The organism is Bacillus sp. AR2-1, assembly GCF_008368755.1.
Taxonomy (GTDB): Bacteria; Bacillota; Bacilli; order Bacillales; family Bacillaceae_G; genus Bacillus_A; species Bacillus_A wiedmannii.
Window position 1 is genome coordinate 57,672 of record NZ_QORY01000011.1, and the last position, 115,343, is coordinate 173,014.

The 115,343-nt window shown below is 36.3% G+C and carries 120 protein-coding genes, 1 tRNA gene, 2 pseudogenes, 1 riboswitch and 2 other annotated features (2 of these 126 cut by a window edge); of the genes and pseudogenes, 76 read left to right on the forward strand and 47 right to left on the reverse strand.

All coding sequences use genetic code 11. The annotated features are described in order from the left end of the window. Both DT250_RS14250 and DT250_RS14255 read left to right on the forward strand, forming a co-directional pair. Positions 1-497 carry the final stretch of an ABC transporter ATP-binding protein gene (locus DT250_RS14250; RefSeq protein ID WP_000854346.1) on the forward strand. It extends 547 nt beyond the left edge of the window, so only the last 497 of its 1,044 coding nucleotides appear in the window; the start codon falls outside the window, past its left edge; it ends in the stop codon at positions 495-497. Further along, the gene (locus DT250_RS14255) at positions 490-1,425 is read left to right on the forward strand and encodes an ABC transporter ATP-binding protein (protein ID WP_000166340.1); all 936 of its coding nucleotides are present in this window, start codon (positions 490-492) and stop codon (positions 1,423-1,425) included. Before DT250_RS14250 ends, DT250_RS14255 begins: the two co-directional genes overlap by 8 nt. Positions 1,426-1,570: 145 nt before the next feature. On the opposite strand, the gene DT250_RS14260 is transcribed toward DT250_RS14255, so the two are convergent. Further along, the gene (locus tag DT250_RS14260; RefSeq protein WP_149213206.1) at positions 1,571-3,016 is read right to left on the reverse strand and encodes an MATE family efflux transporter; all 1,446 of its coding nucleotides are present in this window, start codon (positions 3,014-3,016) and stop codon (positions 1,571-1,573) included. A 352-nt stretch (positions 3,017-3,368) separates the two neighbouring features. Here DT250_RS14260 and DT250_RS14265 point away from each other — a divergent pair, with 352 nt between their 5' ends. After that, a complete protein-coding gene (locus DT250_RS14265; protein ID WP_149213207.1) occupies positions 3,369-5,015 on the forward strand; it encodes a peptide ABC transporter substrate-binding protein in 1,647 nt (548 codons plus the stop codon). A 27-nt stretch (positions 5,016-5,042) separates the two neighbouring features. Here DT250_RS14265 and DT250_RS14270 read toward each other — a convergent pair whose 3' ends face one another. Then, positions 5,043-5,246: a hypothetical protein gene (locus DT250_RS14270; RefSeq protein WP_000559978.1), complete on the reverse strand. Its 204-nt coding sequence runs from the start codon at positions 5,244-5,246 to the stop codon at positions 5,043-5,045. Between the two features lie 594 nt (positions 5,247-5,840). On the opposite strand from DT250_RS14270, the gene spx reads away from it, so the two are divergent. Beyond that, complete coding sequence (gene spx, locus DT250_RS14275; RefSeq protein ID WP_000258267.1) at positions 5,841-6,236, forward strand: transcriptional regulator Spx; 396 nt, start codon at positions 5,841-5,843, stop codon at positions 6,234-6,236. A gap of 49 nt (positions 6,237-6,285) precedes the next feature. Here spx and DT250_RS14280 read toward each other — a convergent pair whose 3' ends face one another. Continuing rightward, positions 6,286-6,960, reverse strand: coding sequence for a TerC family protein (locus DT250_RS14280; protein WP_060489329.1), 675 nt, complete (start codon positions 6,958-6,960; stop codon positions 6,286-6,288). Positions 6,961-7,302: 342 nt separating this feature from the next. Between DT250_RS14280 and mecA the strand changes: the two genes are divergently transcribed. The 4 genes from mecA to pepF all read left to right on the forward strand — a co-directional run bounded on the left by mecA (position 7,303) and on the right by pepF (position 12,805). Then, entirely contained in the window at positions 7,303-7,986 is a 684-nt protein-coding gene (gene mecA / locus DT250_RS14285) for an adaptor protein MecA (RefSeq protein ID WP_000350711.1), read from the forward strand. 72 nt (positions 7,987-8,058) lie between these two features. Beyond that, positions 8,059-9,603 carry a cardiolipin synthase gene (locus tag DT250_RS14290; RefSeq protein ID WP_000799209.1) on the forward strand — a complete coding sequence of 515 codons (1,545 nt, stop codon included), beginning with the start codon at positions 8,059-8,061 and terminating at the stop codon, positions 9,601-9,603. A gap of 80 nt (positions 9,604-9,683) precedes the next feature. Next, positions 9,684-10,928 carry a competence protein CoiA gene (locus DT250_RS14295; RefSeq protein ID WP_149213208.1) on the forward strand — a complete coding sequence of 415 codons (1,245 nt, stop codon included), beginning with the start codon at positions 9,684-9,686 and terminating at the stop codon, positions 10,926-10,928. Between the two features lie 50 nt (positions 10,929-10,978). Continuing rightward, on the forward strand, positions 10,979-12,805 hold the full coding sequence (pepF, locus tag DT250_RS14300) for an oligoendopeptidase F (protein ID WP_149213209.1): 1,827 nt from the start codon (positions 10,979-10,981) through the stop codon (positions 12,803-12,805). 128 nt (positions 12,806-12,933) lie between these two features. On the opposite strand, the gene DT250_RS31670 is transcribed toward pepF, so the two are convergent. From DT250_RS31670 to DT250_RS14315, 4 genes are all read right to left on the reverse strand, one after another. Next, the gene (locus DT250_RS31670; protein ID WP_046957017.1) at positions 12,934-13,107 is read right to left on the reverse strand and encodes a hypothetical protein; all 174 of its coding nucleotides are present in this window, start codon (positions 13,105-13,107) and stop codon (positions 12,934-12,936) included. 230 nt (positions 13,108-13,337) lie between these two features. Further along, positions 13,338-14,231, reverse strand: a complete 894-nt coding sequence (locus DT250_RS14305; protein WP_097906723.1) for a ClpXP adapter SpxH family protein — start codon at positions 14,229-14,231, stop codon at positions 13,338-13,340. Next, entirely contained in the window at positions 14,231-14,629 is a 399-nt protein-coding gene (locus tag DT250_RS14310) for a globin domain-containing protein (protein ID WP_000043382.1), read from the reverse strand. Before DT250_RS14310 ends, DT250_RS14305 begins: the two co-directional genes overlap by 1 nt. 180 nt (positions 14,630-14,809) lie before the next feature. Beyond that, positions 14,810-15,388, reverse strand: coding sequence for a CYTH domain-containing protein (locus DT250_RS14315; protein ID WP_098857318.1), 579 nt, complete (start codon positions 15,386-15,388; stop codon positions 14,810-14,812). Positions 15,389-15,534: 146 nt separating this feature from the next. On the opposite strand from DT250_RS14315, the gene DT250_RS14320 reads away from it, so the two are divergent. From DT250_RS14320 to DT250_RS14335, 4 genes are read left to right on the forward strand one after another with little or no spacing between them, the layout of a single operon-like run. Further along, positions 15,535-15,906, forward strand: coding sequence for a UPF0738 family protein (locus DT250_RS14320; protein ID WP_001179996.1), 372 nt, complete (start codon positions 15,535-15,537; stop codon positions 15,904-15,906). A 30-nt stretch (positions 15,907-15,936) separates the two neighbouring features. Beyond that, positions 15,937-16,575 carry a GTP diphosphokinase gene (gene yjbM, locus DT250_RS14325; RefSeq protein ID WP_001081480.1) on the forward strand — a complete coding sequence of 213 codons (639 nt, stop codon included), beginning with the start codon at positions 15,937-15,939 and terminating at the stop codon, positions 16,573-16,575. 18 nt (positions 16,576-16,593) lie between these two features. After that, positions 16,594-17,391, forward strand: a complete 798-nt coding sequence (locus tag DT250_RS14330) for an NAD kinase (RefSeq protein WP_000673190.1) — start codon at positions 16,594-16,596, stop codon at positions 17,389-17,391. A gap of 15 nt (positions 17,392-17,406) precedes the next feature. Continuing rightward, complete coding sequence (locus DT250_RS14335) at positions 17,407-18,300, forward strand: RluA family pseudouridine synthase (RefSeq protein WP_087984736.1); 894 nt, start codon at positions 17,407-17,409, stop codon at positions 18,298-18,300. 48 nt (positions 18,301-18,348) lie between these two features. On the opposite strand, the gene DT250_RS14340 is transcribed toward DT250_RS14335, so the two are convergent. The 7 genes and pseudogenes from DT250_RS14340 to DT250_RS14370 form a co-directional block, all read right to left on the reverse strand. Next, positions 18,349-19,737, reverse strand: coding sequence for a peptidase G2 autoproteolytic cleavage domain-containing protein (locus tag DT250_RS14340; protein WP_075308426.1), 1,389 nt, complete (start codon positions 19,735-19,737; stop codon positions 18,349-18,351). A gap of 154 nt (positions 19,738-19,891) precedes the next feature. Beyond that, positions 19,892-20,632: a bis(5'-nucleosyl)-tetraphosphatase PrpE gene (gene prpE, locus DT250_RS14345; RefSeq protein ID WP_149213210.1), complete on the reverse strand. Its 741-nt coding sequence runs from the start codon at positions 20,630-20,632 to the stop codon at positions 19,892-19,894. 74 nt (positions 20,633-20,706) lie between these two features. Next, positions 20,707-21,867 (reverse strand): FtsW/RodA/SpoVE family cell cycle protein, encoded by a 1,161-nt coding sequence (locus DT250_RS14350; RefSeq protein WP_149213211.1) that lies wholly within the window; start codon positions 21,865-21,867, stop codon positions 20,707-20,709. Between the two features lie 146 nt (positions 21,868-22,013). Further along, a complete protein-coding gene (locus DT250_RS14355) occupies positions 22,014-22,949 on the reverse strand; it encodes a glycosyltransferase family 2 protein (RefSeq protein WP_149213212.1) in 936 nt (311 codons plus the stop codon). Positions 22,950-22,955: 6 nt separating this feature from the next. Continuing rightward, positions 22,956-23,714: a class I SAM-dependent methyltransferase gene (locus DT250_RS14360; RefSeq protein ID WP_149213213.1), complete on the reverse strand. Its 759-nt coding sequence runs from the start codon at positions 23,712-23,714 to the stop codon at positions 22,956-22,958. A gap of 141 nt (positions 23,715-23,855) precedes the next feature. Further along, positions 23,856-24,701: a TylF/MycF family methyltransferase gene (locus DT250_RS14365; protein ID WP_149213214.1), complete on the reverse strand. Its 846-nt coding sequence runs from the start codon at positions 24,699-24,701 to the stop codon at positions 23,856-23,858. 122 nt (positions 24,702-24,823) lie between these two features. Further along, positions 24,824-25,851: pseudogene (locus DT250_RS14370) on the reverse strand (BclA C-terminal domain-containing protein). A gap of 165 nt (positions 25,852-26,016) precedes the next feature. Here DT250_RS14370 and DT250_RS14375 point away from each other — a divergent pair. From DT250_RS14375 to DT250_RS14420, 10 genes are all read left to right on the forward strand, one after another. Further along, positions 26,017-27,114 (forward strand): glycosyltransferase, encoded by a 1,098-nt coding sequence (locus DT250_RS14375; protein ID WP_046957028.1) that lies wholly within the window; start codon positions 26,017-26,019, stop codon positions 27,112-27,114. A 140-nt stretch (positions 27,115-27,254) separates the two neighbouring features. Further along, positions 27,255-27,944: a class I SAM-dependent methyltransferase gene (locus tag DT250_RS14380; RefSeq protein ID WP_046957029.1), complete on the forward strand. Its 690-nt coding sequence runs from the start codon at positions 27,255-27,257 to the stop codon at positions 27,942-27,944. Further along, the gene (locus DT250_RS14385; RefSeq protein ID WP_149213215.1) at positions 27,941-28,627 is read left to right on the forward strand and encodes a glycosyltransferase family protein; all 687 of its coding nucleotides are present in this window, start codon (positions 27,941-27,943) and stop codon (positions 28,625-28,627) included. Before DT250_RS14380 ends, DT250_RS14385 begins: the two co-directional genes overlap by 4 nt. Positions 28,628-28,639: 12 nt before the next feature. Then, a complete protein-coding gene (locus tag DT250_RS14390; RefSeq protein WP_088062490.1) occupies positions 28,640-29,320 on the forward strand; it encodes a glycosyltransferase family protein in 681 nt (226 codons plus the stop codon). Between the two features lie 14 nt (positions 29,321-29,334). Then, on the forward strand, positions 29,335-30,072 hold the full coding sequence (locus DT250_RS14395; RefSeq protein ID WP_088062492.1) for a sugar phosphate nucleotidyltransferase: 738 nt from the start codon (positions 29,335-29,337) through the stop codon (positions 30,070-30,072). A gap of 8 nt (positions 30,073-30,080) precedes the next feature. Continuing rightward, complete coding sequence (gene rfbC / locus DT250_RS14400) at positions 30,081-30,626, forward strand: dTDP-4-dehydrorhamnose 3,5-epimerase (protein WP_088062494.1); 546 nt, start codon at positions 30,081-30,083, stop codon at positions 30,624-30,626. A 15-nt stretch (positions 30,627-30,641) separates the two neighbouring features. Further along, positions 30,642-31,613, forward strand: coding sequence for a dTDP-glucose 4,6-dehydratase (gene rfbB, locus DT250_RS14405; RefSeq protein WP_149213216.1), 972 nt, complete (start codon positions 30,642-30,644; stop codon positions 31,611-31,613). 11 nt (positions 31,614-31,624) lie between these two features. Further along, on the forward strand, positions 31,625-32,479 hold the full coding sequence (gene rfbD / locus DT250_RS14410; RefSeq protein ID WP_046958302.1) for a dTDP-4-dehydrorhamnose reductase: 855 nt from the start codon (positions 31,625-31,627) through the stop codon (positions 32,477-32,479). A 109-nt stretch (positions 32,480-32,588) separates the two neighbouring features. Further along, positions 32,589-33,359 (forward strand): enoyl-ACP reductase FabI, encoded by a 771-nt coding sequence (fabI, locus tag DT250_RS14415; protein WP_000421885.1) that lies wholly within the window; start codon positions 32,589-32,591, stop codon positions 33,357-33,359. A gap of 141 nt (positions 33,360-33,500) precedes the next feature. After that, positions 33,501-34,058 carry a spore coat CotO family protein gene (locus DT250_RS14420; RefSeq protein ID WP_098133193.1) on the forward strand — a complete coding sequence of 186 codons (558 nt, stop codon included), beginning with the start codon at positions 33,501-33,503 and terminating at the stop codon, positions 34,056-34,058. Positions 34,059-34,119: 61 nt separating this feature from the next. On the opposite strand, the gene exsY is transcribed toward DT250_RS14420, so the two are convergent. Further along, positions 34,120-34,578: an exosporium assembly protein ExsY gene (gene exsY / locus DT250_RS14425; protein WP_001277748.1), complete on the reverse strand. Its 459-nt coding sequence runs from the start codon at positions 34,576-34,578 to the stop codon at positions 34,120-34,122. 125 nt (positions 34,579-34,703) lie between these two features. On the opposite strand from exsY, the gene DT250_RS14430 reads away from it, so the two are divergent. Both DT250_RS14430 and DT250_RS14435 read left to right on the forward strand, forming a co-directional pair. Next, the gene (locus DT250_RS14430; protein ID WP_000899663.1) at positions 34,704-35,063 is read left to right on the forward strand and encodes a DUF1360 domain-containing protein; all 360 of its coding nucleotides are present in this window, start codon (positions 34,704-34,706) and stop codon (positions 35,061-35,063) included. A gap of 101 nt (positions 35,064-35,164) precedes the next feature. Next, complete coding sequence (locus DT250_RS14435) at positions 35,165-35,350, forward strand: hypothetical protein (RefSeq protein ID WP_063224588.1); 186 nt, start codon at positions 35,165-35,167, stop codon at positions 35,348-35,350. Positions 35,351-35,425: 75 nt separating this feature from the next. Here the strand turns inward: DT250_RS14435 and exsF are convergent, their stop codons facing one another. From exsF to DT250_RS14470, 7 genes and pseudogenes are all read right to left on the reverse strand, one after another. Continuing rightward, entirely contained in the window at positions 35,426-35,929 is a 504-nt protein-coding gene (gene exsF / locus DT250_RS14440; protein WP_000492943.1) for an exosporium protein ExsF, read from the reverse strand. A gap of 160 nt (positions 35,930-36,089) precedes the next feature. Continuing rightward, a pseudogene (locus DT250_RS32800) lies at positions 36,090-36,170 on the reverse strand (spore coat protein); the annotation flags it as partial. Positions 36,171-36,256: 86 nt separating this feature from the next. Beyond that, complete coding sequence (gene cotY, locus DT250_RS14450) at positions 36,257-36,727, reverse strand: spore coat protein CotY (protein WP_001277699.1); 471 nt, start codon at positions 36,725-36,727, stop codon at positions 36,257-36,259. 142 nt (positions 36,728-36,869) lie between these two features. After that, on the reverse strand, positions 36,870-38,936 hold the full coding sequence (locus DT250_RS14455; RefSeq protein WP_149213217.1) for an ATP-dependent helicase: 2,067 nt from the start codon (positions 38,934-38,936) through the stop codon (positions 36,870-36,872). 99 nt (positions 38,937-39,035) lie between these two features. Beyond that, positions 39,036-39,458: a GNAT family N-acetyltransferase gene (locus DT250_RS14460; protein ID WP_046957039.1), complete on the reverse strand. Its 423-nt coding sequence runs from the start codon at positions 39,456-39,458 to the stop codon at positions 39,036-39,038. 1 nt (position 39,459) lies between these two features. Next, a complete protein-coding gene (locus tag DT250_RS14465) occupies positions 39,460-39,978 on the reverse strand; it encodes a YjcG family protein (RefSeq protein WP_000765870.1) in 519 nt (172 codons plus the stop codon). A 92-nt stretch (positions 39,979-40,070) separates the two neighbouring features. Next, positions 40,071-40,802, reverse strand: a complete 732-nt coding sequence (locus DT250_RS14470; protein WP_001076845.1) for an alpha/beta hydrolase — start codon at positions 40,800-40,802, stop codon at positions 40,071-40,073. Positions 40,803-41,005: 203 nt separating this feature from the next. On the opposite strand from DT250_RS14470, the gene DT250_RS14475 reads away from it, so the two are divergent. Both DT250_RS14475 and DT250_RS14480 read left to right on the forward strand, forming a co-directional pair. Beyond that, positions 41,006-41,917: a DMT family transporter gene (locus tag DT250_RS14475; protein ID WP_097917800.1), complete on the forward strand. Its 912-nt coding sequence runs from the start codon at positions 41,006-41,008 to the stop codon at positions 41,915-41,917. Positions 41,918-41,993: 76 nt separating this feature from the next. Further along, positions 41,994-42,569 carry a Crp/Fnr family transcriptional regulator gene (locus DT250_RS14480; RefSeq protein WP_149213218.1) on the forward strand — a complete coding sequence of 192 codons (576 nt, stop codon included), beginning with the start codon at positions 41,994-41,996 and terminating at the stop codon, positions 42,567-42,569. Here DT250_RS14480 and DT250_RS14485 read toward each other — a convergent pair. After that, positions 42,559-43,230, reverse strand: a complete 672-nt coding sequence (locus DT250_RS14485) for a DUF4386 domain-containing protein (protein ID WP_149213219.1) — start codon at positions 43,228-43,230, stop codon at positions 42,559-42,561. The genes DT250_RS14480 and DT250_RS14485 overlap by 11 nt on opposite strands. An 87-nt stretch (positions 43,231-43,317) precedes the next feature. On the opposite strand from DT250_RS14485, the gene DT250_RS14490 reads away from it, so the two are divergent. Continuing rightward, positions 43,318-43,713, forward strand: a complete 396-nt coding sequence (locus DT250_RS14490) for a PH domain-containing protein (protein ID WP_149213220.1) — start codon at positions 43,318-43,320, stop codon at positions 43,711-43,713. 24 nt (positions 43,714-43,737) lie between these two features. Here DT250_RS14490 and DT250_RS14495 read toward each other — a convergent pair whose 3' ends face one another. Then, positions 43,738-44,136 carry an Ig-like domain-containing protein gene (locus DT250_RS14495; protein ID WP_149213221.1) on the reverse strand — a complete coding sequence of 133 codons (399 nt, stop codon included), beginning with the start codon at positions 44,134-44,136 and terminating at the stop codon, positions 43,738-43,740. A gap of 163 nt (positions 44,137-44,299) precedes the next feature. Then, a complete protein-coding gene (gene putP / locus DT250_RS14500; protein ID WP_149213222.1) occupies positions 44,300-45,778 on the reverse strand; it encodes a sodium/proline symporter PutP in 1,479 nt (492 codons plus the stop codon). Positions 45,779-46,084: 306 nt separating this feature from the next. Beyond that, positions 46,085-46,322: a binding site (T-box leader), on the forward strand. Between the two features lie 42 nt (positions 46,323-46,364). Next, positions 46,365-46,609 (forward strand) — a binding site (T-box leader). Between the two features lie 52 nt (positions 46,610-46,661). On the opposite strand from putP, the gene trpE reads away from it, so the two are divergent. The 10 genes from trpE (at position 46,662) to DT250_RS14550 (ending at position 55,854) form a co-directional block, all read left to right on the forward strand. After that, the gene (gene trpE, locus DT250_RS14505) at positions 46,662-48,080 is read left to right on the forward strand and encodes an anthranilate synthase component I (RefSeq protein WP_149213223.1); all 1,419 of its coding nucleotides are present in this window, start codon (positions 46,662-46,664) and stop codon (positions 48,078-48,080) included. Next, positions 48,077-48,664, forward strand: a complete 588-nt coding sequence (locus DT250_RS14510; protein WP_000636313.1) for an aminodeoxychorismate/anthranilate synthase component II — start codon at positions 48,077-48,079, stop codon at positions 48,662-48,664. The genes trpE and DT250_RS14510 overlap by 4 nt, the downstream gene beginning before the upstream one ends. Then, complete coding sequence (trpD, locus tag DT250_RS14515; RefSeq protein WP_149213224.1) at positions 48,661-49,686, forward strand: anthranilate phosphoribosyltransferase; 1,026 nt, start codon at positions 48,661-48,663, stop codon at positions 49,684-49,686. The genes DT250_RS14510 and trpD overlap by 4 nt, the downstream gene beginning before the upstream one ends. Before the next feature lies 1 nt (position 49,687). Next, complete coding sequence (gene trpC / locus DT250_RS14520) at positions 49,688-50,449, forward strand: indole-3-glycerol phosphate synthase TrpC (protein WP_149213225.1); 762 nt, start codon at positions 49,688-49,690, stop codon at positions 50,447-50,449. After that, positions 50,446-51,060: a phosphoribosylanthranilate isomerase gene (locus tag DT250_RS14525; protein WP_000865138.1), complete on the forward strand. Its 615-nt coding sequence runs from the start codon at positions 50,446-50,448 to the stop codon at positions 51,058-51,060. Before trpC ends, DT250_RS14525 begins: the two co-directional genes overlap by 4 nt. Further along, a complete protein-coding gene (trpB, locus tag DT250_RS14530) occupies positions 51,057-52,250 on the forward strand; it encodes a tryptophan synthase subunit beta (protein ID WP_149213226.1) in 1,194 nt (397 codons plus the stop codon). Before DT250_RS14525 ends, trpB begins: the two co-directional genes overlap by 4 nt. Before the next feature lie 3 nt (positions 52,251-52,253). Next, entirely contained in the window at positions 52,254-53,030 is a 777-nt protein-coding gene (trpA, locus tag DT250_RS14535) for a tryptophan synthase subunit alpha (RefSeq protein WP_149213227.1), read from the forward strand. 74 nt (positions 53,031-53,104) lie between these two features. Then, entirely contained in the window at positions 53,105-53,464 is a 360-nt protein-coding gene (locus DT250_RS14540; protein WP_087984759.1) for a DUF4029 domain-containing protein, read from the forward strand. 116 nt (positions 53,465-53,580) lie between these two features. Next, complete coding sequence (locus tag DT250_RS14545) at positions 53,581-55,080, forward strand: L-lactate permease (RefSeq protein WP_149213276.1); 1,500 nt, start codon at positions 53,581-53,583, stop codon at positions 55,078-55,080. A gap of 90 nt (positions 55,081-55,170) precedes the next feature. After that, the gene (locus DT250_RS14550; protein WP_149213228.1) at positions 55,171-55,854 is read left to right on the forward strand and encodes a DUF2278 family protein; all 684 of its coding nucleotides are present in this window, start codon (positions 55,171-55,173) and stop codon (positions 55,852-55,854) included. A gap of 14 nt (positions 55,855-55,868) precedes the next feature. On the opposite strand, the gene DT250_RS14555 is transcribed toward DT250_RS14550, so the two are convergent. Continuing rightward, entirely contained in the window at positions 55,869-56,702 is an 834-nt protein-coding gene (locus DT250_RS14555) for a hypothetical protein (RefSeq protein WP_149213229.1), read from the reverse strand. Positions 56,703-56,898: 196 nt separating this feature from the next. On the opposite strand from DT250_RS14555, the gene DT250_RS14560 reads away from it, so the two are divergent. Together DT250_RS14560 and DT250_RS14565 are read left to right on the forward strand one after the other, a co-directional pair. Then, entirely contained in the window at positions 56,899-57,669 is a 771-nt protein-coding gene (locus DT250_RS14560) for a zinc-ribbon domain-containing protein (RefSeq protein ID WP_149213230.1), read from the forward strand. 19 nt (positions 57,670-57,688) lie between these two features. Next, on the forward strand, positions 57,689-58,924 hold the full coding sequence (locus DT250_RS14565) for a TcaA 3rd/4th domain-containing protein (RefSeq protein ID WP_149213231.1): 1,236 nt from the start codon (positions 57,689-57,691) through the stop codon (positions 58,922-58,924). A gap of 39 nt (positions 58,925-58,963) precedes the next feature. On the opposite strand, the gene DT250_RS14570 is transcribed toward DT250_RS14565, so the two are convergent. Beyond that, positions 58,964-59,392: a hypothetical protein gene (locus tag DT250_RS14570; protein WP_048567043.1), complete on the reverse strand. Its 429-nt coding sequence runs from the start codon at positions 59,390-59,392 to the stop codon at positions 58,964-58,966. 199 nt (positions 59,393-59,591) lie between these two features. Here DT250_RS14570 and DT250_RS14575 point away from each other — a divergent pair, with 199 nt between their 5' ends. From DT250_RS14575 to DT250_RS14585, 3 genes are all read left to right on the forward strand, one after another. Further along, the gene (locus DT250_RS14575; RefSeq protein ID WP_149213232.1) at positions 59,592-60,926 is read left to right on the forward strand and encodes a CoA-disulfide reductase; all 1,335 of its coding nucleotides are present in this window, start codon (positions 59,592-59,594) and stop codon (positions 60,924-60,926) included. 100 nt (positions 60,927-61,026) lie between these two features. Then, complete coding sequence (locus DT250_RS14580; RefSeq protein WP_149213233.1) at positions 61,027-61,515, forward strand: GNAT family N-acetyltransferase; 489 nt, start codon at positions 61,027-61,029, stop codon at positions 61,513-61,515. Positions 61,516-61,813: 298 nt separating this feature from the next. Beyond that, positions 61,814-62,224: a DUF3908 family protein gene (locus tag DT250_RS14585; protein WP_075308507.1), complete on the forward strand. Its 411-nt coding sequence runs from the start codon at positions 61,814-61,816 to the stop codon at positions 62,222-62,224. A gap of 30 nt (positions 62,225-62,254) precedes the next feature. On the opposite strand, the gene DT250_RS14590 is transcribed toward DT250_RS14585, so the two are convergent. The 5 genes from DT250_RS14590 to odhA form a co-directional block, all read right to left on the reverse strand. Then, positions 62,255-63,796: a SagB family peptide dehydrogenase gene (locus DT250_RS14590; RefSeq protein WP_149213234.1), complete on the reverse strand. Its 1,542-nt coding sequence runs from the start codon at positions 63,794-63,796 to the stop codon at positions 62,255-62,257. Between the two features lie 16 nt (positions 63,797-63,812). After that, positions 63,813-65,762, reverse strand: a complete 1,950-nt coding sequence (locus tag DT250_RS14595; RefSeq protein WP_149213235.1) for a TOMM precursor leader peptide-binding protein — start codon at positions 65,760-65,762, stop codon at positions 63,813-63,815. After that, complete coding sequence (locus DT250_RS14600) at positions 65,759-67,678, reverse strand: putative thiazole-containing bacteriocin maturation protein (RefSeq protein ID WP_149213236.1); 1,920 nt, start codon at positions 67,676-67,678, stop codon at positions 65,759-65,761. The genes DT250_RS14595 and DT250_RS14600 overlap by 4 nt, the downstream gene beginning before the upstream one ends. Before the next feature lie 125 nt (positions 67,679-67,803). Continuing rightward, positions 67,804-69,063 carry a 2-oxoglutarate dehydrogenase complex dihydrolipoyllysine-residue succinyltransferase gene (odhB, locus tag DT250_RS14605; RefSeq protein WP_000569906.1) on the reverse strand — a complete coding sequence of 420 codons (1,260 nt, stop codon included), beginning with the start codon at positions 69,061-69,063 and terminating at the stop codon, positions 67,804-67,806. 132 nt (positions 69,064-69,195) lie between these two features. Beyond that, complete coding sequence (gene odhA / locus DT250_RS14610) at positions 69,196-72,063, reverse strand: 2-oxoglutarate dehydrogenase E1 component (protein ID WP_149213237.1); 2,868 nt, start codon at positions 72,061-72,063, stop codon at positions 69,196-69,198. 822 nt (positions 72,064-72,885) lie between these two features. On the opposite strand from odhA, the gene DT250_RS14615 reads away from it, so the two are divergent. From DT250_RS14615 to DT250_RS14645, 7 genes are all read left to right on the forward strand, one after another. Next, on the forward strand, positions 72,886-73,095 hold the full coding sequence (locus DT250_RS14615; RefSeq protein ID WP_000428506.1) for a helix-turn-helix transcriptional regulator: 210 nt from the start codon (positions 72,886-72,888) through the stop codon (positions 73,093-73,095). A 2-nt stretch (positions 73,096-73,097) separates the two neighbouring features. Then, positions 73,098-73,475 (forward strand): hypothetical protein, encoded by a 378-nt coding sequence (locus tag DT250_RS14620; RefSeq protein WP_046957056.1) that lies wholly within the window; start codon positions 73,098-73,100, stop codon positions 73,473-73,475. 28 nt (positions 73,476-73,503) lie between these two features. Next, positions 73,504-73,686 carry a DUF3976 domain-containing protein gene (locus DT250_RS14625; protein WP_001178300.1) on the forward strand — a complete coding sequence of 61 codons (183 nt, stop codon included), beginning with the start codon at positions 73,504-73,506 and terminating at the stop codon, positions 73,684-73,686. Between the two features lie 134 nt (positions 73,687-73,820). Beyond that, positions 73,821-74,180 carry a hypothetical protein gene (locus DT250_RS14630; RefSeq protein ID WP_098857350.1) on the forward strand — a complete coding sequence of 120 codons (360 nt, stop codon included), beginning with the start codon at positions 73,821-73,823 and terminating at the stop codon, positions 74,178-74,180. A gap of 18 nt (positions 74,181-74,198) precedes the next feature. Continuing rightward, positions 74,199-74,465, forward strand: a complete 267-nt coding sequence (locus DT250_RS14635) for a hypothetical protein (RefSeq protein WP_149213238.1) — start codon at positions 74,199-74,201, stop codon at positions 74,463-74,465. 81 nt (positions 74,466-74,546) lie between these two features. Then, entirely contained in the window at positions 74,547-75,092 is a 546-nt protein-coding gene (locus DT250_RS14640; protein ID WP_141542784.1) for a hypothetical protein, read from the forward strand. Positions 75,093-75,249: 157 nt separating this feature from the next. Then, entirely contained in the window at positions 75,250-75,846 is a 597-nt protein-coding gene (locus DT250_RS14645; protein WP_149213239.1) for a hypothetical protein, read from the forward strand. A gap of 62 nt (positions 75,847-75,908) precedes the next feature. On the opposite strand, the gene DT250_RS14650 is transcribed toward DT250_RS14645, so the two are convergent. Both DT250_RS14650 and DT250_RS14655 read right to left on the reverse strand, forming a co-directional pair. Then, positions 75,909-75,981: transfer RNA gene (locus DT250_RS14650), tRNA-Val, on the reverse strand. A gap of 179 nt (positions 75,982-76,160) precedes the next feature. Further along, a complete protein-coding gene (locus DT250_RS14655; protein ID WP_149213240.1) occupies positions 76,161-76,376 on the reverse strand; it encodes a hypothetical protein in 216 nt (71 codons plus the stop codon). Between the two features lie 406 nt (positions 76,377-76,782). Between DT250_RS14655 and DT250_RS14660 the strand changes: the two genes are divergently transcribed. The 6 genes from DT250_RS14660 (at position 76,783) to calY (ending at position 81,697) form a co-directional block, all read left to right on the forward strand. After that, positions 76,783-77,010 carry a hypothetical protein gene (locus tag DT250_RS14660; protein WP_149213241.1) on the forward strand — a complete coding sequence of 76 codons (228 nt, stop codon included), beginning with the start codon at positions 76,783-76,785 and terminating at the stop codon, positions 77,008-77,010. Between the two features lie 155 nt (positions 77,011-77,165). Further along, on the forward strand, positions 77,166-78,452 hold the full coding sequence (locus DT250_RS14665; RefSeq protein ID WP_149213242.1) for a D-alanyl-D-alanine carboxypeptidase family protein: 1,287 nt from the start codon (positions 77,166-77,168) through the stop codon (positions 78,450-78,452). A gap of 191 nt (positions 78,453-78,643) precedes the next feature. Beyond that, entirely contained in the window at positions 78,644-79,213 is a 570-nt protein-coding gene (gene sipW / locus DT250_RS14670) for a signal peptidase I SipW (RefSeq protein WP_149213243.1), read from the forward strand. Positions 79,214-79,275: 62 nt separating this feature from the next. Then, positions 79,276-79,863 (forward strand): CalY family protein, encoded by a 588-nt coding sequence (locus tag DT250_RS14675; protein WP_149213244.1) that lies wholly within the window; start codon positions 79,276-79,278, stop codon positions 79,861-79,863. Between the two features lie 134 nt (positions 79,864-79,997). Beyond that, positions 79,998-80,801 (forward strand): DUF4047 domain-containing protein, encoded by an 804-nt coding sequence (locus tag DT250_RS14680; protein WP_149213245.1) that lies wholly within the window; start codon positions 79,998-80,000, stop codon positions 80,799-80,801. Between the two features lie 302 nt (positions 80,802-81,103). Next, complete coding sequence (gene calY / locus DT250_RS14685) at positions 81,104-81,697, forward strand: biofilm matrix protein CalY (RefSeq protein ID WP_149213246.1); 594 nt, start codon at positions 81,104-81,106, stop codon at positions 81,695-81,697. 75 nt (positions 81,698-81,772) lie between these two features. Here the strand turns inward: calY and DT250_RS14690 are convergent, their stop codons facing one another. Together DT250_RS14690 and DT250_RS14695 are read right to left on the reverse strand one after the other, a co-directional pair. Next, positions 81,773-82,096 carry a helix-turn-helix domain-containing protein gene (locus DT250_RS14690; protein WP_000578881.1) on the reverse strand — a complete coding sequence of 108 codons (324 nt, stop codon included), beginning with the start codon at positions 82,094-82,096 and terminating at the stop codon, positions 81,773-81,775. Between the two features lie 79 nt (positions 82,097-82,175). Next, positions 82,176-82,310 carry an anti-repressor SinI family protein gene (locus DT250_RS14695; protein ID WP_000276217.1) on the reverse strand — a complete coding sequence of 45 codons (135 nt, stop codon included), beginning with the start codon at positions 82,308-82,310 and terminating at the stop codon, positions 82,176-82,178. A gap of 341 nt (positions 82,311-82,651) precedes the next feature. On the opposite strand from DT250_RS14695, the gene inhA1 reads away from it, so the two are divergent. The 11 genes from inhA1 (at position 82,652) to DT250_RS14750 (ending at position 95,783) form a co-directional block, all read left to right on the forward strand. Then, entirely contained in the window at positions 82,652-85,039 is a 2,388-nt protein-coding gene (inhA1, locus tag DT250_RS14700) for a M6 family metalloprotease immune inhibitor InhA1 (protein ID WP_149213247.1), read from the forward strand. A gap of 171 nt (positions 85,040-85,210) precedes the next feature. Next, entirely contained in the window at positions 85,211-86,578 is a 1,368-nt protein-coding gene (locus DT250_RS14705; RefSeq protein WP_137034922.1) for an aldehyde dehydrogenase, read from the forward strand. A gap of 233 nt (positions 86,579-86,811) precedes the next feature. Continuing rightward, a complete protein-coding gene (gene potA / locus DT250_RS14710) occupies positions 86,812-87,795 on the forward strand; it encodes a spermidine/putrescine ABC transporter ATP-binding protein PotA (RefSeq protein WP_000720323.1) in 984 nt (327 codons plus the stop codon). Beyond that, positions 87,792-88,640 carry a spermidine/putrescine ABC transporter permease PotB gene (potB, locus tag DT250_RS14715; RefSeq protein WP_000715495.1) on the forward strand — a complete coding sequence of 283 codons (849 nt, stop codon included), beginning with the start codon at positions 87,792-87,794 and terminating at the stop codon, positions 88,638-88,640. Before potA ends, potB begins: the two co-directional genes overlap by 4 nt. Positions 88,641-88,646: 6 nt before the next feature. Then, positions 88,647-89,447, forward strand: a complete 801-nt coding sequence (potC, locus tag DT250_RS14720) for a spermidine/putrescine ABC transporter permease PotC (RefSeq protein WP_000714201.1) — start codon at positions 88,647-88,649, stop codon at positions 89,445-89,447. A gap of 38 nt (positions 89,448-89,485) precedes the next feature. Beyond that, positions 89,486-90,535 carry a spermidine/putrescine ABC transporter substrate-binding protein PotD gene (potD, locus tag DT250_RS14725; RefSeq protein ID WP_149213248.1) on the forward strand — a complete coding sequence of 350 codons (1,050 nt, stop codon included), beginning with the start codon at positions 89,486-89,488 and terminating at the stop codon, positions 90,533-90,535. Between the two features lie 59 nt (positions 90,536-90,594). Then, the gene (locus DT250_RS14730) at positions 90,595-91,242 is read left to right on the forward strand and encodes a phosphatase PAP2 family protein (RefSeq protein ID WP_149213249.1); all 648 of its coding nucleotides are present in this window, start codon (positions 90,595-90,597) and stop codon (positions 91,240-91,242) included. Positions 91,243-91,351: 109 nt separating this feature from the next. After that, positions 91,352-93,544, forward strand: coding sequence for an MMPL family transporter (locus DT250_RS14735; protein WP_149213250.1), 2,193 nt, complete (start codon positions 91,352-91,354; stop codon positions 93,542-93,544). 101 nt (positions 93,545-93,645) lie between these two features. Then, on the forward strand, positions 93,646-94,062 hold the full coding sequence (locus tag DT250_RS14740; protein WP_060489448.1) for a hypothetical protein: 417 nt from the start codon (positions 93,646-93,648) through the stop codon (positions 94,060-94,062). Between the two features lie 100 nt (positions 94,063-94,162). Next, positions 94,163-95,086 carry an RluA family pseudouridine synthase gene (locus tag DT250_RS14745; RefSeq protein ID WP_149213251.1) on the forward strand — a complete coding sequence of 308 codons (924 nt, stop codon included), beginning with the start codon at positions 94,163-94,165 and terminating at the stop codon, positions 95,084-95,086. A gap of 91 nt (positions 95,087-95,177) precedes the next feature. Beyond that, positions 95,178-95,783, forward strand: a complete 606-nt coding sequence (locus DT250_RS14750; protein ID WP_149213252.1) for a DUF1648 domain-containing protein — start codon at positions 95,178-95,180, stop codon at positions 95,781-95,783. Between the two features lie 40 nt (positions 95,784-95,823). Here the strand turns inward: DT250_RS14750 and DT250_RS14755 are convergent, their stop codons facing one another. From DT250_RS14755 to DT250_RS14770, 4 genes are all read right to left on the reverse strand, one after another. Beyond that, positions 95,824-96,636, reverse strand: a complete 813-nt coding sequence (locus DT250_RS14755) for a CAP domain-containing protein (RefSeq protein ID WP_046958242.1) — start codon at positions 96,634-96,636, stop codon at positions 95,824-95,826. A 465-nt stretch (positions 96,637-97,101) separates the two neighbouring features. Next, positions 97,102-98,430, reverse strand: coding sequence for a (Fe-S)-binding protein (locus DT250_RS14760; protein WP_149213253.1), 1,329 nt, complete (start codon positions 98,428-98,430; stop codon positions 97,102-97,104). Next, positions 98,427-99,839, reverse strand: coding sequence for a glycolate oxidase subunit GlcD (glcD, locus tag DT250_RS14765; RefSeq protein WP_046957068.1), 1,413 nt, complete (start codon positions 99,837-99,839; stop codon positions 98,427-98,429). Before glcD ends, DT250_RS14760 begins: the two co-directional genes overlap by 4 nt. A gap of 117 nt (positions 99,840-99,956) precedes the next feature. Then, the gene (locus tag DT250_RS14770; protein WP_149213254.1) at positions 99,957-101,072 is read right to left on the reverse strand and encodes a CdaR family transcriptional regulator; all 1,116 of its coding nucleotides are present in this window, start codon (positions 101,070-101,072) and stop codon (positions 99,957-99,959) included. A gap of 136 nt (positions 101,073-101,208) precedes the next feature. Between DT250_RS14770 and DT250_RS14775 the strand changes: the two genes are divergently transcribed. The 9 genes from DT250_RS14775 to DT250_RS14815 all read left to right on the forward strand — a co-directional run bounded on the left by DT250_RS14775 (position 101,209) and on the right by DT250_RS14815 (position 109,366). Beyond that, the gene (locus DT250_RS14775) at positions 101,209-102,183 is read left to right on the forward strand and encodes a YncE family protein (RefSeq protein ID WP_149213255.1); all 975 of its coding nucleotides are present in this window, start codon (positions 101,209-101,211) and stop codon (positions 102,181-102,183) included. Beyond that, entirely contained in the window at positions 102,176-102,847 is a 672-nt protein-coding gene (locus DT250_RS14780) for a response regulator transcription factor (protein WP_000049878.1), read from the forward strand. Before DT250_RS14775 ends, DT250_RS14780 begins: the two co-directional genes overlap by 8 nt. A gap of 3 nt (positions 102,848-102,850) precedes the next feature. Beyond that, positions 102,851-104,251 (forward strand): sensor histidine kinase, encoded by a 1,401-nt coding sequence (locus tag DT250_RS14785; RefSeq protein WP_000494801.1) that lies wholly within the window; start codon positions 102,851-102,853, stop codon positions 104,249-104,251. 228 nt (positions 104,252-104,479) lie between these two features. Continuing rightward, positions 104,480-105,169 carry a FadR/GntR family transcriptional regulator gene (locus tag DT250_RS14790; protein WP_255256195.1) on the forward strand — a complete coding sequence of 230 codons (690 nt, stop codon included), beginning with the start codon at positions 104,480-104,482 and terminating at the stop codon, positions 105,167-105,169. Between the two features lie 168 nt (positions 105,170-105,337). Beyond that, positions 105,338-106,057, forward strand: a complete 720-nt coding sequence (locus DT250_RS14795; RefSeq protein WP_000869144.1) for a (Fe-S)-binding protein — start codon at positions 105,338-105,340, stop codon at positions 106,055-106,057. A gap of 16 nt (positions 106,058-106,073) precedes the next feature. Next, positions 106,074-107,495, forward strand: a complete 1,422-nt coding sequence (locus tag DT250_RS14800; RefSeq protein ID WP_000061936.1) for a LutB/LldF family L-lactate oxidation iron-sulfur protein — start codon at positions 106,074-106,076, stop codon at positions 107,493-107,495. Continuing rightward, positions 107,495-108,205: a LutC/YkgG family protein gene (locus DT250_RS14805; protein ID WP_149213256.1), complete on the forward strand. Its 711-nt coding sequence runs from the start codon at positions 107,495-107,497 to the stop codon at positions 108,203-108,205. The genes DT250_RS14800 and DT250_RS14805 overlap by 1 nt, the downstream gene beginning before the upstream one ends. A gap of 112 nt (positions 108,206-108,317) precedes the next feature. Continuing rightward, positions 108,318-109,040: a prepilin peptidase gene (locus tag DT250_RS14810; RefSeq protein WP_149213257.1), complete on the forward strand. Its 723-nt coding sequence runs from the start codon at positions 108,318-108,320 to the stop codon at positions 109,038-109,040. Between the two features lie 14 nt (positions 109,041-109,054). Continuing rightward, positions 109,055-109,366 carry a cyclic-phosphate processing receiver domain-containing protein gene (locus tag DT250_RS14815; protein WP_149213258.1) on the forward strand — a complete coding sequence of 104 codons (312 nt, stop codon included), beginning with the start codon at positions 109,055-109,057 and terminating at the stop codon, positions 109,364-109,366. A 27-nt stretch (positions 109,367-109,393) separates the two neighbouring features. On the opposite strand, the gene DT250_RS14820 is transcribed toward DT250_RS14815, so the two are convergent. From DT250_RS14820 to phaQ, 7 genes are all read right to left on the reverse strand, one after another. Continuing rightward, positions 109,394-110,245 (reverse strand): formate/nitrite transporter family protein, encoded by an 852-nt coding sequence (locus DT250_RS14820; RefSeq protein WP_048545034.1) that lies wholly within the window; start codon positions 110,243-110,245, stop codon positions 109,394-109,396. Between the two features lie 201 nt (positions 110,246-110,446). Further along, entirely contained in the window at positions 110,447-111,241 is a 795-nt protein-coding gene (locus tag DT250_RS14825) for a TerC family protein (RefSeq protein ID WP_142954045.1), read from the reverse strand. Positions 111,242-111,331: 90 nt separating this feature from the next. After that, a riboswitch (yybP-ykoY riboswitch) is annotated at positions 111,332-111,497 on the reverse strand. Between the two features lie 38 nt (positions 111,498-111,535). Then, positions 111,536-112,855 carry a TrkH family potassium uptake protein gene (locus DT250_RS14830; RefSeq protein WP_149213259.1) on the reverse strand — a complete coding sequence of 440 codons (1,320 nt, stop codon included), beginning with the start codon at positions 112,853-112,855 and terminating at the stop codon, positions 111,536-111,538. A 114-nt stretch (positions 112,856-112,969) separates the two neighbouring features. Next, positions 112,970-113,155, reverse strand: coding sequence for an alpha/beta-type small acid-soluble spore protein (locus tag DT250_RS14835; protein WP_000241212.1), 186 nt, complete (start codon positions 113,153-113,155; stop codon positions 112,970-112,972). Positions 113,156-113,302: 147 nt separating this feature from the next. Continuing rightward, a complete protein-coding gene (locus DT250_RS14840) occupies positions 113,303-113,746 on the reverse strand; it encodes a MaoC family dehydratase (protein WP_001067917.1) in 444 nt (147 codons plus the stop codon). Positions 113,747-113,847: 101 nt separating this feature from the next. Then, entirely contained in the window at positions 113,848-114,372 is a 525-nt protein-coding gene (gene phaP / locus DT250_RS14845; protein WP_000448583.1) for a polyhydroxyalkanoic acid inclusion protein PhaP, read from the reverse strand. Positions 114,373-114,415: 43 nt separating this feature from the next. Further along, positions 114,416-114,868, reverse strand: a complete 453-nt coding sequence (phaQ, locus tag DT250_RS14850) for a poly-beta-hydroxybutyrate-responsive repressor (RefSeq protein ID WP_149213260.1) — start codon at positions 114,866-114,868, stop codon at positions 114,416-114,418. A gap of 198 nt (positions 114,869-115,066) precedes the next feature. Between phaQ and phaR the strand changes: the two genes are divergently transcribed. Beyond that, positions 115,067-115,343, forward strand: partial view of a polyhydroxyalkanoic acid synthase subunit PhaR gene (gene phaR, locus DT250_RS14855; protein WP_000566954.1) — the 5' portion only. It continues 206 nt past the right edge of the window; only the first 277 of its 483 coding nucleotides appear in the window; its start codon is at positions 115,067-115,069; the stop codon falls past the right edge of the window.

Sequence of the window (115,343 nt, forward strand, 5' to 3'; positions counted from 1 at the left end):
CAACAGCGCTAGACGTTACAATTCAGGCGCAAATTTTAGAGCTTATGAAGGACATTCAGCAAAAAACAGAAGCGGCAATCATTTTCATTACACATGACTTAGGTGTAGTGGCAAACGTTGCGGACCGCGTAGCAGTTATGTACGCAGGTAAAGTTGTTGAAATTGGAACGGTTGATGAAATTTTCTACAATCCAAAACATCCATACACTTGGGGCTTAATCGCATCTATGCCAAGTTTAGATGGTTCAGAAGAAGAGTTATACGCAATCCCTGGAACGCCTCCAGATTTATTAAAGCCGCCAAAGGGAGATGCTTTTGCACCACGTAATCCACAGGCATTGAAAATTGATTTTGAAATGGACCCACCTTTATTTAAAGTAAGTGATACACACTATGCGGCAACTTGGTTACTTCACGAGCAAGCTCCAGAAGTAAAACCACCGGCAGTCGTTGAAAAACGCATTCTTCAAATGAAAGCAGGTGAACAACATGACTAAACAACGTGAGAAATTAATTGAAGTAAAAAATGTAAAACAGCACTTCGACGTGAGTGGTGGTGTTGTCAAAGCGGTTAATGATATTTCATTTGATATTTACCGCGGAGAAACATTTGGTCTTGTAGGAGAATCAGGTTGTGGTAAATCGACAACTGGAAGAACGATTATTCGTTTATATGATGCAACTGCTGGTGAAGTGTTGTTCGATGGTGAAAATGTACATGGTAAAAAATCACGTGCAGAGCTGAAGAAATTCAACCGTAAAATGCAAATGATTTTCCAAGATCCATATGCATCATTAAACCCTCGTATGACAGTAGGGGATATTATTGCAGAAGGTATTGATATTCACGGACTAGCAAAAGGCAAAAAAGAGCGTATGGACCGTGTTCATGAATTATTAATCACAGTTGGTTTAAATAAAGAGCACGCAAACCGTTTCCCGCATGAATTCTCAGGTGGACAACGTCAACGTATCGGTATCGCTCGCGCACTTGCTGTAGAGCCTGAATTTATCATTGCCGATGAGCCAATCTCAGCACTTGACGTATCAATCCAGGCGCAAGTTGTAAACTTACTGAAAAAGTTACAAAAGGAAAAAGGTTTAACATACTTATTCATTGCCCATGATTTATCAATGGTAAAATACATTAGTGATCGCATCGGCGTAATGTACCGTGGTCAAATCGTTGAGCTAACAACAAGTGAAGAGTTATATGCGAATCCAATTCATCCATATACGAAATCACTATTATCAGCAATTCCGCTTCCAGATCCAGATTATGAGCGCAATCGTAAACGTATCGTATACGATCCATCTCAGCATGATTATGCTAGTGAAGCACCAACAATGCGTGAAATTCGCCCAGGACATTTCGTATTATGTTCTGAAGCAGAGTATAAGAAATATAAAGAGATTTATCAATAATAAAAAAGCCAATCTTCCGTTAAGGAAGATTGGCTTTTTTCTACTATATAATAGATTTGTCAACATTTCTCGGTAAGTCGATATATTTAAAGAATCGCAGATATAAGTTTCCTTTACGAATGACTACACCTTAATTAAACGAGTATTACTGTGCCTGAACAGAAACAATTTCCTCTTGTTCTTCAGGTTTAACGAGTGCATAACGTTCCCACGCCCTACTTTTCCAGCGGAAGAACATAATAATGGCACGTGTCCATTCATCAATAGCAATCGCTAACCAAATACCAACGAGCCCCATATCTAAATGGAAGGCGAAAAAGTAACCGAGTGGTAAACTCATTAACACCATAGAGAATGCTCCGATCAAAACTGGGTACTTTGCATCACCAGCTGCGCGAAGTGAATTGATAATGACGATATTCATCGTACGTCCCGTTTCAAGTAGCACACTTAGTAAAAGAACTGACGCACCTAACTTAATAATGTGCGGATTATCTGTAAATAGTCCCATTAATTGTGTACGGAATGTAACGACGAGAGCGACCATACATAAAGTGACGCCAATTGCCCATTTTACACTTTTCCATACGCGTTCATACGCTTCATCTTTTTCACCACCGCCAACGAGGCGTCCGATAATAATGGCTGTTCCCATACCGATCGCAATCGCGAATAAATAAGTGAACATAGAAATGTTCGTAGCGTATTGTCTAGCCGCTAATGATTCCGTTCCTAAGTATGTTGCATAGTATAAGAAGACAATTTGGCAAGCTTGATACATAACCTGCTCAAATGCAGATGGAATCCCGATTTTTAAAATTTTTCCGATGTATTCCTTTGATAAGGTGAAGTAATATTGTAATTTCACACGGTATTCCATAACGCGGTACAGTAACCAGAAGAAAACGATAAGTGCGATAAGTCGGCTGACAGCAGAAGAAATGGCAGCCCCTTGTACACCGAGTTCTGGGAAACCAAATTTCCCGAAAATGAGTACGTAGTTTCCAGCGATATGAATAATATTCATTCCAAGTGAAATAAACATCGCTTGCTTTGTGAAGCCGTGTACGCGGATAATTGCGGCTAATGAATTAATAATAGCTTGAAGGAAAATAGCGCCTCCGACGATGGATAAATAGTTTTGCGCATACATGAGTACATCGCCTTGTAAGTTCATTGCCATCATCATATGTTTTGAAAATAAAAGAAAACCAGCGCTTATAATGAGTCCGACCACTAAATTTAATGTGACGGCTAAAGCTGATATTTTAGATGCTTCCATAAAACGTTTGGAACCGAGGTATTGAGATACGACGATAGCTGCGCCGTTCCCGATGACTTCTAGTACCAAAATAGCGATATGGAGATATTGATTCGCTGCACCAACCCCAGATACAGCATCGTCTGATAATGCACTTAACATGAAAGTATCAGCGATCCCCATTAACATAAATAGAAAAACTTCTAGAAAAATAGGCCATGTTAATAAGAATAAACTTAATTTCTCTGTCGGCCCGTTTTTTGCCTGAATTGCTGCCATGTCCGTCCCCTCTTTACCGATATCTATTTTTAGCAAAGTGTATCGTAACATACTTTCTTATCCTTTGCACTCATTTTAACCTACATATCTTTATTATGAAGGGAGCGCTATTTTATGATAAAAAGAGAAGGATAATTATGCGGAAAGTATTATGGGATATAAAATTTATTTTTCTCTGATAATTTGGAAAAATATAAAAATATTCATTTTCAACACTTTAGTAAGGATAATCAGCAATATGAAACGTTTACAAAGGTATATTTTTTAACAGAAAATTTTAATAAAATAGAAATATAAATATACAAAAAATATATTTGTGTGTATAATATGAATTGTTAGAACATATATATATTTCTATTTGTTTGAAAATGAAAGGGCTAACATTTTTGTGGAGGGTGGAAGTATGAAAAAAAAGATGCCAGTTTTTGTAGTATCAACAGTAGCGATGAGCATGATGTTAGGGGCATGTAGCTACCAAAAAGATGAACCGCAAGCGAACGCAAAAGGGGATAGCGGGAAAAGCGGTGCGAAGCAAGTTATTAATCTAACAGAAGTGTCTGAAATTCCGACAATGGATACAACACTTGCCTCGGATGCTGCTTCTTCAAAAGTTATGAATAATACGATGGAGGGGCTATATCGACTTGGGAAAGGCGATAAGTTAGTTCCAGGTGTAGCGAAATCCCATACGAAATCTGAAGATGGTAAAAAATATACATTTAAATTGCGTGAAGACGCTAAATGGTCGAATGGTGATCCTGTAACAGCAAAAGATTTTGTATATGCATGGCAAAGAGCTGTTAACCCTGATACGGCAGCGAAATCAGGATATATCATGCTAGATGTGAAAAATGCAGAGAAAATTAATAAAAGAGAGCTATCACCAGATCAATTAGGTGTAAAAGCGATAGATGATTATACATTAGAAGTTGAATTGGATAATCCAGTTCCATATTTTCTTGATTTAACGGTGTATCCACTATTTTTCCCATTAAATGAGAAGTATATGAAAGAACAGGGACAAAAATTTGGTTTGGAAGCAAATACAACTTTGTATAACGGTCCATTTGTATTAAATGAATGGAAACATGAACAAAGTTTCCAATTAAAGAAAAGTCCAACCTATTGGGATCAAAAAGAAGTGAAGTTAGAAGAAGTTAATTTTAATGTTGTAAAAGATACAGGAGCAGCTGTTAATTTGTATAATACGAATGCGATTGACAGGGTAGGTTTATCAGCGGAATTAGTTGATAAGTATAAAGGGCAAAAAGATTTTAAAACAATTAATGATCCAACTGTGTTCTTCTTGCGTTTTAATCAAAAAAATCCAGCGTTAGCTAACAAAAATATTCGTAAGGCTATTTCTAGTGCATACGATCGAGATGGTATTGGTGAGGTTATTTTAAATAATGGTTCTAAGGGAGCTTATGGTTTAGTACCATCTGATTTTGTTAAGGGACCAGATAAGCAGGATTTCAGAAAAGAAAATGGAAAAATTTCGAAAGTAGATGTGAAGGAAGCTAAAAAATTCTGGGAGGCAGGAAAGAAAGAATTAGGTAAGGATAAAATAGAACTAGAATTTTTAAACTTTGATAATGAAGAATCTAAGAAAATTGGTGAGTATGTAAAGGGAGAATTAGAAAAGAATTTACCAGGTCTGACAGTAACGATTAAAATGCAACCATTTGCACAAAAATTAAAACTTGAAGATAGTGGACAGTTTGATATTTCATTTACTGGATGGGGACCTGATTTCCCTGATGCAATCACATTCCTTGATATGTTTATAACAGATGGTTCACAAAATAAAATGAGCTATTCTAATGCCCAGTATGATGACCTTATTAAAAAGGCAAAGCAAGAAGGTTCAGATGTAAAAGGACGTTGGAATGACCTGTTAAAAGCGGAAAAAATCTTATTTGAAGATGCAGCAATTGCACCAGTATTTCAACGCGGTAGATCTATATTAGAAAGAGAAACAATTAAAGATGTATATATCCACAAATATGGCGGCGAATTAAGTTTTAAGTGGGCATCTGTAGAAAAATAAAAAAAGCAGGCTAACCGCCTGCTTTTTTTAATACGTACGTTTCTTATAAATACCTTTCCCGCCAACTTGGTTCCAGCCGGATTGTACATCCAAACTTTTATTAACAAACTTCATCTTTTCTTTACCGCCAAAGAGTTTTTCACCAATGCTATTTGTAATGACACCAATCAATGCTGTGATTCCGATGATGAGGGCAGCAACAGTGACAAAATCAATAAAAAAAGCAATCATTTGCAAATTCCCCCTTTGCCTGTCTGTATGTTTATTGTATGAGATAAAAGATAAAAAAGAAAGAAATGTCAGAAAAATAATTGATTTATTTTAGAAATCGTATAGACATGGATGAGGATGTTTGTTAAAATGAGAACAAATGTTCCTTTCAATTCTCACTTGTATAGTCTTACATTTCTTAATTGATTTATGAAGAAAAGGTAAGAAAATGTTCTCTTTTTCATAGAGAAGATTATGGGGAAATAACTGTATATCACATGAAAAATCTATGACAAGCCAGTATTAAGAGGGTTGAAGGTTATTGTTAAATTACAGCTGAAGTGAGTGTGATCATGTTACATAGCAGTGGAATACACGGAAGAGTTTTCTCAATTAGAAGGAAATTTACTGTATATTTCTTGCAAAATCTATTGTATAATGATTATAGAAGTTACTTATTAAAAGTAATTGTTGTTTGCTCAAAGTTGTTGCTTACATGAAATGAGATTTTTTGCACTTTGTTATAAGACAAGGTATCGTAAAAAATTGCTGAATTTAGAAATTTAAACTGTAATTAGTACAGAATTTGTACTCTTTAAGGAGAGTGAGCTTTGTATGGTAACATTATATAGTTCTCCAAGCTGTACGTCTTGTAGAAAGGCGAAATTATGGCTAGAGGAAAATCATATTCCTTATACAGAACGTAATATTTTCTCAGATCCATTAACGATTGAGGAAATTAAAGAGATTTTACGTATGACAGAAAGCGGAACGGATGAGATTATTTCTACTCGTTCGAAAGTTTTCCAAGAATTAAATGTAAACTTAGAGTCTTTACCACTTCAAGATTTATATAAGATGATTCGTGACTATCCAGGGATTTTACGTCGTCCAATTATGATTGACGAGAAGCGCCTTCAAGTAGGTTACAATGAAGACGAAATCCGCCGTTTCTTACCACGTACAGTAAGAACGTTTCAATTACGTGAAGCACAGCGTCTTGTAAATTAATTATAATAATATGAAAACCTTCTACCTATTATATAGTAGAAGGTTTTTTTTAATGTTTCACATTTCGTAATCGAACTTGTTGCACGATAATACCGATGCATAGAACAGTGAAAATGAATAAGAAAGGCATGTTTGTGGTGAAATTTGGATTATTATGAAAGAACGTTGCAAGCCTGTCTTCATGTGTAACCATTTTTCCTGCTGTATAGGCGAGAATCGCTGCTCCGCAATAAATGAGGAATGGAAAGCGTTCCATAAGTATTAAAATAAGTTTGCTGCCCCAAATAATAATCGGGATAGAAATGAGTAAGCCGATTATTACGAGTAAAAATCTTCCGTGAGCTGCACCTGCAATGGCAATAACGTTGTCAAACCCCATAACGAGATCTGCGAATACAATTGTACGCACAGCTTGAAATAAAGTTGTTTTCCCCTGAATAGCAGAAAGATCGTTGCTATTATCAGTTAGTAAATTTACTGCAATTAATGTAAGTAAAACGCCCCCGATAAGTTGTAGAAATGGAATGTCGAGTAAATAGACAGCTAGTATAGTAAGGATAATTCTTAGAACGATTGCTAAAAGAGTACCAATCAAAATGGCTTTATTTCGTTTCGATTCAGGTAAATTTCGGCTAGCTAGTGCGATGACGATTGCGTTGTCACCACCTAATACAACATCGATACCGACAATCATTAGTACAGATGTTAAAAATTCTAAGTCCATTCGTCTGCCTCCATTTATAATGTTTTAATAAGCGAACTGTATGTATGTGGTGAAGAGAGAGACTAAATCACCTTCTCTAATAAAAGTTTCACTTTATTACAGTGTACGGGGGAGGGTGGAAATGTATGTCCAAATTTTTCATGAGTGAGAAATCGCTATAATGATATATTTGTGTAGATGGTCGAATAAAGATAGGCATATAACTATTTTTGTAAAATAAATCGATTTTATTTCCATTCTGGAGAATCTTATCATAAAATGAGAGTACAAGAATCTATTGATTTGTCATATGAGTGGGGAATCCCTTCATAACAATTCTAAGCAGGAAGGGAGAGTTGTATTTTGGATATTGAAAGAATTAATGACCATACGATGAAATTTTTTATTACGTACATTGATATAGAGGATAGAGGGTTTAATCGTGAAGAAATTTGGTATGACCGCGAACGAAGTGAAGAGCTCTTTTGGGAGATGATGGACGAAGCTCGTGATCATGATGATTTCTTTATTGATGGACCGTTATGGATTCAAGTGCAAGCAGTCGATAAAGGGATTGAAGTACTTGTAACGAAAGCAGAGCTTTCAAAGGATGGACAAAAGCTAGAACTACCAATAGGTGTAGATAAAATTATAGACATTCCTCTAGATGAAGGCATTGAATCATTATTCCAGCAAGAATTAGTGGAAGAGGTAGAGGAACAAGCAGGAACAAACTTTAACGAAGATGGTACGTTTGGATTTTTAATTAAATTTAATGATTTTGAAGATGTCATTTCATTAAGCCACCGTCTTATCTTTGAAGATATAAAAGATGAGCTGTATTCATTTGAGAACCGCTATTATGTATATGTGGAATTCGATGAAGTGCTACATGATGAAGAAGAAATTGATCGTATTTTAAGTATTGTTTTAGAATACGGAGAAGAATCAACTTTAACAATTCATCGTGTAAGTGAGTATGGGAAACAAATTGTGAAAGAGCATGCGCTTGAAACAATTCGCAATAATTTTCCTGCTAAAACGTAGGCCGATTTCTGTAGTATGAAATCGGCTTTTTATATGAAGAATAGGAAAGCTTTCTTAGTAAGGAGGTAAGAGATGAAAAATACGTTAAAGTTGATTTTCTTTGTTTTACTATTGTTCGCGTTATTTGTTTCGTTACGTATGTTTATTGATGTAGCATTTTATTCGGATGTAATTGGTATAAAAGATGTTTCGATTTTAGGTATTATTAGTATTTTATTTACGGTATCTGCATTTTTAATTGGCTGCGTTATTTTCTTAGAGAACCGTCATCCGTCTAAAACACTTACATGGCTCATTGTGTTAGGTATTTTTCCGGTATTTGGATTCTTCGCTTATTTATTATTTGGACAGAACTTTCGGAGGAAGAGAATGTTCCAAAAGAAGGCGTTGCTCGATGAACAAGCATTTTTACAATATAAAGGGCATGAAGATTACGAAGAACGGATTTTGCGCAATCATAAGCACCAAGAGCTGTTATTTCGTTTAGCGGACCGCTTAGGCGCTTTAAATATTTCATTTCAAACTGAAACGAGAACATTAACAAATGGAGATGAAACGTTTCAGGCCATTTTAGATGGATTAAAACGAGCGAAACACCACATTCATATGGAATATTACATTGTGCGTGATGATAAGCTTGGAACAGAAATTAAAGATATTTTAATACAGAAATCAAAAGAAGGTGTTGTCGTTCGTTTTTTATATGATGCGGTTGGAAGTTTTAGATTATCGAATTCATATATTGAAGAATTGAATGATGCAGGAGTAGAAATGATTCCGTTTTTCCCTGTGCGCTTTCCGATTTTAAACGATAAGATTAATTATCGAAACCACCGGAAAATCGTTATTATTGATGGAAATGAAGGATTTGTCGGTGGATTAAATATTGGTGATGAATATTTAGGGAAGGATAAATATTTCGGTTTTTGGCGAGACACGCATTTATATTTGCGTGGTGAAGCTGTTCAAAGCTTGCAACTTATTTTCCTTCAAGATTGGTTTTATATGACTGGTGAGGCTGTGTTGGCCCCTGAATATTTACAAGCGAAAGCAGTTGAGGGTGATCATTGGGGAGGCGTACAGCTCGTTGCAGGTGGACCAGATAATAAATGGGAAACAATTAAACATTTATACTTTGCCATGATTTCATCTGCACGGAAATCAATTTGGATTGCGACGCCGTATTTCATTCCAGATGATGATATTTTATCCGCATTAAAGGTAGCTGCACTTGCTGGTATTGATGTCCGTTTGTTAATGCCGAGTAAGCCTGATAAGCGCACCGTCTTTTACGCATCGAGATCGTACTTCCCAGAGCTTTTAGATGCAGGGGTAAAGATATATGAATACGAAAAAGGCTTTCTTCATAGTAAAGTTGTCATTGTCGATTCTGATTTAGCTTCAATTGGGACTGCTAATATGGATATGAGAAGTTTTCATTTGAACTTTGAAGTAAATGCCTTTTTATATGATACAGACAGCATTCGAAAACTTGTTCAAGATTATAAAGAGGATATAGAAGAATCAAGTGAAATTCATGTCGATCGTTTTCATAAAAGGCGTCTTCATAGACGAATTGTTGAATCGACGTATCGATTATTATCACCTTTATTATAAAAAGAGATGTCCGAAATTGGGACATCTCTTTTTTAAAAGGAATTTGTAATAAATTGTAGAATATAAGGAGCTGAAAGGGTGTGATTCCGATGTTTATCGCCAAAAGAGAAAACGGAGAAAAAATCCATCTACTCTATCATCATGATGAAGAGCTTTTACATCGTATGCGTAAAAAGGAAAGCTTCTTTTGCATAGCTTGCGGGAAGGAAGTGCAAATGAAATTAGGGAAACAAAAAAGTTGGCATTTTGCTCATAAGAAAATGGACGCGTGTCTTGCCTTTTATGAAGCAGAATCTATGTATCATATGCACGGTAAAGAATTGTTATATAGGTGGTTCAAACGTCAAAACTTTCCTGTGTATATAGAGCACTATCTTCCAGAAATTCAGCAACGACCAGATATTTTCATAGAGAGAGCAGGGAGAACAATTGCGATTGAATACCAATGCGCCAATCTCTCTATAGAGCAGCTGTACAAACGAACCTATTCGTATTGGCGAGCGGGTATACAGGTCATTTGGATCATTGGTGGAAATCAATTGAAAAGGCAATCAGCATATTGGATGAAATTCTCCTCACTTATGGCTTTCTCCTTACAATCTTATCCTCAGCCATTTCTTATTTTCTTCTGTTCGAAACAAAAATCATTTATGAAATGCGCGTTTCTCACTTCATTTTCTACAAGCGTCTCTTTCTCACATATTATCTATTTACCAACTGAAACGACTACTTTTGAAAGGCTCTTTTCTCCCGTCTCTTTCCGAAAAGAAACATTAGGTGAGGAATGGAAAAAGCGAAAGAGCTATTTTCGGCAAAATGCTCTGCCGATTTGGAATTACAATCATAAGTCACTATTACGCCTTTTATATCAATGTAAATGTACCCCAGCACATTTTCCTTCTGAAATCGGTGTGCCACTCCCGTCCTCATTTGCTTTTCAAACAAATCCATTTATATGGCAAGCTTTTCTATATATAAAATGTATAGGTGAGCTTACGGTAGGGGAATGTATTTCCCTTCAATATGTATGTAGTTATGTGAAAACGTATACGAAAAGGCGCATGCTCCCGTACTTTTCACGGCATATATGGAAAGTAGCAGTTGCTGAATATATGACATTTTTATGTTATGCAGGTGTATTGCAGAAAGTAGGGACTTATAAGTACCGGAAAAAAAGAGAAGTAGTTATGTTAAAAACAGAGGAGGAAGTTATAAAATATGATGAAATTTGCTTAACGTATGCCTTATCTTTATTTGAGGCAAAGTACAACATGAGAGAAGGAAAAGGGGATATAATAAAGACTGATCGTGAAGGAATTACATAAGAAAAATCGAATTGTATGTAAGTAGAGATATTTAAAGGAGGGCTTAAAGGATGTCTGAACAAAACACAGCAAAAACATTACCAAATCGCAAAGAGATTGAAGAATCAAGTACGTGGCGACTAGAAGATATTTTCCAAACAGATGCAGAATGGGAAAAAGAATTCCAAGCCATTAAAGAGCTATTACCGAAGTTAACTGAATTTAAAGGGAAACTTGGTGACTCTGCGAACAATTTACTTGAAGCATTGCAATATGAAGACGAAATTTCAATGCGATTAGGTAAGCTATATACATATGCACATATGCGTTACGATCAAGATACAACAAACTCTGTGTATCAAGCATTAAATGACCGCGCAACAAATTTATATTCACAAGTATCTAGTAGCACAGCATATATTGTGCCTGAGATTTTATCGATTTCAGAAGATACACTGCAAACATTCTTGACAGAAAATAGAGACTTAAGTGTATATGAACATGCATTAGAAGAAATTACGCGTCAACGCCCGCACGTATTATCTGAAGCGGAAGAGGCTCTATTAGCAGAAGCATCTGAAGTAATGAGTGCGTCAAGTAATACATTTGGTATGTTGAATAATGCGGATTTGAAATTCCCATCTATTAAAGGTGAGGATGGAGAAGAAGTGGAAATTACACATGGTCGTTACATTCAGTTTTTAGAAAGTGATGATCGTCGTGTGCGCGAAGATGCATTCAAAGCTGTATATGAAACGTACGGAAAATATAAGAACACATTTGCAAGCACGTTAAGCGGAGCAGTGAAGCGTAATAATTTCAATGCGCGTGTTCGTAAATACGATTCTGCACGTCAAGCAGCATTAAGTAATAATAATATTCCTGAAGCGGTGTATGATCAACTTGTTGAATCTGTAAATGATAATTTACACTTGCTACATCGTTACATTGATATTCGTAAGCGTGCACTAGGACTTGATGAGCTTCATATGTATGATTTATATACACCACTTGTACCAGAAGTGAAAATGAACGTGAAGTATGAAGAAGCACAAGACATGTTATTAAAGTCTTTAAACGTACTTGGTGATGAGTATGTTGACATTTTAAAAGAAGCATATGAAAATCGCTGGGTAGATGTGTATGAGAATAAAGGAAAGCGAAGCGGAGCATATTCATCTGGTGCATATGGAACAAATCCGTATATTTTAATGAACTGGCATGATAATGTAAATAATTTATATACACTTGCTCATGAGTTCGGTCATTCCGTGCATAGTTACTATACAAGAAAGACGCAGCCGCACGTATACGGTGATTATTCAATCTTCGTTGCGGAAGTAGCATCAACTTGTAATGAAGCACTTCTAAACGATTATTTATTAAAAACGACAGAAGATAAGAAAGAGCGTCTATACTTATTAAATCATTATTTAGAAGGATTTCGTGGTACTGTATTCCGTCAAACGATGTTCGCAGAGTTTGAGCATATTATTCATAAGAAAGTACAAGAAGGACATGCGGTTACGCCAGACATGTTAACGGAGATCTACTATGATTTAAATAAGAAATATTTCGGTGATGCTTTAGTAATCGATGAAGAAATTGGCTTAGAGTGGTCGCGTATTCCGCACTTCTACTACAACTATTACGTATACCAATACGCAACAGGATTTAGTGCAGCAACGGCTTTATCTAAACAAATTTTAGAAGAGGGGCAACCAGCAGTAGAACGTTACATTAATGAGTTCTTAAAAGCAGGAAGCTCAGATTATCCAATTGAAGTGCTGAAAAAAGCTGGAGTAGATATGGCATCTCCAGAACCGGTAAAAGAAGCGCTACAAGTATTTGAAGAGAAATTAAATGAATTAGAAGCATTATTATTTGAAGAGAAGTAATTGTAAAGACGAGGAATTTACCTCGTCTTTTTTGTTTTAAATATTTTTGTCGATATTTGTCGAATGAATAAGGTGAATTTCTTTCTTTTTTCTAAATTAGAAGGCAGTTTTACAGGTGATTTTTGTAGTTAAAACCCTTTAAATCGTTTTTTATGGTTGAAATAAGAGAGAGCGATGACAATGACTCCAAATAAAAGAGGGAAGGCAATAATTTTAGGAAAAGCTTGTAGTAGAGAGAGGATGTACAAGAAAAAAGAAACGATGACAGCTAGCAAGATAAGTAAAATATACGTTTTTTTCATACGGAACACCTCCAAAATAGCTTTTTTATAGCTTATTCAGAAATGAAAACGTTTAGAATGTGACAAAAGTGTGAAATTCGACAAAAGGGGTTGTCATCTGACGTCGAATCTTGTAATATAATAAGCGTGAACGAATTCACATACAAACATATACCCCTTTGTTTGAACGTGAAAATTTCTCCCATCCCCTTTAATATTTTTATAAGCCGTAAAGAAGAAGACCTGGTGTTTTACACCAGGTCTTTTTCTTTTGCTATCCATTTCCAATAACGCTCACATTTTACGTCAATCATTTGTACTTTTCGTTTCAGTTGTAATTTTTTCAGTTCACGCTCGATCTCTTGCTGCGAGCAGTCATATATAAATGCTACTTCTTTTGAAGATATAAATTGCGTTGCTTCTAGTAACACTTCTAAAGGTGGTAATGGTTCTGGCTCGATGTCACATTTTACAAGTTCTTTCAATAATTGTACGTATACGTCGTAGGAATAAGTTCCAGCGATTTTAATACCTTCTTCATCTGAATTCGCGTGAAAGAATACGAGAGAAGGTATTTCTGTAATGTGCATCTCATTTGTAAATTTTAAGTCACATTGGAAAGCTTTTTTTGCGCTAGCGGAATGTAGGTCTTTTTTAAATTCTTCTACATCAATATCGCTATCTCTTGCACATGCAAGTAATAATTCGCAGTCAGGGTTTGATACATTTTCAAGGAAAATGTATTCTTGGAGTTTTCGCAAAAACTTCGAACCTGCTTTTCGGCCCTGTAACTCCGCTGCCTTAATTGCCATCGAAACTAAATATGGTGTTGACGATGCTTCTTGCATATGTACCTTTCCATCACATGAAAAACCTTGTAAACTTGTTGTCTTTTCCCACACAAATCGAATATTAGCAGGTTTATTCCATTTGTGTGAGGAAGCGTTCGTTCCATCCACTTTTCCTGTTACGATATGACGAATAGAGAAGTATTTCCCGTATTCAAGCCATAGTTTAATAATAAAAGGCTCAATTTCCCAGCAATCTTTACAAAGTGGATCAATAAATAAATATGCTTCTACAGACTTATGCTCACATGCGGAAGGAGATGGCATATTTATATGCGTTGCTTCCTGCTTATCCATTACACTTCACCTGTTTCGTTTGGAGTATTAACCATATGCTGAGCAGTTAACGCTAAACGTTCAAAAACGAACTCTCTTATATGACCGTGCACTCCTGTGTCATCCATTGCTTGCTCCATACATGATAGCCAAGCCTCTGCTCGTTTTGGAGTAATCTCAAACGGAAGATGGCGTGCTCTTAACATAGGATGACCATGTTCTTCAGTGTACAAATTAGGACCACCTAAATATTGCGTTAAAAATTGTTTCTGCTTCCTAGCGGTTTCTGTTAAATCATCCGGGAAGATGGGAGATAGGTCAGGGTGTTTACTGACATAGGAATAAAACGTGTCTACTAATATTGCAATGCATTGTTCACCGCCAATTGCTTCAAATGGTGTCATCGGTTGCTTGCTCATCCTTTATAAACTCCTTTTTCCATGAAATGTATATCTATTGTAGCAATGGAATGTTCTAGAGGGCAAATAAACAGCCTTCATAACGTTCTTTGCTTATTTTTCAAATGTAAAAGAATCTTTTCCTTTTAAAAAGTGAGATATATCCACTAGTAGAACGTATTCACTAGTGGAATTTTCACTTTAGCGTGCTTTGTTTTGTTTGGCAAGGAAAAAGCGTTTTACTTTATTATTTGTATGACGGATTGGTATGTCGTGCTGTTTTAATAAATGAATAAATGCAGCTTTTCCTGTTTCTTCATCTTGCACTTCAAATTCAATTTCATAATCATCGTGATTGTAATAGAAACTATGATCAAAGACAAGCGTTCCGCCTTCAAATAGTGTTTCGGCTCTTTCAGTTGTTAAACTACCCATATAAGTTAAAGTGGAAACAGGAATTTGTAATTTGTGTAGTTGATCCATTACAGCCCCTGGAATGATTCCGTTTGTTTCCATCATCATTCTTGCTTCGTCTTCTGTTACGACTTGATGTGTTTCTAACAAGCCGATTTCTGCAGGTTGTTTCAATGTTAATGTATAAGTTTCTCCTTTATGACGAATACGAAGTGCAGAGCCAGCTTCTTTTAACGAGAAGCCCGGTGTTTCAAAGTAGTGATTCACCTGTTTCGTAAATACCTCAATAGAGAATGATTTACATAATGTATTGAATTCTTCTTCTGTAACAATATTTTTAAATTCAATTTCAATTTCTTGTGTCATTGTATGCGCGCTCCTTTTAAAAAATAATTCTTTACACATTATCGCTTTTTCATAAATTTGGTTCAATGTTTTATTTGTTTGCGTCCATGTTATGATACAATAATACTGTTAAGTAAGACAGGAAGTTGAGATGGAGGAGTTAGAGCATGCAAAATAAAATTCAAGTTAAGAGCGTAGAAAAGAGAGAGAATGCGCTTATTTTTTGTGCGGAAAATAATGAAATAGAGGTAAAGGAGTTAAGTGCGCGTAATCACGTACTTGTAGACTCAGACAATTTATCATTTTTATATATTTTAGAAAACGAATCATCTTTCATTTATGTAAGTATTCCGCACACATGCTGGGAAGCAATGCATGAAGCGATGAATAACGATATAGTAATGTTCGTTCGTGTGAATGACGTTGAAATGGAATTAGAAAATTTAAAAGAAGAAGTAGAATATTTAGTTGAAAATATTGAAGGTAATGCAAATTACGGAGAAGAACTAGTAACTGCTGTAGAAAAAGTATTTCTATAAGCAAATGGATTGATTTTGGTGGTGGTTGAAATGAATCGAAATTGGGAAGAATTTTTAGCACCTTACCATCAAGCGGTGGCAGAGCTGAAAGTGAAACTAAAAGGAATGCGTACTCAATTTGCAATGTTAACAGAGCATTCTCCAATTGAGTTTGTAACAGGAAGGGTAAAGTCGGTTGCTAGTATTATTGATAAAGCGGAGAAGAGAAATGTACCGCTAGATCGGCTGAGAGAAGATATGCAAGACATCGCGGGCCTTCGAATGATGTGTCAATTTGTTGATGAGATTAAGCCTGTTGTAGAATATCTTCGAAAACGAAATGACTTTGAAATCGTGGAAGAACGTGATTATGTCACGCAAAAGAAAGATAGCGGCTATCGCTCTTATCACGTTGTCATTAGTTACCCCGTTCAAACGATTCAGGGAGAAAAAAAAGTATTGGTAGAAATCCAAATACGCACGTTAGCAATGAATTTTTGGGCAACAATTGAGCATTCTTTAAATTATAAATATAGTGGACGTTTTCCTGAAGATATTAAAATACGCTTGCAACGCGCAGCGGAAGCGGCGTTTTTATTAGATGAAGAAATGTCTTCTATTCGTCTTGAGATTCAAGAAGCGCAGAAAGCTTTTTCAAGAAAACAAGAAACGAAAGATTCCGAATCATAAACTAAAGGGTGTTGGGCGATGAAATTTACAATTATGTCAAAGGGAGATCAATCATCAGATACACTGGCAAGCACGATGAAAGAATACTTGCTAGATTTTGGATTTATAATGGATGAAAAGGAACCCGATATTGTAATTTCTGTTGGGGGAGATGGAACGCTTTTATATGCATTTCATCGTTATTATAATCGATTGGATGAAACAGCATTTGTTGGTGTACATACAGGGCATTTAGGTTTCTATGCAGATTGGTTACCGACAGAAGTAGAGAAATTAGTAATTGCAATTGCTAAAACACCATTCCAAGTGGTGGAATATCCGCTTTTAGAAGTGATTATTCGCTATGTGAATGGGAGTAAAGAGTCACAGTATTTGGCGATGAATGAAGCAACTGTTAAAAGTGCGGAAGGTACATTAGTAACAGAAGTGGAAATACGCGGAGAGTACTTTGAAACGTTCCGCGGGGATGGCCTTTGTATTTCTACTCCTTCGGGAAGTACTGCGTATAATAAGGCGCTTGGCGGAGCTATTATTCACCCTTCTATTGAAGCGATTCAAATTGCAGAAATGGCATCTATTAATAACCGTGTGTTTCGTACTGTAGGCTCGCCACTCGTATTGCCGAAGCATCATACATGTGTGTTGAAGCCGGCTGCAGGAATGAACTTACAAATTACGGTGGACCATTTAACGATGGTTCATCAAGATGTGAAATCAATCCAGTATCGCGTTGCAAACGAGAAAGTACGATTTGTTCGTTTCCGTCCGTTCCCGTTCTGGAAACGAGTTCGTGACTCGTTTGTTGCAGATAAATAGAAAGGGTTTATATATTTGAACAGATTTACATTGAAATGGGATATAGAATCGGCTGAAGAGGGAACTTTAGTTAGAGAATTTTTAAAAACAAAAGGGATTTCTAAAGCCGCCTTAACGGATATAAAATTTCGCGGCGGAGCTATTGAAGTAAATAATCAACATGCCAGTGTTCGTCATCAGTTGCAAGCTGGTGAAGAATTACGTGTCTTTTTTCCAGTGGAAGAAAGAAGTGAAGGGATGATTAAAGAAGATATCCCTTTATGTATTGTATATGAAGATGATGCGGTTCTTGTCATAAACAAAGAGGCGAACATGTCAACGATTCCGTCTAGAGAACATCCGGCAGGTAGTGTTGCGAATGCGCTCTTATCTCATTATGATAAGCAGCATCTTGCAAGTACGGTGCATATCGTAACAAGATTAGATCGTGATACTTCAGGGCTTATGCTTATTGCAAAAAATCGTTTCGTGCATCATCTTTTATCGAAACAGCATCAACAAAAAGCTGTGAAAAGAACATATGAAGCAATTGTTCACGGTGAAATGATAGAACGAGAAGGAACGATTGATGCACCGATTGGACGAAAATCGGATAGCATTATTGAGCGAACCGTTTGTGAAAATGGGCAAAGAGCAGTTACTCATTTTAGAGTGATGGATAGCGCCAATCATAAGACGCATGTATCACTTGAGCTTGAGACCGGAAGAACGCATCAAATTCGTGTACATATGGCTCATATAGGCCACCCGTTACTTGGTGATGATTTATATGGAGGAAGAAGAGATGTGATAAAACGTCAAGCACTTCATAGTACATCTTTGACGTTTTATCATCCTATTTTAGAGAAGGAAATGTCTTTCACTACAACGATTCCAAGCGATATGGAAGAGGTATTAAGGTATACTTAAAAAGGGAACAAAATTCTTATGTAACGAAGAATTTTGTTTCCTTTTTTCTTAGCGGAATAATATTAAAATTTGATTTTCACCCGTGCGCTTTATAACGAAAAAGCCACTTTCGGATTTTGTAGCAATGCCATCGTTATTTGGACGACAATATCCATGCGTTTCGCAAGTGCCGTCATCGCGTACTAACATTTGTCCAATTAATCCGACAGGAAGCCACTCGGTACGATCTTTTCTTGCTATATATTTGCAAGTTGGATCCCATTCTGTATTTAAAAGAGGTTGTATGTCTTGCGATTCCGTACGTACATATTGGCGTTTTCCAAAGTTATCTGTTTTATAGCGTTTTTGCCAACTTAAAGCACCGCTATTTCCTATAAGGGCGGGGGTTGCACTAGATATTCCTAAAATGAATGAATCGTTTGAAGTAGCGATCCGAATTTTTTCTTCGCTACTAAATGTAACGAAATAACCTACATCAATAAAATTATTGTCTGTTGTTTCAAACATTTGTGCAAAATCAGTTCCACTTGCATTGTAAGAAGCGCCATCAATATACATTTCCCCATTATGAGCAAGCCACTTTGCACCGATATTATGATCGGTTTCATTTGTGCCGTTTGCAATAAACCAAGAATAAGATTCTTCTGCTGTGCCGAAGCGCCCCATAATATGGCTACCTGCAAAATGAGCTGTTGATGTATGATTACCTTCCGCATGAGAAGAGAATCCGTTAGCGATAGTCGCGGTTCCTTCTGCATGTGCTGCTTCGCCTAAAGCGATTGTATGTTTACCTTCCGCATGAGAATAAGAGCCACCTGCTGTCGTTTCACTTCCTTCACTATGGGAACTATGTCCAGTTGCTTTCGTTTTTGATCCTTCCGCATGAGAGAAAGAAGCTTTTGCGTGTGTAAGAAGTCCTTCTGCATGTGAAGCTGTACCCTCTGCATTAGAGTGAAGCCCCTCTGCATGTGCATATCGTCCCCCTTTTTTTACTTTTGTATTTTCAGGTGTAGGAGTTTGAATTATGATCGTTTTTTCTGTTTGTATATCATTGGATGGTGCTAATGCTTCTCTTATTTTTTTCACTTGATTTATAATAGCAGCTGGAATTTCTGATTCTGCTTTTTTATTTATTGCTACAGGGATGTCTTCTTCTGTATTTTTCTCTGTTTGCTCAGAAGGCACAACCTGTTCAGTGTGAGTAGAGAGAGGTTTATTTTTTTGCTGCATCTTTGTTTTTCTATTATCGATTATGCGGCTCATTACAGCATTTTCTAAAGAGACATATTTTGGTTTAGCTTTGTTTTTGGGGGAAGCCCCTTGTCCGTCCGGTTCTTCTAAAGCTGCAGCTCGAATGCTGCACCAGTTGTTAATTCCGTACATGGGTAGATAAAAAGGCGGGCATTTTCTTTTTTGTTTAGAAGATTTTTTCTTCATTCTGTCACCTCCTGCGACAGTATATGCCGTGTAATTAAAAAAAGATGCACTTTATTGCATCTTTTTTTAATTACTTTACCTAGTTTTTATAGGAGAGCCGCCTAAATGATACGATAATCCTCGTAATTTGTGAATGATATCTAAATAAGGGTCGTTATGAAATTGGGCGAAATTTCTCAGGGACAAAAGACAGGGAGGAAGGGACGGAAACGGTCTCCATTTCAGGATAACGTAGTCCGGTTAGTTTGCCACCAAATACAGCGCCAGTGTCAATATTGACTGTATGATTTACGAAGCGAGGTTCTTTAACGGGTGTATGTCCATATACAATCCAAGCTTTTCCTTTATATTCTTGTGCCCAGTCGCGACGGACAGGAGAGCCGTCAGCATGTTTTTCCCCTGTAATATCGCCATATAATACAAAGGTTTGTACTTTTTTATCTTGTCTTCCTATATAATCTTGCCGAATTCCAGCGTGACATACAATTAACCTTTTCTCATCGAGTACGTGATATAAAGGGGATTGCTCATAAAGTGTGATGAATTTTTCTTTTATAATGTTTTGTTTATGAGAAGGCAGTGCTTCATATTCGGCAACAGTTGTTTCGAGTCCATGAGCGATTGTCACATTACGCCCAAGGAAAAAACGGTATAGTTTATTACAGTGATTTCCCGGAGCGTAATAAGCTACTTTTTCATTTATGACAAGTTCCCATACAATTTCAATCATACGTAATGAATGAGGGCCGCGATCTGTAATATCACCAACAAAAGCAAGCTTACGTTGGTCAGGGTGAAACGGCAGGTCACTATTCCAGTTGTATCCGAGTTTCGTCGTTAAATCTTGAAACTCTTGAAAGCATCCATGAATATCCCCTATAATGTCAAATTTCATATTTAAACCTCCACCATATTTTTCATTAGTATATCTAAAAAAGGATAGAGATAAAAATATACTGTTTTTGCTCGTCATTTAAACATAAAGATTTTCGTTCTTGAGCGAACGTTTAAAACGAATCCAATCGCTATCATGTATGTGAGTAAGGAACTTCCTCCGTAGCTCATAAGGGGTAATGTAATTCCTGTAATAGGTAGTAATCCGATGGTCATCCCAATATTTTGAAATACTTGAAAGGTAAACATTCCGATTGTACCAGCACAGATGTAACTACCGAAAGGGTCATTACTTTCTAAAGCGATATGAATCATGCGGAAAATAAGTAGGAAAAAAAGTGAAATAATGACACTTGCACCTAAAAAGCCGAATTGCTCAGCGACATTGGTGAAAATAAAATCTGTATGTGGTTCTGGAAAGTATACTTGTCCATTTTCCCAACCTTTTCCTTGCATTTCCCCTGATCCAGTAGCTAAGAAAGCTTGTCTTAATTGATAGCCTTGCGCATCATATTTGTATGGCGCTAACCAGCCGTAGAAGCGATTTAGTTGATATTCTTGTAAAATGTGTGCTTTAAAGAATTTTGTATGAGTAAAAAAAATATACGTTAATGTAACGCCAGCTACAAAAATACCAGAAACTAATCCGAAAATAAAACGCCAACGTATACCAGAAACTAGTATCATTGCTGCGAGCATAGCTGAAATTACCATTGTGTTTCCTAAATCAGGTTCCTTTGCAATAAGTAGTAGGGGAGGCAAACTTGTTGCACATATTTTTCCGAGTAATAAAAAATCGCCGTGTATTGTTCGGAAAAAATATTTCTCATTGTGATTTGCTATAATTCGTCCGGTGACGATAATTAAAAACAATTTCATAATTTCAGAAGGCTGGAAATTTCCGATGCCTGGAAGCCTGTACCAAGCGGTCGCACCTTTTATTGTAACGGCACCTGGTACTTGAAGTTCTAGTCCAATTAGTAGTACCAGTGCAAAGCTATATAAATACCAAGCAATTTTTTGATAACGATCGAAATCGATAATCATAATAAAACCGATGGCTATAAATCCAATGAAGTACCATTGGATTTGCTTTAATACAAAATTTACATTTTGCAAAAATGGTGGTAAAGAGGCTTGTGCACTTGCAATTGCAAAGCAACTAACAGTCCCAATGGCAAATAAGATGAATAGTAATACGTAGTCTATTTGATATTGAGAATTCAGATCTTTCAATGTATGTATTCCTTTCTATTGCCTAGTAAGTACATGAATCATGTCATGATAAAAATAATATACAAGCAGACTATGCATACATTTATTCCACTATTTGTGGGAAGTCATACATCACAAAGAAGGAATAGCTCCTTCCTTGTGATGGACTATATGGCACGGAGTTCTTTTGTAATTATATTTAAACAATAGGAAAGACGTGCATGTGTATTTATATCTGGAATGAGGTTCGGAAATAGATTGTAATATTTGAACGCATTTTTATACCATCCGTAAGCTCTTATCAAACCCTTTTTATAATGTTTGGGGTCTTGTAAGAAACCATACTTTTTTGAGGTTAAAACGAGATGAGAAAAATCTTCACAGCCTTCAAGGAATTTGTGACGTACTTGCTGTCCAGAATGAACGCGGAAGGAACTTAAAGGCTCAGTGATATACATGGCATCACCTTTTGAAAGTAAATTGATCCAAGAGGCCATATCAACACTACAACCATATTTTCTGCCATTTAAAGTGCCGAAAGGTTCTGCTAATAGACTTTTTCTAAAGAGTACGATTGTAGGTTCGCCGATAATATTTTGTCCCGCCAAAAGCATACGGTTTCCAAAATCTTTCCCATTGAGTAGAGTATCTTCATCATATAATTTTTTCATGGAGGGGTGTTGTTCAATTATATCTCCATCATCATTGATCCAAGTACGATAGGATGTGATAAGTGCAAGGTTTTTATTTAAGTCTTGTTGGAAATAAAACATCATTTTTTCAATTTTATTATTACAAAATATATCATCGTCCATTAAGAAATTTATGTACTCTCCATTTGACTGTTCTAAGAGCATAAGGGAGTTATGAAATTGTCCTGGAGTAGAGGGATTTCGAATATACGTTATATGTTTATACTTATGTAAATAATGTCTGTATATTAATTTTTCTGTTTCATGATTTGTACTATCGTCTCCTACAATAATTTCAATATTGGAATACGTTTGTGCTAATGCACTTTCTAGAGCAATTTTAAAATAATGTGGTCGATTATAGGTAGGAATAAGGATGGAAACGAGAGGTGAATTTTTTATATTTTCCATATACAACTACCTTTCAGAAATTTTTTGTGTAAGAATAATATCTTGATAACTGGTGTGTTCAGTTCTGCCACACCATGAACCATAATGGGGAGGAGTCTGTACTTCTAGCCCATATTTATTTAATAGAGTACGAATATCTTCCTCAGGATAGGCAACTGCGAAATTCGGGATATCTTTATTTAGAACATAACAATTGTCAATTTGATGATAAAAACCTAACGTACTTAGTCCTGCATTTAAGTAATAGGAAGATTCAGGATTAATTAAAAAGAAAGTAATAAAACATCTTCCATCTTTTTTCAGAACTCGTGCAATCTCGCATACGTAATGTTCTAATTCTTTCGGAAGAAGATGGGTAAATACAGACGTTAAAAAAATAAAATCGAATGATTCATCTTCATATGGAAACTTGTATTGAGAAGCATCTTCTTTTCCATCGGGATTATAGAATTGGTTATATATATCGACATGTTCAAAATGGAAATTGTTACGGCGTGTTGAAATGTTATTTTTGCACCATGTAATTCCCTTGTTAAATAAGTCAAATCCATAATAAGTACCATCATCGCTTAAATAGTTCATTAATGGAACCGCCATCCGACCGATACCACAGCCTATATCTAACACTGTTTCATTTGATTTTAAATTGCCAATTTCAATAAAATACTGTATAAACTCTTTTCCAACTTTTTCAAAGTCACCACCTACATATTGAACGAGTTCTGGGGGTGGAATTAATGTGATTTTTTTCTCATTTTCGTTCATACATTCACTCCGTCCTTGTAGTAAAGTAAGAGATTTTTATTGCATATATAAGTTAATCATTTAAAGTGAGGGGAACTTTACATGATAGGTCCTTATGAATAAGTAGTGTGATAGAACCCCTCAAAAAAATAAAATTGTATTCTATTCTTTTCGCCAATAAATACCGAAATCATCAATTTGAGTCATAGGAGCTTTTATGTTTCTTTCACTTCTGAAATCTGTTACAGCCTCTGCGCATGTTATCAATCCATAATCATCAATAATAATAAAGCCACCTGTTGAAACTTTATCGTATAAATTTACAAGACTATCCATCGTTGATTCATACATATCACCATCAAGGCGAGCAATTGCAATTTTTTCTACCGGTGCTGAAGGCAATGTATCTTTAAACCAACCCTTTAAAAATTTCACCTGATCATTTAATAAATCATATTTTCTAAAGTTTTCTTGCACTGTTTCTAAAGAAACTCGTAAGTAATCGAATGTGTGCAAATAATCACTGTAATCTTTCGGATATTGTTCTAAGTTAGGTGCGGGCAGACCTTCAAACGAATCGGCAACCCATACAGTACGATCCTTAATGTTGTTTGCTTGTAAAAACCCATTCATAAAAATGCATGATCCTCCGCGCCATACACCAGTTTCAATAAAATCGCCTTCTATATTTTCCCTGACTACAGTTTCCATCGCCTCTTGTAATTGATTCATACGTTTTCGACCAACCATACTGTGTGCAGCTCTTGGCCAATCCTTGCCACCTTGACGCTCATCGTTTGAAACATTAGGATTAACGATTTTTAAATTGTGATTTTCTATATACTGCTTAAGAAATAAAGGAAGTGGAACCGTAACTGGTTCATATGATAGTTCTTTAGATATATGTAAAGAAGCAGGTAAGTATGGTTCGTATTCTAGCCATATTTCAAATAAAATTGTTTTCTTTAATAACTCAAGATAAAGCTGGACAGCCGATTTATTTTCCATATAATTGCCTCCTGAAGAATGTCATACAACATTATGACTATGTAGAAAAGAAGGATTTAATGATTGAATTTACCAATGAAAAAGCAGTAAAACTGATATCAGTTTTACTGCTAAGGAAAAAATTAAGCGATTTTTTCAATAATAATGGATGCACTCGTACCAAGAGCTAATGATAATCCAAGTCCTGTAACAATTACTTCAACTAATGATGGAGTTGTCGTAATTTGCGTAATTGCTTGAACAACGATAGGTGCTCCAACTGAGATTAAAGTCGTTCCAGTACCAGGTACAGGTACCCCATTTACTTGGATTGTAAGTCCTCCTAATAGACTTACGGCTGCAGTATATACGATAACAGTGATTTTATAGAATCCAGTTTCACTAATTACGAAAGTATCGGCATCTAATTGAGAAATTGCTGTGCCGAACTGAGATCCAACAGTATTAAATGGTACTGGAGCATTAAGTCCAAGATCCAAAGAAATTCCACCGGAGTTAAATGCATATAATCCTGCTGGAAGTCCTAGCCCTGATGGTCCAGTCGGTCCAGTTGGCCCAGTTGGTCCAGTTGGTCCAGTTGGTCCAGTTGGCCCAGTTGGTCCAGTCGGTCCGGTAGCACCAGTTGGTCCAGTCGCGCCAGTGTCTCCAGTTGGCCCAGTCGGTCCAGTAGTACCAGTGTCTCCAGTTGGCCCAGTTGGTCCAGTAGCACCAGTGTCTCCAGTTGGCCCAGTTGGTCCAGTCGTACCAGTGTCTCCAGTTGGTCCAGTCGGTCCAGTTGGTCCAGTTGGTCCAGTCGGGGTCCAGTCGGTCCAGTCGGTCCAGTCGGTCCAGTTGGTACAGTTGGCCCAGTCGGCCCAGTCGGTCCAGCCGGCCTCTACGTCCTACAAATAACGCCAGCCGGTCCAGTCGGTCCAGTTGGTCCAGTTGGTCCAGTCGGTCCAGTCGGTCCAGTCGGTCCAGTCGGTCCAGTCGGTCCAGTTGGTACAGTTGGTCCAGTCGGCCCAGTCGGTCCAGTCGGCCCAGTTGGTCCGGTAGGAAGGGTAAACGGTGGTATTGGTGGTAATGTTGGTCCTACAAGATTAGGGTCAAATGCACTAGCTGATAAAGATTCATCGGGATTCAATCCATCTGAATAATTATTATTTGACATAAATTCACCTCCATAAAGCGTTCATTATATAGTAGATGCAAAACCGGAAGAAAATGACACGGACATTTGAATTATTGAAAAGAAATCTTAAACTGCTTGTGTAAGTTAAAAAAGTGGAAAGTTTATTGTATGTATAACATATGATTGATTTGGAAGAGGGTGATTATGTTGAACAAGCAAGGAATCACAATTAGTTTATGTATGATTGTTCGAGATGAGGAAGATACAATAGGTCGATGTTTAGATGCAGTAGAAAAAATTGTTGATGAAATTATTGTAGTTGATACAGGTTCCATTGATCGAACGAAAGAAATTGTAGCTCAATATACTTCCAACATATATGACTTTCCATGGATTAATGATTTTGCGGCAGCTAGAAATTTTTCTTTTTCGAAAGCAACACAAGAATATATATTATGGCTAGATGCTGATGATGTGTTATTAGAAGATGCTCAAGAGGCATTGATCCTATTAAAAAGAGAATTAGATCCTAATGTGGATGCAGTTTCGATGCCGTATCATCTTGCAATGGATTCTAACGGGAAACCTTTATATTGTACAAAAAGAAATCGACTTGTAAAGCGTGAAAAACAATTTCAATGGTTTGGAAAGGTTCATGAATATTTAGCTATTTCTGGTGAAACTTTTAGTAGTAATGTTGCTATTACACATAAAAAAGAAAAAAAGGTAACAAATCGTAATTTGAAAATTTTTCAAGATGCTGTAGCAGCTGGAGAAGAATTGAGTCCGAGAGATTTATTTTATTACGCGAATGAATCTATGGATAATCAAAAATATGATGATGCAGTTCTACTATATGAAACATTTCTTAATCAAGACGAAGGATGGTATGAAGAGAAAATTTATGCATGTGGTAAGTTAGGAGATTGCTATGCAAAGATTGGAATGTGGGAGAAAGCAGTTGAATCTTGCGTGAAGTCGTTTCGATATGATGTTCCTAGAGGAGAGAATTGTACAAGAATAGGATATATATATATGGAACAACAAAAATATAACGAAGCGATATTTTGGTTTAAACTTGCAACGGAAGTACCAATGGCGACGGAGAGTCCGTTTCATAGTCCAGCGAGCTACACATGGCTTCCCTATTTACAAATGTGTATTTGTTATAGCAAGTTAGGAGAGCAAGATAAAGCTTATTATTACAATGAACTAGCAGCTTCTTATGTTCCGAATAATGCTGCAATTGAATATAACCGCAAATATTTTCGGGGTGTTTTTGATAAACAATATAAAGTGTAATAAGTTTCGTTTTGTTAGAAATGATTTATCGTTATTCTAACACTAATAGATTGGTTATATATTAGTGTATCAGTAATGGAACCAATATTTGGTGAATGAGATTTATATTTCAAATTCAATTTGCATAAGGAGTGTGTAAAATGAATCGTGAAAAAAGTTCTCTATATGAAGAAAAGTCCGAGCATTATTACAATGCAGCGAATCCGAATTTATTAAAGCATATAAAAAAGGAATGGAAAGAAGTTCTTGATATTGGTTGCTCGGGCGGTGCATTGGGAGCAGCTATAAAAGAAAATGGCATACGTGTATCCGGAATTGAGGCATTCCCAGAGGCGGCAGAAAAAGCAAAAGAAAGACTTGATCATGTTATTTTAGGGGATATAGAGAAAATAGATCTCCCTTATGAGGAGGAGCAATTTGATTGCGTCATATTCGGAGACGTATTAGAGCATTTATTTGATCCGTGGGCTGTAATAGAAAAAGTAAAGCCATATATAAAAGAAAATGGTGTGATTTTAGCAAGTATACCAAACGTTGCTCACATTTCAGTATTAGCGCCGTTACTTGCTGGAAATTGGACGTATACAGAATATGGTTTATTAGATAAAACGCATATTCGTTTCTTTACATTTAATGAAATGCTCCGAATGTTTTTAAAAGCAGGTTATTCGATTAGTAAAGTAGATCGTGTATATGTTGATCATAAAATGTACGAACCACTTATTGAGGAATTATATGGAATTTGTAAAAAATATCGTCTTGGAAGTGGCTTCATGGCTGAGACGGTCGTATTTCAGTATATTATTGAAGCAGAAAAATCACAGCTATGAGTGCTGCTGAAAAAACAATATTATTTGTTACATGTATAAATGATCGGAAAATGTATGCACAGTGTGTACGACATATATTGAGCTTAGCAGTGCCTCCAGGGTATACTGTACAATTTATGCCAATTCGGAATGCGAAAAGTATGACGAGCGGATATAATCAAGCGATTTCGCATCCAGCGAAATATAAAGTATATATACACCAAGATGTTTTCATTATGAATGTGGCATTTTTATATGGATTACTTCAATTATTTAACGAACATGAACATCTTGGAATGATTGGAATGATTGGAGCCCAATATGTTCCTCCAAACGGGATATGGAATGAAGGCAAGGGAGTTGTTGGGAAAGTAATTGGTTATATGAACGATTTATTTTATATGGCAACTCAAGAACAGCCGTACCATGAGTCAAAAACATTTATGCCTGTGGAATGTATCGACGGTTTATTGATGGCAACGCAATACGATATTCCCTGGCGAGAAGACTTGTTTGATGGGTTTGACTATTATGATGTATCTCATTCATTTGAATTTAGAAAAGCTGGCTATACAGTTGGGGTTCCTGTACAGCGTGATGCGTGGTGCATTCACTATCATATTGATGTGAATATGACCAACTATGACAAGTATAGAAAGATATTTGTGGAGAACTATATGTCAGATGTAAATCAAGACGAATAGAGGGGCTACAAAATGAAGGATCGTACAATATTAGTTGTTGTTTGTGTAAATAATGAAGAGCTATTTGAACAATGCGAGAGACAAATAAGAAACCTTTTTGTTCCCCCTGATTATGTCGTACAAATTTTTCCGATACGAGATGCGAAAAGTATGGCAAGCGCATATAACCGAGCACTTTCATATCCCGCGAAGTATAAGGTTTATATACATCAGGATACTTATCTTATTAATCGAGAGATGTTCTATACAATTATTTCCCTTTTTAAAGATAATGAAAAGCTCGGCTTAATTGGAGTAGCTGGAGCCCAATTTTTACCGAGTAACGGGATATGGTGGGAAGGGAAAAATTTAGTAGGGAAAGTGATTGAGTATAGAAGACGGAATTATCAATTATTAAATTTAGATCAGGGGTTTTATGGAAGCCAATCTTTTATGTCGGTGCAGGCAATTGATGGCTTATTCATGGCAACACAGTATGATATTCCGTGGCGAGAAGATTTGTTTCAAGGGTTCCACTTTTATGATGTATCACAGTCTTTAGAGTTTCAAAGGGCTGGTTATTTAATTGGTATCCCAAATCAATCAAATTTATGGTGTATTCATTATAACGGAGATGAATTTGATGCGGATACATATGAGAAAGATCGAAAAGTGTTTGTAGAACAGTATAAAGATATTTTATCTCCATCATAAGGGAGAGATGCAGAGTGAAAGGGATTATTTTAGCAGGTGGTACTGGATCGAGGCTATATCCAATAACAAAAGTAACGAATAAACATTTGCTTCCTGTTGGACGTTATCCAATGATTTATCATGCAGTATATAAGCTGAAACAATGTGAGATTACAGATATTATGATTATTACAGGTAAAGAGCATATGGGAGATGTTGTTAGTTTTTTAGGAAGCGGTCAAGAGTTTGGCGTGTCCTTTACGTATCGTGTGCAAGATAAGGCTGGCGGAATTGCACAAGCATTAGGGCTTTGTGAAGATTTTGTTGGGAATGATCGCATGGTAGTTATATTAGGCGATAACATTTTTTCGGATGATATTCGTCCGTATGTTGAAGAGTTTGCAAATCAAAAAGAAGGTGCGAAAGTACTGCTGCAATCTGTAGATGATCCTGAGAGATTTGGCGTAGCAAATATTCAAAATCGTAAAATAATTGAAATTGAAGAAAAGCCGAAAGAGCCGCAAAGTTCCTATGCAGTCACAGGAATTTATTTATATGACCCGAAAGTCTTTTCTTATATAAAAGAATTAAAACCTTCCGCAAGGGGAGAGCTTGAAATTACAGATATCAATAATTGGTATTTAAAACGAGGGGTACTTACTTATAATGAAATGAGCGGTTGGTGGACTGATGCAGGAACTCATGTTTCTCTTCAAAGGGCGAATACGTTAGCGCGGGATATAAACTTTGGTAAACAGTTTAACGGAGAATAGGTGAGAATATGAAAGTTATAGAAACAAACTTTACCGACGCGAAATTGTTAGAACCGAGGTTATTTGGAGATGAGCGTGGCTTTTTTACTGAAAGTTATAATAAGAAGGTGCTAGAAACATTGGGAGTTACGTATTCATTTGTACAGGATAATGTTTCGTATTCGGCAGAAGCGGGAACGATTCGGGGATTACACTTTCAAAAAAATCCGAAAGCACAAACGAAACTTATTCAAGTTATGCAAGGAGCAATTTATGATGTTATCGTTGATTTGCGAAAAAATTCACCAACGTTTAAACAGTGGAGAGGATATATTTTAAGCGCGGATAATCATCGGCAATTATTAGTGCCAAAAGGATTTGCACATGGTTTTTGTACACTTGTCCCGCATACTATTGTTATGTATAAAGTAGATGAGTATTATAGTGCTAATCATGACTCAGGGGTACTTTGGGACGATAAAGACTTAGCAATTCCATGGCCGGTAACAAGCCCTATTTTGTCTGATAAAGATCGAATATTACCGTTACTTCAGGAATATGAAGATAGTTTTTGAGTAGGAGAGTTGTGTATGAATATATTAGTAACAGGTGGGGCCGGATTTATTGGAAGTAATTTTGTGCATTATATGTTACAAAGCTATGAAACATATAAAATTATTAATTTCGATGCATTAACATATAGTGGAAACTTAAATAATGTAAAGTCTATTCAAGATCATCCGAATTACTATTTTGTAAAAGGTGAAATTCAAAATGGAGAGCTGCTGGAGCATGTTATTAAGGAACGTGATGTGCAAGTAATTGTCAATTTCGCAGCTGAATCACATGTGGACCGTAGTATTGAAAATCCGATCCCTTTTTATGATACAAATGTAATTGGGACAGTCACCTTATTAGAATTAGTAAAAAAATATCCACATATTAAACTCGTGCAAGTATCAACAGATGAGGTGTACGGCTCGTTAGGTAAGATAGGTAGATTTACCGAGAAAACCCCGTTAGCTCCAAATAGTCCATATTCTTCAAGCAAAGCGAGCGCCGACATGATAGCTTTATCTTATTATAAAACATATCAATTACCAGTTATAGTAACGCGTTGCTCCAATAACTATGGGCCGTATCAATATCCTGAAAAGTTAATTCCGTTAATGGTTACGAATGCGCTGGAAGGAAAAAAACTACCGTTATATGGCGATGGATTAAATGTAAGAGATTGGTTACATGTAACGGATCATTGTAGTGCGATTGACGTTGTTCTGCATAAGGGACGTATAGGAGAAGTATATAATATAGGTGGAAATAATGAAAAAACCAATGTAGATGTTGTGGAACAAATTATCTCTCTCTTAGGAAAAACGAAAGAAGATATTGCGTATGTTACAGACCGTTTAGGGCATGATCGTCGTTATGCGATTGATGCACAAAAGATGAAGAATGAGCTCGGGTGGGAACCACAGTATACGTTTGAACAGGGGCTAAAAGAAACGGTGGAATGGTATGAAAATCATATAGAATGGTGGAAACCACTAAAAGAAAAATAAGGGGCATATAAATGAAAGAACGGATTATCATAACGGGAGCAAATGGTCAATTGGGAAAGCAACTACAAGAAGAGTTAAATGCTGAAGAATATGACATATATCCATTTGATAAAAAGTTACTAGATATAACAAATATATCCCGAATGCAGCAAGTGGTACAAGAAATAAGGCCACATATAATTATTCATTGTGCAGCGTATACGAAGGTTGATCATGCTGAGAAAGAACAAGACCTTGCTTATGTAATAAATGCAATAGGAGCTCGAAATGTAGCGGTTGCTTCACAATTAGTAGGGGCGAAATTAGTTTATATTAGTACCGATTATGTATTTCAAGGTGACAGACCAGATGGCTATCATGAGTTTCATAATCCATCACCGATAAATGTATACGGGGCTTCTAAGTATGCGGGAGAGCAGTTTGTCAAAGAGTTACATAATAAATATTTTATCGTTCGAACATCGTGGTTATATGGTAAGTATGGAAACAATTTTGTGAAAACGATGATGCGGTTAGGAAAAGAAAGAGCAGAATTATCTGTTGTAGCGGATCAAATTGGTTCTCCTACTTATGTGGCGGATTTAAATGTGATGATTAATAAGCTCATTCACACTTCTTTATACGGTACGTATCATGTATCAAATAGAGGTTCATGTTCTTGGTTTGAATTTGCCAAAAAAATATTCTCGGATGCAAATATGAAAGTGAATGTATTACCTGTTTCCACCGAAGAATTTGGATCGGCGGCAGCTAGACCGAAATATTCTGTTTTCCAACATAACATGCTACGATTAAATGGTTTTTCACAAATGCCTTCTTGGGAAGAAGGATTAGAGCGGTTTTTTATAGAAACAAAAAGTCATTAACAAAATTTAAGTTAATGACTTTTTTGTTTGCCTTTAAGAGGTTTTATGGTACTATAATTATAGTATCAGGTACTAATAACAAGTATAAGTAATTCTGGGAGGATATATCATGGAACTATTACAAGGGAAAACATTTGTTGTTATGGGCGTTGCGAACCAAAGAAGTATTGCGTGGGGAATTGCTCGCTCTTTGCATAATGCAGGTGCAAAATTAATATTCACATATGCAGGAGAACGTTTAGAAAGAAACGTTCGTGAATTAGCGGACACATTAGAAGGACAAGAATCACTTGTATTACCTTGTGATGTAACAAATGATGAAGAACTTACAGCTTGCTTTGAAACAATCAAGCAAGAGGTTGGTACAATTCACGGTGTTGCACACTGTATTGCTTTTGCAAATCGTGATGATTTAAAAGGTGAATTTGTAGATACTTCTCGCGATGGATTTTTACTTGCACAAAATATTAGTGCATTCTCTTTAACAGCTGTAGCAAGAGAAGCGAAGAAAGTAATGACAGAAGGCGGAAATATTTTAACGTTAACATACCTTGGCGGCGAGCGCGTTGTGAAAAACTATAACGTTATGGGTGTTGCGAAAGCTTCATTAGAAGCGAGCGTAAAATATTTAGCTAACGATTTAGGCCAACACGGCATTCGCGTTAACGCTATTTCTGCAGGACCAATTCGTACGTTATCTGCAAAAGGCGTAGGCGACTTTAACTCAATTTTAAGAGAAATTGAGGAGCGCGCACCACTTCGTCGTACAACAACTCCAGAAGAAGTTGGGGATACAGCAGTATTCTTATTCAGTGATTTAGCACGCGGCGTAACAGGAGAAAACATTCACGTTGATTCAGGGTATCATATCCTAGGATAAATATAATATTAATTTTTAAAGGACAATCTCTAAATGTTGAGATTGTCCTTTTTATTTGTTCTTAGAAAGAACAATTTTTAACGAAAGTTCTTACCACGTTATGAATATAACTATAATAGTACACAATTTATTCAGCTACGTATGGAAGTGGGAGGGACGAGTGTGAAGAATAAAAATAAAAGTTCAACAGTTGGAAAACCGTTGTTATATATTGCGCAAGTAAATTTGGAACTTGCTGCACCGAAAATAAAAAGAATTATCTTAACAAACTTTGAAAATGAAGATCGAAAAGAGGAAAGTAATAGAAACGAAAACATTGTAAGTAGTGCTGTGGAAGAGGTAATAGAGCAACAAGAAGAGGAACAAGTAGAAGAAAAAATGGAAGAAGCGGAACAAGTACAAGAGCAACAAGAGCAACAAGAACAACAAGAACAACAAGAACAACAAGAGCCAGTGAGAACTGTCCCATATAATAAATCATTTAAGGATATGAATAATGAAGAGAAGATTCATTTTTTATTAAACCGCCCTCATTATATTCCGAAAATAAGGTGCAGAATAAAAACAGCTACAGTCTCATATGTTGGATCAATCATATCGTATCGTAATGGAATTGTAGCTATTATGCCGCCAAATAGTATGCGAGATATTAAGTTGTCTATAGATGATATCCAATCGATTAGTATGGCCGGCTTTTAAATATGTAAAGGTGGTAGAAAATCTTCTACCACCTCAATAGTTTTTTAGTTTACTTAACTTATTAGATAGAAACGTCGCGTAAGCACTGAATCGCACAGAAACAGCTTAAATCTACAGTGATACAAGTAGATGTCGATACTAATCTTGCATTTGGTACAGCTAAAAACGTACAAATTGGATCGTCACCAGGCGGTACAGGAGAACCGTCACCTAATACTACAGTTAACACACGTAAGACAGCACAGCTATCATCATCTACGCTTTCCACACGGAAAATTGGAGATCGGCAGCTAGTAAGGCTTGCAGATGGTGCAAATGCTTCAAAAGGTTCTCCAGTTTTTGTGTATAAAATAAAAGGGCGTGTATTTGCTACCGATGCAGTGTTGTGTGCACCTAAAAATGGAATTTCACAACCAGATCCACACGTTGTTGTAGAACAATCTTGTAATTCATTGATGAATTTTACAACGTCAACTACACAATGAGAAGAGCTATGGTGTTTATTTTCGTTACAACTCATTAATGTCACTCCTTATCTTCTTGTTTGTATTTACATTAATAAGATATTGGAGTCGAGGAGATTTGGTCACAATCTCAAGACCTTTTTTTTTAAATAGGCGAAAGAAGATAAGGGAAGGTGGAATCATGCTGTTTACAAGCTGGCTTTTATTTTTTATTTTTGCGTTAGCTGCCTTTAGGCTCACTCGTTTAATTGTTTATGATAAAATTACAGCCTTTTTGCGAAGACCGTTTATTGATGAGTTAGAGATTACAGAGCCAGATGGAAGTGTATCAACTTTTACAAAAGTAAAAGGTAAAGGATTAAGAAAGTGGGTTGGCGAATTATTAAGCTGTTATTGGTGTACAGGTGTATGGGTTAGTGCTTTTTTATTAGTTTTATATAATTGGATTCCTATCGTTGCAGAGCCGTTACTTGCATTATTAGCTATTGCAGGTGCAGCAGCAATCATTGAAACAATCACAGGATATTTTATGGGAGAATAGTATATTTGCATAATACGAGAAAAAGCGGAGTTTAAATGAATGAGGGAACGGAAATAAGGAGTTGTTCATATAGTAAATAGACAGAATTGACAGTAGAGGAGATGTTTGCTGTGAGCAATAATCCAAGGCAAAATTCATATGACCTGCAGCAATGGTATCATATACAGCAACAACACCAATTGCAACAACAGGCATATCAAGAACAATTGCAACAACAAGGTTTTGTGAAGAAAAAAGGATGTAATTGCGGGAAAAAGAAGAACACAATAAAACATTATGAAGAATGAAACACTCATGTTACTGTGAGTGTTTTTTATTATATATAAAAAGCGGTATTTCTGTATTAGAAATACCGCTTTTTACTAGCTAATTTGTGCAACTGTTAATGCTGCAGCACGGATGTCTACAGTTCCAATTAACTGAACTGGCACAATTTGAATTAAGTCACCAGGGTTTAAGTTAATAAGAATAACACCGCTGGATACGTCTACTTCACCAGTACCAATAACATTAGAACGAACCGCTGTACCTGATCCAGGAATAATATTTGCTGGTGTATTTAATGATAAGAAGAAACGACCAGCTTCTGGCGCGGTAGGTACGTTATCAAGACTAATCGTTAATGTATAACTGATTTGATAAATACCAGCTCGTAGAATTCGGATGCCATCTCCGACACTTACTGTATCATTTATTACAGGAACAGTAATATTTGGGTTTGGACTTACGCTAGGTAATAGTAGTGGTGTAAATAATGAAGCAAACTGAGGTGCAGACGCGTTGAAAGCAAAACCGAAGGCAGGTAGTGTACTAGCTGGTTTTGCCTCACAATCGATTTTAGTAAATTCGCAATCAGAAGAGAACATGTTTTTCACTCCTTTATCTGTTTCTACTTTCAGTTAATGAAAAGGACAGGTTCTATGTTCTAGACAAGTTCCCAATTTTATGAAAAATACATAATAATAGCTTTTAAGCATGGATTGGGTGGCTCTGCCACCCAATCCATGCTTAAATTAATATTTAGTTTTATATAGAAACATCACGTAAGCATTGAATAGCGCAGAAACAACTTAAATCAACAGGTTCTAGACAAGTTCCCAATTTTATGAAAAATACATAATAATAGCTTTTAAGCATGGATTGGGTGGCAGAAAACTCTGCCACCCAATCCATGCTTAAATTAATATTTAGTTTTATATAGAAACATCACGTAAGCATTGAATAGCGCAGAAACAACTTAAATCAACAGTAATACAAGTAGATGTCGACACTAGCCTTGCATTTGGTACAGCTAAAAACGTACAGATTGGGTCGTCACCAGGTGGTACAGAGGTACCATCACCTAAAACTACAGTCAATACACGTAATACAGCACAGTCATCATCATCTATACTTTCTACGCGGAAAATGGGAGATCGGCAACTAGTAAGGCTTGAAGATGGTGCAAATGCTTCAAAAGGTTCTCCAGTCTTTGTGTATAAAATAAAAGGACGTGTATTCGCTACTGACGCATTGTTATGTGCACCTAAAAATGGAACTTCGCAACCGGATCCACATGTTGTAGTTGCGCATTCTTGTAATTCATGTATAAAACGAACGACATTCGATACACAGTTGAAATCACAATCATGGTGATGATGGTCTTCGTTACAATTGCAGCTCATTATGTTCACTCCTTATCGTGAGTTCTGACATACACTATTACAATATGAATGAGATATGGTTGATATTACGTTAATTCTTACGATAAAAGCAGGGAATTTATATAGTAGGGATGTACATAATGCAATATAAAAAAAGACATCCTTATTTAGTGGATGTCTTTTCAGGTAAATCTTTTCGCGCAGTATATAAAAAACGAGATATATCTAATTTTTTTCCTCTAAAAAATTGCGGAGAGGAAATGTAAAGTTCTTCTTTCGCACGTGTAATTGCGACATAAAGTAGTCGACGTTCTTCTTCTAAAGCTTCAGAAGTCTCTGTAACACGATCATTTGCATCTTTTAAAGAAGAAGTATGGGGAAGAATACCATCGCTCGCTCCAAGTAAAAAGACGCATGGAAATTCAAGGCCTTTTGCGTTATGAATAGACATAAGCGAAACAGCATTTTTTTCCGGCATTGTTTTTAATGCTTCCATTTCTTTTTGACCTTGAATTGCTTCATCAATAAATTGTAAATAAGCTGGAATATCGCTGAAACGAGTTGCTGACTCCATTAATTCTTCTAACATTTCTTCTTGTATATCTTTATGCATCGTAAAGGAAGAACGATCGTTACTTTGTAAGTACTCTAAATACTTTCCTTTACCATGAATAATTTCTTTTAATGCTTTTTTCGGTTCTAATTCTTTTATAAATTTAATAAAATCGATACGCTCATTTACCTTTTTTACTTGAAAAGGTTTTAAGCTCGGATTTAATAATAAGAAATGAAGAAGAGAAGGGAACCGCCCCTCACCATATTTCCATTGTTCACGTTCAATAAATGAAATACAATCATCACGCCCGATATACATAGTTGGCAATATATTTGAAAGTGATTCTAGTCGAAACGGTTCAATCACCAGTCTTAAATGATCTAATACAGGCTTAATTAAAGAATGTTCATAAAATGATTGACTCGCCCCGTGCTTAATAAACGGGATTTTGTGAATTGTAAGCTGATCAAGTAACGAACGGCTTACAGAATGTGTGCGATACAGTAAACAAAAATCTTTAAAGTTGCGTTCGCCGCTATCTACTTTTTCTTGAATGAGCTGCAAAATTTGATTTGCTTCATCAAGAGTCGTAGCAGGTCTTGCGTAAAAAGGTTGTACACCTTCTTCACGCACAGAATATAGCTCTTTATCAAAACGCTCCTGATTTAGTTTGATAACTTCATTTCCAAGCCCAACGATAAAAGGATTGGATCGATAATTCGTATTAAGTGCGATAATCGTAGTGTTATCAAATTCTTTTGGAAAAGATAAAATAATTTGGTGACTTGCTCCTCGCCAGCCATATATCGCCTGATCGTCATCACCTGCGATAAATAAATTATTTCTTGGCGTGGCTAACAATTTTACAATTTCATATTGTGCATACGATGTATCTTGGAACTCATCTACTTCAATATAGTGGAAACGTTGTTGTAATTGGGTAAGCAAAGGAACGTTATTTTCTAACATATAATATGTTTCTAATAAGATGTCATCGAAATCAATATAATTATATCGTTGTTTTACTTCTTCAAAACGCTCGTATACTTCTTTAAATTCTTGTTCAACGGGTGTTTTTGTTTTTATATCTTTCGGACGATTCAATTTGTTTTTCTCAAGTGAAATCATAGCGAGCATTGTTTCAGCATCATAATCGTCTTTTAGACGCAATTCTTTCAAGATTTTCTTTATCATAATTTGTTTATGTTTTTCGTTTGCTAAAATTTGCTGATTATATCCTTGACTACGAAGCAATTTTAAAAAGACAGAGTGGAATGTGCCAGCAACAACGTAGCTACTTGCAGCACGATTCATACCTGGTAAATTTGCTACACGGTTTCGGATTTCTTCAGCTGCTTTTTGTGTAAATGTAAGCAATAAAATATTTCGTGGATGAACTTGTTTTACATTTACTAAATAACCTACGCGGGTTGTTAAAACAGATGTTTTCCCGCTTCCGGCACCAGCCAATGTAAGGACAGGGCCTTCTGTCGTTCGCACAGCCTCTAATTGTTTTTCATTTAAAAAAACATTTTGTTGTTCGAGAGCGCGAAAATACGCCGCATCTGCATCTTCTTCCATAATTAAATGGGTAGATGTTTTCGGAATATGATATGTTGCACGCGGAATGTCAGCGTGCGTTAATGATTTTTGTGAAAATTTTTCTTGTGTCATATATTCACCTTCAAAACTATAGCATCAACATTTAACTTTAGCGGAAGAAAAAGAAAATAGCAATGTAAAAAACAGGAGGGGATACCTCCTGTTTTCAAATTACAATTCTTTTATCATAACGATGTGAGGAATATTTGCTTCCATGAATACATCAGAATGCGTTACATATCCAAGTTTCTTATAGAAATCTTCAGCATGTGTTTGGGCATGCAGCTTTAATTTTGGTAGCGAGTTTTCATTCGCATACGCTTCAAGTGCATCCATAACAATTTTTCCAATGCCTTTTTTACGATGGGAAGCTAGTACGCAAATGCGTTCCATTTTTCCTATTCCATCCAGTATGCGAAAACGACCAGCACCAACTGGAACATCATTATCATATATAACAACGTGTGTTGAAGTTTCTTCAAACTCATCATACTCTTCGTCAGCAGAAACTTGTTGCTCATTCACAAATACTTGCTTACGTACAGAGAATGCATCTCTTAGTTGTTCGTCCGTTTGTACGATCTGTGCGTGCAAATTAGTTGTTCCCCTTTCCAAGGTGGAATGTTTCGTATACAGTCCACGTTCCGTTTTCTAATTGATATAGAAGATGGAAGCGATCAATTGGTTGTTCATAATAGAAATCTTTCATACGTAATCGACCTAATACATCAGCATGCTCTGCATCGGATAAGCCTTGTCCGATTGTTAAATGAGGTACGAAAGCGTACTCGCGTTCTTGTATAAAGAATTCGCTATGCATCTCCTCATTTAAGAAAGTAAGTTCAGGTGTTTTTTCTACTTTAAAATAAAGAACATTATTAACAGGTGCGAATGAACCAACTTTTCCGACATGAAGGGTGAAAGGGTTCGTTTTACTTGCGATTGTATGTAACTCTTTTACAATCGATTCTAATTGTTCATCTTGCGTCTCAAAGGGTGTTTTCAATGTAATATGTGGCGGAACTAATGCGTAGTGCGGATCATAACGTTTACGCAATCCGTTCGCTTTATCTTGAATCATTTTAGATGGAAAAATTACAATGCCTAATTTCATGTTCCAATTCCTCCCTTTGTAAGTCTAGTTAGATTTTGAGAAAATAACTCTCTTAATCTATTATATCAAATTATTCTGAATACTGCTCTCTATTATTTCATTGATAGAATATGAGAGAAAGCTTTCGGTAAATCAGTCTGCCAATATTTCCACGTGTGGTTACCTTCAAATTCTTCGTAATGCGTGATGAAATTTCTATCTGTCAGAAGCGTATTGAGCTCACGGTTCGGTTGTACGAAATCGGATACTTGTCCATCAGTGCGTTTTACAGCTGTTTCTTCTGTCCCAATGACGTGATAAAGGTCTAGCGCCTCCGGATTTTTAAAGTCTTTTGCTAAGTTCATCACTGTTTCATCCACAAATGGTGATTGCATAACGACTTTACCGAATGTATGCGGATACATAAGTGCAGTCATGAAGGAAACTGTCCCGCCAAGAGAATCACCAATTAACACACGACCTTTTCCCATTTGGTACGTTGGATAATTTTCATCGATATATGGTGCAAGTTCATGAGCAAGGAAACGAATATACGCAGCGTTTTTCACTTCATTTGGGAAATATTTTTCTTTACGATCGTGTACATTTTTATATGGAATACCGACAATAATTGTACGGTCAATTTCTTCAGTTTCACGAAGGCGCTCAATTACACGGTGCGCTTTACCAAGCTGAAAATAATCTCTACCATCTTGTGCAATTACAACTGTATGTTTGTGCAGTGGTGTGTAATTTACCGGTAAGTAAACGAGAAGTGTAACATCTTCTTGAAGTGATGCGCTATAAAATGAAATTTCTTCAATTCTCCCTATTGTTTGATTCATGTAGATCCCCCTAAATAAAAATTTACTGTAATGATTGTAAGAGCGACGCTTGTAGTGAAAAAGAAAGAAATATTCACTAATAGGTGCTTTCGTTTCTATTTTACCATAATGGTACGAAGAATCTAAAAAATTAGTATTTAAGTTGTGAAAGAAAACGGATATAATGAAGTGGGATTTTTGACAGGTGAGAGGGGAGACGGAATTTGAAACAAGAAAGATCAATCGCGCTACCATTAGCAATTTCCATTATAGCCATTTCATTCGCAGCAGTTTTTGTAAAGATGTCCTCAGCACCATCTTCAATATTAAGTATGTATCGATTATGGATTATCGTACTTATTATGCTGCCTATCGTTTGGAAAAAGCGGGAAGAGTTTAGTAAGATTCAAATAAAAGATTGGGGATTTTTAATTGGATCTGGTTTCTTTTTAGCGCTTCATTTTCTTTTGTGGTTTGAATCTTTAAAGCATACGACAGTTGCTAGTTCGACGATTATTTTAGCGCTTCAACCAATCGTATCTTTAGTTGGAGGTTTTTTCTTATTTAAAGAAAGAACAACATACTCAGCCATTGCGACAATGGGAATAGCGATACTAGGCGTAATGTGTATTGGGTGGGGAGATTTAGGGTTAAGTGAACAAGCAATTTATGGAGATATATTATCCTTTTTAAGTGTCATAGCGGTTGTTGGTTATTTATTTATCGGGCAAACAACAGTAAAGAAAGTATCACACTGGATTTATAGCTTTACAGTTTTTGCATTCGCAGGTATTTTTATGGGGATTTATAATATAGTATTGCAAGTGCCTTTTACAGGCTATACGAAGTGGGATTGGACTGTTTTTCTTTTACTTGCGGTCGTGCCGACAGTGTCACACGTCATTAATAATTGGTTATTAAACTACGTAAATGCAACAACAATTTCAATGAGTATTTTAGGTGAACCAGTTGGAGCATCTATATTAGCGTTCTTCTTACTCGGTGAAAGACTAAATGCCATGCAAATTATCGGTAGCATGCTCGTATTGTTTGGTGTATCTGTGTTTTTACTACAGCAACAAAAACGAACAGCAAAAAATGTAGTAAACGAGCCGGCTTATACACAGGAAATATAATGTTAGAGGAGAAAAGAGAAGTTGTAATACTTCTCTTTTTGTTTTATAGAAATATAGAGGAAGAAGGTGGAGGAAAATGGAAGAAGTATTAAAGAAGTATATGCAGAACCTTACAACACTAAGTGAAGAAGAGCAGCACATGATCCTCAGTGAATTACAAATTGAAGAATATAAAAAAGGAACAGTGCTTCTAAGGCAAGGAGATGTTCCTTCGAAATGTTATTTTGTATTAAAGGGATGCATTAGGCAATATTGTATAGATGAAACAGGGAAAGAGGTTACATCAAATTTTTATACAGAAGAACAAGCAATCGCAAATTTTAATCATCATAAACAAGATAAATCATCCCCGCATACGTTAACGTGTTTAGAAGACTGTCTTGTTGTAGTTGGCGACCTGCATAGTGAAAAGGACATGTATAAGAAATATTCACAATTAGAAGAAATGACACGCCAAATGATTGAATACCACTTCGGTGAGGTACAAGAAGAACTTTCATTATTTATTGCATCGACACCAGAAGAGCGCTACAAATCATTATTACAAAAACGAACTCATTTAATCAATCGTGTTCCTCAATATCAATTGTCAAGTTATCTAGGTATTACGCCAGAATCATTAAGCAGAATTAAGAAAAGACTCAAACAGTAGCGTTTTTTCCACCTCTAATCAATAGCCATATACTAAATCCGAGTTCACCTGCAATCATTGGCAATTGGAACAGTGTTTGTACGATTGAGATCATCATATCGTATTGTGAAAACAGCGTATTCATGACGTGAATTACGATATAACTGATAGACGCGAAGAATAGTAGTATACTAATACATTTCGGTATATGTTTAGATAGGAAAGCTACATAACCTAAAACGAAAAGGTGTAAGCCGAAAATGATTAATCCTACAGACCAAATGTATTCGAAGACATTGAGAGACAACATCACATATGTTTCTGGATTCGCAATCGTACTTTTTGAAAGCAACAATGCCAATATTAGATTGAATATGGCGATTCCAAGTATCGCTGTATACATAAGACGAAGCAAGGCAGCTAGTAATGAGAGGCTAGTATGAATTGGTTTTAGAAAGAAATAAAGAGCCCACGCGGCGACAATATCAGTAATGAAAATGATAATCCAACCGAAGATTTCCGCTTCGAAAAGTGAATGTGAAGTTTGGATATTATGGAATGTCGCGCTCGCATCTTCTTGTATAACGAGATTTCCATGAACAAAACCGTAAGAAAAAAATGCAATGAATGCCATAACAAGAAGAGAAAAGCCAGCAAATAAGGCATACTTTCGTTCAGTCATAATACGTCCTCCTATTCTAATGTTATTTTTATTGTAAAAGGGAAGAGGAGGAGAATCATTGACTTAAATCAAGAGAGGGGAAATTTAATGGAATTTCCATCAAAAAAAGATATATGGTTATATCCGATTTTTTTCGTTGTCATTGGAGCGTGTTTTGCCCCCTTATTTGCAGGGAGAGAGTATTTTCTTTTATTTTTTACAATTCCATTAGCCATATTATTTATTTGGAGTTGGTTTTCGACAAGATATATCGTCGGAGAAGAAACAATTACTATTAAATCAGGTTTCGTTAAAAAGCGCATATTTATACGAGATATAAAACAGATTTCAAATACGAAAAATCCAGTAGCAGCTCATGCCTTATCATTTGATCGACTTGAAATTATTTATGGATCACATCAAACAGAAATTATTTCTCCTAAAGATAAAGAGCAATTCATCAATCTCGTTACAAGTAAAAATTCATGCATTGAAACAAAGTAAAAGAGTGGCTTCGTAGCCACTCTTTTACTTTGGATTTGTCATATAAGGTTGTACATGAATCATGCATAGGTCACGGAACTTTCCTTCAGCAGTTGTGACAATTACGACTGCTCTTCCGGCACTTTTTCCAGTAATCGTTACCGTATCACCTTTTGGATGCATTGTGATAACATCAGCATTCATATTTGTCCAAATAAGTTCTTTATTCGTTGCTTGCACTGGCAAAACGGAAGCTGATAACTCAGTGCTTTGTCCAGTTCTTACTTTCAACTTATTTTTTTCCATATGAACACCAATGACTGAAATAACAGAAGGAGCGATTGAAATTTTAGGTGGTTTAGGTTGTATGTTCAAACAAGACGCAGAAGTATTTGTAATAGGTGAAAATTTTCGTGTTTGTTGTTGCTGGAAAGCTGCTAACATGTTGGAGTCCCCTTTCTGTATAAGTGCTGATAGTAATACTATAAAGGAGTAGTGTTATGTTTAATTTAACGAAACATAAAGAAATTGTTAAATTCGAGTAGAAGATTGTCGAACTTTCATAAAAAGAAAGCTCTGCTGATACGATAACAGCAGAGCTTTTCCTTTATAGATTATGACTATGTTGTTTTTCGAAATTCTCAAATTGCTCTTCAACTTCTTTTGAAGGTTGTGTTAGTAAACTAACAATTACGATGGCTAGTAAACTAATAGCGAAACCTGGAATCATTTCATATAAGAAATCTTTTAAGAATTCGAATTGAGTCCATATAATAACAGTAGCGGCACCAGAAATCATACCAGCAAGTGCGCCCCACTTCGTCATACGTTTCCAATATAAGCTTAATAAAATAGCAGGTCCGAATGAAGAACCGAAACCAGCCCAAGCGTATCCAACAAGAGCTAAAATCGTATCATTTTGTTTAAACGCTAATGCGCACCCAACTAATGCAATAACAAGTACAGCCATACGACCGACAAATACAAGCTCTTTATCAGAAGCAGAGCGTTTAAAGAAGGTACGATATAAGTCTTCGGTTATAGCACTAGAAGTAACGAGTAATTGAGATGAAATTGTACTCATAATAGCTGCTAAAATAGCTGCTAATAAAAATCCAGTAATAAGTGGGTGGAATAAAATTTTTCCTAGTTCAAGGAAAATTGTTTCTGGATTAGATAATGTTAACTCTTGTTGTGAGTAGTAAGCGATACCGATAAGACCAGTAAACATAGCTCCAACAACAGAGAAAATCATCCAGCTCATACCAATTCTTCGTGCGCTTTTAATCTCTTTTACAGAAGAAATCGCCATAAAGCGTACGATAATATGAGGTTGTCCAACATAACCAAGGCCCCATGCGAATAAAGAAATCATTCCTAAAGTAGAGGCACCTTTAAAAATATCTAGACGTGTTGGATCTACAGAACGAATTGTATCAAATGCAGGTCCAAGTCCGTTCGAATTTATAATTGTTACGATAGGAACAAGAATAAGAGCAATTACCATAATGATTCCTTGTACGAAGTCTGTCCAACTTACTGCTAAGAAACCACCAAATAATGTGTAAGCGACAACAACGCCTGCAACAATGAATAATCCAACGTGGTAGTTCATACCAAATGAATTTTCAAATAATACAGCGCCTGAAACTAATCCTGAAGCTACATAAAAAGTAAAGAAAATCATAATAACAAGTCCGGATACTAAGCGTAGCATGTGAGATTTGTCGTGGAAGCGGTGTTCCAAAAATTCTGGGATAGTAATAGAGTTGTTTGCAATTTCAGAGTAGGTACGTAAGCGAGGAGCGACATAAAGCCAGTTTGCGTATGCGCCTAGTGTTAGGCCAATCGCAATCCAACTACTACTCAATCCAACGCTAAACATTGCACCGGGTAAGCCCATTAAAAGCCAACCACTCATATCGGATGCTCCAGCACTTAATGCTGTTACTGCGGGGCCTAGTGTACGCCCGCCAAGCATATAATCTGTTAAGTTGGACGTTCGTTTATAGGCGAAATAGCCAATGACTAACATCCCGAGCATGTAAATAGAGATTGAAGTTAAAGTTAACATCTGCGTACTCATGAAGTTCCCCTTCCTTTTGTCATGTCTTTTGATGCGTTATGCATATTTATAATCTATCATGATTATTCTGAAAAATCCATACAGAAATATGAATTTTCAGAAATGTAAGCGTTTTTTGATATCATTTTACTTTTTTAATATATAATATTCATACAAAAAACCTTATTTTTAATAGAGTATTTATTATATTTACATAAAAAGAGGTTGTTTTGTCAATATAATATTGAAAGGAGAGAAAAATAAAATTTTTTAAAAAGTATTGACTTATGAAAAAAGTAAGGTCTATAATGAGTGCAACTTAAAAAAATGCAAGCGTTGATGAAGAAGAGTACACATGATGAACATGTCAGAGAGCTGATGGTTGGTGCGAATCAGTATGGAATTGATGTGGAATGGGCTTCGGAGCTTCCAAACCGAAACGAAAGAAGTAGGCTTTGGCGACATGATCTCATCGATACAAGAGACACGTATTGTTTTTGATACGGTAAAGTGCGTTACATTCGTAACGAATTAAGGTGGCACCACGGGAGTACCCGTCCTTTCTATAGGATGAGTACTCCCTTTTTGTGTACAAAAAATTAAATAAATGAAATCGTTGAAGTAAGAAGAGTACGTATATTGGAGACGTTACAGAGAACCGGGGATAGGTGGGAGCCCGGTGCGGTGCCATATACGGAATGGGCTTACGAGAGGTATGCTGAACAATTATTTTCAGTAGGCAACCCGGGTTCCGCCGTTACAAGGATAAGGTATATATTTTGTACCTGAATAAAGCGGGATGCTTTTGCGTCCAACATGAGGTGGTACCACGGTAAATTTATCGTCCTCTACATATTTTCGATATGTAGGGGACTTTTTTATTTTTCAGATTGAGGTGAAAGGCATGATGACAAAAGAGGAATTTATGAAGCAAAAAGAACAGGGAAGAGCATTTTTAGTAATCGCTGAAGAAGAAGGAGATAGCATTACGCCAATTTCTTTATATAGACGTATGAAGGGAAAGAAAAAGTTTTTATTAGAAAGTTCGCAGCTTCATCAAGATAAAGGACGCTATTCTTACTTAGGATGTAATCCATATGGTGAAGTGAAAAGTGTTGGTACGGAAGTAGAACGAACGATTTACGGCCGGGCAGAAGAGTTGCAAGGTAACGTACTACAAGTGTTAGAAGAAGAAATCGCGTCAGCTCAAGTAGACAGTCCATTCCCATTTTGCGGAGGAGCAGTTGGTTATATTGGCTATGACGTCATTCGGCAATATGAAAACATTGGAGCAGATTTACACGATCCATTGAATATTCCGGAAGTACACCTTTTACTGTACCGTGAGTTTATCGTGTATGACCACTTACGCCAAAAATTATCATTTGTATATGTATGCAGGGAAGATGATGCAGCTTCTTATGAAGAAGTATATGAAAGATTGCAAGTATACAAAGAGGAAGTGTTACAAGGAGAAGAAGCAGAAGTAACTGAAATAAGATCAACATTATCATTCACTTCTTCTATAACAGAAAAAGAATTTTGCACGATGGTAGAAACGGCGAAAGAATACATTCGGGCCGGGGACATATTCCAAGTCGTATTATCTCAGCGTTTGCAAAGTGAATGTATTGGGGATCCATTCGCGTTATACCGAAAACTTCGAATTGCCAATCCGTCACCATATATGTTCTATATCGATTTTCAAGATTATGTTGTACTCGGTTCTTCGCCGGAAAGCTTGTTATCAGTTAGAGAAGATAAGGTGATGACGAATCCAATTGCGGGTACGAGGCCGAGAGGGAAAACGAAGGAGCAAGATGCGGAAATTGAAAAAGAACTGTTAGAAAATGAGAAAGAACGAGCGGAACATATGATGCTTGTAGATCTTGGGCGAAATGATATTGGCAGAGTAAGTGAAATTGGATCCGTGACGATAGATAAATATATGAAAGTAGAAAAATACTCTCACGTTATGCACATTGTATCTGAAGTTTACGGAACATTGCGAAAATTAATGAGTGGATTTGATGCATTAGCGTATTGCCTACCAGCAGGAACAGTGTCGGGAGCTCCGAAAATTAGAGCGATGGAAATTATAAATGAGCTAGAGAATGAAAAAAGAAATGTATACGCAGGTGCAGTTGGATACGTTAGTTTTTCAAGGAATCTTGATATGGCGCTCGCCATTCGAACAATGGTTGTAAAGGATGAAAAAGCATACGTTCAGGCCGGAGCGGGAATTGTTTATGATTCAGACCCAGTAGCTGAATATGAAGAAACGTTAAATAAAGCGAGAGCACTATTGGAGGTAATGAAATGATTGTACTAATTGATAATTACGATTCATTCACATATAACTTGTATCAACTGTTAGGTGAATGCGAGGAAGAAATTGTTGTCGTAAGAAATGATCAAATAACGATAGAACAGTTAGAAGGGATGAATCCAACAGGAATTGTGCTATCACCAGGACCAGGAAAACCAGAGGATGCTGGCATTTGTATCGAAGTGATTCGTCATTTTTATAAGAACGTTCCCATATTAGGTATTTGCCTTGGTCATCAAGCAATTATATCAGCATTTGGAGGAGACATTGTAAGAGCAGGACGCATTAAACACGGTAAAACATCACGTGTAAAACATAATGGAACTTCAATCTTTTCATATGTAACACAGCCATTAACGGCGATGCGCTACCATTCCCTTGTTGCAGCGCAAACGAGCTTGCCAGAGTGTTTTGACATACTAGCGACAGCGATGGACGATGGAGAAATTATGGCAGTTCGTCACAATTATTATCCGCTATTCGGATTACAGTTTCATCCGGAATCAATCGCGACAGAAGAAGGTGGAAAGTTAATACGTGCCTTTTTAACAGAAGTGAAGGAGGAGGAAAGAGTATGAATAACTATCTTCGTAAATTAGTGGAGGGACAACATTTAACAGAAGAGGAGATGTATAGAGCAGGGCTTCTTTTATTAAATGAAAACATATTGGAGAGTGAAATTGCAGCTTTCTTAGTATTACTGAAAGCGAAAGGTGAAACAGCAGAAGAAATATACGGCCTTGTTCGAGCTCTTCGTGAAAAGGCATTACCGTTTTCGAACCATATACAAGGAGCGATGGACAATTGTGGGACGGGTGGTGACGGTGCTCAAACGTTTAATATTAGTACAACATCGGCATTTGTACTGGCAGGAGCTGGCGTAAAGGTTGCAAAACATGGTAATCGAGCTGTTTCTAGTAAAACAGGAAGTGCAGATTTATTAGAAGAACTCGGTGTAAATATTAGCAGTACGCCAAACGAAATTGATTATTTATTAGAGCATGTCGGCATCGCATTTTTATTTGCACCAGCGATGCATCCAGCATTAAGACGCATTATGAAAATAAGAAAAGAATTGAATGTGCCGACGATTTTTAACTTAATTGGTCCTTTAACAAATCCGGTAAATTTAGAAACACAATTTGTCGGCATTTATAAACGAGATATGTTACTACCAGTTGCGCAAGTATTACAGAAATTAGGCAGAAAACAAGCGCTTGTCGTAAACGGAAGTGGATTTTTAGATGAAGCATCATTACAAGGAGAGAATTATGTTGTCATTTTGAAAGATAATGAAATAGTAGAAACGAGTATTGAACCTAAGAAATATGGTTTCTCAATAGTGAAAAACGAAGAGATTAGAGGCGGGGATTCGAAAGAAAATGCAAAGATTACGCTCGGAGTATTAAGCGGAGAAAAGAATGTTTACCGCGATACAGTTTTATTAAATGCAGGTCTAGCCCTTTTGGCAAATGGAAAAGCAGAAACGATTGAAGAAGGAATTACACTAGCGGCATATAGCATTGACTCTGGAAAAGCATTAGCCAAACTAAACTTATTAATTGCAGCAAGTAATGAAAAATTAGAAAGGGTGAATTAACGTGGGGACGATTTTAGATAAAATTGTAGACCAAAAGAAAAAGGAAGTTGCGGCATTATATGAAACGTATACACCATTAAAAGAAAGTAGAAAGACACTTTCACTTGTAGAAGCATTACAGCAGTTTACTGTCATTGCAGAAGTAAAGCGAGCATCACCATCAAAAGGAGATATTAATTTACACGTTGATGTACGAAAACAAGTGAAAATATATGAAGAATGCGGCGCAGGAGCAGTATCTGTTTTAACAGACGGTCAATTTTTTAAAGGGTCGTTTCACGATTTACAAACGGCAAGAGCAGAAAGTAACATTCCGCTTTTATGTAAAGATTTCATAATTGATAAGATTCAAATTGATAGGGCGTATGAAGCTGGAGCAGATATTATTTTATTAATTGTAGCGGCGTTAACGAAAGAAAAATTAAAAGAGCTGTACAGCTACGTACTAGAAAAAGGATTAGAGGCAATTGTTGAAGTTCATGATGAGCAGGAATTAGAAATTGCAATTCAATTAAATCCGCACGTTATCGGTATTAACAACCGTAATTTAAAAACATTCGAAGTCGATTTAAGGCAAACAGAAAAGCTTGGAAAACGATTAAACGAGGAGAAATTACTTTGGGTTAGTGAAAGTGGGATTCATTCAAAGGAAGATATTATCCGTGTTAAAAAAGCTGGAGCAAAAGGTGTGTTAGTTGGAGAGGCACTTATGACATCATCTTCTATTCATACCTTTTTTGAAGACTGTAAGGTGAACATATGAAAGTGAAAATTTGCGGCATCACTGATGTTGAAACGGCAAAACGTGCTTGCGAATACGGAGCTGATGCACTCGGATTTGTTTTTGCAGAAAGTAAGCGAAAAATCACTCCAGTGCTAGCGAAAGAAATCATTCAGGAGCTTCCAACAAACGTGTTAAAGGTTGGTGTTTTCGTAAATGAATCAGTAGAAGTGATCGAGAAAATTGCAGATGAATGTGGGTTAACGCATGTGCAACTACATGGGGATGAAGACAATCATCAAATCAGAAGATTGAATATTCCGTCTATAAAATCACTTGGGGTAACTTCAGAGAGTGATATGAAAAATGCTCAAACATATGAAACGGATTATATATTGTTTGATAGCCCGAAAGAAAAGTTTCACGGAGGAAATGGAAAGCAATTTTCATGGGAGTTACTCGCACATATGTCAAAAAAATTGCGAGAGAAAACGATATTAGCTGGTGGATTAAACGCTTTTAATATAGAAGAAGCGATTCGAACGATTCAGCCATACATGGTCGATGTAAGTAGCGGAGTGGAGACAGAAGGAAAGAAAGATCTAAAGAAAATAAAACAATTTATTATAAAAGCGAAGGAGTGTTCAAAATGAACTACGCATATCCAGATGAAAAAGGTCACTACGGTATATACGGAGGACGATACGTTCCAGAAACGTTAATGCAATCTGTATTAGAGCTAGAAGAAGCATATAAAGAAGCGATGCAAGATGAAGCGTTTCAAAAGGAATTAAATCATTATTTAAAAACGTACGTCGGAAGAGAAACACCGCTTTATTTCGCTGAAAATATGACGAAGTATTGCGGCGGTGCAAAGATTTATTTAAAACGTGAAGATTTGAACCATACAGGAGCTCATAAAATTAACAATACAATCGGTCAGGCACTACTTGCAGTACGAATGGGCAAGAAAAAAGTTGTCGCTGAAACAGGGGCAGGACAACACGGAGTGGCAACCGCTACTGTATGTGCCCTACTCGGATTAGAATGCGTCATCTTTATGGGAGAAGAAGATGTGAGACGTCAAAAATTAAATGTGTTCCGAATGGAATTACTCGGAGCTAAAGTAGAAAGCGTAGCGGCAGGTAGCGGTACATTAAAAGATGCGGTAAACGAGGCGCTTCGCTACTGGGTTTCACATGTACACGATACACACTACATTATGGGATCCGTTCTTGGACCACATCCATTCCCACAAATTGTTCGTGATTTCCAAAGTGTAATTGGGAAAGAAACGAAAAAACAATATGAAGCGTTAGAAGGGAAATTACCAGAGGCAGTCGTTGCATGTATTGGTGGTGGTAGTAATGCGATGGGCATGTTTTATCCGTTCGTACACGATGAAGAAGTCGCTCTTTACGGCGTAGAAGCAGCTGGGAAAGGTGTTCATACAGAAAAGCACGCAGCTACTTTAACGAAAGGAAGCGTTGGTGTTTTACACGGATCGATGATGTACCTTCTGCAAAATGAAGAAGGACAAATTCAAGAAGCGCATTCTATTTCAGCGGGACTCGATTATCCAGGTGTTGGGCCAGAACATAGCTTGCTAAAAGATATTGGACGCGTTTCTTATCATTCAATAACAGACGAAGAAGCGTTAGAAGCATTTCAATTATTAACGAAAAAAGAAGGGATTATTCCGGCGTTAGAAAGCTCACATGCTGTCGCATACGCATTAAAATTAGCGCCGCAAATGAATAAAGACGAAGGGCTTGTCATTTGTTTATCTGGCCGCGGGGATAAAGATGTAGAGAGTATAAAACGTTATATGGAAGAGGTGTAAGAAATGGGAGTAGAAAAAATTAAAGCAGCGTTTGAAAATAGTAAGAAAGCATTTATTCCGTACGTAATGGGCGGAGATGGTGGCCTTGAAAAATTAAAAGAAAGAATTCGTTTTCTAGACGAAGCAGGAGCGAGCATCGTTGAAATCGGCATTCCGTTTTCAGATCCAGTCGCAGATGGTCCAACGATTCAAAGAGCAGGGAAACGAGCGCTAGATAGCGGTGTAACAGTAAAAGGTATTTTTCAAGCATTAATAGAGGTAAGGAAAGAAGTACAAATTCCGTTTGTACTCATGACATATTTAAATCCGGTACTGGCATTCGGAAAAGAACGATTCATCGAAAACTGTATAGAAGCAGGTGTAGATGGCATCATCGTTCCAGACTTACCGTATGAAGAGCAAAATATTATTGCCCCGTTACTTCGAGAGGCAAACATTGCGCTAATTCCACTCGTTACAGTAACGAGCCCAATTGAGCGAATTGAAAAAATTACGAGTGAATCAGAAGGGTTCGTTTACGCTGTTACAGTAGCGGGCGTAACAGGAGTACGTCAAAACTTTAAAGGTGAGATTCATAGTTACTTAGAAAAAGTAAAATCACATACACATTTACCGGTAGTGGCAGGGTTCGGTATTTCAACAAAGGAACATGTAGAAGAAATGATTACAATATGTGATGGAGTAGTCGTTGGAAGTAAAGTCATCGAGCTGTTAGAAAATGAAAAGCGAGAAGAAATATGTGAATTAATACAGGCAACAAAACAAAAAGAAGAGGCATAAGTCTCTTCTTTTTGTTTTACGTAATAAATGTTAAAATATACAGAAAATACATATAACTTAGAGGGTGAGAAAGCATGCTAAGACGGAAACTACTATATCTTCTTCTAACTGTACCATTATACGCTTGGCTTATTAGCATGACGAAAATAGAGGTGATGGCTCTATTTTTAGGATATGTATTCATCTTTTCCAACTTAAATCGCATTCAAGAGCAATCTATTTTAGAAATATGTATATTTTCGATTAGTATAGAACTATTTAGTATCGTTTCGATTGTATTATTAAACGAATTATTTCGCTGGATCCATTCATTTGAATTAATGAAATTTGGAAATGTTGTATTGCAAGTAATATGTGCTTATATTGTGTTTGTTGTATTAGACAAAATAGTTGGACAGCAGAGCGTTTTTCAGGATAAAAGAAAATGGGAGTGATTCAAAAAAGGAGCTAAATGGCTCCTTTTTTGAATCTGTAGTAAAAACAATTGAAAATTATGGAATCTGTTATATAATAGTTAAAAATTGTATTTTTAATGAAAAGAGATGATAACATGGCCATATTGTTGGCACTTATCCCAATTATGATGATTTTCATTTGTTTATTTTTATTTAAACAAACGTCATTAAGGTCCTCTTTAATTGCTTACGTTGTGTCTGTTGGAATCGTTTTACTCTCGCCAACGTTTCAACTAGGGATAAGTGAAACTGTGCACGCAACGATTAAAGGTTGGTTAATTTGTTTTATTGTCGGGTACGTGTTGTTTTTCGGTATTTTTTTATTTCACCTCATGAATAAAATGGGGTACATCGATCAAGTAGCACGTTTTCTAGAAGAAGTGACGCACGATCGTTTATTACAAATGCTCCTTATGTGTTTTGGTATTTGTCCGCTAATCGAATCAGTAAGTGGATTCGGAATTGGCTTCATGGTTGCAGCACCTATCTTTCTATCATTAGGCTATAAACCGTTTCAAGCTGTACTACTTTCATTTATTGGTTTACTAGCTAGTTCATGGGGCGCAATGGCAACTGGTACGATTATCGGTTCGCAGCTTATAAATATGCCGCTTACAATACTTGGCACGAATACGGCACTACTAAGCATTCCGATGTTTGCTTATTTCGTCATCCTTTCTTTACACGTTGTTGGTGGTTGGCAGGCTGTTATTGAAAAGTGGAAAGAAGGATTCGGTTTCTTTCTATTATTTTCTCTCGGAATTTATCTTTCTAACGCATACGTAAGTGTTGAACTAGCAGGTATATTAAGTTCTATCGTTACAATTGCATTTGGTTTTCTTATCATTAAATTAAAAGGAAAAAGTGAGCAAAATTTAATGACAGAACATGCTGCGGCAACGGAGAGAGAAGTATCTATTATAAAAATTATTAGCCCTTATATATTCCTAACAGTTTGTATTTTACTTTCTCGCCTCGTACCAGTATTACATGATGTATTCAGATCATATGCAGTCCTTGATTTAAAATCATACTCTTATAAACTGGAGCTACTATATTCACCAGGATTTTGGCTCGGTATGACTTGCCTATTTACTATTATTTTCTTCCGCATTCCATCTCATATTATTAAACAATCACTCTCGCAAACGATAAAACAATGGATTCCTTTTGCGATTACAACGACAATGTTTATCGCCATTTCAGAACTAATGGGTGCATCTGGCATGCATTCATTACTGGCAAAAACAGCTGGTGAAACATTTGGAACATTTTTCGTTTTCGTTGCTCCGTTTATCGGCGGAATCGGTGGCTTTTTAACAGGTAGTAACGCAGGATCAAATGCGATGTTCATAAAACTACAAATGCAAACTGCGCAAAACGTAGCACTCCCGTGGCAATACGTCACAACACTGCAAAACACCGCATCATCAGTAGCGACAATCGCTTGCCCGTCACGGATTACGTTAGGTGCTTATTTATGTAATATACCGTATCGTGAAAATGAACTATTAAAGAAGACGACGTTAATGATTTTTGGTGCGGTGTTGCTTGTAGTGGTAGAGGTTAGTGTTTGGTATATGTTGAGAAATTAAAAATCCTCCTAACATAGGAGGATTTTTTTTATGATTGGATAATGTTTTAATTATGTAAAGCTTCTACTAAATGAATAGGAGATGAAATGTATGCCCCTAAAAAACTACGGTGTGTTAAAAGGTACAGTTATACAATCAAAGATTGGAAAAGGGAAAACACCTCATTATCAAGTTCATTTACAAGGCGAAGCAGGAGTAGATTATCGTATTGCAATTAACGTGAAATCGCAAAGTTATCCGTCAGAAGTTTTATATTTTGCGAGTACCGATATTCGGTCAGAGGCGATTCACATTTTACCGACATTACCATTTGGTTTTACGGAAGTAAAAAATAATGAGCCGAAAGTGGCTTTAGATTATGTAAGAGGAAATCTATTTGACTCAAAACAAATGATTCCTTTACCTCCCGAAAAAGCAGGAACAGATAATGATTTAAATGAAAAAATAGAGCGTTATATAAAACGCGCGATAGAAGAAAAAGCAATTATTTATGCGTTCGGTGAAAGATGGGGACCAGAAGAAAATACACCAGATTCCTATTTTCATTTCAAACCAGGAAACGGTATACATGATATTCATATGAATCAAGGGAATGTAGAGAAATGGAAAGGTGATAATGGTATATGGCAAGACGGGGGAATACTCATTCACTTTGAAAAGGAAGAAGAATGGGTTGGTATCTTTCTTGCCTTCCAGTCGCAGTCATGGTGTACAGATGAAGAAGGACATGCTCATGTTCCGGTTGAGCATTGTGATTATAAGGGAAATAAATGATGAGAGGAGGGCGTTCACAACGAACGCCCTCCTCTTATTTTATAAAACCCAAAACTAACAAGTGTAGAAATACAAGAGAACAGCAGAGCCACACTAGAAAACGCAATGAGGTACATATTATACTTCATCACTTTTCCAATGAGCTGGTTACTGTCGTACTGAAATAGTCCTGCTATTATGTTGAATAAAAATAATACGATAAACATGACGATAACACCGTCTATTGATCCTTTAATATCTGGTTTACTTAAAGCGATATGTGCAGAAATACAAATGGCGATAAATAAAAATAACCAAAAAGAAGGATTTAATAAATTACTTATTGTAAATAAGCTTTTCAATAATACAAACGTCGACAAGAGCATGTTTTGAACCATTTCTATATTAATAGAAGTAGAAGCGATTGTTTTTTCGAGGGTTGTATTAAATAAGAAATATGAATTTGATACGAAATAGCGCATTAAAAGGATTAACGCAGTAATACCGGAAATAATAGGACCGATTCCAATGAAGAAGTTCCCAATTCGTTGATATACACTTTTTTGATTGTATTGATGTTGTACGTAGCCTAAGGCACCTTGGCTTGTATCTGTTGGGAAAAACTGCGTTGCTACAATTTTATGACGAAATAGTACACACATAATGGCATGTCCAAGTTCATGAATAGGAACACCAATCCACGCCGTTAAAAGGAATCCTTTTCTTCCGAAAGCTCTCGACCAATACATGCGTGTGAGAGATTCTAAATAACCTAATAGAAATCCAATTACAATGATAACGCCAATTAAAGAAAATAATTGGATTACGCTTGTAAGGAGTATTTGAAAAATTGAGTTTACTAATTCCATTGCCAGTCATCCAATCTGTTAAAAATGTTATTTGTTCTGTTTCATAATAGCATTATTTTTCAAGATTGCTAGCACATATATTTTCATTTGAAAGAAGGATTTCATAATCTTTTTCTTGTAGTCATGTTTTATGTACAAAGTCATATATTGAATTTGTAACACCCTATATGGTATCTGCTTAAGGAGGGAAGAGAGAATGAAATGTCCGGCGTGTCATACAGAAAATGCAGCAGAGGCAAAGTTTTGCGGAAATTGTGGACATTCGTTAACGGAAGAAGTAGTGGCAAGTAGTGGCCAAGAAGAAGAGCCGGAACAAGCGAAGGAAACTCGACCGAATGAAACGGTAGAGCAAGCGAAGCGATTTGCGAGTGGGTATTTTCAGTTTTTTAAACATGCTTTCAAAGCACCGACAGCGATTATGAAAAGCGGCAAGGTTGAAGTACGAAATGGAATTGTAAGTCTTGTTCTTATTTGTTTTTTAGGTGCATGTATTTTTTATAGAATGATGAGTGCTGCAGCAGCTGTTACGAAAACATTTGCACCAGATATACCTACTCCTACATTCTTTTTGGACTCTGTAACGGTCTTTTTATTTTTACTAATTTTAACTTTATTTGTTGGATTTATTATTTTTGTAAGTGGGAAGATGATGAAATCATCTTTTTCGTTTCTTGAAGTATTTGGAATATGGGGGACGATAGCGACGCCAGTTATTGCTATATTAGTTCTTTCTTTTCTTTTTAGTTTTTTATTAATCTTTTTCTTACCGATATTATTATCTGTAGCTACAACTTATATAGGGATTAGTATAACTGTTGCCATATTAAAACTAGATAACGGTGGATTAGATCCTATTTACACACTTCTTATCGCAAATGTTTTAATCGGAATTGCAACATTCATTGTACTGTGGTCTTACATTAGCACGATAATTCAAACCATTACTCAGGGATTAACTGGCTTCTAACGAAAAGGTGGTTGAATGGATGAATGTATGTACAAAGTGTGGGACTCAGCTTGAAGACGGTGTGCAATTTTGTCAAAACTGCGGTCAGAAGAGGGAAAGTCTTGTAGTAAAGAAGAAAATGAGCGGTGGTACAAAAGTTGGCATTACACTCTTAATATTACTTGCTGTAGTGATTATTGGGTTGTATTTGTACGGATCATCGTATTATAAGCAGGCGGCACAAGTAGATCGGATCATTACTATTTTACAAGAGAGGGACGGGGAGAAGTTAGCTGAAATCGTCACGGCAGATGATCCATCAGTTATTGTAACGAGAGAGAGTTTAATGCCACTTTTTTCGTATATAAAAGAAAACCCATCTTATGTGAATGAATTGAAAGAACATTTGAGGATAGGTGAAAAAAAGAGGGATGGAATTGAAAAAGAAGATTTTTCGTTAACGAAAGACGGCAAGTATTTCTTTTTATTTGATCGGTATAAATTGAAAGCGAAGACGTATTATACGACGTTGCTTTCAAATGAAAAAGGTACAACTTTAAAAATGAACGGAAAAGAAATTGATAAAACAGATGACAAAAAGTTTGAGAAACAATATGGGCCATTTCTTCCAGGAACTCAAGTGTTCCAAGCAGAATATAAAAATGACTATGTGAAACTATCACGTGAAGAAAAGGTTGTACTTATGAAACAAGGACAAAATAACGTAACGATAGATTTAACGTTGCAAGGGCAATATATTACTGTCCAAACGAATGCACCGGGTGCAACATTGTACGTGAATCAAAAACCAGTTACAGCGCTGGCTGGGGAAGAAATTACGTGGGGCCCGGTAGCAACTGATGGAAGTACGACGATTTATTTAGAACGAAATGGAGAAAACGGAAGGGAAACGACGAAGGTAGAAACGGTAACGGCACTTCCGTCTTATAATCTTCCATTCGAAAAGAAAGGTACAGAAAAAAACGTTGTTTACAATGTTACTCCGCCACCTACGACTCGGTATGTATATAATGGTTTCATCTTTCCTGATAGTGATATTCGAAAATTAACGAGTACGGACTTAGCATATTTATCGAAAGAACAATTGAAAATAGCGAGAAACGAAATATACGCAAGACATGGACATATGTTTCAAACGAAAGATATGCAAGCGTATTTTTCAAAACAGTCTTGGTATAGAGAGAATCCGTATTTTACAGGAAAGCTAACGGATATTGAATCTTATAATGTTGAACTCATCAAATCAAGAGAATAGAACACGTGAAAAAAGGTACAGTGCATAACTGTACCTTTTTTATGGTTTTTTATCTGAACCAGGATCCCTTGAGAAAAAGATATGAAAGAGGAATGTGACTTTACTTGCTCCTCCTGATGTACTTGCTTGCACATCAGATAATGCGCTAGATGTTAACACACCTTCAGAATGAGGGGGTACGACTATTTTGAGAGTATCATCTGATTCTGATGATGCAGTAACTGTTATTGTATCATCGGATAAGTTCAAAATTTTTACAGTACCGATTGGTAAGATGGACTTGCCAGCGTGTGATGCTGAAGCGAAGTGAGAGCCTTTCCAAATCGTTTGTGGGAAAGTTTCATCATTAGATAACCAAGCACGAGCACTATAAATGGTTGCGTTAATAGAAAATTCTTGATCAAGCGACAAGGCGGGTTTTGGTTCTTTCGGTTCCTCTGGAGTTTGAGCGAGAAGGCCGGCGCACATGTATGTTTCACCTACTTTCAATAGTTACTGTTATAGCATATTAAACATGTTGTTTATAAGACACGACACTTACCTATTAAGGCATAGGTTTGTGCACCAAATTTGAAGTTGAAATTCTCTTTCTTTACAATGGAAGTAGGTGTTATTTCTGTAAAATATGGAAAACGTAAAGAGTATGCAAAAAAGAAGGAGTGGTAAAGTGAACTATGTCATTATTGGCGGAGATGCAGCTGGTATGAGTGCAGCTATGCAAATTGTTAGAAACGATGAAAATGCAAATGTTGTAACGTTAGAAAAAGGTGAAATTTATTCGTACGCGCAGTGTGGATTACCGTATGTCATTAGTGGTGCTATCACTTCAACGGAAAAATTAATCGCGCGTAATGTAAAGACGTTTCGTGATAAATACGGAATTGATGCGAAAGTGCGTCATGAAGTAACGAAAGTAGATACGGAAAAGAAAATGGTGTACGCAGAGCATACGAAGACGAAAGATGTTTTTGAATTTCCGTACGATCGATTATTAATTGCGACTGGAGTGCGTCCTGTTATGCCAGAATGGGAAGGTCGAGATTTGCAAGGCGTTCATCTTTTAAAAACAATTCCAGATGCTGAGCGCATATTAAAAACGTTAGAAACAAATAAAGTTGAAGATGTAACGATTATTGGCGGCGGTGCGATTGGACTGGAGATGGCAGAAACATTCGTCGAACTTGGTAAGAAAGTAAGAATGATTGAGCGAAATGATCATATCGGTACGATTTATGATGCAGATATGGCTGAATATATACATAAAGAAGCAGATAAACACAATATTGAAATTTTAACGAATGAAAATGTGAAAGCATTTAAAGGAAATGAAAGAGTGGAACAAATTGAAACAGATAAAGGAACGTATAAAGCGGATCTTGTTTTAGTATCGGTTGGAGTGAAGCCAAATACTGATTTTCTTGAAGGAACAAATATACGTACAAATTATAAAGGGGCAATTGAAGTAAATGCATATATGCAAACGAATGTGCAGGACGTATATGCAGCTGGTGATTGTGCAACACATTACCACGTTATAAAGGAAATTCATGATCATATCCCGCTCGGAACGACTGCTAATAAACAAGGCCGACTTGCAGGACTGAACATGCTTGATAAACGAAGAGCCTTTAAAGGTACGTTAGGTACAGGTATTATTAAATTTATGGATTTGACGCTCGCAAGAACAGGCTTGAATGAAAAAGAAGCAAAAGGGCTAAACATCCCGTATAAGACGGTTCATGTAGATTCAACAAATATGGCCGGTTATTATCCAAGTGCTAAGCCACTTCACTTGAAATTACTATATCGCTCGGACACAAAACAATTATTGGGCGGACAAGTAATTGGAGAAGAAGGTGTAGATAAGCGAATTGACGTAATCGCAATGGCGCTTTTTAATAAAATGAGCATTCACGAGTTAGAAGATGTCGACTTAAGTTATGCACCACCATATAACAGCGTTTGGGATCCAATTCAGCAAGCGGCAAGGAGAGCAGAATAGCACTTTTTAAGTGCTATTTTTTTTGCAAAGGTAGGTAAACTTTTTTAGCGAATAATAAAGAGGAAGAAACAGTTACATATAGGGAAGGGGATCATTAAAAATGTTTGTAGCACTTCAAACTGTTCAAGAATCTGAAAAAGAAATATTACGTAATTTGTACGCACTATATCTTCATGATCTCTCTACATTCACTCCTAATATAAAGATTGGGGCAAATGGATTTTTTGAATACGAAGATTTGCATATGTTTTGGGTAAATGACGGAATCACTCCGTATTTTATTAAAAGTGATAATGATATTGTAGGTTTTTTATTACTATTGGAACGTCCATATTTGAAAAAAGAAAATGACTTTTGTATTAATGACATTTTCATATTGAATCAGTACAAAGGAAAAGGAATCGCTAAACAAGTTATTGAGAATGTACTAAAAGAGAAACGAGGGCAATATTTCGTTATCGAACTTGTGAAAAATGTACCAGCAGTTTCTTTTTGGAAGAAAGTATATAGGGAGTTAAATATCGAATTTGATGAGAAAACACAGTTAATCGATGATGAAGAATGCCTCGTTCAAACGTTTAAAATATAATGAAATCGATGCTCCTAGTATATTACTTTGAAATTTAACTTTATCCCGCATTAACGGGCAGTAAGACCCCCACCTCAAAATTCAGCGAAAGCAAAGAAGCTAAGTGGGGGCGGGCTGCCCGTAAAAGCCCGATTGGTGAAGGCTAATAATCAGTGGGGGATGAAGAAAACCCCCACTAATTAAAGTTTCACTTTATTTCGAATATACCGTTCGCCCTTGAAAACATAGTACTTATCGCTTATATTTTCATATAGTATTTATTTTTTAATAAAGCAATGAACGAACCAGGGGGCACAGTATGGCAATTAACATGAAAACAATCGAAGAATGGATTGCTGAATCAAATGCAAGACAAGAAGAAGACTTTGGAAACGTTGTGGAAGAGATGAAAGAAGTATGCGTCGGACTTGATAATGCGACATTAATTTATACGAAAAATGTATTTTGTTTCGGTAAGAAAGTAGAAGTATTGTTCTTCTTCCAAGATCATGTCGTGATTGGACAAGAAAAAGATGAATATGTTGAAATCGAAAAATTAAAGTATGAAGCAATTACACATAGCAACTTAAAAACAAATGACAAAAATACAACGTTAGAATTAAAGTTTGCTAACGGGAAATCTATCAATTTAGATAGTTTAAATGATAACTACGGTACGAAAAACTGGTTATTTGCGAGACAAATTAAGAGTATTTTTAAGTTAATCTAGTAAAAAAGCACGCCGTCCACCGGCGTGCTTCTAATTACGCAAATCCCCTTTTAACCAATTCCGCGCTCGATACGCTCCAACAGGGATTTGAATGAGAGACGTTTCATTTCCAGTATCTATCCCGTATAACTGATCACATGAATTTGTATCAAAACTTAGTAATGGATGCCCGCCCATCCCCATCGCGGTTGCGGCGAAAACGAGTTTATGAACGAGTATGCCAGCTTCCATTTGGTGAATACGGTATCCTCTATAGCCTAATGCATTTGTATAGTAATCTTTCTTTCCGACTACATGTAGGCAAAGCGGTACTTGAAAAAGATTTACGTTATCCATCGTCATACTGGATTGAAGGGGATAACGAAGGTCTCCATATCGAAGTGGCTGTATGGAATGTGTTTTACTGTTATAAGAATAAGCGCCGTTCTCTATATCTTTTACGTTATAAAAACATCCATATAATGAGACCCGTGCATTTTCATTTACATACTGACCATCAAGGTCGTTGTAATAAGGGAAGGAGAGACTCGCTTCTTGTAGTAAAGTAGCGAGCTCGGCTGCATCCCATTTCGTGAAAGTAAAGTCAGCATCAGGGGAATACCGTTCTTTACAAAGTTGTAAGAAATCATACGATAACCGTTCTACTTGCGGCAACTGTACAGCGTGCGCATGATGCTGATAGTGCTCTTCATGATGTAGTGTTTGGAAGTGTGCTGTCGATTCAATCATAGAAGCTTCATTTATTTTTGTTATCATCGGATGTTTATATACTTGCTTTGATCGAACGAAATGTTCGTGTGCTAACGGCGGAATTTGCTGTAACAACTCATGAGAAGTAACTGTTTTATTTTCACGGTAATCATTGTGAAACCAATTCGTTTGCGGTTCTGTACTTAAAGGAACGACAGCATACACACTTTCTTCGCCTTCTGACAGTCCGAGTAAATGGTTGATTGCCCGGTCTAGAAACTGAAAGTATACGCCATTTGTGTAACCGAATTGTTTGGCACATGCAAGTAATTGTCCGATGAGAACACCACTATCTAATCCTTGAAGTCGATATGAAAAGTTATTGTATTTAAAGTAGTTTTTCCAAAACATAGTGGATACGAATGCAGCGCCAAAACAAGACTGTATGTTACAACGGTTGCCAAGTGCTTCTGTAATGTAAGAATCGAAATTTCCTTCGCGAAGTAAAATAAGTCGGTGGTGCGCAGCGTCGTAATGGTAAATACCGTCTGGATAATCATCGATCTTTAAATATATATACAATTCATTTGGATATAAAGCGCCGCCTGAAGGGATAGATCTTCGGAATAAAATTTTTTCGCTATTTAGCTGACATAACTGTGTTAAACCAAATGAGGACCAAAGGTAATGACCAATCTCCTTCAAAGTAGGTGTAGTAGAAGAGTTAGGTAAAGATAATGGGATTTCTAAAGAGAGTGGAATGATAGGGACATTTCGATATAATTTATAAGGGAGCGGTGCATCTTCCCAATCCACTTCATGGTTCGGCATAATTTCGTCTATAGAAAAATGGAGATGATGTAAAAAAGTATCCAGCTGCATAGAATCCCCTCCTTTACTATGGAAACGGATGCGGATGTGGATTTAATTGTTCATTTGTTAAAGGTTCGTTTGTATATCCAAGTGTCATCGGCACAGTATATACTCTATCCAGTCCTGTAACTCGAGTGAGATGGTGGCCGAACGTCATCGGTAGCATGCCTGGAATAATGACTTTTACACAATGTAATCCGTTTTTTTCTATAAGAGGTACTGTTTGATTTACAACGATTACGTCAAGTCCAGATTGCTGCAGACGGTTTAAAAGTTGATGAAGATCGGATGTTAAATCTAGATCAACTGATTGTAATGCATTCATTTTTTGGAATGATTGTACCGGGGCATCGTCACGTAAAAGAAAGTGAAGACGTTCTTCTGCTTCTTTTAATCCGTACAGCATACTATGGTCTTCCATTTTATTTACGAGATAAGGGTCTTGTAAGCAGTTTTCGTAATGCTCTCTTTTTTGTTCGAGTTCATCGTCTGCTATTAGTAACATGCCTGCTATTTCATGGATGGCACTCTTTAAAGCGCGGACAGGGTCTAAATGAGAGCCTCCCGCACAAACAACGTTCATTCCATTTTCACGCGTATTTTTCGCAATTACCCATAAGCTTGGGATACCGTGTTCCATCGTTGCGTTAAAAGCATGTAATTCATACCCAGTAATCGTGTACAGCCGCTGAATCATTAATTGTAATTCCGTATCATTTGCTGAACTAAGATCAAGGCGGGGGAGAGGTAATTCGGCATACCAAGTGAGCAAAAAGGCGTCACGCTCTACAATTTCTAAAATGCCATGAAAAATTGCTTCTTCTAAACTACCACCAATTGCACATCCATTTGATGTTTCATACACGAAAGCATCTCGATGACCGAGGCTATAATAAGCAATTGATTCAGGAACTAAAATTGGCTGGTTTTGTAATAAAGAGTAGCCCCATACCCAGTTTTGTTCATAGTCAGGATCAAACGGTTTAAACGGAAAACTATTACGATTATAATGTTCATTTGTATGTACACCGAGCAAGAGGGGATTAAGTGCATGATCCTCTAACTCACGAAAACTGCCGTGTACATTTGTCTTTTTTCCTCGAGGTGACATACCACAATATCGTTCTAAACCTTCTAAAATAGCAGTCGCTTCACTCATTGCAAATGAATGAGTTCGGCCTGCAACACCTTCATTTCCAAACATTAATGGCATGTTTATAATAACGTCAGCAAATGGTAATAAAGAATGCTGCATTTTTCCGTTCAACATACCGACGCGATAATCTAAATAATCTCTCGTTAAAAATGTGTTTAGTTCATGAATGGAACGACAGCGATATGCTGCTTCGCTTGTTTTTAAGCTCGGTTGTAACGAAATCGCTGCTGCATCTGCCGTATCATCAGGCAAATTGCTACATACAGGGCAGAGCGGATCGGGAAGAAAAGAATGCCGCGTACATTGCAGTGTTTGTAAGTTTAGTAAAATGAGTTCATTTTCTAAAGAAGAATGGTTATGAGTTAATATTTTCTCTGTTTCTGCACGAATAAGATGGCACATTTGTAACATACCATTTTGGGTGGCACGTACATCACGCCTTGTTACATTATCTGCCTTTAACGCATATTTCCGCTGTAGTGCCCACATTTCTTGTTGATCAAATCCAGCGATAAATCGGCGTCCATCAGAGCAGTTGGAACAGCCAGTTGCAAGAGGATGAATGTAAGGACCGATAATACCTTCACCAAATGAAGTGAATGCACGTAGCCATGGAATATGATTCGACCGAAACATTAGCTCGGCATCATGATGAATAGTAGAAGGAGAGCCATCATGTAATACGAGAGCGAGATGAATATTTTCAGGGAGTTCTTCTGTAAGGTTATGTTGGCGAATGATAGAATATTGTTTGCATAGTTGATCATGTACATAGTTTGCAAGTAAGCCATCTCCTATAAGCAATATATTTTGAGTCATAGACTGTCCTCCTTTGCAATTAATACACCGTACACACCATCTAAGTTTTCTTTCAAAAATGATTCAATGGCTAAATCAAACACGAATGGATAAAAATTATGTTCTTCTAAATGTTGCAAGGCAAGCTGCACAGATTGCGTGCTTGGAATTTCTCCTTCTTCTTGTATTTCTAATCTAAAAGAATCAGTATCATATAAAATAATCGATGATTCAGGCAAGATATTAGCTCTATAAGGAGTCTCTTCATTTTGAATATGAAGAAGTGATAGTTGTAGTGCGTTTCGTAAGGCTAACGTCATATTAATATTAGATGCACCGTACCAGCGATCATTTATACCGACCCAAACGACAGGAAAGCTGAGAATCTCTTCACTTACTGCTATTTTAGGTGTTTCATGAATTGTAGAGAGAGCATCGTAATAAAATCTACAATGTTTATCATGAATTGCAGTTAAATCAATCGTCGTAATTTCTTCTAGCATATGTGACTGCCGCTCATACAATTTATTATTTAAATGTTGTTGTAGCGCCCGGTATACACCTTCTGTCATCGTTTCTCCAGCGCCAATACCGATATCATTATGTTCAGGAATAAGGCGGTGCATAATTTCCGCTACATATGTTTCAATTCCTGCTAAACCAGCTTCTCGGCGCGCTTCATTATGAGTTAAACCACCACAAGTCATAAGAGGCAGGAGGGAAGCAGGACCATCTGATAGTGGAGTAGCTACTTGAATATGGCATTGTGATAACGGTAATTGATATGAATCTTGTTCATCCCATACATGGAATAAACCAGCTTCTTTAGAAGTTAATGAGTCGAAAAAGCGGAATAAATCAGTTGAGGTATGTTGGTTGGACCGTTGCTCAAGTTGTTCAGAAAGATTTTCTATCGTATCAATTGTAAAACTTTCATCAGTTGCGAGAGGATGTTTTATAAAAGGATGCCATGCTCCTTCGAGTGTTTCGTAATTTAATAAAAAGAATTGTGGTTCTTTTTCTCGGTAGGAATCATCAGCGACATGCTTAAGTAATTCAAATACGATTATATTTGCTAACATTGCAGATGGAAGTGGTGAAAATGATGCTGATGAATGTTCATTTTGTAAAGTTGTTTCATGTAGCCGATGCCATGCGGATTCCCAGCATTCTTCACGATTAGTTGTTACGATAGGGCCGGCTATACCAAGTGCTGATAAACAGACGGCAGGTATGAAGTTCTTTCCTACTTCTCTACAAATCGTGTGAACTGCTCTTAGGCCTTCAATATCTCCATTTTGAGAAACATACAAAATCCAGTCGAAAGGCTCGAACACTTCATGCAGGGGACGATCAATTGTCGTATCTATTTCCTGAACAAGGACATGATCATCAACTTCATGTGCAAGTTCTACTAGCTCATGAATGCGATCGTAATTTGTTTCCTCATAATCTGTAACAAGGTAATGAAAGGTAGGTAATCCTGATTCTAATAAAGAAGAAACTAAGGAAGTAAGCATATCTCCAGAACCAATTATAAGGACGTTTGCCGCGCGATACGTTTCGAATTTTAGAGCGCCTGAATGAGAATCAGCTTCTAAAAATTCAATTTGTGAAGCGTATCTATCAAGTAATGCGCTATTTAATTCATGAGGTGCATCTTGACTTACATCCCGAACGAAACCATTTTCATATAAAATCTCTCCAATTTCAAATACACGATTTTGATAGGGGAGAGGGAGACCATCGGTTATTTCTGCTAAAGAATAATTCCCGTTAAACATTGGCATTAATTTTTCAATCCAGCTGTAAATTCCATCACCGTCCATACGAAATGAACTGGCATTATTTCGAAAATAGACACCCCCGTTTGAGTCGGGGAGGAAAAAAGTATCCTTATTTGCTTTAAGTTTTGCATCAATTGGAAGGTTATTCATTTTAATCCTCCTTACGTTTTAGGCATACATTATTAGCTTATGTAATGAAATTTGTCCCATATGAATGCAATAAAAAAAGGCTGTAGAATAATTCATTCTACAGCCTGTAATAGATTATTAATCTATCAACCTTCTAATAATAATGATTTTGGATCTTCAAGCATATCTTTAACAGCAACAAGGAAGCTAACTGCTTCTTTACCATCAACAATACGGTGATCGTAAGATAAAGCGATGTACATCATTGGACGGTTTTCCATACGTTCTGCATCAATTGCAACTGGACGTACTTGGATTTTGTGCATTCCTAAAATACCTACTTGTGGGCTGTTTAGGATTGGTGTTGACATTAGAGAACCGAATACACCACCGTTTGTAATTGTGAATGTACCACCTTGTAACTCTTTTAATGAAAGTTTGTTATCGCGTGCTTTCATACCTAAATTACGAATTTCGCTTTCGATTTCAGCGAAGTTTAATTGGTTAGCATCGCGTACAACTGGAACAACTAATCCATCTGGAGCTGCTACTGCAATACCGATATCATAGAATTTTTTAATGATAAGCTCATCGCCTTGAATTTCAGCATTTAATAATGGGAATTGTTTTAATGCTGCAACAACTGCTTTTGTGAAGAATGACATGAAGCCAAGACGTACATCATGTTTTTTCTCGAAAGCATCTTTACGCTCTTTACGTAATTCCATGATTGCAGTCATATCAACTTCGTTAAATGTTGTTAACATTGCAGATGTTTGTTGAACTTCTACAAGGCGTTTTGCAATTGTTTGACGGCGGCGGGACATTTTCACGCGCTCAACTGGTTTTTCGAATTCCGTTTTTGCAACTGGAGCAGGAGCTGGACTTTTTGGAGCAGCTGGTGCTTCTTTTGGTGCGGCAGCATGAGCTTGTACATCGTGTGGTCTCACACGTCCAAGTGGATCTGTGCTACGTACGTCGTTTAAGTCGATACCTAATTCACGAGCCATTTTTCTAGCAGCTGGTGATGCGATAGGACGGTTCGTATTCGGTAAACCTTGTAAAGTTGTAGTTTGCTCAGCATTTGGTGCCGCAGCTTTCGGTGCTTCAGTTGTTTCTTGTTTTGGCTGTTCAGCAGCCGGTGCAGGTGTACTTACTGCAACTGGTGCTCCGTTTGCATCTAAAATTGCGATAGTTGCACCAACTTCAACTGTATCCCCAGGTTCGCCTAGTAACTTCGATACAATACCTGAATCTTCTGCAATGATTTCTACATTGACTTTATCAGTTTCAAGCTCAACAACGCTGCCACCTTTCTCAACTTTGTCGCCTACGTTGATAAGCCATTGTGAGATAGTTCCTTCAGTAATAGATTCTGCAAGCTCAGGTACTTTAATTTCGATCATTTTAAATGTCCTCCCCTTATTTGCCTAACGGTGTGTTTTTTCTTCTTTTGTCTTCGGTAATCTCCATTTGTTAGCCTGCCCCCGGGCAGAATATCTGTCGGGGGAGCAAGCTAGAAACCTTCATTTTTACTTTCAGTTGCTGAAAACTTCAATTTCTTGTTTATCTTGACGGAAGTTATACTTCACATCTAAAGCGTGTGCAACAATTAGTTCTTGCTCAGCTTTGTGAGCGAATGGATCGCCACCAGATGGGCTAGAGCGATCTGGGCGTCCAATGTAACCTGTTTTCACTTTATCTCCAGCAAGTTCGAACAGAATTGGAGCCATGTAATGCCATGCGCCCATATTACGAGGTTCTTCTTGAACCCAAATAATTTCTTCTAAGTTTTTAAAGCGTTTAATAATAGATTGAACTTTCTCAGCAGGGAATGGGTACAGCTGTTCAATACGAACGACATGAACTTCATCTAAGTTATACTCATGTTTACCAGACTCAATTTCTGCTGCTAAGTCAATCGCCATTTTACCTGTGCTTAAAACGAGACGTTTTACTTTAGTTGGTTTCATGCCAAGGTTTTCTTGTTCTAGAGCAGGTTGGAAACGTCCTTCGCTTAACTGACTAGCAGTTGAAAGCGTAAGTGGGTGACGTAATAAACTCTTCGGTGTCATCAATACTAATGGTCGAACAGCTTCTGTTCCTAAGATAGATGCTTGACGACGTAAAATATGGAAGTATTGTGCGGCGCTCGTTAAGTTTGCAACTGTCCAGTTATTCTCAGCAGCTAACTGTAAGAATCGCTCTGGACGTGCACTAGAATGCTCTGGTCCTTGACCTTCATAACCGTGCGGTAATAGAAGAACTAAACCAGATTTTTGACCCCATTTTGCTCTTCCTGCTGAAACATATTGATCAAATAATGCTTGCGCAGTATTTGAGAAGTCACCATATTGCGCCTCCCACATAACAAGAGTTTCTGGAGCGAATACGTTATAACCATACTCGTAACCAACAACAGCAGCTTCTGATAACGGACTGTTATGAACAGAGAAGGATGCATTAATGTTTGGCAAGCGATGTAATGGCGAATATGTTTCATTTGTATCAGTATCGTGTAATACGATATGACGGTGCGCGAATGTACCACGCTGTGAATCTTGACCAGTTAAACGAATTGGCGTACCTTCTTGTAAAATAGAAGCGAATGCTAATGACTCAGCAAGTGCCCATTCAATTTTACCGTTCTCTTCAAGAGCGTCTTTACGGCGTTCAAGAATTTTCTTTACTTTCGGATATACGTTAAAGCCTTCTGGCCAAGATAGTAGACCTTCATTAATTGCACGAAGTGAGTCAATCTCAACACCAGTATCAATTGGCTGAATGCCTTTTGCAACAACATCTGGCACTTTAACGTCAATTGTTGCAGCGCTCGTATCAGCTGGCGGCACTTGTGCATAGTCAGATTTTAATTGCTCTTGTATAAACTGAGTCATTGTTTCAACCTCATCTGCATTTAGAACACCAGCAGCTTGTAATTGCTCTGCATAAATCGCTCTTACAGTTGGGTGATTTTTAATCTTTTTGTACACTTGTGGTTGCGTAACTGCTGGGTCATCCATTTCGTTATGACCGTAGCGGCGGTAACCAATTAAATCGATTAAGAAGTCTTTTTTGAACAATGTACGATATTGAATCGCAAGGTTAGCAGCAGCAAGACAAGCTTCTGGATCATCAGCGTTCACGTGAACAATCGGAATATCGAAACCTTTTGCAAGGTCACTTGAATATTTCGTAGAACGAGAATCATAGCTATCAGTCGTAAAGCCAACTGCATTGTTTGCGATAACATGAATTGTTCCGCCTGTTTGGTACGCGTTCAATCTGCTTAAGTTCAACGTTTCAGATACAATACCTTGACCAGGGAATGCAGCATCACCATGAACTAAAATTACGAATGATTTTGAAGTATCTTGTTCTGGAAGACCAGATTTTTTACGATTCTCTTGAGCCGCACGTGCAAAACCTTCTACAACAGGGTTAACGAACTCAAGGTGACTTGGGTTATTTGCTAATGTAACGCGAGTGCTAACTTCTTCGTTACTAACGACTTGTTCTCTACCTAAATGGTATTTCACGTCGCCAGTCCAGCCAGAATTTGCCACTGCGCCTTCTATTTTTGCATGTTTGAACTCAGCAAACATGTGACTATATGGTTTTTCTAATACGTGTGCAAGTACGCTTAGACGACCGCGGTGAGCCATACCAATCATGACATCTTCTACGCCGCCCTTTGCACCTTCGAGAACAATTTCATCTAGAACAGGTACAAGCATATCAACGCCCTCGATAGAGAAACGCTTTTGCCCAACGAATGTTTTATGCAAGAATTGCTCGAAACCTTCAACAGCTGTTAAACGTTTTAAAAGAGCAGTTCGTTTTTTATTTGATAGTGGTTGACGCAATGAATTTGATTCCACCATTTGATGCAACCACGCGCGTTCTTCACTATCTTGTATATGAGAAAATTCATAAGCTAAAGATTTTGTATAAACGTCTTTTAATCTATGAATTACATCAAGTGCAGTGTGAATACCTTCTGGTGCATCTTGCCATACTGTTTTCGCTGGAATCGCTTTCAAGTCAGCATCGCTTAGTTCGTTCATTGCTTTCTCAAGAAGAGATTGTCCATTAGCAGCATCTTCCATCGGATTGATGTGAGCCAACGTATGCCCGAATGAACGAATTTGTTCAACAAGCTGAACGACTTTAAGAATTTTTTCAATGTTCCCTGTGTTTTGAGGAGAAAAATGTGTTGCTGTGTTGTCCCCTGTTACGACATCATCTTGAAACGAAGGAGCTCCAAAAATTTCAAAAAGCTCTTGTAATTCCGGATCAACAGAACCTGCTCCAGTTACGTAAAGATCATACTGCTCAATAACATAACCAAGGTTCGGACCATGGAACTTGGCCCAAGGGTTTGTCGTTGTATTCTTCCTCGTCATTTGTTTAAACCTCCCAATGCATATAATCCTTTTTCCAAACAAAAGGTGCATTTTGCTCTTTTCAATAATTGATGAACCAACAATCAATGTAAATGTTTTCTTTATTCTTATGTTATTACAATAATTTACATAATACCAAACACTATTACTTATCTGTTTTGTAAAAAAACATTCACAATAACTTATCACCCAAGTTAATCTTTCATGTTATAAAGTAATTTCACAGAAAAATGGGGTGGATATATTTGGTATACCTACACGAATAACTAAAATCGTTGCATGTAAATATAAGCATAATAATTAGAATGTTTCGATAAAAATGAGTTCGAATTATGTATATTGAAATAATAAGCGCTTTCATTGATATTATACAACAATATAACGGAATATAGTATAAAAAATAAAAAATTATGAATTTATCGTAAACTTTATTTAGATAGTGTTAAATATTGAAAGGAAAGTGAAGGATTTCTACAAAAAAAGTTGCTAAACATAAAAAATGCTTCATAAACAGTTAGTTTCTATAAATATGCCGAAAAACACCGTAAAACCAATAACGCATTTTGTGGAATAAAGAGATAAATGAAATATTTTAAAAGGATAAAACAAATAGGGAGATATTAAATTTTTAAAAAAGAGAGGAGGAGATATAGTAACGGTTATTTACAGTGTTCCGTGTTGTGCTTCAAAATAGACGTGCTAAAATTGAAAAGTTTCTTCTATATAAATAGAGTGAAACAAACTAAAATGCATGTAAAGGAAACTTGACGTAAAGGTTGCTTTACATATATACTCACTGTAAGGAAGGAGGGAGAAATTTCCTTGGAAAATAAAATGGTTGAATACCGAAAAAAATTTGGACTATCTCAAGAAAAATTGGCTGAGAAACTTGGAGTTTCCAGACAAACCATCATTTCAATTGAAAAGGGAAAATATGATCCATCACTTCCGTTAGCATTTGAAATAGCAAAAACATTTCAGACAACGATAGAACATGTATTTATTTATGAAGGAAAAGAAGAGGGGGAATAGGGATGAATTATTCACAAAAGTACTTTTTAATTATGGGAATTATTTTCTTTATTATGAGTGGAACCATGGTATTAGCGGGCATAATGACGCATTCCGCACCACCGGCTCCAACGTATACAGTACTTGCGATGATGATTATGTGTTTCTGCTTAAGTTACTTACACCCGCAATTTAAAGAAAAAGATGAGCGAATGAAACTTATTCGTTATAAAGGAATGTTCTTCAGCTTTTTTGCGCTAACGGCATATTACCTTCTTTTCTCTTTCGGTTTAAATCTACACGTAATTACACTATCTGCGGTTGAACTATTAAACATACTTATGGCACTTACGATGAGTACAGTTTTTATCTCATTTGTTGTTTTATCGAAAAGATATTAAGATGGAAGAGAGAAAGGAAGATTAACATATGCAAATGATGTATGCTTTTGGCATTGGACTTGTATTATTTTTAGCCGTATTCTTATTTATTCGAAAAGACGTTCAAGGTGGGACGTTAACGAAAAGAGGCTTTTATAAAATGATCGGCTGTTTAGTTGTTATGTTTATAGCGATTATCGTAATGATCGTTTTAATAAATCAATCACTATAGAATATAAAAATGGAACCTTACTGTAGTAAGGTTTTTCTTTTTGATGTAAAATCCGAAAATTCCCACGACATCCATTTACTACATATAATGGATATTATATAATTTAATAAAATGATAGATAGGGAGCATAGTATATGAATAAAAAAACTATCTTCTTTTTATTAATATGCCTACTACTTATAGCTAGTATTACTTATATAATATGTAACAAACGAGAACAAGTGCCACCTATGTTAGTATGGGAGCACCAAGAATACTATGTTACGAATGAACCTGCCGAAGCTGAAAAAGTTGGACAAAGGCTCGGAGAAGTAACGAAGAAAATCGAAACAAGTAAAAAACCTACTAAAAACAGTGAATCCAACATATTACAAGAAAAAACAGAAGTATTCACAATGATAGAAGAAGAAAAAAATCCTCACTCACCTTTAATCATAAAGGAGCCTTATAGTGACGAATATAGAGTAGTAAGACCGATGTTACATGTACTATAAAGTGAAAAGGAGACTCATATGCAGACAGTAATTTATCCATGGTCGTTAAGAAAAATGTTTGTTTTTTTCCTTTGCTTCATCCTTCCGCCAATCGGCGCAATTTATATTTTGATGAATCGAGAAGCGCTACAAAAGAGAGACTTCATTTTATATGTATTATTTGCTGCTATTAATATATCGCTTTGGTTATCACTTATGATCTTTGAGCGGAGTATGTGGATGGTAGCGGGGCATTATGTGTTTGGAGCAATTGTTATTGTTTTATCGAATATGAATAAGAGATAGGCCAGCAACCTTAAAGTTGCTGGTTTTTATTTTGCTATTTATAATGAAGAAACAAATTTTTAATAGAGAGTAGTGGGCGTTATGAGATGGAAAGAGGGAACGTTTGAAAAAATAGAAACGAATGACTTATCTATTGAGAAACTCATACATACATTCAAGGAACAAAACGTAAATGGCGGAGCGGTTATAAGCTGTTTTAAAGTAAATAACGAAAATTTTTTCAAAGAAATACCATATTGGAAAGATGGACACGAACACTTCTTTAGAAGAATCTGTAACTCTTTAGATATAATCAATAGCTTAGAAGAGTTAAAAATACATACGTCAGAAAAATATAAGTTTCATTTTAAAGAGCAATGGGCAGTCATGCTTGATGGTAGCATTGCTGCTCAAATTTTGTCGGGTGGAGCATATGAAACATTTAAGAAACGACCAGTTATCGCAAAACAATTAGCAGTTAATCTATGTCAATATATGTTCCAAGATCGATACGAAGATATTAAAGTTTTTGAAAGCTATAGCCCTTGGACAGATTGGTTTTATGATGTTGCGTGGGATGTTACTTGGATGGTGTTAGATAGTAAGGAGCAGAAAATGTGGTTCATCTGTGCTACGGATACGGATTGATAGAAAAGAGCCTTGTAGGAAAGCTGCAAGGCTCTTAATATTTTGGGAATGAATAGAAAATAAATCATATAAATGCTATACTAAAAAATGTTTGTAATGTCAGTTTCATACTATTATATAATGCTGACTTACTAGAAAAGATAAGAGGAGAATGAGCGTGCAAAAGATAAAGAAACTATTACTGTTAATGATGGTAGTAGGATTAACAGTAGGTGTTTTAGCAGGGTGTGCAAATCCGAAAGATACGACAGAAGAATTTTTAACAGCGATACAAAAAGGTGATGTAGAAAAAGCTCGTACATTTGTTGAGAGTGACAAAGAATTTAATAAACTAAATGAAAAAACAGATGATGCTGAGGCAAAAGCAATGCTGAGTGCGATTACGAAAAACTTTAAATTTGAAAAGCCAGAAGAAGTATCGAAAAAAGATGACAAAGCAGAAGTGAAAGTGAAAATTACATCTGCTGATCTATCCGTTGCTGTAACAAAAGCATTGGGAGAAGTTATGCCAATGGCCTTCGCTAGCGCCTTTAGCGAAGACAAAGAACAATCTGAAAAAGCGATTGAAAAAACGATGACATCATCTATCGTCAAACACTTATCAGATAAAGATGCAATCATGGCAACTCGCGAAGTTACATTGAACTTAAAGAAAAACAAAGATGGCGACTATAAAATCGTTGCAGATGATAACTTGAAAGAAGTATTATTTGCCAATGCGAAGTCTTTGGAGAAGATGTTTGGTGGAAAGTAATTAGCTAAGATAAAAAAGAGAAACCATATCACGTAGAAGGTTGATATGGTTTCTTTTTTTTATGACCCCGGAGAGGCTCGAACTCACGACCTCCACCCTGTCAAGATGGCGCTCTCCCTGCTGAGCTACGGGATCTTCAAAAATGCGTATGTAACAGCATCTTTAATCTTTATGCCAAAGCAATTATATATAATTAACTGAAATTTTACAATATTTTTATAGTAAGTTTTAAAAGGGAAATCATATGCAATTATGCGAGTAGTGTCTGAAGGGATAATGATGAGAAGAAGACTTAGTAGAATGTAGCGGTCATATTATTTAATGTATTTATCCAAAGGGTTTTCATCGCTTAAATCAACAAGTAAAGGACATAAGAATAATAAAGGTAGAGCGGCATTAGCATGATGAAAGGTGTCATTTGATAGATACTGCCTTCCGAAACAATACGGACAATCTTTTTCAAATGTCACAAGTATTGACCATACATCTTTTATTGTCCACTTCGTTTTACAATACGTACAACACGCCATAGAGTTCCTCCTCATATTAAGGTTTTTTCTAGTATATTCCATTCTATTGTACGAAATTCATTTGTATTTGGTGTGATAAAATGTAAGTTGTTTTGTTTTTTATGTGGATTTATTTAGTCATTTATGATCATTTACATACCGTTTGATATTTTTGCATGTTGATAGGTTTTCAGTTTCAATATGCAAATTGGCCAATATATCCTTTTTACAATTTACTTAAAATCATGTATAACAGAGATACAAGATTATTTTACCCCGCTATTTGCGGACGGTAAGATCCCCACCTCAAAATTTAGCGAAAGCAAAGAAGTTAGGTGGTGGCAGGCTGCTCGTAAAAGCCCGATTGGTGAAGGCTGATTAAAGTTTCACTTTATAAATATTCAGTAGTAGAGGGAGAATTATTGTAATGGTAAGAAAAACGTTCAAGATGCGTGTATCTAGAAATAGAACGATTTCGATTAATGGATCGATTCTTGATGTGGATGTTACACATGATGAGTTTTTACAAGAGTTTGTTGAGTGGGTCGATTCTAAAGGCTGGTCGTTTATGGGGATGACAGATGAGATTACACCCGAGGAAGCTAGTCAAAATTTAATAGATTCATTGGTTGATGAGAAGGATAAGAAAGAATAATTCCTTCTTATTTTTTATTGTATATTTATGTTCTTTATCGTAAAAGTATGATATAGTAAAAAACAGTGAATATCCTTCCAATTTAATACAATTTACATATAGATTGGTAGATTCAGTTTTTAAGCTGTGAGAGTATAGTGAAAAGGGAGAGTCATATGGTAAACTTTAAGAAAATTTTGGCTTTTGTTACCGTTATTTGTTTGTTTTTTTTGACACCTATGACGTTACGTGCTGAGACGAATGTTGGAGTGAATCCAGAACAAGTGGCACCACCACCTGCGGAAGGACCAAATGTTTTTAGTCAGTTTGCAGCTACGATTGATGGGAAAACTGGAGATGTTTTGTATAACAAAAACGCACATCATCGTGCATTTCCGGCTAGTATGACGAAAGTGTTAACAGCGATTTTACTTATGGAGCATACGAAGCCAGAGGATCAATTTACGTTTTCACAATTAGCATTAGATCAAGAGAAGAGTAATTATCAAATTGAATTTCAACCTGGTGAGACGATTAATAGAAATACTGCGCTTATGATTTTAATGGTGCTGAGTGCAAATGATGTGTCGTATGCGATTGCGGAGCGTATTGGCGGAAATGTTGAGAATTTCGCTCATATGATGAATGAGAAAGCAAAGCAATTAGGGGCTACAGATAGTCACTTTGTAACGCCAAATGGCTTGCATGATCCAAACCATTATACGACGCCGTATGATATGGCAATGATTACGAGAGGTGTACAAAAGTATCCTGAGATTTTACAAGCGATGAATACGAAAAGGACGACGGTTACGACATCTAGCCAGACGGTTTCTATTTTTAATAAGTCTAATTATTTTGAAAATCCATATAGCATTGGCGGGAAGACGGGTTTTACAAATGAAGCGCGTAATACACTCGTTCTATTAAATGAGAAGGATGGCAATCGCATTATAAATGTAGTAATGGCTTCCCAAAGACCTGAAATTTATGAAGATTTGAAGCAGATGGCGGATTATTCTTTCGGTCAATTTGTGAAGCAAACTGTATTAGATAAACATAGCTGGCATCAAAAGGCAACGTATTTAAATAAAGATATTGATAGCGAGCTTGAAAAAAGTGCAGAGCTTATGCTTAAGAAAGATGAAGGTAAAAATGTGAGGACGATTTTCCGTGCGGCTTCATTAGATAAAGATTCTTTGTATCATAAAGGAATTCATCGTGGTGAGGTAGTTGGTGCAGTTGACATCACGAAAAATAATCAAACAATTGCGACGATAAATGTTCTTTCAAAAGAAGATGTTACTTTTGCGATGCCTAAAAAAGATACGGCTACGCCTGAAGTAAATGAATCAAATGTGAAAATAATAAGCATTGGGATAGGTGCCGCCGTACTATTTGGAGCCATTTTATTTGTAGTGCTACGCCGAAATACAACAGGAATGAAATCAGAAGAAAAATAAATTACTAGTAAAAAGACTGTGAAGAGATTTTGTCACAGTCTTTTTTGTATATATAAAATAACTAATAATTGTAAATTTTCTTATTGCATTTATTTATTGTTCGTTATATTATTTAGTTGTGTTCTTGTTAGAGAACAAATTGAGTATTATATACTCCAAATAATATAAAACAACGGAGAGGGAGAGAGACGATGAAATTAATTTGGAAAGTGATTAGCAACGTTATCTCGTTTGTTTTATTTGCATTAATGGTTTTTCTAGCTTTTGTAGTTATTTCGTCAAAAGCGAGTGGCGGAGATCCAACAGTGATGGGATATCAATTTAAATCAGTGTTATCAGGATCGATGGAACCAACATTTTTAACAGGATCAATCATTGCGATAGAGCCGACGAAAGATGGTTCGAAATATCAAAAAGGCGATGTCATTACCTTTAAAGAGAAAGATGAAAAAATTATCACTCACCGTATTATCGGTGTGAAAGATACAAATGGAAAAGTAACGTATGAAACAAAAGGGGATAACAACAACGGCCCTGATTTAGAACCAGTACGTGCGGAGAATGTTATTGGGAAATATGCGGATATTACAGTTCCTTATGCAGGATATGCATTAAATTATGCTAGTTCAAAGGCTGGAGCTGCATTGCTTCTTATTATTCCGGGAGTCTTTTTACTGGGCTATTCCGCGATTTCTATTTTTGGCGCGATTCGCAGCATTGAAGGGGAAAAGAAAGAGAAAAAAGTAGAACAATCCGTCTAGTTTGTTTGGTTATACTTTCCGTTTAGGAAGTTAACAAATATATAGATTAAGGGGATATGGACATGACTTTAAAGAAAAAATTAGGTATGGGTATCGCATCAGCAGTGTTAGGGGCAGCATTAGTTGGCGGAGGAACATTTGCATTTTTCAGTGATAAAGAAGTGTCAAACAATACATTTGCGACTGGTACACTGGATTTAGCATTAAATCCATCAACAGTTGTTAATGTATCGAATTTAAAACCTGGCGATACAATTAAAAGAGATTTTAAACTAGAAAATAAAGGATCTTTAAATATTAAAAAGGTTCTATTGAAAACAGATTATAAGGTAGAAGATACGAAGGGCGACAATAAGGATGATTTTGGTAAACACATTAAAGTAACATTCTTAAAAAATGTAGACAAGCATGAAACAATCGTAAAAGAAACAACGCTAGATAAATTGAAGGGTGACACACTTACAGCGGTAGATAATGATTTAGCTGCTTGGTTCTGGGATGAAAAAGGTATTTCAGCAGGTAAGTCTGATAAATTCACAGTGAAATTCGAGTTTGTTGATAATAAAAAAGACCAAAATGAATTCCAAGGCGATAAACTAAATTTAACTTGGACGTTTGATGCACAACAAACAGAAGGTGAAGCAAAATAATATTAAAAAGGGCTATCAAATGGATAGTCCTTTTTCTATTTTTCTAGTATATAGCTATCATTTTGTAGCGTTCTTTATTATAATAAAGTTAACGTTCTGTATAGAGAACATTTTGTTCGATGGGAGAGATTAAGATGCTGAAAACACCTTGCAAATTAAAAAAGATGCTTATATTGCCTTGTATATGCTCCATTACGTTTTATTTAGGCTCTCAAATAATGACGTATACAGAAGCTGCATTTATTCATGAAACGAAAGTGGAAGCCGCTCTTTCTACAGCGATTATATTTCCAAAAACAGTTGATACGTTAAAAGAGGAAGCTGAGCAACATAAACAGTTTATTGAGCATCAGTATGGAGAAATGAAGGGGAAGTTGGCAGTAACTTCTATAGAAGAAATTGAACAGGTAATTGTAGTGTGGCAACAAGGACGTGAGAAAATTGCTTCTGAGGAGGAAGCGTTGCAAAATGTATATACTGCAATAGAAGCTCCTTATAATCAAATACAAGAAGAATTAAAAGTGGATAAAAGTGAATCGATTCAACAAGTGGCCGTATATGTGAATGAAGGTTTTCGCAGTATAAAAGAGAAGCGCGATTATATTATGAAAGAAGCTAGTTTGCAAGCGATTGATGAACAAATTCAGGCTCTACAACAACTATTAAAAGATGAAACAGTAAAGAAACAGAATGAAAAAGAAGAACAGAAGAAGATAGAAGAACAGAAGAAAGCAGAAGAACAGAAGAAAATAGAAGAACAGAAGAAAGTAGAAGAACAGAAGAAAGTAGAAGAGCAGAAGAAAGTAGAAGAGCAAAAAAAAGCAGAAGAACAGAAGGAGATAGAAGAACAGAAACAAGTAGAGACAGCTAAAAATCCTGAGCAAGGAACTCATGAAAAGGCTACTACCACGGATCATAATGAGAAAACATCAGAATAAACTGACGACCGATATAAAAAATGATGTATATGAGTGTGAGGGAGTATCTGTCCTCGCACTTATTGTATTTCTTAAAATATAAACATAAAAATTCGGAAAAAACAAAATAATGTTGAGAAATAAAAATAACTGAAAATATTAATAAATATGTGTTGTATTCATATAGGTTTGTTCGTTATAATGAACGTAAGGTTTTTAAAAAAGAACAAATATTAGCTAAGCTAATATAGTTTTAGTTACAACTCTTATTTTAAATAAGAGATAGCAATAAAAATATAAAAAACAGCTAGGGGGAATTGATTGTGAGTCTGAAAAAGAAATTAGGTATGGGAGTTGCATCAGCAGCATTGGGGTTATCTTTAATTGGTGGAGGAACATTCGCTTACTTTAGTGATAAAGAAGTATCGAACAATACATTTGCAGCTGGGACGTTAGATCTTACATTAGACCCTAAAACGCTTGTAGATATTAAAGATTTAAAACCAGGGGATTCTGTTAAGAAAGAGTTCTTATTAAAGAATAGCGGTTCATTAACAATTAAAGACGTTAAACTAGCAACAAAGTATACTGTGAAAGATGCAAAAGGTGATAATGCTGGTGAAGACTTTGGTAAGCACGTTAAAGTGAAATTCCTTTGGAACTGGGATAAACAAAGTGAGCCTGTATATGAAACAACTTTAGCAGACTTACAAAAAACTGATCCAGATCTTTTAGCTAAAGACATCTTTGCTCCTGAGTGGGGAGAAAAGGGTGGATTAGAAGGTGGTACAGAGGATTATTTATGGGTACAATTTGAATTTGTAGATGATGGAAAAGACCAAAATATCTTCCAAGGTGATTCATTGAATTTAGAATGGACATTCAATGCTAACCAAGAAGAAGGCACTGAAAGATAATAAAAAAGCGGGGACTCCCCGTTTTTTTTTATAAAGAAAAAAGAAGTGCCGGTTGTAAGCACTTCTTTCTATTTATTATTTTTGATCGTGCTTCCATTTTGTAAATTCAAGAAATTCACGAAATTGTTCTTTGGAGACACCTGAGCTCATCGCATCTTTAACGAGTTGTGTCCATTCGGAGTCTAAGTGATTTTCCTTTGTTGTTTCATCATGAAGTAGAGTATCAACTGGAATTTGTAGAACTGCTGCGATTTTTTCAAGAAACTGAATGGAAGGGTTTTTTTGTAAATTGCGTTCTATAGAACTAATGTAAGATTTAGCAACACCAGCTTTTTCGGCAAGTTCAGTTAATGAAATACCTTTTTGTAAGCGAAGGCGTTTTATACGTTCTCCAATCATATTTGCGCACCTTTCTATCAATATGTAGTCGTCTTATGATGTCATTATTATAACATAAACTTCGTTAAAAAGAACAAGCCTATTGAGCCTGACTGGATGGCTTCATACGTTGGAAAAAATGTTCGATATCTTGCAGGGCGATACCAGCGTCTAGAGCTTCAAGTATTAAATCAATCCATTCTTGGTCCAGTGCGTCAGTCTTATCTTTGTACAAATGTAATTCCTCCCTAATTATCGGTCATAACTGCTGCTACAGAATATATGATAAGCAATCGCATTTTGTGTTTTATATAGTGAATTATCAAATATTTTGTAGATAAAACAAAGATAAAATCCCCATTAAATTCCCTCTATGGCGATTATAAAGTTTCTGACAAATATTTTCAATATTTTCAGAAAACATTGTTGAATTGTGATATATTCGTATGCTAACTATGGAATTTTTACAAATATGTTAAAAAAATTACATAATATAACTAAATATTGAAAAAATATTGAATTTTTAATAAAATTCAATTTGTAATACATATTTTTTATTAGGGGAGGAAATAAGGGATGAACAAGAAACCGTTCAAAGTTTTGTCATCAATCGCTTTGACAGCTGTGTTAGGTCTTTCATTCGGAGCGGGTGGCCAGTCTGCATATGCTGAAACACCTGTGAATAAGACAGCTACGAGTCCAGTCGATGATCATTTAATTCCAGAAGAACGTTTAGCAAATGCGCTAAAAAACCGTGGGGTAATTGATTCGAAGGCTTCAGAGACAGAAACAAAGAAAGCCGTCGAAAAATACGTAGAGAACAAAAAGGGTGAAAATCCTGGGAAAGAAGTATCAAATGGGGACCCACTTACGAAAGAAGCATCTGACTTTTTAAAGAAAGTGAAAGATGCGAAAGCTGATACGAAAGAAAAGTTAGACAAACCAGCAACAGGAACACCTGCAGCGACAGGTCCAGTTAAGGGTGGTCTAAATGGTAAAGTACCAACTTCTCCAGCAAAGGGAAAAGAATATAACGGTGAAGTTCGTAAAGATAAAGTACTCGTTTTACTTGTAGAGTACGCTGACTTTAAACATAACAATATTGATAAAGAACCTGGTTATATGTATACTGACGATTTTAACAAAGAACATTATGAAAAAATGTTATTCGGTAATGAGCCATTCGCATTAGAGGATGGCAGCAAAATCGAAACGTTTAAACAATATTACGAAGAGCAATCTGGCGGTAGTTATACAGTAGACGGAACAGTTACAAAATGGTTAACAGTTCCTGGTAAAGCTGCTGATTACGGTGCAGATGGTGCGACAGGTCATGATAATAAAGGACCAAAAGGACCACGTGATTTAGTAAAAGATGCATTAAAAGCAGCTGTAGATAGCGGTATTGATTTATCAGAGTTTGACCAATTCGATCAATATGATGTAAATGGCGATGGAAATCAAAAACAACCGGACGGTTTAATCGATCACTTAATGATTATCCATGCGGGTGTTGGACAAGAAGCAGGCGGCGGTAAATTAGGTGACGATGCAATTTGGTCACATCGCTGGACTGTTGGACCAAAACCATTCCCAATTGAAGGCACACAAGCGAAAGTTCCATATTGGGGCGGAAAGATCGCAGCATTCGACTACACAATTGAACCAGAAGATGGCGCAGTTGGTGTATTCGCACATGAATATGGTCATGATTTAGGTCTTCCAGATGAGTATGATACAGACTATACTGGTGACGGTGAACCAATTCAAGCTTGGTCTGTTATGAGTGGCGGAAGCTGGGCTGGTAACATTGCAGGAACAACGCCAACGAGTTTCTCACCACAAAATAAAGAGTTTTTCCAAAAAACAATTGGTGGTAACTGGGCAAATATCGTAGAAGTAGATTACGAGAAATTAAATAAAGGTATTGGTCTAGCAACATATTTAGACCAAAGTGTTACGAAATCTAACCGCCCAGGTATGATTCGTGTTAACTTGCCAGATAAAGATATAAAAACAATTGCTCCAGCATTTGGTAAGCAGTATTACTACAGCACAAAAGGTGACAATCTTCACACAAAAATGGAGACGCCACTGTTCGATTTAACAAATGCAACGACTGCGAAATTTGATTTCAAGTCATTGTATGAAATTGAAGCAGAGTATGATTTCCTTGAAGTACATGCTGTAACAGAAGATGGTCAGCAAACATTAATCGAAAAACTTGGTGAGAAAGCAAATAGTGGAAATGCACATTCAACAAATGGAAAATGGATTGACAAATCATACGATTTAAGTCAATTCAAAGGTAAGAAAGTAAAATTAACATTTGAGTACATTACAGATGGTGGTTTAGCATTAAACGGTTTCCTACTTGATAATGCATCACTAAATGTAGACGATAAAGTAGTATTCTCTGATGATGCAGAAGGTACACCGCAGTTCAAATTAGATGGATTCGCTGTATCTAATGGAACAGAGAAGAAAAAACATAACTATTATGTAGAGTGGAGAAACTATGCTGGTTCGGATAACGCATTGAAATATGCTCGCGGTCCAGAATACAACACAGGTATGGTTGTATGGTATGCAGACTCAGCTTATACAGATAACTGGGTTGGTTTACATCCAGGACATGGTTTCCTTGGCGTAGTTGATTCTCATCCAGAAGCAATTGTTGGAACTTTAAATGGTAAACCAACAGTAGCAAGTAGTACACGATTCCAAATCGCTGATGCGGCGTTCTCATTTGATAAAACGCCAGCTTGGAAAGTTGTATCTCCAACGCGCGGAACGTATACGTATAATGGCTTAGCAGGCGTACCGAAGTTTGATGATTCGAAAACGTATATTAATAAACAGATTCCAGATGCAGGACGTATTTTACCGAATCTTGGCCTGAAGTTTGAAGTAGTAGGACAAGCTGATGATAATTCTGCAGGTGCTGTTCGTTTATATCGTTAATACAGTAAAACTACCGAAAGATTTTCTTTCGGTAGTTTTTTTGTGAGCAATGAATTTTATATGCAAGAAGAAATTATATATAATGTAACTTTACGAATAGAAATTTATTATATATGAAGTCTATATAAATAATGAAAGAATTGGATAAAAATAGTGGGAGAAGGTGAATGAATGAGTGTTTCTTCTATTGTAAATAAACAAAAAGCATATTTTTATAATGGCCATACGAGAAGTGTAGAAGTGAGAAAGAATAATTTGAAGAAGCTTTATAAAGGCATTCAGCGTTTTGAAGAAGAAATATTTCAGGCATTGAAATTAGATTTAAATAAGTCAGTTCATGAGTCGTTTACAACGGAAGTTGGGTATGTATTAAAAGAAATTTCCTTTCAATTGAAGCATATTTCATCGTGGAGTAAACCGAAGCGGGTTCGAACAGCACTCACTCATTTTGGATCAAAGGGGAAAGTAGTTCCTGAACCGTACGGTGTGACACTTATTATTGCACCGTGGAACTATCCGTTTCAATTAGCAATTGCACCTCTTGTAGGAGCGTTGGCGGCTGGAAATACAATTGTTTTAAAGCCGTCAGAGTTAACGCCAAACGTTTCCAAAGTACTTACTAGGATGTTAGAGGAATTATTCCAAGAAGAGCTTGTAGCGGTAGTAGAAGGCGGTGTAGAAAAGAGTACGGAATTGTTAAAGGAACCGTTTGATTATATTTTCTTTACAGGTAGTGTCGGTGTTGGAAAAGTTGTGATGGAAGCAGCAGCGAAACGGTTGACGCCACTCACGTTAGAACTTGGGGGGAAAAGCCCATGTATTGTACATAAAGATGCAAAAATAGATGTAACAGCAAGACGAATTGTTTGGGGTAAGTTTTTAAATGCAGGGCAAACGTGTGTAGCGCCTGATTATATGTATGTGCATGCTTCGGTGAAAGAACAGTTAATCGAGGCATTACGACACGAAATTGCGGAGCAGTATGGAAAAGATCCACTAAACAATGACAATTATGTACGAATTGTGACTGAACGTCATTTTGAACGTTTATGTTCATTTTTGAAAGATGGTAAAACGGTAATCGGCGGGAACTATAAAAAAGAAACTTTACATATAGAACCAACAGTGTTAACAAATGTTACATGGCAAAGTACTGTTATGGAAGATGAAATTTTTGGTCCGATCTTACCAATTGTGGAATACGACAACATAGAAGAGGTAATTGGAACAATTCAGCAACATCCGAAGCCATTAGCGTTATATGTATTTTCTGAAGATAAAGAAGTACAAAAGAAAGTGACAAGTAATATTTCATATGGCGGAGGCTGTATTAATGATGTTGTCTATCATCTTGCAACGCCATATTTACCTTTTGGTGGTGTTGGAAGTAGTGGATTAGGTAGTTATCATGGGGAAGAAAGTTTTCGGACTTTTTCACATTATAAAAGCATTTTAGCCCAATCTACGGCATTCGATATGAAAATTCGTTACTCTTCTACAAAAAGTGCTTTAAAATTCATACGAAAGTTGTTAAAATGATGATGGTGTTTATCAGTAGGCGTAGCCGTATGATAATAGCCCCTTCGTAATGGAAGGGGTTTTTCTGTTCGACATATGTATCATGCAAAAATGAATCAAACATACTACATAAAGAATAGAAGAGAACGCTAAACAACCATTTTTGTTTGGATCGAAACAAAAAATAGTCTATAGAACATAAATATTTATTCATGAATATAAAAATTAAAATTTAAGGTAGATAGGACGGGAAAATGAAAAAGATTATTAAAGTTGAAGCAGTAGAAAAACATTTTGGAAATCAAGTGATTATCCCACCTCTTTCTTTAGACATTAAAGAAGGGGAATTTTTAACGATTTTAGGGCCGAGTGGTTGCGGGAAAACAACGTTACTTCGCATGATCGCAGGCTTTGAAACGCCAACTAAAGGGAATCTTTTATTAGATGATGAAAAGATTAACGATTTGCCACCATATAAGCGTCATATGAACTTAGTGTTCCAACATTATGCGCTATTCCCACATATGAATGTGGAGAAAAATATTTGTTTCGGTATGAAAATGCAGAAAGTACCGGCAGCAGAGCAGAAAGAGCGTGCTGAAGAGGCAATGCGTTTAACGCAGTTACTTGAGTTCCGTAATCGTAAACCTGCAAAGCTTTCTGGTGGACAGCAGCAGCGTGTAGCAATTGCGAGAGCGATTGTAAATAACCCGCGTGTATTATTACTAGATGAGCCACTTGGGGCGTTAGACTTTAAGTTAAGAAAAGATTTGCAACGTGAATTGAAAAACTTACAACGTAATTTAGGAATTACATTCATATACGTAACGCACGATCAAGAAGAAGCGATGAGCATGAGTGATCGTATTGTCGTTATGAATAAAGGACATATTGAACAAATTGGAACGCCGAAAGAAATTTACAATAAGCCGAAAACAATGTTCGTTGCGACATTTATCGGTGAAAATAATATTGTGAAAAACGGGGAAGGCTATGTAGCAATTCGCCCTGAAAACGTAAAAGTACGTTCGGTTGAAGAGCCGATTTTAAAAGAATACCATCTTGGACATATTGAAGACGTTGAGTTTGTTGGAAATATGGAAAAGCTGTATGTACGTGACGAGAAAACATCAGAATTACTAATGGCATATCAAACTGCTGAAGAAGCAGCGCAGTGGAGCATTGGAGATAATGTATACGTAGGCTGGGAGCAAGAGGACGAGGTGACCTTAAATTGAAAAAAGGGAAATTACTCGCACTACCGACAGTCGCGTGGCTGTTAATCTTCTTCCTAATTCCCCTTCTGTTTGTATTGGCATTTGCCTTTATGCAGCGCGGGGCATATGGGACAGTGGAAATGCAATTTACGTTAGAGAATATAGCTCGTGTGTTTGATCCACTATACATGGGAACGTTATGGGAAACTGTTAAGATTGCAGTTATTACAACAGTAATCTGTTTAGTAATTGGTTATCCATTTGCTTATACAATTACAATTGTTGATCGCAAATACCGTTCAATTCTTTTATTATTGGCAACGATCCCGTTTTGGATTAACTTCCTTGTTCGTTCATACGCATGGATTGTTATTTTACGTTCACAAGGTCTTGTAAACACATTGCTATTGAAACTAGGTATTATAAGTGAACCTTTAAATTTACTATATAACACACCTTCTGTAATACTCGGAATGGTCTATTCTTTATTACCATTTATGATTTTACCGGTGTATGCAGCGATTGAGCAGCTTGATAAGCGTAAGCTAGAAGCAGCTTATGATTTAGGAGCAACACCAGCAAAGGCATTTTGGAATGTAACAGTACCAATGACGATGTCAGGGATTGCTACTGGTTCTATTTTAGTGTTTGTTTCTTCTATCGGAATGTTTGTTGTATCAGACGTTATGGGTGGATCGAAAGTAGCGTTAATCGGAAACGTAATTCAAAATCAATTCTTAGGAGCGCGTGACTGGCCGTTTGGATCTGCGTTATCTATGATTGTTGTTCTATTCTCTGTTCTGTTAATTTACTTATATTATCGTGCAACGAAAGTATATAAATATGATGGGAACGGAGGGGAATAGGCAAAGATGAAGAAGTTTTTAGTTTCTTATTCTTGGTTAATTTTATTGTTCTTGTATTTTCCAATGATGGTTTTAATGGTATATTCCTTCAATGATTCTCGCATTAATGCGGAATGGGAAGGTTTTACATTCCATTGGTATACAGATTTATTTCAAAAGCAAGATGTTATTGATGCGTTTGTAAATAGTATGACGATTGCGATCGTAACGACGGTTGTAACGACAGTTCTTGGTGTGATTTTCGCGATTGCATTACATCGTTATAAATATCGTTATGAAGGGGCTATTAACGGTCTTGTGTATTTACCAATTTTAATTCCTGATATTTTAATGGGATTATCTTTACTTATCTTATTTAGTCAATTAGGTATGGAACTTGGCAAAACAACAATTATTATTGCGCACATTACATTTAGTATTTCATTTGTTGTCGTTATTTTAGCAGCGCGTCTTTCTGGTATGGGACGTGATTTAGAAGAGGCTGCGAATGATTTAGGAGCAACGCCGTGGCAAACGTTTCGTTATGTAACGTTCCCAGCAATTGCACCAGGAGTTATTTCAGCCGCATTATTAACATTCACATTATCAATTGATGATTTTGTAATTAGTTTCTTCGTATCAGGACCAGGATCAACAACATTGCCATTATACATTTACAGTATGGTTAAGCGCGGAGTATCACCAGAAATTAATGCACTTTCTACAATTTTAATTGTGGCTATCGTAGGATTAATGGTTCTATCTGAAATCTTCCGTAACAAAGGTGCAGATGGTGAAGAAAACTCTGGAGGACACCTTCCTTTATAATACGAACGATATAGAAAGTACGAGGAGGTAATAAACCGATGAAATTAATGAAAAGATTAGCCGGCGCAGCAATTAGCTTTAGCCTTGTTGCTGGTGTACTTGCTGGTTGTGGTGAAAAGAAAGAAGAATTAAACATTTATAGCTGGGCTGACAATTTTGATGAGCAAGTGCTAAGAGATTTTGAAAAGAAATATAACGTGAAAATTAACTATGATAAGTATGCAAGTAATGAAGAAATGCTTGCGAAATTACAAGCAGGTGGCGCGAAGTATGATTTAATTCAGCCGTCTGATTACATGGTTAAAACAATGGCGAAAATGGATTTATTAGCGCCGTTAGACAAAAAGAATATCCCGAATATCGAAAATATGGTTTCTAACTTCAAAACACCGGCGTTTGATCCAGAGAATAAATATTCTTTAGTATATACTTGGGGCGTAACAGGTATTGCATACAATAAAAAGTATGTGAAAGAAGCTCCTACAAGCTGGGCTGACCTATGGAATGAGAAATATAAAGGGCATGTAACTTTATTAAATGATTCTCGTGAAGTATTAGGTATGGGTCTTAAGAAGCATGGATTCTCAAACAGCACGAAAGACGATACACAGTTAAAGACAGCAGCAGATGATTTAAAGAAGCTGCTTCCAAACTTATTAGCATTTGATACAGATAATATTAAACAAAAATTCATTACAGAAGATGCTTGGATCGGAACAGTTTGGTCTGGAGATGCAGCATTTATCGCAAAAGATAATAAAGATGTAGAGTACGTTGTACCAAAGGAAGGCGGCACAATTTGGGCTGATACGTTAGCAATTCCAAAAGGTGCGAAAAACAAAGAGCTTGCAGAGAAGTTTATGAACTACTTATTAGATGAAAAAGTAAGTGTGAAAAACTACGAGTCAATTGGATACAGTAATCCTAATGAAAAAGCTCATCCTCTTCATAGTAAAGAATATCGTGATAATCATATGATCTTCTTAACGAAAGAAGAATTAGATCGTACAGAATGGCTTGTTGATGTAGACGATAAGCTAAAAGAATATGATCGTTACTGGACAGAGTTAAAAACAAAAGGTAAATAAGTAAGGAAATGCGGTTTCTAAAATAGAAATCGCATTTTTTCATAGTAGGAGGAAATCGCTTGAAAAAGAAGTTGCATCAATATGAGGTAGTATGTATCGTTTTATTACTTGCTGTATTTGGCATTGTTGCTTGGCGCGTACATGCGGGTGGCATTACAGTGATGGATACATATGTCCGAGCATTAGTAAAAGGATTACAAACAGAAGGTTTGCTTACATTTTTCTCACACTATACAAAATTAGGTTCTGCTATCGGGATCGTAACTACGCTGGCTATAAGTTTACTTGTTTTTTGGAGAAAACGTTATTATGCTGCGATGATCGTGTATCCAATGGGCATTTTAATAACACATCTTGTTAATAAAGGGATAAAAGAAATTGTGAAAAGGGAGCGCCCATCGTTAAATGAAACGTTGGATGCGCTTGGGTATAGCTTCCCTAGTGGACATGCAATGTTATCTATTATGACATTCGGGTTTCTTACTTATATTATTGCGGCAAATTTGAAGAGTGTAACTGGAAAATATGTTATAACGATTTTGATGGGAATTGTAATTGTATCGATTGGATTAAGTAGAGTTATTTTAAATGTACATTATCCAACTGATATTTTAGCTGGTTATTGCGTAGGTGGTATTTTGTTAATTATGGCGATTTACTGCCATCGTTTACTTACCAAGAGATTGGGACTTAATAAAGAGAGATAAAAAACGTCTGGAAAAACTATCATTATAGTGTTTCCAGACGTTTTTTGTTTGTACGAAGATGTGATACAGTATAAATGACAATTGAATTATTTAAAGTAGGTGAAAATGTGTGAAAACAAATGTACATAAAGTAGATAAGTGGGGGAAATTAGGAGCTTTTTTGTATCAGTTTCGTTATACAGTAATTGTAGCGTTACTATTGGTTGCAATCGCACTCGGTATTTTCGCTCCAAAGCTGCCGGGAGTATTAGGCGGTGATGGTTTCCAAACGGAAGGGGACTATCAAAAAACGAAAGAAATTTTAGATAAAGATTTTAAGAGGTCTCAAGACACACTTCTACTCGTTTTTGAAAAAAATAAGGGTGCTTCACATGAGGAATTTCAAAAGCAAGTAGAGGGAATTGTAAAGAATGTACAAGAGAAAGAGACATATGAATCTTTCCATCACCCAGTGCAAAATAAAGAAATGTTACAAGATGATATCGGCTATGCGACAATTTTATTTTCCGGGAAAACAAATAAAGAACGAATGGAAAAGACATTGCAATTTGCTGATAAAATCGAAAAGGAAAGTAATGCCGCATTAAAAGTAACGCCTACAGGGTTTCCAAAAATTAATCAAGAGATTAATGAAAGAACGCAAAATGATTTAAAAGTAGCAGAGATGATTGGGTTACCAATTGCATTTCTCGTATTACTATTTTCATTTGGTAGTCTTTTGGCATCTATTTTACCAATTGTAAATGGGGCACTTAGTGTTATTAGTACGATGGGCATATTATATTTTATAGGTAGCGATAAGGAACTATCTATCTTTGTGTTAAATGTTGCACCGATGATTGGACTTGCACTATCTATTGATTTTGCACTATTATTTGTAAATCGCTTTCGAGAGGAAGTTGCAAAGCGAGCGGTAAAAGAAGCGATAGCAATTACATATCAAACAGCAGGGCGCGCTATCGTATTTTCAGGATTATGTGTATTTGTTGGATTATCCGGCTTGTTTTTCTTTAAAATCGATTATATTCAGTCTGTCGCAATTAGCGGAATGATTGTTGTGATTATGAGTATTTTATTCTCACTCACACTTCTCCCAGCGCTATTATCATTAATTGGGAAACGAATATTAAAAAAGAATCAAGTAGCACATACGCCGGCAAAGGTGTGGCGTAAATTTGCGCAATTTGTAATGAAACATCCAATCGCAATGATTATTATTGTTACAACATTTATTGTTATTTGCTTATTACCGTTACGTACAGCTAATTTGCAGTTCCCTGACGTAGAAGCTCTACCTAAACAAAGTGATACAAGAATTGCATATGAGAAGTACGAAGAGGCATTTAATAAAACTGCAAAAAAACACGCTGATGTTACGTTAGTGGTAGAGACGAAAAAAGATATGAAAGAAAAAGAAAGTTTACAAAAGATAGAAGAAGTCGTTCAAAAGTTAAAAGATGATAAGAAAGTATATGAAGTTAGAAGCTTATACGACGGGTTAACTCGTATGAAAGCAGATCAAGTTGCTGGAATGTTAGAGTCGCCAGAAGCGGCGAAGCTAGCTCCTATATTTGAAGCGTATACGAAAGGAAATAAGACGACGATAGAAATCTTTTTGAAAACAAAACCACGTACTGAAACTGCTAAACAGTGGGTTCGTGATTTTAAACAAAATTATAAAGAAACAGATGTTACGTATTATTTAGGCGGGATGACGACGTTCCAACAAGAGTTAGAAGATGAAATTAAAGATAAAGTTGCAATTGGTATGTCTGTTATATTTGGATCGACCTTTGTTATATTATTATTTGCATTCCGATCTATACTCATTCCAATTAAGGCGATTATTATGAATATACTTAGTTTAAGCGCAACAATTGGAATTGTTGTTTGGTTATTTGAAGGTGGGCATTTTGGTTTAGAAGCGAGTCCTGTTCTATTTGTCTTACCAATCTTTATTTTCGGTCTCGTATTTGGGCTTAGTATGGATTATGAAGTTTTTCTTATTTCACGTATTCATGAGTTATATGAAGAAACAGGAGATAATGATCAAGCAACTTTAGAAGGACTTGTGTCAACAAGTAGGATCATTACATCAGCTGCGTTAATTATGATTGTTGTAACAGGTGCGTTCGCCTTTACTGATATTTTACCAGTACGGCAAATGGGGCTTGGTGTTGCATTAGCAATATTCCTTGATGCAACAATTATTCGTCTTATGCTTGTACCAAGTTTAATGAAACTGTTTGGAGATTGGAACTGGTGGTTACCATTCCGAAAGAAAAGAGAAAAATCATCGTAAAAAATACTCATCTTATAGATGAGTATTTTTTTATGAATAGCAAGACCTACATTTTGCAAATAGTATGTGATAAGAACATTACATATAAGTAGGTGAAGGCAATGTTTCGTTATTTTAAGTTTAAGCTAAATGATACAGTACAGTTTGCAGAAAACGATGGGCATATGTATCGCATTGTCGGTTATCGGTTAGAAAAAGGATATTATCCAAAAGATGAATGGACTCATATCATTTATGAATTACTTAGAGATTTTGATGGGTATACGATGGATGCGGAAGAGGAGGAACTTGTAAAGGTCATTCAAGTAGAGGATGAGTATTACAAAATACAAGAGGTATCGGGCTATCGTTATCCAGTAAAAATGAAGCAAAAACAACAAGTGATGAAAGTAGAAAAAATTGATGACTTATTAGATACGTATAATGATTATAAAAGATTGGCGGATTTCTTTAAAGATTTATCGTATGAGCAAAAAGCGGAAGAAGTATTGCAGGAAATGAAACGGCGTAGAGCGTGAGGGGGACAGTCTACTATAAGACTGTCCTCTATTTTTGACGGTGCATCAAATTGTGTTTTCCGTTACAATGAGAGAATCAATAGAAATAAGGTGATACAGTATGGAAACGAAGAAGAAGGGCGAATGGTGCGAAATTACTGTTCCAGCGAAATGGAATGGCATAAGTATTGATTCGTTATTAAAAATAGAATGGGAAATACCGAAAAAGTTGTTACATCAGCTTCGTATGGAAAAAGGTATTACCGTTAACGGAGAACAGAGAAGATGGAATGAGCTTTTAAAAGAAGGCGATAAGTTACAAGTGCATATGTTTATGGAAGAAGAATACGATGTAGAGCCTGAATATGGTGAATTAGATGTAGTATATGAAGACGATCACGTACTCATCGTAAATAAGCCTGAGAAGATGGATACGCATCCTGCGGAAAAAGGTGGGATGGGAACACTTGCAAACCTTGTTGCTTTTCATTTTCAAATGCAAGGTTTAGAGACGAAGGTTCGTCATATTCATCGGTTAGATAAAGATACGACAGGTGGTGTCGTGTTTGCTAAGCATAAAATTGCTGGTGCAATTATGGATCGTTTATTAATGGAACGAAAAATTAAAAGAACATATGCGGCGCTTGTGGAAGGGAAAGTAAAAGGTAAGCAAGGAACAATTGACGCAGCTATTGGAAGAGATCGCCATCATGCGACGAGACGACGTGTTTCTCCAAAGGGAGATCAAGCTATCACATTTTATAAAGTAGAGAAGTATTTTAAAAACCAAAATGTTACGTTCGTAACGTTACAATTAGAAACAGGAAGAACCCATCAAATTCGTGTTCATATGAGCTATCATGGTAATCCATTAGTTGGGGATGTATTATATGGTGGACAAACGCAATATATGTCCGGGCAAGCATTACATGCGATGAAGATAAACTTTTTACATCCAATTACGAAAGAAGAGATCGAAGTGGATGTACCATTCCCTGCAAAATTAAATGATACAATGAAAGAATTTCAAAGAATGAATGCGTAAAGTGTAAGTTTAAATTTGAGAAAAGTAGATTCTTGCAGGAATTTCTCTAAAAGAAGCGAAGCCGTTAAGAGAAAAGAGAGGTGAGAATTGCTTGGTCAAATATAAATACATACTAGGAATATTTTTCGTTTGTCTTTTAGTTACTCTATGCCTCTATCCATATTTACCAAATGAGATGGCTGTACATTGGGATGAAAATGGTGGGCCGAACGATTTTATGAGTAAACAAGTTGTTATAGCATTTATTCCTTTTTTTCTTATTTTTTTACATGGATTGATGTATATTATTTCACATAATATATATAAGTTTAATAAAGGCGAACATGTCATTATAAGTGGATTTCTAAAGACGATTACTTTATTTATGTTGTTTATCCATATGCTCATTCTCTTTATTAATTTTGGAAGTATGATATCCTTTCAAACAGGACTAACAATTGGGATTAGTATGTTTCTTTTTATGCTTAGTAAGTTGTTTAAACAAGTTCAGGGTACGGAAAAAGACCCAATCAAATTACAAAAGATCCGTATAGTGAGTAGGCGGATTTTTCAAATGATGGCATGTAGTATATTATTTTCATTATTTTTGAACTTGAAGTGGGGGTTTTATGTATTACTTAGTGTAATAAGTAGTGGTTCTATTTTGTTCATGTTTTACATTTTATACTCATACATAATAGAAAGTTATGAAACATAAAAAAGAGTCTTCTCATTATGAGAAGACTCTTTTAATCTATTTACTTCGTAATAAATTGTTGTGTCCAGTAGTTGCCGCTTTCTACATAGCCAACACCGATGTGAGTGAAGCCGTTATTTAAGATGTTTGCACGGTGTCCAGCACTGTTCATCCAAGCTTGTACTACCTCTTCAGGTGTACGTTGGCCTTGAGCGATGTTTTCACCTGCAGATGTATAAGAAATACCAAATTTCTTCATCATGTCAAACGGAGACCCGTATGTAGGGCTGTTATGATCAAAGTAGTTATTCTTCTGCATATCTTCAGATTTAACACGTGCTACTTTGCTTAATTCAGTATCGATTTTTAGTGCTGGTAAGCCTTGTTTTGCACGTTCAGCGTTTGTTAATTCAACAACACGTTGTTCGAATTCGCTTAAAGATTTTGCTTCTTCAGCAGGCTTTTGCTCAGCTGGTTTTTGAGTATTGTTGTTTTCAGCAGGTTTTTGAGCTTCTGGTTTTTGAACTTCTTCAGCAGGCTTTTGTTCAACTGGTTTTTGCTCAGCAGGCTTTTGAGTTTCTGGCTTAGCTGTTGGTTGCTCAGTTACAACATTTTCAGTTGGTTGTTGACCAGGAATAATGCAATTTGGTTGGAAGTTTCCTTGTTGCCATTGTGCTAATGATTCCACGCCCATAGATTGTAAGAATGCTTGTAATTCTTGTTGGCTCATTTGCTTCATCATCACTTTTGAATGCTGAATATTTTGAACCTTTACGTTAGATGGTTGTACTGTTGCAGCTTGTGCATCTAGAGAAGATACTCCTAAAGTAAGAGCCGTTGCAGCAGCTACAGATAATAAAACACGCTTTTTCATGATGTGTGTCCCCCTATATAAAGTTTTAATTTGTTTTCACACAATTTGTTTTTGACAGCCTGTCTGACTGACAAATTCATCGTAGCATAGATTTTGTGAGAAAAAAGATGGAAAAAAATTCATAGACTTAAAATTTACCTAATTTATCCTAAGAGGGGAAAAGAGGAAAAATAAGAGAAACATAGAGTATAAAAGGAATTTTCAGCATTTTTATACTTCGTTTTAAGAGGGGTATTTTGGATGAATTTACCTAAACGGAAAATGAAGAATCCTATTGTATCAATGGTTTGAGAGTTTTTTTTAGGAATATACTGGATTGATTTTTACAAAACTGTAATGTATCTGTGGTTCTTTTTTATAATAAAGTAACATATTTTTAATATTGTAGCGGACAAAAAAGCGGCTATCTCTTTACATAGACGAAGGAGATAGCCGTTTTCCTATTATTACGTATGTTACGAGTTATTACGAGTTGGTTTCAATTGCTTCTAATAATAAATCTACAATGTGAATTCCTCTCATTTTATGAGAAAGTCCTTCTCGTTCAATGCCTAATTTCATTTGTAGTAGACAACCTGGATTTGCAGTAACAATAGTTGCTGCTTCTGTTTCATGTACACGGTCCATTTTATAATCTAGAAATTCCATGGATAGTTCTGAATGAACAATATTGTAAATACCAGCAGAACCACAGCAGCGATCCGCATCTTTCATTTCACGATATGTTGCGCCTTGAATTGCTTCTAGTAACATACGAGGTTCTGAAGATGTTCGCATAACATTGCGTAAATGACAAGAGTCTTGATACGTAATAATTTGCGATGGAAGTCGTAAGTCATTTCGTTTATGGAAATCTAGTTCTACTAGAATAGCAGTAATATCTTTAATTTTAGAAACAAACTGCTTTGCGCGTTCAGCCCACTGTGGATCATCTTTTAAAAGATAATCGTAGTCTACGAGGTAAGCTCCGCAACCACCTGCATTCGTAATAATATAGTCGATATTTAAATCTTCGAATGCTTTTATATTTCGTTTCGCTAATTCTTTCGCTCCGCTCTTTTCACCAGCATGCCCATGTAATGCACCGCAGCAACTTTGTGTTTTCGGAATAACGATATCACAACCAGCTAACTGAAGAAGTTTCATCGTTGCGTTATTTGTTTCTAAAAACATCGTATCCATTAAACAGCCTGTGAAGAATGCAACTTGTTTCTTTTTTGTACTTTCAGCAGGTAAGAATGCAGGACGATCTTTCATTGCTTTCATTTTAGGGACTTTTGGTAAAACGAGATCCATTGTTGCAAGTGTTTCAGGGAATAACTTCATAATACCCATTTTATGTGTTAGTGTTTGTAAACCAGAACGTTGGTAAAATCCGATTAACCCTGTTAATGTTCTCATTCGATTTTGATGCGGGAAGAGCCCTTCAAAAACGACTTTACGAACGGCTCTCACTGGCACCGAGAACTTTTTGTTTTGATTTATAATATCACGAGCTTCTTCTAATAAATGTCCGTAATTTACACCTGATGGACAAACAGGTTCACAAGCACGGCAGCCAAGGCAAACATTCAATGTATTTTCAACATCTTCATCTGGTTCAATTAAACCGTCAACGACCGCTTTCATTAATGCAATACGTCCTCGTGGTGAATGTGATTCTTTATATCCAGATTGAATGTAAGTAGGACAAGTAGGTAAACAGAAACCGCATCGCATACAGTTTAGTAGTTCATCTTCACTTAATCTTTCTTTAAATTCTTTTTGAATGTTTTCTTTATTTAATGTTTTCATCGCTCAACCACCACTCTTTTGCGAGTGTCTTTCGCGAACATCTTGCCAGGGTTCATAATGTTATTTGGATCGAAGGCTTGTTTAATTCCTTGCATGGCAGCAATACCTTCTTTACCTAATTTCATTTCTAAATAAGGAGCTTTCATCGCACCGACACCATGTTCACCAGTAATTGTGCCACCAAGTTCAATTGCTTTCGCAAATATTTCAGCAAAAGCTTGTTCAGCTCGGTGCATTTCTTCTTCATTACGAGCATCTGTCATACAAGTTGGGTGTAGGTTGCCATCGCCAGCATGCCCAAACGTACAAATAGGAATATTATATTTTTTTGCAATGGCATTAATAGCTTCAACCATCGGAGCTATTTGTGAGCGTGGTACCGTTGCATCTTCTAATATTGTAGTAGGTTTTAATCTTGCAAGTGCTGATAGTGCACTACGGCGAGCTGTCCGAAGCGCATCTGCTTCCGCTTCATCTTTTGCAATGCGAACATCGACTGCATTCATAGAGCGGCAAACGTTAGCCATTTTTTCAATATCTCGATTGACAACTTCAGGTGGACCGTCTTGTTCAATTAATAAAATTGCTTTTACATCAGTTGGTAAACCGATTTGTGCAAACTCTTCTACTACTTCAATTGTCGGCTGGTCTAAAAACTCAAGTGTCGCTGGAATGATTTTATTTGCAATAATAGAAGAAACAGCACGTGCAGCTTCATTAATATCTTCATATAGTGCAAGCATCGTTTTCTTCGTTTCAGGCATAGGAACAAGTTTTAATATTGCTTCTGTTACGACACCAAGTGTTCCTTCAGAACCGATAAATAAACGAGTTAAATCGTAACCGGCTACATCTTTTGCTAATTTACCGCCAGTACGAATAATATCGCCATTTGGTAAGACAAGTTCAAGACCCATCACATAATCACGTGTTACGCCATATTTTAATCCGCGTAATCCACCTGAGTTTTCATTAATGTTACCGCCGATTGTAGAAATTTTCATCGAGCTTGGATCTGGTGGATAAAATAAACCTTTTTCTTCTACCGCTTTAATAATATCAAGTGTAATTACACCAGCTTGTACAGTAATTGTTAAATTCTCTTCATCAATTTCTAAAATGTTATTCATATGGCGGAAGATAAGGACGATACCGCCTTCAAGTGGACATGTCCCCGCGCAAAGGTTTGTTCCAGAACCACGAACATATACAGGAATTTTGTGAGTGTTACATATTTTTAACACTTCAGCTACTTCATTTGTATTACGAGGAGCAATGACTGCATCAGGCATTGCTTGGAAGTTTGGAGTGGCATCATAACTATACGTTAAACGCCCCATATTGGATGTATCTACATTATCTTCGCCAACAATGGATACGAATGAATGAATAATTTGCTTTTCTAACATTGGAAATCCCCCTCAAACTGTTAACGTATTTAGTCATCATAAAAAACGTTGTAACAGTGCTTTCATTATAATGATAAAAAAGTTGGGGGATTCTTTCTATGTATAATCATCTAAAGATTAATCTTTTTTATCATTCTTTTTTGTATGATTATCTAATAAGAGGAGCGAGAAGTATAAAATGTTTAAGTCTTTGAAATGTTTCGGGTCAAGTCCTGTATGCTCCTCAATCTTTTTAAGTCTGTAATGCAATGTGTTAATGTGTATATGTAATTGTTCAGCTGTTTGTTTATAGGATTGGTTATAATCAATAAATAAGCGTAAAGTGTGCATAAGCTCAGGAGATGATAGTAAGTTTTCGATAGTACGCCTTAGAAACTGTTCCCGCGTTTCAGCAGAAATATCTTGTAAGCACATTTCTAAACGTAAATCTTCATTAAATACAATTTGTTTCGTTTCAAGTGATACGGAAAGAGCTTGTAATGCTTGTTCGTACGATAAGTTCATATTGCTTGGTGTAACGGATTGTCCAATCCCAATATATAAAGGAATAGAAAACAAAGTTTCACAGTCTTGTTTTAATCTTTTTAAAAATTGATACGTTTGCTCTTTGGAGTTTGTGGCTGTAAATAAAATGAATCGATCATTTCCCCAACGAACAAATAGATGCTCCTTTGTTAATAGATTGCGTACGTGTTGCCAAATCTTACGCTGAAGCATCGTGTCATTTTGATCGATAGAGAACAAAATAAGTTGTTTCTTCTTATATAAATCAATACCAAGTGTTTTTGCGCGATCGAGAAAGCTTGGAGACCAGTCTGTATTTTGAAGCCAATCAAAGACAAATGCTTCATAAGAACGGTGTTCAAGTTCCAGTTGTTCCAAAAAGTAGTTTTCGTGAATGAGTAGTTCGGTCATTTTACGTAATATTTCTCCGTATTGTGAAATGTTTTCAGGTTCGCCTGTAATTCCAATGACACCAATTACTTCGTCATGAAATAGTAAGGGGAGGTTCATACCCGCCTTTACGCCTTGCAAACGTCGTTCATCTTCTTTTGTAATAATGACAGTTTTCTTTTGTTTCGCGCATCGGAGTGCACCTTCATGAAATTGGCCGATTCTTTCTACATCTGTACTTGCGATAATAACGCCTTGTATATTAATGATAATGATATTTTCTTTAATTAATCTGCGTACTTCTCGTACAATTTTATTCGCTAAATCAGGAAAAAGCATAATTTGCACACCTCAAATTTTATTTGTTGTACATTATATATGTAAATGAAGTAAGAAAGGAAAATTTCACACTTTCCACACATTTATTTGTTATTTTACAATTATAACGAAATCATCCGAAGATGGAGGGAATCTTTTGAGAAAGTATGTTTTTCTTCTCTGTTTTTTATTTCTATTAGTAGGGTGTCAAGGAAGTTCATATACACCGATTGCTAAAGATAAAAGTGTTATTATAACAACGAATATAAAAGAAGGTAGTATTAGTTTTGTTGATGAAAAAACTAAAAAGTTAATTACGACATGGGAACTTAATGAACCAATGGCAGGAGTTGCACTACTTCCAAACGGTGAGGACATACTTGTATATGGCAAGCAGTTAGAGTACATGTATGTATATTCACTATCAGAAGGAAGGCAAGTGGACAAATATAAAACGGGAAAAGGCATTGTAAATGTGATTGTATCCGAGGATAAAAAACAATTATTTGCTGCCGATCAAACTGCCCAAAAGGTAAGGTTTTTTACGATAAAAGGGAAAGAGACAGGGAGTGTATCAACAGGAAAAGGACCAATTACGATGGTAGAGCACGATAACCAGTTATCTGTATTAAACTTTTATGATACGAAGCTAACGACCATTGATACAAAGAAAAAAGAAGTGATACAATCCTTTATGATTCCCCCAGCATCAACGGGAGCGACAATTAGCCCAGATGGGAAAGAAATATGGATTGGCGGACATGGTGATGGAAATCAAGTCAATGAAAAAGTATTAGTGTATTCATTGCAGAGCGGAGAAATGGTACGTTCTTTACATGCTCCGTTTATGCCTGTGAATATAACGAAGGATAATAAGAATGTATATGCATTAAGTCACGGTTCGAATACGCTTAGAAAGTTTGATGTTAGCACGTATAAAGAGGTGGCTTCTGTAGAAGTAGGATCGAATCCATTTGCATTTTTGAAGAGCGGAGCAGAAGGATACGTAGCAAGCTATGATAGTGATGAAGTGTGTGTCATGGATATGAAGAGCTTGAAAATAAAACAAACAATTAAAGTCGGAAAAGGGCCGTTTCAACTCATAGAGAGGGAAGGGAAGGACAATGAGTAAATATAGGGTGCTAGTTGTAGATGATGAAAGTGATATGAGACAGCTTGTTGGAATGTACTTAGATAATTTCGGATACGAGTGGGGAGAAGCTGAAAATGGAAAAGAGGCTCTAAAAAAATTAGAGACTGATCATTATGATTTCGTTGTATTAGATATTATGATGCCAGAGATGGATGGACTTTCAGTTTGTAAAGAAATTAGAAAAACGTCGGATGTACCAATTATATTTTTAACAGCAAAAGGTGAAGAGTGGAATAGGGTGAACGGCTTGCGTATGGGAGCAGATGATTATATTGTAAAGCCTTTTAGTCCTGGAGAACTAATTGCTCGTATGGAAGCTGTGCTAAGACGTTATACAAAGCAAGAGCAACAAGAAGAGATTCAGTTTGGACCGATACTTATTAATGAAAAAAGTAGGAAGATTGAGGCTGATGGTGAGCCGATTTCTCTTACAGTAAAAGAGTTTGATTTACTCTATTTTCTTTGCCAACATACGGGACAAGTATTTAGCCGGGAACAATTGCTGGAAAAGGTATGGGGATATGATTATGCCGGAAGTACAAGAACAGTGGATACGCACGTGAAAACGATGCGTTTGAAGCTTGGAGAAAGTGGAAACTACATTCAAACAGTTTGGGGTGTAGGCTATAAATTTGAGGTGTAACGTATGTTTACGATGGTACAGAAGCTTTGGCTTACAGTAGTATGTGCAGTATGTGTAACAGTTTCCTTTCTTTATTTTGTATCTTTATACTCGTATGAAAAACTATACGTTGATAATTTAAAAGATTCATTAGTAATGGAAGGGAAACGTCTTGCTGCGCAATATGATAAGCGTGAAGGAATAGCAACTTTTGAAGAGAAAGTAAGAGCATTTGATCAAATATCTAGTTCAGATGTTCTTTTCGTATCTAATCCGCGTGATTTAAGCGCGTGTTTACCTTTTGATGTGCATCATCATTCTCTTATAAGTGAAGGGGACAGGCAAGCATTATTAGATGGAAAAACTGTGACAAAGATAGGGTATGAGGAACATTTTGACCGAAATATTATGGGGGTTGTCATCCCTGTTTTAGAAAATAAAAAGTTAGTTGGCATTGTATATTCTTATATTCCTTTAAAAAGTATAAAAGACTTAATATATGATATGGGCCTTATTTTAGCACCATTAGCACTTGCTATGACTTTACTGACAATATGGATTGGTAGAAAGATTATTATTGCTATTACGAGACCGCTTTCGCAAATGGAACGAGTTGCCAATCATTTGGCTACGGGAGATTTCTCAGAACGGATTACAATTTCTTCCGAAGATGAAATTGGACGATTAGGAAAAGCATTTAATAAAATGGCAAATTCTTTAGAGACAGAAGACGTAAAGCGTAAGGAATTTTTAGCTAACGTTTCGCATGAACTAAGAACACCGCTTAGTTATATAAAAGGATATAGTGAAGCTATTTTAGATGGTGTAGCGAAGGGACCACAGCAGGAAAAAGTAACACAGCTCATTCATAAAGAAGCGGGTCGTATGCAGCGTCTCGTTCATGATTTATTAGATTTAGCACAATTAGAAGGTGAACATTTTCCGTTAAAGAAACAACCTATCGTTTTTTCACAACTGATTGAAGATGTGTTAGATACGTATGAGATTAAGTTTATAGAAAAGAAAATTCGTATTTCAACAAATTTAAATCCAGAAATCATTGTAATGATTGATGAGGATCGCATGCAACAAGTGCTTCATAACGTGTTAGATAATGCGATACGGTATACAAATCAAAATGGGGATATTGTGATAACACTCAGGCAGATAGATGATTACTGTGAATTAAACATAAAAGATACAGGAATCGGTATTGAAACAGAGCATTTAGAAAATCTTGGTGAACGTTTTTACCGCGTTGATAAAGCGAGAAGTCGTCAACATGGTGGAACAGGTTTAGGCCTTGCCATTGTCAGACAAATTGTTCATATACATGATGGACAGTGGCGAATTGAAAGTGAAAAAGGGCATGGAACGACGGTTAGTATTAAATTGAAAATACAAGTTGAAGAAAGCATGTTCTAACGTGAAGGACATGCTTTTCTTCATGAGTGCAAATGAATAGAGGAATAAATATAAATTAATATCAAATAAATATTAAAAATTTGACGATTTTATGAACAAAACATTTGTACTTCTTACCAATTCGTTCTAAAATAGTTATGATGCAAAGTTCTTATAAATCGTTTCAATTGTTGTTTGGAAGATACTGAGGTGATTTAACTGGAGTACAAATCTATTAAACCGAAAAAGATTTACGAAGAAGTATCTGAAGCTATTTTAACAATGATTAAAAATGGTACGTTAAAACCTGGTGACAAACTACTTCCTGTACATCAATTAGCTGAGCAGTTTCAAGTTGGTAGATCTGCTGTTCGTGAAGCGCTAAGTGCGCTAAGAGCAATGGGCTTAATTGAGATGAAACAAGGAGAAGGTACATATGTGAAGAATTTCGATTCTTCTTCATTAACAAAATCATTAAACAATAAATTATTAATGAAGAAAGAAGATATTTTAAACTTATTAGAAGTACGAAAGGTGCTTGAAGTGGGGGCAGTTCGAGCAGCTGCGGCAAAACGTACGGAAGATAATTTGCAAAATATGAAGCATTGGTTAGATGAAATGGTAAAGAGCATTGGAGATGAAAAGGCTGGCGAAAAAGCAGATTTTCAGTTCCATATGGGAATTGCGGAGTCTTCGCATAACAACATTTTGCTTGAACTCATGAATCACGTTTCAGAGATGATTGCTGAAACGATTGGTGAATCAAGACGCATTATTTTATATGGTGAACAAACAACATCAGAACGACTTATAGAAGAGCATCAAGTTATATATGATGCAGTGTTAAAGCAAGATGTAGAATTAGCGCAGCAAGCAATGCTAGATCATTTAACAAATGTAGAACATATTGTCACAGGTAAAAACGATATAAATTCGTAATTTAATCTTTTAAAAATCAAATTTTTTGATAAAATAGAGAAAGATTAAGTAAGCGTTTTCTTTAGAAGAGGGAGAGGATAGGCCATGGTTGAGCCTACTTCTTCTTTTCTTAGTCATCTGATGACCATATGTTTGTTGGTGGAGTTGTAAAAAGGGGGAGTAATAATTATGAAAGTTACTTTATTTGTTACTTGTTTAGTCGATATGTTTGAAACAAACGTCGGCAAAGCAACAGTTGAAGTGTTGGAGCGTTTAGGTTGTGAAATTGAATTTCCAGAAGCACAAGTTTGTTGTGGTCAGCCTGCTTATAATAGCGGCCATGTAGAAGCAGCAAAAGAAGCGATGAAACATATGATTGAAACTTTCGAAGATGCAGAATATATCGTTACACCATCTGGTTCTTGTGCGACAATGTTTCATGAGTATCCGCATGTTTTTAAAGATGATCCGAAGTGGGCTAAACGTGCACAAAAGGTTGCTGATAAAACATATGAATTTACACAATTTATTGTAGATGTTTTAAAAGTGACAGATGTTGGTGCAAGCTTACCTGGGATAGCTACTATTCATAAATCTTGTCATATGACACGCCTGCTTGGAGTAAAAGAGGCACCAGGAATTTTATTATCAAACGTAAAAGGATTAACTGTGAGAGAACTGCCAAACGAACAAAATTGTTGTGGGTTTGGGGGAACGTTTTCAGTGAAGATGACTCCAATTTCTGAGCAAATGGTAGATGAGAAGGTAGATAGTGCAATGGAAACAGGTGCTGATTATTTAATCGGTGCAGATTGTGGGTGTTTGTTAAACATTGGCGGACGTATTGAGCGTTTAGGAAAAGAAATAAAAGTAATGCATATTGCTGAGGTACTAAATAGTCGCTCATGAAGGGGGAACATAAGCTATGTCTATGAAAATCAGTGAGAAAAAATTTAATGATCGCGTTGGCGATGGAATTCAAGATTCTTTTATGCGCGGAGCAGTATCTTCTGCGCAAACGCGCTTATATACGAATCGCTTAAAAGCAGCGGAAGAATTAGGAAACTGGGAAGAGTGGCGTGAACTAGGTGAACAAATTCGCCAACATACGTTAGAAAATCTTGATTATTACTTAATGCAGTTAAGTGAAAATGTATCAAAAAGAGGCGGACATGTGTACTTTGCGAAAACGAAAGAGGAAGCAGCAAAGTATATTCAAGACGTTGCAAAAAAGAAACAAGCGAAGAAAGTTGTAAAATCAAAATCAATGGTAACTGAAGAAATTAGTATGAATCATGCCCTTGAAGAGATTGGTTGTGAAGTGTTAGAAAGTGACTTAGGAGAGTATATCTTGCAAGTAGATAACGATCCACCTTCACATATTATTGCGCCCGCACTGCATAAAAACAGAACGCAAATTCGTGATGTATTTAAAGAAAAGCTTGGCTATGAAAATTCTGATGATCCATATGAAATGACAAAGTTTGTTCGTAAACAACTTCGTGAGAAATTTATGGATGCAGAAATTGGTGTGACAGGTTGTAACTTTGCAGTTGCAAATACTGGCTCTCTTTGTTTAGTAACGAACGAAGGTAATGCCGATCTTGTTATGTCGATTCCGAAAACTCAAATTGCAGTAATGGGTATGGAACGTATGGTTCCGACAATGGAAGAATTAGATGTTTTAGTTGGTTTACTATGTCGTAGTGCAGTAGGGCAAAAATTAACAAGTTATGTAACTGTAGCGGGACCAATCCAAGAAGAGGAAGTAGATGGACCAGAAGAGTTCCACTTAGTTGTTGTTGATAATGGCCGCTCTCAAATTCTTGGGTCTGAATTCCGCTCAGTACTGCAATGTATTCGTTGTGCTGCTTGTGTTAACGTATGTCCTGTATATCGTCACGTTGGTGGACATTCGTATGGTTCTATATACTCAGGACCAATCGGTGCGGTATTAACACCACTTTTAGGTGGATACGATGATTACAAAGAGCTTCCATATGCCTCTAGTTTATGCGGAGCGTGTACAGAAGCTTGTCCAGTAAAAATACCATTGCATGATTTATTATTAAAACATCGTCAAGTAATTGTTGAGCAAGAAGGACGTGCACCACTTGCAGAAAAATTAGCAATGAAAATGTTTAGTATGGGTGCATCTTCAGCAGCTTTATATAAAATGGGATCAAAAATGGCGCCAGCAGCAATGAGTCCATTTACATCGGGCAACCGTGTATCAAAAGGTGTTGGGCCACTTAAAAACTGGACAGATATTCGTGAATTCCCGGCTCCAAGTAAAGAACGATTCCGTGATTGGTATAAAGATCATAAGAAAGGCGGGGACAAATAATGACAGGATTAATTCAAAACCGTGAGTCCTTTCTAGATAATATTGCAAAAGAACTTGGACGTGAGCGGAAAACGGAAGGCGTAAAGCGTCCAGCATGGAAAAGTAATGTGAATGTAGAAACGCTAAAAGATTATTCAAAAGAAGAATTGTTAGAAGTATTTAAAAATCAATGTACAAACATTCATACAACTGTAGTGGAAACGACAAACGACCGTTTACGTGAAGATATTCAAAAAGTAATCGTGGAAAACGGCGGGGGACCTATTATGTTATCGGCAGACGAACGTTTTGATTCTTATGGATTGACTTCTTTATTTAAAGAAGAGCTTCCAAAGCAAAATGTTGAAGTGAATGTATGGGATTCTGAGAAAAAAGAAGAGAATATGCGTATCGCAGAAAGAGCGAATATTGGAATCGCATTTAGTGATTATACTTTAGCTGAATCTGGTACGATTGTTGTACAAAGTCATAAAGGCCAAGGTCGTTCTTTACACTTTTTACCGACTGTATACTTTGCTATTATTCCACGTGAAACACTTGTGCCTCGTATTACACAAGCAGTTCAGGATATGAACACACGTGTAGAAAATGGCGAGGCAGTAGCATCTTGTATTAACTTTATTACAGGACCTAGTAACTCGGCAGATATTGAAATGAATCTTGTTGTCGGAGTACACGGACCATTAAAAGCAGTATATTTCATCGTATAAAAGAGGGGAAAGCAGGCCAGAAAATGGCCTGCTTTTTTAATAGAATAGAAATAATATGAAGTAGAATTTCTCTCCTTTTTTTGCTATGTTCTTCTGGAAAGGAGAGGAAGGGATGTTCACTTATTTATATGCATTGTTAGTGGGGATGGTGTTTGGTTCTTTTTTTATGTTAATTGCGATGAGAGTACCACTTGGTGAGTCTATCATTACCCCGCGTTCACATTGTTATTATTGTAAGTATGTGCTAAAGCAAAAAGAATTGATTCCAATCATTTCTTTTTGTATACAAAGAGGACGTTGTACGAATTGTAAGAGGAAAATTTCAATTTTGTACGTAGTATTTGAACTTGTAACAGGAATGATATTTCTTCTTACTGTATATATGATTGGGGTGGAACGGGAGCTTATCATCATTTTATCGCTTTTTTCTCTACTTCTTATTATTTCAGTTACAGATTACATATATATGTTAATCCCCAATCGTATTTTAGCTTGGTTTGCCTGTTTACTCATTTTAGAATGTGTTTTTGTGCCGTTAGTGACTTGGACAGATAGTATAGTTGGTAGTGGCGTTATATTCATTTTGTTATATTGCATGCAAAAGATATATCCAGAAGGGCTTGGTGGAGGAGATATAAAATTACTTTCGTTACTTGGATTTATAGTGGGACTGAAAGGGATTTTTATGATCTTATTTTTAGCATCTTGCTTTAGTCTTTGTTTCTTTGGAGTTGGTATAGTATTAAAACGTATGAAAATGAGGAGCCAAATTCCGTTCGGTCCTTTTATTAGCCTTGGGGCAATATGTTACATGTTGGTCACGTATACAAAATAGAGAGAGGATAGAACATGAATGTATATATGGATGATCAAAGAAGTTGTCCGTACGGGTATGTGCCCGCCACTACAGTAGAATGTGCCTTGCAAATGGTTCGGAATTATGATGTGAATATTCTTTCCCTTGATTTTAATATGGGATGGGGGAAAAGAAATGGATTAGATTTTGTAGAGGCTTTTTGTAAAGAGGGTTTATATGTAAATGAAATTCACCTTCATACGAATGATGTCATCGGTATGCACAAGATGAAACAGAGAATTAATAAGGGAAAGGAAGAAGGCGAAATTAATCCGCACCTTGTTGTTAAATATGTGGGGAGCTAAAAACTCCAAAGTTTTACTTTGGAGTTTTTAATGTTTCATATGTGCTTGTAACGGAATGATTTCTTCTTGTTGAGCCGCTACTAATTCAGTTTCTTCTTGTTTCACGTCAGGTACTTTCTTTGTTAAGTAATGGTATACCATGCCGACAAAGACGGACCCGCCAATAATGTTACCGATTGTAACTGGAATTAAGTTATGAATAGCACCTGCAAAAGAAATTGTCTCCGGATGCGGTGAAACTAAAGATAGAGCAAACAGTGATAAGTTTGCAATGCTATGCTCGTAACCAGATAAGAAGAATGTGAAAACGAGTAGCATCATCATCATAATTTTTGCTGTATCACCTTTAACTTGAGAAGGTAAGAAACACGCAAGACATACAAGCCAGTTACATAAAATTGCTTTAAAGAATAATTGCATTGTAGGTGTATTCATTTTTCCTTCTACTACTTTATTCATGAAATGGCCGTGATCAATTGCTTCGAAAATTCCAGTTGCATAAAATAGTAAGGCAAAGAATAAAGCTCCAGCTAAATTCCCTGCATAACAAGCGACCCAGTTACGAAGTGTATCAGAAATCGTTGTTTCTTTTCTTAAAGTTGCTACAGTAAAGTACATTGTGTTTCCAGTAAACAATTCAGCACCGCCATATATAATAAGTACGAGGGCAATTCCGAAAAACATAGAAGCAGCTAAATAAGTTGCCGGTGAATCTGCAATGTGAAAAAAGTTACCTAATTTAAAACATAGTACAATAATAAAACCGATATAAATACCCGCAAGTGCGGCACGAATGAAATATTGCATCGGGTTTGTATCTAGCATTTGTTTTTTGCTCTTAGCCAGTTTGACAACATAATCTATTCCTTGCTCTAGCATGAGTAATACGCTCCTTTAGTACATCATCTATAAATACTCCTTATATGAATAAAGTACATGGAATTGTTCTTAGTTTCAATAAGTTTGTGCAATGTTTCACAAAAAGGACATACATATATTGAGAAAACGCTTACAAATGGTAGTATAATAGAATTTTTTCTGGACATTGAGAGGGGAAGGGAAAAAGAAAAAGCGCTGTAATTACAGCGCTTTTTCGTCTAAATTCTTTTCTACTTTTCCTTCTACTTCTTTCGAGAAGAACCAACCGCCAACTGCGATTCCGACTAATACAATCCAGAATGTAAGCTTCCATAGTGTAGATTCTGGGAATGAATGCGGAATTACATTTAATGCAGGGTGTGCTAATGTATAAACTGCTAGTTTCACACCAACCCAACCTACAATTAAGAATGCTGCAGTTTCAAGTCCTGGTTTACGTTTTAAGATTTGTACGAAAGCAGTTGCTGCAAATCTCATGATGATTAACCCGATAAGTCCACCTACAAAGATAACAACGAATTGCCCAGTATCAAGACTACCAATTGTACCTAATCCTGTTTTTGGTAAAGTCATTGCTAATGCAACTGCAGCTAAAATTGAATCAACTGCGAAGGCGATATCAGCAACCTCAACTTTAAATACAGTCCACCAAAAGTTCTCTTGTTTTTTCTTTGCTTCTTTTTCTTCTGTTTCTTCATCCGTATTCTTTTTAACATACGTTTTAAATAAGTGATTACCAGCGATAAACATAAGGTAAATGGCACCGATTGCTTGCACTTGCCATACGTCGACTAAGAACGAAATCATAAATAACGATCCGAATCGGAAAACAAATGCCCCCGCTAATCCGTAAAATAGTGCTTTCTTTCGTTTTTCTTCTGGTAAATGTTTTACCATAATTGCAAGAACGAGAGCGTTATCAGCCGCTAAAATCCCCTCTAGTGCAATTAGGATGAGTAATACCCAACCATACTCCAACAATAATGATACATCCATGTACATTCTCCTCTCATTTCTATAAGTACTAAATAAGTGAAGAATTTCCCCACTATTTAGTTTCCCCATACTCCTGCCTATTAACTTTGGAAGAATTTGGAAATTAATACAAAAAAGACCTCTGCCGTTAATAGGCAAAGGTCTTGCTAGACATATGTAATGAAAATGCCAACAAAGCCGGAAGAACTAAGTTCTACGTAATGACGACTTTGTTTCCAAGAAATATTCTTGGACGCTACTCCCCTTTGGAGATATGCTATTGTACTCTCATTATATGGATAATGTATACGGTTGTCAACCTGTTAAAATATCTTCATTCGGATATTTTATTTTTCGGTTCTTTTTACGTGCAAATGAAAAAGCCAATGTTAAAGGTCCCATTTTCCCAAAAAACATCATAAAGATGATAATAGCTTTTCCGATCATAGTTAAGTGTGGTGTGAAATTCATACTGAGACCGACAGTCCCAAATGCTGAAAATACTTCGAAAGCACTCATCAATAGAGGAACTCGCTCAGTAATACTTAAAATTAAAATAGCAAAAAAGATAAATGAAATGGAAATAATAGTGATGGTTAATGCTTTGACAATGAGAGTATCTTTAATAGATTTTTTAAACACGACAATATCATCTTGTTCTTGTAAAAATTTAAATACCCCAAAAAACATGATTAAAAATGTTGTTAACTTAATTCCGCCACCGGTTGAAGCACTACCAGCGCCAATAAACATAAGGAGCATCATTAATAGTAGGGAAGGCTTTGATAATGCAGAAATATCAACTGTATTAAACCCGGCAGTACGAGTTGAAACCGCCTGGAAATAAGCGGCCATTCCTTCTTCAAATGGGGTAAATCCTCTCATAGAAAGGGAATTGTGGAACTCGAATATAAAAATAAAAACAGTCGCAATAATATTGACGATTAGAGTAGAAGAGAGCATAAGTTTTGAGTGTAATGTAAGGTTTTTAAAATTTTTCTTTCTTTTTATATCTACGATTACTGTAAAGCCAATCCCACCTAAAATAATGAGGGAGGAAATAACGAGATTGACAAGAATGCTATGAGAATGGGACATTAAATTATCGCTCCACACAGAAAAACCAGCATTGTTAAAAGCAGAGATCGAATGAAAAAAGCTATAATAGATCCCTTTAGCAATCCCGTATTTTGGTACCCATTCAAAAGAAAGAATCAAAGTAGCGATACATTCGACTGTAAAAGAGAATAAAAATAATGCTTTGGCAAGACGAATGACACCACCAATGTTCGTTTGGTTTAACGCTTGTTGCAGTAAAATTCGGTTTTGAAGACCAATTTTTCTGCCGAGCATAATCGCAATTAAAACGGCAAAGCTCATAATGCCAAGTCCCCCTACTTGTATAAGCGTTAAAATGACACACTGTCCAAACAAAGTAAATACTTTTCCGGTGTCTACAACACCAAGCCCAGTAACAGTACAAGCAGAAACTGTTGTAAATAAAGCGTCGATCCATGAAATAGAAGTTGTTGTAGCAATTGGTAGTTTTAATAAGCATGTACCGAAAACTGATAACATAATAAAAGACAAAGTAAGAACACGGGGAGGACTCATGCTAATATTAATCCGTTTCATGTCACATATCGTTCCTTTCAGTTTGCTCTTACTAGTATGTGAAAAAGCACGATTATGTATGTTAAAAATAGAAAGAGGCAGAGAATATCTGCCTCTAAGCCATAGGTTATTGTATTATCCACGTAATTGTTGTTGAGCTAAAGCGACTAGTCGTTTCGTTACTTCACCGCCAACTGAACCGTTAGAACGAGATGCTGTATTAGAACCTAAGCTAACACCGAATTCTTGTGCGATTTCATATTTAAATTGTTCAAGCGCTTGTTCTGCACCTGGAACTAGTAATTTGTTTGTTTTTACCATGTTGATACACATCCTTATGAGTAGTCCAGTTCAGCTAAATACTTATCTAAACTGGTAACGTTATTTTATGTGGAAACGACGTACTCATACGCGGAAGTAATCGGTGTGATTAGAAGTTATTGGATAGAAAAAAGAGTAGCAAATTTGCTACTCTTTTTTCAGTATTGTCGCTGTACCTTCCACGACAATATCACCGGATTGATTATATATGTTTGTTTGCAACGTAATGATTTTTTTATCGTCTCGTTTTTTAATGACTTCTGCCACAACGCGAAGTGTATCACCGATTTTGACAGGAGCACGGAATGAAACGTTTTGAGATAAATAAATCGTGTTTTTGCCAGGGAGTTTCGTTCCAAGAATCGTCGAAATGAAACTGGAAACGAGCATGCCATGAGCAATACGTTCTTTAAACATCGTCGTTTTTGCAAAAGAATCTAAAATATGAATAGGATTCACATCTCCAGTTAATTTTGCAAAATTAATAACGTCCTCATCCGTAATAGTTTTTGTAAGGGATGCTTGATCACCGACTTGAATCTCATCATAACGAAGCTCCGGAACAGTTTGTGCTTCTTGAAATGGATTCATTTTGGCCTCCTTCTTTTCCATATCGAAAAATGTTAGCCATCTTGATGTAGTAGGAGGAAGAAAGAGTTTTGTTTGTGCTGCAGTTAGCTCCCACATTTTTCTTACTTGATGGAAGTAAATAAATTTTTTGAGTTTTCCTCGAACTGCTTTGCGAGTTCTAGTTGTTTGGACTTGAACTCTCCCAAAAAAACTTCTAACTGTTTTTGAACCTCTTCACGTTGTAATTGTTGTTGTTCAATAAATTGTTTTGTTGTTTCTTCAAATTGACCGCTAGTTTGAGTAAGAATAGACAAAGATGTTTTCGTAGGAGAAACAGTCAGTTGGTGCATTTGATTAGAAAGTTCATTCCATTTCCCTTGCCACTCGTTAATTTGATCATTTAAGGAGTTTCCAGTTAATTGCTTCACGTAATCTGTATATTGGTTATTGAACTGAGCAGTGAATTGTTGTAGTTCTTTTTCTAGTTCATCTACTCCTGATGTTAATTTATGCAAAGCGTCTTGTTGTTGTTTTAAAGTTTCTAAAGTAAGTTGCTCTAATTGTTTCCCAGCTGAAGAAAAGAGGGAAAGAGATTGAGACCAGTTTTTCCAAAATGCATCGACTAATTCGTATGGCTTAGTTTCCATTGTTTGACCTCCAAATGTTTTTTTTACATATTGTGAACGCAGATTACTCTGCTGTACCACCAGGTGAAGATGAAGAATCCTTTTCATCCTTTTCTGGAGAAGCAGAAAATGGAAAGAATGCATTGGTGTATAACGTAAAAAACGTCCGCAACATATTTTGATAATGTTCAAAATATGTTGCACATGTTGTTAAATATTGCTCTCCATATTCTGTTAAAGAATAAATTCGTTTCGCTGGCCCGCCTTCACTTGTATCCCAAGTGGAAGAAATGAGATTTTCTTTTTCTAACTTGCGTAATGTTCTATACACATTACCTTGGTCAACAGAAGAAAAGCCGATGTCCATTAGCATTTGAATGAGTTTGTAACCATGAAGACTCCAGTCTTTTAGACAGAGAAGTAAGAAAGGAACTAAGAAGTTTTTTGGCATGGAGTTTGGTTGTTTCGCTTGGTTTTTTTCCAAACTTTCTGGGTGTTCTGGTTCATTATGTAGCATGATTGTGCATCACCTCATGAATCAGTTAGATGGAATTTTTTGCTTATAAGTGCAATTTACACCTATCTGTTTTTAATGTCAACACATTTATTGGAAAATAAAGAAAAATAAAATATAGACTTGAAGTTTTATTCAGAATATTAGAAAATAGTGAATAGGTTGAATTGTTTCAAAAACGAAAAAGGGAGTGTAGGCGAAGTGATTGATCAAAAATTCGATCCATTGCAAGCATGGAAAAATGCTTATGAACAAACCGAAACATTTTGGGGAAAAGCGCTCAATGAAACAATTAAAACAGAAGAATATTCTGCTTGGATGGGCAGCGTTCTAGATTTGAATTTGTTTTATCAAAAAGCATTAAATGATACGACAAAAAATTATTTAGAACAGGTGAATGTACCGACGAGAGAGGATATCGCTAGAGTAGCTACGCTTGTTATCAATTTAGAAAATAAAGTTGATAACATTGAGGAAA

Coding starts and splice junctions, on each gene's coding strand:
- cotY (WP_001277699.1), bottom strand. CDS start 36,727: ATGAGCTGCAATTGTAACGAAGACCATCATCACCATGATTGTGATTTC.
- DT250_RS14795 (WP_000869144.1), top strand. CDS start 105,338: ATGAAAGTTACTTTATTTGTTACTTGTTTAGTCGATATGTTTGAAACA.
- DT250_RS14780 (WP_000049878.1), top strand. CDS start 102,176: ATGAGTAAATATAGGGTGCTAGTTGTAGATGATGAAAGTGATATGAGA.
- DT250_RS14355 (WP_149213212.1), bottom strand. CDS start 22,949: ATGGAAAATATAAAAAATTCACCTCTCGTTTCCATCCTTATTCCTACC.
- DT250_RS14825 (WP_142954045.1), bottom strand. CDS start 111,241: ATGGATGTATCATTATTGTTGGAGTATGGTTGGGTATTACTCATCCTA.
- DT250_RS14310 (WP_000043382.1), bottom strand. CDS start 14,629: ATGAGCAAGCAACCGATGACACCATTTGAAGCAATTGGCGGTGAACAA.
- DT250_RS14600 (WP_149213236.1), bottom strand. CDS start 67,678: ATGAATAACCTTCCAATTGATGCAAAACTTAAAGCAAATAAGGATACT.
- potA (WP_000720323.1), top strand. CDS start 86,812: ATGAAAAAGATTATTAAAGTTGAAGCAGTAGAAAAACATTTTGGAAAT.
- DT250_RS14280 (WP_060489329.1), bottom strand. CDS start 6,960: ATGGACTTAGAATTTTTAACATCTGTACTAATGATTGTCGGTATCGAT.
- DT250_RS14470 (WP_001076845.1), bottom strand. CDS start 40,802: ATGAATCAAACAATAGGGAGAATTGAAGAAATTTCATTTTATAGCGCA.
- DT250_RS14550 (WP_149213228.1), top strand. CDS start 55,171: ATGCCCCTAAAAAACTACGGTGTGTTAAAAGGTACAGTTATACAATCA.
- DT250_RS14255 (WP_000166340.1), top strand. CDS start 490: ATGACTAAACAACGTGAGAAATTAATTGAAGTAAAAAATGTAAAACAG.
- DT250_RS14565 (WP_149213231.1), top strand. CDS start 57,689: ATGAATGTATGTACAAAGTGTGGGACTCAGCTTGAAGACGGTGTGCAA.
- DT250_RS14485 (WP_149213219.1), bottom strand. CDS start 43,230: ATGACTGAACGAAAGTATGCCTTATTTGCTGGCTTTTCTCTTCTTGTT.
- DT250_RS14290 (WP_000799209.1), top strand. CDS start 8,059: ATGAAAAATACGTTAAAGTTGATTTTCTTTGTTTTACTATTGTTCGCG.
- prpE (WP_149213210.1), bottom strand. CDS start 20,632: ATGAAATTTGACATTATAGGGGATATTCATGGATGCTTTCAAGAGTTT.
- DT250_RS14375 (WP_046957028.1), top strand. CDS start 26,017: ATGTTGAACAAGCAAGGAATCACAATTAGTTTATGTATGATTGTTCGA.
- phaP (WP_000448583.1), bottom strand. CDS start 114,372: ATGGAAACTAAGCCATACGAATTAGTCGATGCATTTTGGAAAAACTGG.
- DT250_RS14265 (WP_149213207.1), top strand. CDS start 3,369: ATGAAAAAAAAGATGCCAGTTTTTGTAGTATCAACAGTAGCGATGAGC.
- trpA (WP_149213227.1), top strand. CDS start 52,254: ATGGGAGTAGAAAAAATTAAAGCAGCGTTTGAAAATAGTAAGAAAGCA.
- DT250_RS14675 (WP_149213244.1), top strand. CDS start 79,276: ATGACTTTAAAGAAAAAATTAGGTATGGGTATCGCATCAGCAGTGTTA.
- DT250_RS14570 (WP_048567043.1), bottom strand. CDS start 59,392: ATGTGCGCCGGCCTTCTCGCTCAAACTCCAGAGGAACCGAAAGAACCA.
- yjbM (WP_001081480.1), top strand. CDS start 15,937: ATGAATCGAAATTGGGAAGAATTTTTAGCACCTTACCATCAAGCGGTG.
- putP (WP_149213222.1), bottom strand. CDS start 45,778: ATGAGTACGCAGATGTTAACTTTAACTTCAATCTCTATTTACATGCTC.
- DT250_RS31670 (WP_046957017.1), bottom strand. CDS start 13,107: ATGAAAAAAACGTATATTTTACTTATCTTGCTAGCTGTCATCGTTTCT.
- DT250_RS14545 (WP_149213276.1), top strand. CDS start 53,581: ATGGCCATATTGTTGGCACTTATCCCAATTATGATGATTTTCATTTGT.
- DT250_RS14260 (WP_149213206.1), bottom strand. CDS start 3,016: ATGTTACGATACACTTTGCTAAAAATAGATATCGGTAAAGAGGGGACG.
- DT250_RS14510 (WP_000636313.1), top strand. CDS start 48,077: ATGATTGTACTAATTGATAATTACGATTCATTCACATATAACTTGTAT.
- DT250_RS14840 (WP_001067917.1), bottom strand. CDS start 113,746: ATGAATCCATTTCAAGAAGCACAAACTGTTCCGGAGCTTCGTTATGAT.
- DT250_RS14815 (WP_149213258.1), top strand. CDS start 109,055: ATGAATGTATATATGGATGATCAAAGAAGTTGTCCGTACGGGTATGTG.
- DT250_RS14705 (WP_137034922.1), top strand. CDS start 85,211: ATGAGTGTTTCTTCTATTGTAAATAAACAAAAAGCATATTTTTATAAT.
- DT250_RS14480 (WP_149213218.1), top strand. CDS start 41,994: ATGGAAGAAGTATTAAAGAAGTATATGCAGAACCTTACAACACTAAGT.
- DT250_RS14585 (WP_075308507.1), top strand. CDS start 61,814: ATGGCAATTAACATGAAAACAATCGAAGAATGGATTGCTGAATCAAAT.
- pepF (WP_149213209.1), top strand. CDS start 10,979: ATGTCTGAACAAAACACAGCAAAAACATTACCAAATCGCAAAGAGATT.
- DT250_RS14455 (WP_149213217.1), bottom strand. CDS start 38,936: ATGACACAAGAAAAATTTTCACAAAAATCATTAACGCACGCTGACATT.
- DT250_RS14620 (WP_046957056.1), top strand. CDS start 73,098: ATGAATTATTCACAAAAGTACTTTTTAATTATGGGAATTATTTTCTTT.
- DT250_RS14830 (WP_149213259.1), bottom strand. CDS start 112,855: ATGAAACGGATTAATATTAGCATGAGTCCTCCCCGTGTTCTTACTTTG.
- trpB (WP_149213226.1), top strand. CDS start 51,057: ATGAACTACGCATATCCAGATGAAAAAGGTCACTACGGTATATACGGA.
- inhA1 (WP_149213247.1), top strand. CDS start 82,652: ATGAACAAGAAACCGTTCAAAGTTTTGTCATCAATCGCTTTGACAGCT.
- potD (WP_149213248.1), top strand. CDS start 89,486: ATGAAATTAATGAAAAGATTAGCCGGCGCAGCAATTAGCTTTAGCCTT.
- DT250_RS14690 (WP_000578881.1), bottom strand. CDS start 82,096: ATGATTGGAGAACGTATAAAACGCCTTCGCTTACAAAAAGGTATTTCA.
- rfbC (WP_088062494.1), top strand. CDS start 30,081: ATGAAAGTTATAGAAACAAACTTTACCGACGCGAAATTGTTAGAACCG.
- DT250_RS14835 (WP_000241212.1), bottom strand. CDS start 113,155: ATGGTAAAAACAAACAAATTACTAGTTCCAGGTGCAGAACAAGCGCTT.
- DT250_RS14385 (WP_149213215.1), top strand. CDS start 27,941: ATGAGTGCTGCTGAAAAAACAATATTATTTGTTACATGTATAAATGAT.
- DT250_RS14680 (WP_149213245.1), top strand. CDS start 79,998: ATGCTGAAAACACCTTGCAAATTAAAAAAGATGCTTATATTGCCTTGT.
- DT250_RS14365 (WP_149213214.1), bottom strand. CDS start 24,701: ATGGAAAATAAATCGGCTGTCCAGCTTTATCTTGAGTTATTAAAGAAA.
- DT250_RS14590 (WP_149213234.1), bottom strand. CDS start 63,796: ATGCAGCTGGATACTTTTTTACATCATCTCCATTTTTCTATAGACGAA.
- DT250_RS14640 (WP_141542784.1), top strand. CDS start 74,547: ATGAGATGGAAAGAGGGAACGTTTGAAAAAATAGAAACGAATGACTTA.
- DT250_RS14635 (WP_149213238.1), top strand. CDS start 74,199: ATGCAGACAGTAATTTATCCATGGTCGTTAAGAAAAATGTTTGTTTTT.
- DT250_RS14560 (WP_149213230.1), top strand. CDS start 56,899: ATGAAATGTCCGGCGTGTCATACAGAAAATGCAGCAGAGGCAAAGTTT.
- DT250_RS14595 (WP_149213235.1), bottom strand. CDS start 65,762: ATGACTCAAAATATATTGCTTATAGGAGATGGCTTACTTGCAAACTAT.
- DT250_RS14800 (WP_000061936.1), top strand. CDS start 106,074: ATGTCTATGAAAATCAGTGAGAAAAAATTTAATGATCGCGTTGGCGAT.
- DT250_RS14580 (WP_149213233.1), top strand. CDS start 61,027: ATGTTTGTAGCACTTCAAACTGTTCAAGAATCTGAAAAAGAAATATTA.
- DT250_RS14625 (WP_001178300.1), top strand. CDS start 73,504: ATGCAAATGATGTATGCTTTTGGCATTGGACTTGTATTATTTTTAGCC.
- sipW (WP_149213243.1), top strand. CDS start 78,644: ATGAAATTAATTTGGAAAGTGATTAGCAACGTTATCTCGTTTGTTTTA.
- DT250_RS14760 (WP_149213253.1), bottom strand. CDS start 98,430: ATGAAAACATTAAATAAAGAAAACATTCAAAAAGAATTTAAAGAAAGA.
- odhB (WP_000569906.1), bottom strand. CDS start 69,063: ATGATCGAAATTAAAGTACCTGAGCTTGCAGAATCTATTACTGAAGGA.
- DT250_RS14380 (WP_046957029.1), top strand. CDS start 27,255: ATGAATCGTGAAAAAAGTTCTCTATATGAAGAAAAGTCCGAGCATTAT.
- DT250_RS14770 (WP_149213254.1), bottom strand. CDS start 101,072: ATGCTTTTTCCTGATTTAGCGAATAAAATTGTACGAGAAGTACGCAGA.
- DT250_RS14660 (WP_149213241.1), top strand. CDS start 76,783: ATGGTAAGAAAAACGTTCAAGATGCGTGTATCTAGAAATAGAACGATT.
- DT250_RS14330 (WP_000673190.1), top strand. CDS start 16,594: ATGAAATTTACAATTATGTCAAAGGGAGATCAATCATCAGATACACTG.
- DT250_RS14360 (WP_149213213.1), bottom strand. CDS start 23,714: ATGAACGAAAATGAGAAAAAAATCACATTAATTCCACCCCCAGAACTC.
- DT250_RS14655 (WP_149213240.1), bottom strand. CDS start 76,376: ATGGCGTGTTGTACGTATTGTAAAACGAAGTGGACAATAAAAGATGTA.
- DT250_RS14495 (WP_149213221.1), bottom strand. CDS start 44,136: ATGTTAGCAGCTTTCCAGCAACAACAAACACGAAAATTTTCACCTATT.
- rfbD (WP_046958302.1), top strand. CDS start 31,625: ATGAAAGAACGGATTATCATAACGGGAGCAAATGGTCAATTGGGAAAG.
- DT250_RS14435 (WP_063224588.1), top strand. CDS start 35,165: ATGTTTGCTGTGAGCAATAATCCAAGGCAAAATTCATATGACCTGCAG.
- DT250_RS14525 (WP_000865138.1), top strand. CDS start 50,446: ATGAAAGTGAAAATTTGCGGCATCACTGATGTTGAAACGGCAAAACGT.
- DT250_RS14745 (WP_149213251.1), top strand. CDS start 94,163: ATGGAAACGAAGAAGAAGGGCGAATGGTGCGAAATTACTGTTCCAGCG.
- spx (WP_000258267.1), top strand. CDS start 5,841: ATGGTAACATTATATAGTTCTCCAAGCTGTACGTCTTGTAGAAAGGCG.
- trpD (WP_149213224.1), top strand. CDS start 48,661: ATGAATAACTATCTTCGTAAATTAGTGGAGGGACAACATTTAACAGAA.
- DT250_RS14430 (WP_000899663.1), top strand. CDS start 34,704: ATGCTGTTTACAAGCTGGCTTTTATTTTTTATTTTTGCGTTAGCTGCC.
- DT250_RS14315 (WP_098857318.1), bottom strand. CDS start 15,388: ATGACACAAGAAATTGAAATTGAATTTAAAAATATTGTTACAGAAGAA.
- odhA (WP_149213237.1), bottom strand. CDS start 72,063: ATGACGAGGAAGAATACAACGACAAACCCTTGGGCCAAGTTCCATGGT.
- exsY (WP_001277748.1), bottom strand. CDS start 34,578: ATGAGTTGTAACGAAAATAAACACCATAGCTCTTCTCATTGTGTAGTT.
- DT250_RS14805 (WP_149213256.1), top strand. CDS start 107,495: ATGACAGGATTAATTCAAAACCGTGAGTCCTTTCTAGATAATATTGCA.
- exsF (WP_000492943.1), bottom strand. CDS start 35,929: ATGTTCTCTTCTGATTGCGAATTTACTAAAATCGATTGTGAGGCAAAA.
- DT250_RS14390 (WP_088062490.1), top strand. CDS start 28,640: ATGAAGGATCGTACAATATTAGTTGTTGTTTGTGTAAATAATGAAGAG.
- DT250_RS14420 (WP_098133193.1), top strand. CDS start 33,501: ATGGAAGTGGGAGGGACGAGTGTGAAGAATAAAAATAAAAGTTCAACA.
- DT250_RS14305 (WP_097906723.1), bottom strand. CDS start 14,231: ATGGATAAGCAGGAAGCAACGCATATAAATATGCCATCTCCTTCCGCA.
- DT250_RS14465 (WP_000765870.1), bottom strand. CDS start 39,978: ATGAAATTAGGCATTGTAATTTTTCCATCTAAAATGATTCAAGATAAA.
- potC (WP_000714201.1), top strand. CDS start 88,647: ATGAAGAAGTTTTTAGTTTCTTATTCTTGGTTAATTTTATTGTTCTTG.
- DT250_RS14665 (WP_149213242.1), top strand. CDS start 77,166: ATGGTAAACTTTAAGAAAATTTTGGCTTTTGTTACCGTTATTTGTTTG.
- DT250_RS14270 (WP_000559978.1), bottom strand. CDS start 5,246: ATGATTGCTTTTTTTATTGATTTTGTCACTGTTGCTGCCCTCATCATC.
- DT250_RS14785 (WP_000494801.1), top strand. CDS start 102,851: ATGTTTACGATGGTACAGAAGCTTTGGCTTACAGTAGTATGTGCAGTA.
- trpE (WP_149213223.1), top strand. CDS start 46,662: ATGATGACAAAAGAGGAATTTATGAAGCAAAAAGAACAGGGAAGAGCA.
- DT250_RS14740 (WP_060489448.1), top strand. CDS start 93,646: ATGTTTCGTTATTTTAAGTTTAAGCTAAATGATACAGTACAGTTTGCA.
- DT250_RS14755 (WP_046958242.1), bottom strand. CDS start 96,636: ATGAAAAAGCGTGTTTTATTATCTGTAGCTGCTGCAACGGCTCTTACT.
- phaQ (WP_149213260.1), bottom strand. CDS start 114,868: ATGCTACATAATGAACCAGAACACCCAGAAAGTTTGGAAAAAAACCAA.
- rfbB (WP_149213216.1), top strand. CDS start 30,642: ATGAATATATTAGTAACAGGTGGGGCCGGATTTATTGGAAGTAATTTT.
- DT250_RS14555 (WP_149213229.1), bottom strand. CDS start 56,702: ATGGAATTAGTAAACTCAATTTTTCAAATACTCCTTACAAGCGTAATC.
- DT250_RS14630 (WP_098857350.1), top strand. CDS start 73,821: ATGAATAAAAAAACTATCTTCTTTTTATTAATATGCCTACTACTTATA.
- DT250_RS14540 (WP_087984759.1), top strand. CDS start 53,105: ATGCTAAGACGGAAACTACTATATCTTCTTCTAACTGTACCATTATAC.
- DT250_RS14810 (WP_149213257.1), top strand. CDS start 108,318: ATGTTCACTTATTTATATGCATTGTTAGTGGGGATGGTGTTTGGTTCT.
- DT250_RS14820 (WP_048545034.1), bottom strand. CDS start 110,245: ATGCTAGAGCAAGGAATAGATTATGTTGTCAAACTGGCTAAGAGCAAA.
- fabI (WP_000421885.1), top strand. CDS start 32,589: ATGGAACTATTACAAGGGAAAACATTTGTTGTTATGGGCGTTGCGAAC.
- DT250_RS14320 (WP_001179996.1), top strand. CDS start 15,535: ATGCAAAATAAAATTCAAGTTAAGAGCGTAGAAAAGAGAGAGAATGCG.
- DT250_RS14340 (WP_075308426.1), bottom strand. CDS start 19,737: ATGAAGAAAAAATCTTCTAAACAAAAAAGAAAATGCCCGCCTTTTTAT.
- DT250_RS14490 (WP_149213220.1), top strand. CDS start 43,318: ATGGAATTTCCATCAAAAAAAGATATATGGTTATATCCGATTTTTTTC.
- glcD (WP_046957068.1), bottom strand. CDS start 99,839: ATGTTAGAAAAGCAAATTATTCATTCATTCGTATCCATTGTTGGCGAA.